109 protein-coding genes, 4 tRNA genes, 1 pseudogene and 1 riboswitch (2 of these 115 cut by a window edge) are annotated in these 114,117 nt (G+C 72.7%); of the genes and pseudogenes, 94 read left to right on the top strand and 20 right to left on the bottom strand.

Annotated features, from left to right (window positions below):
• Together IEX42_RS18320 and IEX42_RS18050 are read left to right on the top strand one after the other, a co-directional pair.
• Positions 1-64 (top strand): annotated as a pseudogene (locus tag IEX42_RS18320) (DUF4236 domain-containing protein) (its annotated part extends 74 nt beyond the left edge of the window); the annotation flags it as partial.
• Between the two features lie 342 nt (positions 65-406).
• Positions 407-1,021, top strand: a complete 615-nt coding sequence (locus IEX42_RS18050; protein WP_229660570.1) for a hypothetical protein — start codon at positions 407-409, stop codon at positions 1,019-1,021.
• Positions 1,022-1,450: 429 nt separating this feature from the next.
• Here the strand turns inward: IEX42_RS18050 and IEX42_RS03660 are convergent.
• From IEX42_RS03660 to IEX42_RS03640, 5 genes are all read right to left on the bottom strand, one after another.
• Positions 1,451-1,525, bottom strand: a tRNA-Val gene (locus IEX42_RS03660).
• A 38-nt stretch (positions 1,526-1,563) separates the two neighbouring features.
• Positions 1,564-1,634, bottom strand: a tRNA-Cys gene (locus IEX42_RS03655).
• A gap of 21 nt (positions 1,635-1,655) precedes the next feature.
• Positions 1,656-1,728, bottom strand: a tRNA-Gly gene (locus IEX42_RS03650).
• A 104-nt stretch (positions 1,729-1,832) separates the two neighbouring features.
• A complete protein-coding gene (locus IEX42_RS03645) occupies positions 1,833-2,273 on the bottom strand; it encodes an SsgA family sporulation/cell division regulator (protein ID WP_188778314.1) in 441 nt (146 codons plus the stop codon).
• Between the two features lie 330 nt (positions 2,274-2,603).
• Positions 2,604-2,675 (bottom strand) — tRNA-Val (locus tag IEX42_RS03640).
• Between the two features lie 130 nt (positions 2,676-2,805).
• Here IEX42_RS03640 and thrS point away from each other — a divergent pair.
• From thrS to IEX42_RS03600, 8 genes are all read left to right on the top strand, one after another.
• Entirely contained in the window at positions 2,806-4,797 is a 1,992-nt protein-coding gene (gene thrS, locus IEX42_RS03635; RefSeq protein WP_188778312.1) for a threonine--tRNA ligase, read from the top strand.
• A gap of 336 nt (positions 4,798-5,133) precedes the next feature.
• Entirely contained in the window at positions 5,134-6,183 is a 1,050-nt protein-coding gene (locus tag IEX42_RS03630; RefSeq protein WP_188778310.1) for an AurF N-oxygenase family protein, read from the top strand.
• A gap of 9 nt (positions 6,184-6,192) precedes the next feature.
• A complete protein-coding gene (locus IEX42_RS03625; RefSeq protein WP_188778308.1) occupies positions 6,193-7,881 on the top strand; it encodes an FAD-dependent oxidoreductase in 1,689 nt (562 codons plus the stop codon).
• 22 nt (positions 7,882-7,903) lie between these two features.
• Positions 7,904-8,626, top strand: coding sequence for a TetR/AcrR family transcriptional regulator (locus IEX42_RS03620; protein WP_188778306.1), 723 nt, complete (start codon positions 7,904-7,906; stop codon positions 8,624-8,626).
• Positions 8,623-9,159 carry an HIT family protein gene (locus tag IEX42_RS03615; protein ID WP_188778304.1) on the top strand — a complete coding sequence of 179 codons (537 nt, stop codon included), beginning with the start codon at positions 8,623-8,625 and terminating at the stop codon, positions 9,157-9,159. Before IEX42_RS03620 ends, IEX42_RS03615 begins: the two co-directional genes overlap by 4 nt.
• A 23-nt stretch (positions 9,160-9,182) precedes the next feature.
• The gene (pgsA, locus tag IEX42_RS03610) at positions 9,183-9,812 is read left to right on the top strand and encodes a phosphatidylinositol phosphate synthase (protein WP_188778303.1); all 630 of its coding nucleotides are present in this window, start codon (positions 9,183-9,185) and stop codon (positions 9,810-9,812) included.
• A gap of 59 nt (positions 9,813-9,871) precedes the next feature.
• The gene (gene pdxS, locus IEX42_RS03605) at positions 9,872-10,771 is read left to right on the top strand and encodes a pyridoxal 5'-phosphate synthase lyase subunit PdxS (RefSeq protein ID WP_188778301.1); all 900 of its coding nucleotides are present in this window, start codon (positions 9,872-9,874) and stop codon (positions 10,769-10,771) included.
• A complete protein-coding gene (locus IEX42_RS03600; protein ID WP_188778299.1) occupies positions 10,768-11,334 on the top strand; it encodes a DUF6891 domain-containing protein in 567 nt (188 codons plus the stop codon). Before pdxS ends, IEX42_RS03600 begins: the two co-directional genes overlap by 4 nt.
• A gap of 219 nt (positions 11,335-11,553) precedes the next feature.
• Here IEX42_RS03600 and IEX42_RS03595 read toward each other — a convergent pair whose 3' ends face one another.
• Positions 11,554-12,399 (bottom strand): class I SAM-dependent methyltransferase, encoded by an 846-nt coding sequence (locus tag IEX42_RS03595; RefSeq protein WP_188778298.1) that lies wholly within the window; start codon positions 12,397-12,399, stop codon positions 11,554-11,556.
• The gene (locus IEX42_RS03590) at positions 12,396-13,085 is read right to left on the bottom strand and encodes a mechanosensitive ion channel domain-containing protein (RefSeq protein WP_188778296.1); all 690 of its coding nucleotides are present in this window, start codon (positions 13,083-13,085) and stop codon (positions 12,396-12,398) included. Before IEX42_RS03590 ends, IEX42_RS03595 begins: the two co-directional genes overlap by 4 nt.
• A 195-nt stretch (positions 13,086-13,280) precedes the next feature.
• Here IEX42_RS03590 and pdxT point away from each other — a divergent pair, with 195 nt between their 5' ends.
• The 10 genes from pdxT (at position 13,281) to IEX42_RS03540 (ending at position 23,687) form a co-directional block, all read left to right on the top strand.
• Entirely contained in the window at positions 13,281-13,925 is a 645-nt protein-coding gene (gene pdxT / locus IEX42_RS03585; RefSeq protein WP_188778294.1) for a pyridoxal 5'-phosphate synthase glutaminase subunit PdxT, read from the top strand.
• Positions 13,925-14,689: a YebC/PmpR family DNA-binding transcriptional regulator gene (locus tag IEX42_RS03580; protein ID WP_188778292.1), complete on the top strand. Its 765-nt coding sequence runs from the start codon at positions 13,925-13,927 to the stop codon at positions 14,687-14,689. Before pdxT ends, IEX42_RS03580 begins: the two co-directional genes overlap by 1 nt.
• Before the next feature lie 100 nt (positions 14,690-14,789).
• Positions 14,790-15,302, top strand: a complete 513-nt coding sequence (ruvC, locus tag IEX42_RS03575; RefSeq protein WP_229660946.1) for a crossover junction endodeoxyribonuclease RuvC — start codon at positions 14,790-14,792, stop codon at positions 15,300-15,302.
• Positions 15,299-15,910, top strand: a complete 612-nt coding sequence (gene ruvA / locus IEX42_RS03570; protein WP_188778288.1) for a Holliday junction branch migration protein RuvA — start codon at positions 15,299-15,301, stop codon at positions 15,908-15,910. Before ruvC ends, ruvA begins: the two co-directional genes overlap by 4 nt.
• A 47-nt stretch (positions 15,911-15,957) precedes the next feature.
• On the top strand, positions 15,958-17,028 hold the full coding sequence (gene ruvB, locus IEX42_RS03565; protein WP_188780882.1) for a Holliday junction branch migration DNA helicase RuvB: 1,071 nt from the start codon (positions 15,958-15,960) through the stop codon (positions 17,026-17,028).
• 109 nt (positions 17,029-17,137) lie between these two features.
• Positions 17,138-17,554: a preprotein translocase subunit YajC gene (gene yajC / locus IEX42_RS03560; protein ID WP_188778286.1), complete on the top strand. Its 417-nt coding sequence runs from the start codon at positions 17,138-17,140 to the stop codon at positions 17,552-17,554.
• Between the two features lie 46 nt (positions 17,555-17,600).
• Positions 17,601-19,460, top strand: coding sequence for a protein translocase subunit SecD (secD, locus tag IEX42_RS03555; RefSeq protein WP_188778285.1), 1,860 nt, complete (start codon positions 17,601-17,603; stop codon positions 19,458-19,460).
• Positions 19,460-20,716 (top strand): protein translocase subunit SecF, encoded by a 1,257-nt coding sequence (secF, locus tag IEX42_RS03550; RefSeq protein WP_188778283.1) that lies wholly within the window; start codon positions 19,460-19,462, stop codon positions 20,714-20,716. The genes secD and secF overlap by 1 nt, the downstream gene beginning before the upstream one ends.
• A gap of 16 nt (positions 20,717-20,732) precedes the next feature.
• Positions 20,733-21,287: an adenine phosphoribosyltransferase gene (locus IEX42_RS03545; RefSeq protein WP_188778280.1), complete on the top strand. Its 555-nt coding sequence runs from the start codon at positions 20,733-20,735 to the stop codon at positions 21,285-21,287.
• 60 nt (positions 21,288-21,347) lie between these two features.
• Entirely contained in the window at positions 21,348-23,687 is a 2,340-nt protein-coding gene (locus IEX42_RS03540; protein WP_188778278.1) for a RelA/SpoT family protein, read from the top strand.
• A 34-nt stretch (positions 23,688-23,721) separates the two neighbouring features.
• Here the strand turns inward: IEX42_RS03540 and IEX42_RS03535 are convergent, their stop codons facing one another.
• Positions 23,722-25,164 (bottom strand): DUF349 domain-containing protein, encoded by a 1,443-nt coding sequence (locus tag IEX42_RS03535; protein WP_188778276.1) that lies wholly within the window; start codon positions 25,162-25,164, stop codon positions 23,722-23,724.
• 165 nt (positions 25,165-25,329) lie between these two features.
• Here IEX42_RS03535 and IEX42_RS03530 point away from each other — a divergent pair, with 165 nt between their 5' ends.
• From IEX42_RS03530 to IEX42_RS03410, 25 genes are all read left to right on the top strand, one after another.
• Positions 25,330-26,067 (top strand): MBL fold metallo-hydrolase, encoded by a 738-nt coding sequence (locus IEX42_RS03530; RefSeq protein ID WP_188778274.1) that lies wholly within the window; start codon positions 25,330-25,332, stop codon positions 26,065-26,067.
• A complete protein-coding gene (gene hisS, locus IEX42_RS03525) occupies positions 26,067-27,419 on the top strand; it encodes a histidine--tRNA ligase (protein WP_188778273.1) in 1,353 nt (450 codons plus the stop codon). Before IEX42_RS03530 ends, hisS begins: the two co-directional genes overlap by 1 nt.
• Positions 27,416-29,200 (top strand): aspartate--tRNA ligase, encoded by a 1,785-nt coding sequence (aspS, locus tag IEX42_RS03520; protein ID WP_188778271.1) that lies wholly within the window; start codon positions 27,416-27,418, stop codon positions 29,198-29,200. The genes hisS and aspS overlap by 4 nt, the downstream gene beginning before the upstream one ends.
• 235 nt (positions 29,201-29,435) lie before the next feature.
• The gene (locus IEX42_RS03515; protein ID WP_229660568.1) at positions 29,436-29,735 is read left to right on the top strand and encodes a GIY-YIG nuclease family protein; all 300 of its coding nucleotides are present in this window, start codon (positions 29,436-29,438) and stop codon (positions 29,733-29,735) included.
• Positions 29,736-30,002: 267 nt separating this feature from the next.
• Positions 30,003-31,016: an ABC transporter permease gene (locus IEX42_RS03510; RefSeq protein ID WP_188778269.1), complete on the top strand. Its 1,014-nt coding sequence runs from the start codon at positions 30,003-30,005 to the stop codon at positions 31,014-31,016.
• A gap of 94 nt (positions 31,017-31,110) precedes the next feature.
• Entirely contained in the window at positions 31,111-32,853 is a 1,743-nt protein-coding gene (locus IEX42_RS03505; protein WP_188778267.1) for an ABC transporter substrate-binding protein, read from the top strand.
• A gap of 126 nt (positions 32,854-32,979) precedes the next feature.
• Positions 32,980-33,996 (top strand): ABC transporter permease, encoded by a 1,017-nt coding sequence (locus tag IEX42_RS03500; RefSeq protein WP_188778264.1) that lies wholly within the window; start codon positions 32,980-32,982, stop codon positions 33,994-33,996.
• A gap of 114 nt (positions 33,997-34,110) precedes the next feature.
• A complete protein-coding gene (locus IEX42_RS03495) occupies positions 34,111-35,148 on the top strand; it encodes an ABC transporter ATP-binding protein (protein ID WP_229660945.1) in 1,038 nt (345 codons plus the stop codon).
• Complete coding sequence (locus IEX42_RS03490) at positions 35,145-36,314, top strand: ABC transporter ATP-binding protein (protein WP_188778260.1); 1,170 nt, start codon at positions 35,145-35,147, stop codon at positions 36,312-36,314. Before IEX42_RS03495 ends, IEX42_RS03490 begins: the two co-directional genes overlap by 4 nt.
• Before the next feature lie 207 nt (positions 36,315-36,521).
• The gene (locus IEX42_RS03485; protein WP_373286182.1) at positions 36,522-37,907 is read left to right on the top strand and encodes a replication-associated recombination protein A; all 1,386 of its coding nucleotides are present in this window, start codon (positions 36,522-36,524) and stop codon (positions 37,905-37,907) included.
• Between the two features lie 11 nt (positions 37,908-37,918).
• Positions 37,919-38,434: a hypothetical protein gene (locus tag IEX42_RS03480; protein ID WP_188778258.1), complete on the top strand. Its 516-nt coding sequence runs from the start codon at positions 37,919-37,921 to the stop codon at positions 38,432-38,434.
• Positions 38,434-38,730 carry a DUF6167 family protein gene (locus IEX42_RS03475; protein ID WP_188778256.1) on the top strand — a complete coding sequence of 99 codons (297 nt, stop codon included), beginning with the start codon at positions 38,434-38,436 and terminating at the stop codon, positions 38,728-38,730. Before IEX42_RS03480 ends, IEX42_RS03475 begins: the two co-directional genes overlap by 1 nt.
• Positions 38,717-41,428, top strand: a complete 2,712-nt coding sequence (gene alaS, locus IEX42_RS03470) for an alanine--tRNA ligase (protein ID WP_188778254.1) — start codon at positions 38,717-38,719, stop codon at positions 41,426-41,428. Before IEX42_RS03475 ends, alaS begins: the two co-directional genes overlap by 14 nt.
• A 3-nt stretch (positions 41,429-41,431) precedes the next feature.
• Positions 41,432-41,917 (top strand): Holliday junction resolvase RuvX, encoded by a 486-nt coding sequence (gene ruvX / locus IEX42_RS03465; RefSeq protein ID WP_188778251.1) that lies wholly within the window; start codon positions 41,432-41,434, stop codon positions 41,915-41,917.
• Positions 41,914-43,143: an endolytic transglycosylase MltG gene (gene mltG, locus IEX42_RS03460; protein WP_188778249.1), complete on the top strand. Its 1,230-nt coding sequence runs from the start codon at positions 41,914-41,916 to the stop codon at positions 43,141-43,143. Before ruvX ends, mltG begins: the two co-directional genes overlap by 4 nt.
• Before the next feature lie 4 nt (positions 43,144-43,147).
• A complete protein-coding gene (locus IEX42_RS03455) occupies positions 43,148-44,011 on the top strand; it encodes a shikimate dehydrogenase (RefSeq protein ID WP_229660567.1) in 864 nt (287 codons plus the stop codon).
• The gene (locus tag IEX42_RS03450) at positions 44,008-44,739 is read left to right on the top strand and encodes an A24 family peptidase (RefSeq protein ID WP_188778247.1); all 732 of its coding nucleotides are present in this window, start codon (positions 44,008-44,010) and stop codon (positions 44,737-44,739) included. The genes IEX42_RS03455 and IEX42_RS03450 overlap by 4 nt, the downstream gene beginning before the upstream one ends.
• A 59-nt stretch (positions 44,740-44,798) precedes the next feature.
• Positions 44,799-45,977, top strand: coding sequence for a chorismate synthase (aroC, locus tag IEX42_RS03445; RefSeq protein ID WP_188778245.1), 1,179 nt, complete (start codon positions 44,799-44,801; stop codon positions 45,975-45,977).
• Positions 45,974-46,492 (top strand): shikimate kinase, encoded by a 519-nt coding sequence (locus tag IEX42_RS03440; protein ID WP_308422193.1) that lies wholly within the window; start codon positions 45,974-45,976, stop codon positions 46,490-46,492. Before aroC ends, IEX42_RS03440 begins: the two co-directional genes overlap by 4 nt.
• Positions 46,485-47,570 (top strand): 3-dehydroquinate synthase, encoded by a 1,086-nt coding sequence (gene aroB, locus IEX42_RS03435; RefSeq protein ID WP_188778244.1) that lies wholly within the window; start codon positions 46,485-46,487, stop codon positions 47,568-47,570. Before IEX42_RS03440 ends, aroB begins: the two co-directional genes overlap by 8 nt.
• 97 nt (positions 47,571-47,667) lie before the next feature.
• Entirely contained in the window at positions 47,668-48,231 is a 564-nt protein-coding gene (efp, locus tag IEX42_RS03430) for an elongation factor P (protein ID WP_188778242.1), read from the top strand.
• Positions 48,231-48,668, top strand: coding sequence for a transcription antitermination factor NusB (gene nusB, locus IEX42_RS03425; RefSeq protein ID WP_188778240.1), 438 nt, complete (start codon positions 48,231-48,233; stop codon positions 48,666-48,668). The genes efp and nusB overlap by 1 nt, the downstream gene beginning before the upstream one ends.
• 124 nt (positions 48,669-48,792) lie before the next feature.
• Entirely contained in the window at positions 48,793-49,908 is a 1,116-nt protein-coding gene (locus IEX42_RS03420) for a GNAT family N-acetyltransferase (RefSeq protein ID WP_229660566.1), read from the top strand.
• A 56-nt stretch (positions 49,909-49,964) separates the two neighbouring features.
• Positions 49,965-50,504 carry a hypothetical protein gene (locus IEX42_RS03415; RefSeq protein WP_229660565.1) on the top strand — a complete coding sequence of 180 codons (540 nt, stop codon included), beginning with the start codon at positions 49,965-49,967 and terminating at the stop codon, positions 50,502-50,504.
• Between the two features lie 98 nt (positions 50,505-50,602).
• Entirely contained in the window at positions 50,603-51,886 is a 1,284-nt protein-coding gene (locus IEX42_RS03410) for a dihydrolipoyl dehydrogenase family protein (RefSeq protein ID WP_229660564.1), read from the top strand.
• Here the strand turns inward: IEX42_RS03410 and IEX42_RS03405 are convergent.
• The 3 genes from IEX42_RS03405 to IEX42_RS03395 all read right to left on the bottom strand — a co-directional run bounded on the left by IEX42_RS03405 (position 51,883) and on the right by IEX42_RS03395 (position 54,713).
• Entirely contained in the window at positions 51,883-52,590 is a 708-nt protein-coding gene (locus IEX42_RS03405; RefSeq protein ID WP_188778238.1) for a sulfotransferase-like domain-containing protein, read from the bottom strand. The two genes, IEX42_RS03410 and IEX42_RS03405, sit on opposite strands and share 4 nt — an antisense overlap.
• On the bottom strand, positions 52,587-53,513 hold the full coding sequence (locus IEX42_RS03400; protein WP_188778237.1) for an aminotransferase class IV: 927 nt from the start codon (positions 53,511-53,513) through the stop codon (positions 52,587-52,589). The genes IEX42_RS03405 and IEX42_RS03400 overlap by 4 nt, the downstream gene beginning before the upstream one ends.
• A gap of 69 nt (positions 53,514-53,582) precedes the next feature.
• On the bottom strand, positions 53,583-54,713 hold the full coding sequence (locus IEX42_RS03395) for a hypothetical protein (protein ID WP_188778235.1): 1,131 nt from the start codon (positions 54,711-54,713) through the stop codon (positions 53,583-53,585).
• A gap of 237 nt (positions 54,714-54,950) precedes the next feature.
• Between IEX42_RS03395 and pyrR the strand changes: the two genes are divergently transcribed.
• From pyrR to IEX42_RS03320, 15 genes are all read left to right on the top strand, one after another.
• Complete coding sequence (gene pyrR / locus IEX42_RS03390) at positions 54,951-55,535, top strand: bifunctional pyr operon transcriptional regulator/uracil phosphoribosyltransferase PyrR (protein WP_188778233.1); 585 nt, start codon at positions 54,951-54,953, stop codon at positions 55,533-55,535.
• A complete protein-coding gene (locus tag IEX42_RS03385) occupies positions 55,532-56,503 on the top strand; it encodes an aspartate carbamoyltransferase catalytic subunit (RefSeq protein ID WP_188778231.1) in 972 nt (323 codons plus the stop codon). The genes pyrR and IEX42_RS03385 overlap by 4 nt, the downstream gene beginning before the upstream one ends.
• Positions 56,500-57,798, top strand: coding sequence for a dihydroorotase (locus IEX42_RS03380; protein ID WP_188778229.1), 1,299 nt, complete (start codon positions 56,500-56,502; stop codon positions 57,796-57,798). Before IEX42_RS03385 ends, IEX42_RS03380 begins: the two co-directional genes overlap by 4 nt.
• Positions 57,795-58,265 (top strand): PH-like domain-containing protein, encoded by a 471-nt coding sequence (locus tag IEX42_RS03375; RefSeq protein ID WP_188778228.1) that lies wholly within the window; start codon positions 57,795-57,797, stop codon positions 58,263-58,265. Before IEX42_RS03380 ends, IEX42_RS03375 begins: the two co-directional genes overlap by 4 nt.
• Positions 58,265-59,407 carry a glutamine-hydrolyzing carbamoyl-phosphate synthase small subunit gene (gene carA / locus IEX42_RS03370; RefSeq protein ID WP_188778226.1) on the top strand — a complete coding sequence of 381 codons (1,143 nt, stop codon included), beginning with the start codon at positions 58,265-58,267 and terminating at the stop codon, positions 59,405-59,407. The genes IEX42_RS03375 and carA overlap by 1 nt, the downstream gene beginning before the upstream one ends.
• Positions 59,408-59,410: 3 nt before the next feature.
• Positions 59,411-62,794: a carbamoyl-phosphate synthase large subunit gene (gene carB, locus IEX42_RS03365; RefSeq protein ID WP_188778217.1), complete on the top strand. Its 3,384-nt coding sequence runs from the start codon at positions 59,411-59,413 to the stop codon at positions 62,792-62,794.
• Positions 62,791-63,825 (top strand): quinone-dependent dihydroorotate dehydrogenase, encoded by a 1,035-nt coding sequence (locus IEX42_RS03360; protein WP_188778210.1) that lies wholly within the window; start codon positions 62,791-62,793, stop codon positions 63,823-63,825. Before carB ends, IEX42_RS03360 begins: the two co-directional genes overlap by 4 nt.
• A complete protein-coding gene (gene pyrF / locus IEX42_RS03355) occupies positions 63,822-64,661 on the top strand; it encodes an orotidine-5'-phosphate decarboxylase (protein ID WP_268236424.1) in 840 nt (279 codons plus the stop codon). The genes IEX42_RS03360 and pyrF overlap by 4 nt, the downstream gene beginning before the upstream one ends.
• Before the next feature lie 25 nt (positions 64,662-64,686).
• Positions 64,687-65,133: a hypothetical protein gene (locus IEX42_RS03350; protein ID WP_188778208.1), complete on the top strand. Its 447-nt coding sequence runs from the start codon at positions 64,687-64,689 to the stop codon at positions 65,131-65,133.
• Between the two features lie 153 nt (positions 65,134-65,286).
• Positions 65,287-65,607 carry an integration host factor, actinobacterial type gene (mihF, locus tag IEX42_RS03345; RefSeq protein WP_188778206.1) on the top strand — a complete coding sequence of 107 codons (321 nt, stop codon included), beginning with the start codon at positions 65,287-65,289 and terminating at the stop codon, positions 65,605-65,607.
• A 70-nt stretch (positions 65,608-65,677) separates the two neighbouring features.
• Complete coding sequence (gmk, locus tag IEX42_RS03340) at positions 65,678-66,211, top strand: guanylate kinase (protein ID WP_229660941.1); 534 nt, start codon at positions 65,678-65,680, stop codon at positions 66,209-66,211.
• A 71-nt stretch (positions 66,212-66,282) separates the two neighbouring features.
• Entirely contained in the window at positions 66,283-66,633 is a 351-nt protein-coding gene (gene rpoZ, locus IEX42_RS03335; protein ID WP_229660563.1) for a DNA-directed RNA polymerase subunit omega, read from the top strand.
• Positions 66,634-66,652: 19 nt separating this feature from the next.
• Positions 66,653-67,975: a bifunctional phosphopantothenoylcysteine decarboxylase/phosphopantothenate--cysteine ligase CoaBC gene (gene coaBC / locus IEX42_RS03330; protein WP_229660562.1), complete on the top strand. Its 1,323-nt coding sequence runs from the start codon at positions 66,653-66,655 to the stop codon at positions 67,973-67,975.
• A gap of 140 nt (positions 67,976-68,115) precedes the next feature.
• The gene (metK, locus tag IEX42_RS03325) at positions 68,116-69,309 is read left to right on the top strand and encodes a methionine adenosyltransferase (protein WP_229660561.1); all 1,194 of its coding nucleotides are present in this window, start codon (positions 68,116-68,118) and stop codon (positions 69,307-69,309) included.
• 95 nt (positions 69,310-69,404) lie between these two features.
• Entirely contained in the window at positions 69,405-69,656 is a 252-nt protein-coding gene (locus IEX42_RS03320) for a TraR/DksA family transcriptional regulator (RefSeq protein ID WP_229660560.1), read from the top strand.
• Positions 69,657-69,678: 22 nt separating this feature from the next.
• Here IEX42_RS03320 and IEX42_RS03315 read toward each other — a convergent pair whose 3' ends face one another.
• Positions 69,679-71,382: a cation:proton antiporter gene (locus tag IEX42_RS03315; protein ID WP_188778200.1), complete on the bottom strand. Its 1,704-nt coding sequence runs from the start codon at positions 71,380-71,382 to the stop codon at positions 69,679-69,681.
• Positions 71,383-71,530: 148 nt separating this feature from the next.
• Between IEX42_RS03315 and IEX42_RS03310 the strand changes: the two genes are divergently transcribed.
• The 5 genes from IEX42_RS03310 (at position 71,531) to IEX42_RS03290 (ending at position 77,506) form a co-directional block, all read left to right on the top strand.
• Positions 71,531-72,427 carry a sulfite exporter TauE/SafE family protein gene (locus IEX42_RS03310; RefSeq protein ID WP_188778198.1) on the top strand — a complete coding sequence of 299 codons (897 nt, stop codon included), beginning with the start codon at positions 71,531-71,533 and terminating at the stop codon, positions 72,425-72,427.
• A 58-nt stretch (positions 72,428-72,485) separates the two neighbouring features.
• Positions 72,486-74,555, top strand: coding sequence for a primosomal protein N' (locus IEX42_RS03305; RefSeq protein WP_229660559.1), 2,070 nt, complete (start codon positions 72,486-72,488; stop codon positions 74,553-74,555).
• A 144-nt stretch (positions 74,556-74,699) separates the two neighbouring features.
• On the top strand, positions 74,700-75,242 hold the full coding sequence (def, locus tag IEX42_RS03300) for a peptide deformylase (RefSeq protein WP_188778195.1): 543 nt from the start codon (positions 74,700-74,702) through the stop codon (positions 75,240-75,242).
• Between the two features lie 3 nt (positions 75,243-75,245).
• Positions 75,246-76,172 carry a methionyl-tRNA formyltransferase gene (gene fmt / locus IEX42_RS03295; RefSeq protein ID WP_188778193.1) on the top strand — a complete coding sequence of 309 codons (927 nt, stop codon included), beginning with the start codon at positions 75,246-75,248 and terminating at the stop codon, positions 76,170-76,172.
• A gap of 2 nt (positions 76,173-76,174) precedes the next feature.
• Complete coding sequence (locus tag IEX42_RS03290; protein ID WP_229660558.1) at positions 76,175-77,506, top strand: RsmB/NOP family class I SAM-dependent RNA methyltransferase; 1,332 nt, start codon at positions 76,175-76,177, stop codon at positions 77,504-77,506.
• Positions 77,507-77,734: 228 nt separating this feature from the next.
• On the opposite strand, the gene IEX42_RS03285 is transcribed toward IEX42_RS03290, so the two are convergent.
• Positions 77,735-78,640, bottom strand: coding sequence for a LysR family transcriptional regulator (locus tag IEX42_RS03285; protein WP_188778191.1), 906 nt, complete (start codon positions 78,638-78,640; stop codon positions 77,735-77,737).
• A 119-nt stretch (positions 78,641-78,759) separates the two neighbouring features.
• Between IEX42_RS03285 and IEX42_RS03280 the strand changes: the two genes are divergently transcribed.
• The 5 genes from IEX42_RS03280 to rpe are packed head-to-tail and all read left to right on the top strand — an operon-like array spanning position 78,760 to position 85,359.
• The gene (locus IEX42_RS03280) at positions 78,760-80,817 is read left to right on the top strand and encodes an NADH:flavin oxidoreductase (protein WP_188778189.1); all 2,058 of its coding nucleotides are present in this window, start codon (positions 78,760-78,762) and stop codon (positions 80,815-80,817) included.
• 34 nt (positions 80,818-80,851) lie between these two features.
• Positions 80,852-82,159, top strand: a complete 1,308-nt coding sequence (locus tag IEX42_RS03275; protein WP_188778187.1) for an aromatic ring-hydroxylating oxygenase subunit alpha — start codon at positions 80,852-80,854, stop codon at positions 82,157-82,159.
• Positions 82,156-83,319 (top strand): FAD-binding oxidoreductase, encoded by a 1,164-nt coding sequence (locus IEX42_RS03270; protein ID WP_229660557.1) that lies wholly within the window; start codon positions 82,156-82,158, stop codon positions 83,317-83,319. Before IEX42_RS03275 ends, IEX42_RS03270 begins: the two co-directional genes overlap by 4 nt.
• A gap of 19 nt (positions 83,320-83,338) precedes the next feature.
• Positions 83,339-84,661: an NAD(P)/FAD-dependent oxidoreductase gene (locus tag IEX42_RS03265; protein ID WP_188778185.1), complete on the top strand. Its 1,323-nt coding sequence runs from the start codon at positions 83,339-83,341 to the stop codon at positions 84,659-84,661.
• A gap of 26 nt (positions 84,662-84,687) precedes the next feature.
• A complete protein-coding gene (gene rpe, locus IEX42_RS03260) occupies positions 84,688-85,359 on the top strand; it encodes a ribulose-phosphate 3-epimerase (protein WP_188778183.1) in 672 nt (223 codons plus the stop codon).
• Positions 85,360-85,507: 148 nt separating this feature from the next.
• Here the strand turns inward: rpe and IEX42_RS03255 are convergent, their stop codons facing one another.
• On the bottom strand, positions 85,508-85,978 hold the full coding sequence (locus IEX42_RS03255) for an SRPBCC family protein (protein WP_188778181.1): 471 nt from the start codon (positions 85,976-85,978) through the stop codon (positions 85,508-85,510).
• 96 nt (positions 85,979-86,074) lie between these two features.
• A riboswitch (FMN riboswitch) is annotated at positions 86,075-86,202 on the top strand.
• An 87-nt stretch (positions 86,203-86,289) separates the two neighbouring features.
• On the opposite strand from IEX42_RS03255, the gene ribD reads away from it, so the two are divergent.
• Genes ribD through IEX42_RS03215 form a run of 8 tightly spaced genes read left to right on the top strand, consistent with a single transcriptional unit; the run spans position 86,290 to position 91,982 of the window.
• A complete protein-coding gene (gene ribD / locus IEX42_RS03250; protein WP_229660556.1) occupies positions 86,290-87,327 on the top strand; it encodes a bifunctional diaminohydroxyphosphoribosylaminopyrimidine deaminase/5-amino-6-(5-phosphoribosylamino)uracil reductase RibD in 1,038 nt (345 codons plus the stop codon).
• On the top strand, positions 87,327-87,923 hold the full coding sequence (locus IEX42_RS03245; protein WP_188778179.1) for a riboflavin synthase: 597 nt from the start codon (positions 87,327-87,329) through the stop codon (positions 87,921-87,923). Before ribD ends, IEX42_RS03245 begins: the two co-directional genes overlap by 1 nt.
• Complete coding sequence (locus IEX42_RS03240) at positions 87,920-88,639, top strand: nicotinamide mononucleotide transporter family protein (protein WP_188778177.1); 720 nt, start codon at positions 87,920-87,922, stop codon at positions 88,637-88,639. The genes IEX42_RS03245 and IEX42_RS03240 overlap by 4 nt, the downstream gene beginning before the upstream one ends.
• Entirely contained in the window at positions 88,639-89,928 is a 1,290-nt protein-coding gene (locus IEX42_RS03235; protein ID WP_188778175.1) for a bifunctional 3,4-dihydroxy-2-butanone-4-phosphate synthase/GTP cyclohydrolase II, read from the top strand. The genes IEX42_RS03240 and IEX42_RS03235 overlap by 1 nt, the downstream gene beginning before the upstream one ends.
• Complete coding sequence (gene ribH, locus IEX42_RS03230) at positions 89,925-90,410, top strand: 6,7-dimethyl-8-ribityllumazine synthase (protein ID WP_188778173.1); 486 nt, start codon at positions 89,925-89,927, stop codon at positions 90,408-90,410. The genes IEX42_RS03235 and ribH overlap by 4 nt, the downstream gene beginning before the upstream one ends.
• A 4-nt stretch (positions 90,411-90,414) precedes the next feature.
• Positions 90,415-90,678: a phosphoribosyl-ATP diphosphatase gene (locus tag IEX42_RS03225; RefSeq protein WP_188778171.1), complete on the top strand. Its 264-nt coding sequence runs from the start codon at positions 90,415-90,417 to the stop codon at positions 90,676-90,678.
• Positions 90,679-90,691: 13 nt separating this feature from the next.
• Positions 90,692-91,558 (top strand): ATP phosphoribosyltransferase, encoded by an 867-nt coding sequence (hisG, locus tag IEX42_RS03220; protein WP_188778169.1) that lies wholly within the window; start codon positions 90,692-90,694, stop codon positions 91,556-91,558.
• Entirely contained in the window at positions 91,542-91,982 is a 441-nt protein-coding gene (locus IEX42_RS03215; RefSeq protein WP_188778168.1) for a PH domain-containing protein, read from the top strand. Before hisG ends, IEX42_RS03215 begins: the two co-directional genes overlap by 17 nt.
• A 73-nt stretch (positions 91,983-92,055) precedes the next feature.
• On the opposite strand, the gene IEX42_RS03210 is transcribed toward IEX42_RS03215, so the two are convergent.
• On the bottom strand, positions 92,056-92,967 hold the full coding sequence (locus tag IEX42_RS03210; RefSeq protein ID WP_188778166.1) for an aldose 1-epimerase family protein: 912 nt from the start codon (positions 92,965-92,967) through the stop codon (positions 92,056-92,058).
• A gap of 44 nt (positions 92,968-93,011) precedes the next feature.
• Here IEX42_RS03210 and IEX42_RS03205 point away from each other — a divergent pair, with 44 nt between their 5' ends.
• Positions 93,012-93,632, top strand: a complete 621-nt coding sequence (locus IEX42_RS03205) for a rhomboid family intramembrane serine protease (protein ID WP_188778164.1) — start codon at positions 93,012-93,014, stop codon at positions 93,630-93,632.
• 25 nt (positions 93,633-93,657) lie between these two features.
• On the opposite strand, the gene IEX42_RS03200 is transcribed toward IEX42_RS03205, so the two are convergent.
• Positions 93,658-94,107 (bottom strand): GNAT family N-acetyltransferase, encoded by a 450-nt coding sequence (locus IEX42_RS03200; protein ID WP_188778154.1) that lies wholly within the window; start codon positions 94,105-94,107, stop codon positions 93,658-93,660.
• Positions 94,104-94,568, bottom strand: coding sequence for a hypothetical protein (locus tag IEX42_RS03195; RefSeq protein WP_188778152.1), 465 nt, complete (start codon positions 94,566-94,568; stop codon positions 94,104-94,106). The genes IEX42_RS03200 and IEX42_RS03195 overlap by 4 nt, the downstream gene beginning before the upstream one ends.
• A gap of 58 nt (positions 94,569-94,626) precedes the next feature.
• On the opposite strand from IEX42_RS03195, the gene IEX42_RS03190 reads away from it, so the two are divergent.
• From IEX42_RS03190 to IEX42_RS03170, 5 genes are all read left to right on the top strand, one after another.
• Positions 94,627-95,109: an SseB family protein gene (locus IEX42_RS03190; protein WP_188778150.1), complete on the top strand. Its 483-nt coding sequence runs from the start codon at positions 94,627-94,629 to the stop codon at positions 95,107-95,109.
• 264 nt (positions 95,110-95,373) lie between these two features.
• Positions 95,374-96,075, top strand: a complete 702-nt coding sequence (gene infC, locus IEX42_RS03185; protein ID WP_229660940.1) for a translation initiation factor IF-3 — start codon at positions 95,374-95,376, stop codon at positions 96,073-96,075.
• A 59-nt stretch (positions 96,076-96,134) separates the two neighbouring features.
• A complete protein-coding gene (gene rpmI / locus IEX42_RS03180; RefSeq protein ID WP_188778148.1) occupies positions 96,135-96,329 on the top strand; it encodes a 50S ribosomal protein L35 in 195 nt (64 codons plus the stop codon).
• A gap of 51 nt (positions 96,330-96,380) precedes the next feature.
• Positions 96,381-96,770, top strand: coding sequence for a 50S ribosomal protein L20 (gene rplT / locus IEX42_RS03175; protein ID WP_188778146.1), 390 nt, complete (start codon positions 96,381-96,383; stop codon positions 96,768-96,770).
• A 16-nt stretch (positions 96,771-96,786) separates the two neighbouring features.
• Positions 96,787-97,587, top strand: coding sequence for a TrmH family RNA methyltransferase (locus IEX42_RS03170; RefSeq protein ID WP_188778144.1), 801 nt, complete (start codon positions 96,787-96,789; stop codon positions 97,585-97,587).
• Between the two features lie 10 nt (positions 97,588-97,597).
• Here IEX42_RS03170 and IEX42_RS03165 read toward each other — a convergent pair whose 3' ends face one another.
• Positions 97,598-99,097, bottom strand: coding sequence for a peptide MFS transporter (locus tag IEX42_RS03165; RefSeq protein ID WP_188778142.1), 1,500 nt, complete (start codon positions 99,095-99,097; stop codon positions 97,598-97,600).
• A 97-nt stretch (positions 99,098-99,194) separates the two neighbouring features.
• Here IEX42_RS03165 and IEX42_RS03160 point away from each other — a divergent pair, with 97 nt between their 5' ends.
• From IEX42_RS03160 to IEX42_RS03140, 5 genes are all read left to right on the top strand, one after another.
• On the top strand, positions 99,195-99,491 hold the full coding sequence (locus IEX42_RS03160) for a YiaA/YiaB family inner membrane protein (protein WP_188778138.1): 297 nt from the start codon (positions 99,195-99,197) through the stop codon (positions 99,489-99,491).
• Positions 99,492-99,707: 216 nt separating this feature from the next.
• On the top strand, positions 99,708-100,772 hold the full coding sequence (locus IEX42_RS03155) for a sensor histidine kinase (protein WP_229660555.1): 1,065 nt from the start codon (positions 99,708-99,710) through the stop codon (positions 100,770-100,772).
• Positions 100,773-100,868: 96 nt separating this feature from the next.
• Entirely contained in the window at positions 100,869-101,978 is a 1,110-nt protein-coding gene (gene pheS, locus IEX42_RS03150) for a phenylalanine--tRNA ligase subunit alpha (RefSeq protein ID WP_188778137.1), read from the top strand.
• A 3-nt stretch (positions 101,979-101,981) separates the two neighbouring features.
• On the top strand, positions 101,982-104,474 hold the full coding sequence (gene pheT / locus IEX42_RS03145; protein ID WP_188778135.1) for a phenylalanine--tRNA ligase subunit beta: 2,493 nt from the start codon (positions 101,982-101,984) through the stop codon (positions 104,472-104,474).
• Positions 104,474-107,599 (top strand): ATP-binding protein, encoded by a 3,126-nt coding sequence (locus tag IEX42_RS03140; protein WP_188778133.1) that lies wholly within the window; start codon positions 104,474-104,476, stop codon positions 107,597-107,599. The genes pheT and IEX42_RS03140 overlap by 1 nt, the downstream gene beginning before the upstream one ends.
• 21 nt (positions 107,600-107,620) lie before the next feature.
• On the opposite strand, the gene IEX42_RS03135 is transcribed toward IEX42_RS03140, so the two are convergent.
• Positions 107,621-108,448 (bottom strand): ABC transporter permease, encoded by an 828-nt coding sequence (locus IEX42_RS03135; protein WP_188778131.1) that lies wholly within the window; start codon positions 108,446-108,448, stop codon positions 107,621-107,623.
• Positions 108,445-109,437: an ATP-binding cassette domain-containing protein gene (locus IEX42_RS03130; RefSeq protein ID WP_188778129.1), complete on the bottom strand. Its 993-nt coding sequence runs from the start codon at positions 109,435-109,437 to the stop codon at positions 108,445-108,447. The genes IEX42_RS03135 and IEX42_RS03130 overlap by 4 nt, the downstream gene beginning before the upstream one ends.
• An 87-nt stretch (positions 109,438-109,524) precedes the next feature.
• Here IEX42_RS03130 and argC point away from each other — a divergent pair, with 87 nt between their 5' ends.
• The 5 genes in view from argC to IEX42_RS03105 are tightly spaced (at most 26 nt apart) and all read left to right on the top strand, a layout consistent with a single transcriptional unit that may run on beyond the window.
• Entirely contained in the window at positions 109,525-110,565 is a 1,041-nt protein-coding gene (gene argC, locus IEX42_RS03125; RefSeq protein ID WP_229660554.1) for an N-acetyl-gamma-glutamyl-phosphate reductase, read from the top strand.
• Entirely contained in the window at positions 110,562-110,975 is a 414-nt protein-coding gene (locus IEX42_RS03120; protein WP_188778125.1) for an ACT domain-containing protein, read from the top strand. The genes argC and IEX42_RS03120 overlap by 4 nt, the downstream gene beginning before the upstream one ends.
• A gap of 26 nt (positions 110,976-111,001) precedes the next feature.
• Positions 111,002-112,165 (top strand): bifunctional glutamate N-acetyltransferase/amino-acid acetyltransferase ArgJ, encoded by a 1,164-nt coding sequence (argJ, locus tag IEX42_RS03115; protein ID WP_188778123.1) that lies wholly within the window; start codon positions 111,002-111,004, stop codon positions 112,163-112,165.
• Between the two features lie 11 nt (positions 112,166-112,176).
• Positions 112,177-113,166, top strand: a complete 990-nt coding sequence (argB, locus tag IEX42_RS03110) for an acetylglutamate kinase (RefSeq protein ID WP_188778121.1) — start codon at positions 112,177-112,179, stop codon at positions 113,164-113,166.
• 1 nt (position 113,167) lies between these two features.
• A protein-coding gene (locus IEX42_RS03105; protein ID WP_188778120.1) for an acetylornithine transaminase crosses the window boundary here: on the top strand, positions 113,168-114,117 show its 5' portion. 232 nt of this gene lie beyond the right edge of the window; only the first 950 of its 1,182 coding nucleotides appear in the window; it begins with the start codon at positions 113,168-113,170; the stop codon falls past the right edge of the window.

The following is a 114,117-nucleotide window of genomic DNA, read 5'->3' as shown; positions in this document are numbered from 1 at the left end:
CCCCAGAGCGGCGCGCATCCATGTCGGTGCCGGTCGTACGGGAGTGTCGACTGGGGTCGGACCGGTGGGCTTCTACACCAGCCTCGGCGCCGGTCAGGGGCGTACACACAGCACAGGAGCCACGAACCGCCATCTTGCTGAGACAGCACGTAGCTCGTCCAGCGTCGACAAGGCCGTCGAGGCGCAACGGCTTCAGCAAGCATTCGACGCCATCGCAAATATTCACCGCGAGACGTTTCCCGACGCTCGGCCGCCCGTCGCAGACCGTCCGCCGAGTCCGCCACTCGCTCAACTCCGCAGATTTCATCGCACCGCAGCCCGGCGTGCGACCAGCGTCTTCGACCGATCTGCGCGGCGAGCAGCACTAGCGAAGGCAGACCAGCTAGTTCGCTCAGAGGCTGACGGCATGGGTGCTGATCTGGCTCGCCAACAGGAACGGCAGCAGGCTGCCCTCGATAAGCGGTGGGACCAACTTCTGCGATGTGTGCCCGAGGAGGTGCTGCAAGCCCTCATCGTCGCGTTTGCCGATAACGAGGCGGCTGCTGCACCCCTCGGTGTCGATGGCGCGGAGGTATCGCTCGTGGTGGTCGTTCCTTCGCTGAGCACTATCCCAGAACGGCGGCCCGGCCTCACCAAGAGCGGGAACCTGTCGCTGAAGAAGATGACGAAGACCGAGACTGCGAAGACGTACAAGCAGCTGGTGTTCGGTCATGTGCTCGTCACTCTGCGCGAGGCGTTCGCGGTCGCACCCGGCCTGAAGTCAGCGCGCATCGTCGCGTTGAGATCGTCGTCCGATGCTACGAAGGGCCGGCCCGAGGCACTGCTGGCCGCTACCTGCTCGAGGGAAGCGCTTGCGGCGATCCCGTGGTCGCACGTGGATGCGGCCGACGCCGCTGTGCAGAGCCTCAGCGACGCAGTCTTCATCGAGAAGGGCGTCACACGGGCCTTGCAGCCAATTCCCGCCGACAAGCACCCCGACATCAAGAAGGTCCTAAGCGTTGTCGACTTCAGCGAGGGCTAGAGCGCGGCAACGAGATACCGCGATGCTCTGACGGCCGCACCGGCTCGGGCACGCTCCGAGGCCCGAGGGCCATGCCTAGGCCCTGTCGCGTGCAGCAGAGTTCTTGGGCGTTTGAGCTTGGCGGTCGACCGTCGTAGCTGATGCCGGCGAGCTCTTTGCTTCCGCGTGACGGTTCGGCCACGGCTCTTGCCGCGGCCTGCGCGTGAAAGTCGATGGTTGAGCCGCATCAGGGAAATGCCGACAGGGCGACTTGAACTGTGCACGGCATTCCGCGCCGCGCACGACTGCAGTAGCGACGTTCTAGCCGCAGCCGGGTCGACAACTCCAACTGATGAGGACGCAACAAGCCAAAACTGGCCGTCTCTTGTTCCTCGTATGTTCCTCGCCGAGGCTCCGGCTTCAGAAAACCGCCTCTGACCTGCGGAAACGTGGTGGGCGATACTGGGTTTGAACCAGTGACCTCTTCCGTGTCAAGGAAGCGCGCTACCACTGCGCCAATCGCCCGGGTCGAGCACCGCGCCAACCTGGTGGTCGGCCGGTCGAGGTGGGTACGGGATTCGAACCCGTGTTGACGGATTTGCAGTCCGTTGCCTCGCCTCTCGGCCAACCCACCGTGGAGGCTTGGCATTCTCCGAGCGGACGACGAGGCTCGAACTCGCGACCTCAACCTTGGCAAGGTTGCGCTCTACCAACTGAGCTACGTCCGCTTGCGACTCCCGATCTCTCGGTGAGTGCGGTGTGAACCATATCGGACCTCGGCCCGAGCACAAACTCGGGGTGGTGAGGCCCGTCGGGGCGACCCTCGGCTGGTTCAGACCGAGAGGTCGGTGGAGCCTCCGCGCAGCTCCTCGAGGATGGCGTCCAGGTCGACGTGGTCGGCCTCGGTGCCCTCGGGGACGGCGTCCAGCATCCGTCGTACGAACTGGTGGCACGAGCGCAGCTCGACCTGGGTGACGACGCGGCCGTCGGGGGAGCTGAACTCCATGAGGACGACGGCGGTGCCGTCGCGGGTGACGCCGGGCCACACCTGGACGTCGCCCTCGCCGCAAGGCTCGTACAGGCCCTTGAGGAGGAGGTCGCGGCCGAACGTCCACGTCACCGTCGGCGTGGTCGAGAACACTACGCTCATCGCGTACGGGTCGCGGCCGTCGTAGCGGAGCTCGGCATCGAGCTGCCCCTCGTGACCGGCATCGCCGAGGAGGTCGAGGCAGACCGCCTCGATGATCGGTTGGGTGCTGGCGTCAAGGTTCACCGGGCCGGCCCTCCAAGGTCTTGTGGTGTCAGCGGTTCGTCTCCGCGTGCCGCGCTGGATGGGGCACGAGCGACACGCTGTCACGATCGCGAATCGCCCAACAATGACCGTTCGGTCATTCTTGGCCGACCGGACAGCCGAAAACAGACATTTCAAAACGGACAATTCAGAATCCAGTCCCACTGGCCTCATGTGTCACGTCGTGCGTGATCGTTTGATCGTCACACGAGCACCACGAGTCACCATGGGTGACAGAGATGAACCCTGGTCCAACCCGGCGCGGACATGCGTTCGGCCGGCTCCCCACGACGGGAACCGGCCGAACTCCGGTGGGCGATACTGGGTTCGAACCAGTGACCTCTTCGGTGTGAACGAAGCGCGCTACCACTGCGCCAATCGCCCGGAGCGCGGTCACACTAGCGCACGAAGCGGCTGCCTCTCACATCGAGGCAACTCGGTGGGCCCGGGTCGACGTACGTCGATAGCATCGCGGGCGTCCCGCCAGGCCCGAGCCCTACGAAAGAGGCGAATCGTGTCCGACCCGTCCTCGTCCCTGACCGTGCACGTCGATGGCGATGAGCGCACCGTCGAGACGGGGACAAAGGCCTGGGAGCTCTTCCGCGACGACCCCGACGTGATCGCCGCACGGGTCGGGGGAGTGCTGCGCGACCTCTCGTACGACTTGGTCGCCGCGGACGCGGTCGAGCCGGTCCGCATCGACAGCCCCGACGGGCACGACATCCTGCGACACTCCACCGCTCACGTGATGGCGCAGGCCGTGCAGGACCTGTTCCCCCAGGCGCGGCTGGGCATCGGCCCACCGATTACGGACGGCTTCTACTACGACTTCGACGTCGAGACGCCGTTCGTCCCCGAGGACCTCGACAAGATCGAGACCCGGATGCGCAAGATCATCAAGGAGGGCCAGCGGTTCTCCCGTCGCGTCACGACGGACGCCCAGGCGATCGACGAGCTGGCCGACGAGCCGTACAAGATCGAGCTCATTGGCCTCAAGGGCGGCGCGGGCGCCGAGGACACCGACGGCGCGGCGGTCGAGGTCGGCGGCGGCCAGCTGACCATCTACGACAACGTCCGCCGTGACGGCGAGGTCGCGTGGAGCGACCTGTGCCGCGGCCCGCACCTGCCGACGACCAAGCGGATCCCGGCCTTCAAGCTGATGCGCAGCGCCGCGGCGTACTGGCGAGGCGACGAGAAGAACAGGCAGCTGCAGCGGATCTACGGCACCGCCTGGGAGTCCAAGGAGGCGCTGGCCGACCACCTGCACCGCCTCGAGGAGGCCGAGCGGCGCGACCACCGCAAGCTCGGGCGCGACCTCGACCTGTTCAGCTTCCCCGACGAGATCGGCTCCGGCCTGCCGGTCTTCCACCCCAAGGGCGGCGTGCTCAAGCGGGTGATGGAGGACTACGTGCGCCAGCGTCACATCGAGGAGGGCTTCGAGTACGTCGGCACCCCGCACATCGCCAAGGAGGGCCTCTACTACACCTCCGGGCACCTGCCGTACTACGGCGAGGGGATGTTCCCTGCGCTCGACGTCGACGGCATGGACTACCGCCTCAAGGCCATGAACTGCCCGATGCACAACCTCATCTACCGCTCGCGCCAGCGCTCGTACCGCGAGCTGCCGCTGCGCCTGTTCGAGTTCGGGCACGTCTACCGCCACGAGAAGTCCGGCGTCATCCACGGGCTGACCCGCGTGCGCGGCTTCGCCCAGGACGACTCGCACTCCTACGTCACCAAGGAGCAGGCGCCCGGCGAGATCCAGCACCTGCTCGACTTCATCCTCGGGCTGCTGCGCGACTTCGGGCTCGACGACTACTACCTCGAGCTGTCCACGCGTGACGACGCGAAGCCGGACAAGTTCATCGGCTCCGACGAGGAGTGGGCCGAGGCGACCGCCGTGCTGGAGAGGGTCGCCACCGACTCCGGCCTCGAGCTCGTCCCGGACCCGGGCGGGGCGGCGTACTACGGCCCCAAGATCAGCGTCCAGGCCCGCGACGCGATCGGGCGCACCTGGCAGATGTCGACCATCCAGTACGACTTCAACCAGCCCTCGCCCGACCGGTTCGCGCTGGAGTACAGCGCCGCCGACGGCAGCCGGCAGCAGCCGGTGATGATCCACTCCGCGAAGTTCGGCTCGATCGAGCGGTTCATCGGCGTGCTGGTCGAGCACTACGCCGGCGCCTTCCCGCCCTGGCTCGCTCCCGTGCAGGTCGTCGGCATCCCGATCGCCGAGCGGCACGCCGACTACCTGTACGACGTCGCGCGCCGCCTGCGCGAGCGAGGCGTACGCGTCGAGGTCGACGAGTCCGACGACCGGATGCAGAAGAAGATCCGCAACGCCCAGCTGCAGAAGGTCCCGTTCATGGTCATCGCCGGCGACCAGGACGTCGAGGCCGGGGCGGTGTCGTTCCGCTACCGCGACGGGCACCAGGACAACGGCGTCTCGGTGGACGACGCCGTCGAGCGGGTCGTCGCCGCCGTGGAGTCCCGCGCGCAGGTGTGAGTCGGGGCCGAGGCCGGCGCCGCGGTGGGTGGTGGTCTCGACGTCCTCGCTCGCAGGGCTCGCGTCGGGCTCGACCACCCGTTGGGCTCGACCACCCGTTGGGCTCGACCACCCGTTGGGCTCGACCACCCGTTGGGCTCGACCACCGGTGGTCGAGCAGCGAGCGCCAGCGAGCGCGTCGAGACCCCTGGAGCGAGAGTCGATCGGTCCCGTCGGCGCGGCGGAGAAGTTTTCGTGACGTCATGTCGCGTGTACCCCTTGACACCGTGACGTGGTGTCGCAGTAACCTCCCGAGTGTCCGTTACACGACGTCACACTCAGGTGAGGTGGACCGCGATGACCGCGACCCAGGAGCCGACCAGCACGACCGTCAGCAACGAGGAGCTCGAGGCCGAGCTCGCCCGGATCGAGGAGTCCGTCGCCCGCTCGGTGGCGAACAAGTCGTACGAGGAGCGTCTGCAGACGCTCTCGGAGGCCTCGGTGCACCAGCACTTCGACGCCTTCGTCGACATCGCCTGGGACGACCCGGACTACGCGATCGACCACACCGACGAGCGCTGGGTGCTCCCGGCGGTCGACATCCTCGGCGCGACGGACTGGTACCAGTCGCTGCCGAAGGACGAGCAGATCCGCGTCGGGATCTACCGCCAGGCCCAGATCGTCAAGGTCGGCCTGCAGTTCGAGCAGATCCTCATCAGCGGCCTGATGAACCACGCCTTCTCGCTGCCCAACGGGTCGCCGGAGTTCCGCTACGGCACCCACGAGGCGACCGAGGAGTGCCACCACACCCAGATGTTCCAGGAGTTCGTGAACCGCTCCGGCCAGCACGTCACCGGCGGCCGCTGGCTGTTCCGCAACGCCGCGCCGTTCCTGCCGCTGGCCGCGCGCTGGGTGCCGTACGGCTTCTTCTTCGGCGTCCTCGCCGGCGAGGAGCCGATCGACCACGTCCAGAAGTCGGTGCTGCGCGCCGGTGAGGACATGCACCCGCTGCTGCGCCGGATCATGCAGATCCACGTGGCGGAGGAGGCCCGCCACATCGGCTTCGCCCACGAGTTCCTCCAGCACAACGCGTCGCGGCTGAGCCGCCGCGAGCGGGCCCTGATCTCGGTCGCCGTGCCGGTCATCATGCGGGTGCTGTGCGACGAGATCCTCGTCCCCAGCAAGCAGGCGCAGGCCGCCATGGGCATCCCGGACGCCACCATGAAGGAGGCGTTCTGGGACTCCCCGAGGTCGCAGAAGTTCCTGCGCGACCTGTTCGGTGACGTCCGGATGCTCGCCGAGGAGTGCGGCCTGATGAACCGCACGTCGCGGAAGGTCTGGCGCGCCATGAAGATCGACGGCCGCTCCTCGCGCTTCCGCAGCGAGCCGGCGTCCGCCGCGGCCTGAGCGCTCCTCGTGCCGTACGTCGTCACGCAGTCCTGCTGCGCCGACGCCTCCTGCGTCGTCGCCTGCCCGGTCAACTGCATCCACCCGGCTCCCGGTGAGCCCGGCTTCGCCACCGCCGAGATGGTGTACGTCGACGCCGCCTCGTGCGTCGACTGCGGGGCGTGCGCGACGGCGTGCCCGGTGGACGCGGTGGTGCCGCACACCAAGCTGACGCCGGAGCAGGAGCCGTTCCGGGCGCTGGCCGCGGAGTACTACGACGCCTTCCCGCACCGCCCGCGCACGCCCCTGGCGGTCGTACCCGCGCAGCGCACGCTGCGCCGCCCGCGCCCGGCCCGCTTCGCGGTGGTCGGCGCGGGCCCGGCCGGGATGTACGTCGCCGACGAGCTGCTCAAGCAGCCCGGCTTCAGCGTCGACGTCCTCGACCGGCTGCCCACGCCGTACGGCCTGCTCCGCGCCGGCGTCGCCCCCGACCACCCGCACACGAAGGCGGCGCAGAAGCTGTTCGCCGCCGTCGAGCGGGAGCAGGGCTTCGGCTACCTCCTCGGCGTCGAGGTCGGCCGCGACGTGACGCTCGCCGAGCTGGCGCGGCACTACGACGGGGTCGTGTACGCCGTCGGTGCGGCGTCCGACCGGCGGCTCGGGATCGAGGGGGAGGACCTGCCCGGCTCGCTGCCCGCGACCGAGCTCGTCGCCTGGTACAACGGCCACCCCGACCACCAGGACCTCGACGTGGACCTGGGCCACGAGCGCGCGGTGGTCATCGGCAACGGCAACGTCGCCCTCGACGTCGCCCGGGTGCTCTGCCAGCCGCCGCAGCGGCTGGAGGCCACCGACGTCTCCCGCACGGCGTACGACGTCCTCTCCCGCTCGACGCTGCGGGAGGTCGTCGTGCTGGGCCGGCGCGGCCCGGCCGAGGCAGCTTTCACCGTGCCCGAGCTCGTCGGGCTGGTCGGGCTCGCCCGCGAGGGCGGCATCCGGCTGCGGCTCGACCTCGGCGGTGCCGAGCTCGGGGACGACCCGCGCTCGCGGCTGCTGGCCGAGCTGGAGACGATCACGTCGGCCGCGCCCGACGCCCGTACGCTCACGCTGCGCTTCCTGGCCTCACCGTCCCGGCTGCTCGGCGACGACCGCGTCGCCGGGGTCGAGGTCGCCCGGACTCGGCTGGTCGAGACCGACGGTGTCGTGCGCGCCGAGCCGACCGGGGAGACCGAGACCATCGAGGCCGGCCTGGTGCTGCGCGCGGTCGGCTACCACGGACGACCCGTCACCGACCTGCCGTACGACGAGGCGACCGGCACCGTGCCCAGCGACCGCGGCCGGGTCCGCCCGGGGACGTACGTCGCCGGCTGGGTCAAGCGCGGGCCGACCGGCTTCATCGGGTCCAACAAGGCTGACGCGCAGGAGACCGTCGCGCGGATCCTCGACGACCTCGACGTCGACGCGGTGGCCCCGGCGCCCGAACCCCGCGAGAGCCTGCGAGAGCTGCTCGACGAGCGCGGTGTCCGCGTCGTCGACCGCGCCGGCTGGCGGGCGATCGAGGCCGAGGAGCGCCGACGTGGCTCGGACGCGGGGCGGGAGCGCACGAAGCTCCTCGACGTCGAGGAGATGCTGGCGACGGCAGCGGCGTCGGCGTCGGCGGGCCCCGCCGCGCGACGGCGCGGGTACGCTGCCCGCAGGGCCCGAGCGGGCTCGCGATGACCGAGGGGCACAGGAGCTGAGCATGGCCACCAGCGCGGACCGTCGTGTCGACGGACGCCAGTCGCGCTGGGACCGTCACAACGCCGAGCGCCGTCAGCACCTCATCGACGCCGCCGTGGCCGAGATCGAGGCGTCGCCTCCGGGCAGCGAGATCCACGTGCACCAGATCGCGGCGCGCGCCGGCGTCGGCCGTACGGTCGTCTACCGGCACTTCGACGACCGCGCCGACCTGGACCGTGCGGTCACCGCCGAGATCGTCGACGGCCTGGCCGAGCGGCTGGTCGCCGAGGTCACCCTGGACGGCACCATCCCCGACATCGTGCGCCGCGTCGTCGGCAGCTACGTGGAGTGGGCCAGCGGGCACCCGCCGCTGCACATGCTCGTCATCCAGGGCAGCGGCGCAGGCGGCAGCCCCCTCGAGGAGGGGATGGGCCGGATCGCCGGCCAGGTCCACGAGCTGCTCGGGTACGCCATCGAGGTCCTCGGCCTTGACGCCTCCGACGACGAGCTCGCCGCGCTGGACTCGCTGGCGTACGGGCTGGTCGGCGCGGTCTTCGGCGCCGTACGCCGCTGGTCGGGCTCGGACCCCGAGAGCCGTCCCGCCCCCGACGTGCTGGTCGGCCTGGTCGCCGACTCGGTGTGGTTCCTCATCAGCGGCCACGCCGCCCACCTCGGTCTGGTTCTCGACCGCGACCAACCGGTCGAGGAGGTGCTGCTCGGCGCACTGTCCGAGCCCACCCCATGAGCGCCGCTGCCGACGAGCGCGACCGGGCGCTCGGCGGGCTGGAGCGCCTGTGGACCCCGCACCGGATGCAGTACGTCGCCTCGGCGGGGGAGGGCGCCGAAGAGACGCCGGGCTGCCCCTTCTGCGCGATGCGCGAGCCCCGCGACGGCGACCTCGTCGTGCACCGGGGCGAGCACGTGCTCGCGGTGCTCAACCTGCACCCGTACAACCCGGGGCACCTGATGACGATGCCGTTCCGCCACGTCGCCGACTACGAGGACCTGACTCCGGCGGAGACCACGGAGCTGGCGGAGGCGACCCAGCAGGCCCTCCGGGTGATCCGCGCGGTCAGCCACCCGCACGCCTTCAACGTCGGGATGAACCTCGGCGGGGTCGCCGGCGGTTCGCTGTCCGAGCACCTGCACCAGCACGTCGTCCCTCGCTGGTCCGGGGACGCCAACTTCATCACCGTCGTCGCCGGCACGAAGGTCCTGCCGCAGCTGCTCGCCGACACCCGCGACCTGCTCGCGGAGGCGTGGTCGGCCGCCGGGTGAGCGACCGGTAGCCTGCTGCCGCCATGCTGGAGAGATTTCGCGCCTTCTGGACAGGAGTCTGGAAGCCCCTCGGTGACCTGCTCCTGCGTCTCGGCGTGAGCCCGGACGCCGTCACGCTCGTCGGCACGATCGGCGTGTCCGCGGGCGCGCTGGTGTTCTTCCCGCAGGGCCAGCTGCTGATCGGCGTGCTCGTCGTCACCGCATTCGTCTTCTCGGACATGATCGACGGCTACATGGCCCGTACGTCGGGCCAGGTGACGACGTTCGGCAGCTTCTGGGACTCCACCCTCGACCGGGTCGGTGACGCGGCCGTCTTCGGCGGGCTGGTCCTCTACTACGCCGGCACGCACTACGACGGGGTCGCGCCGCAGCTGTTCCTCGTGCTGAGCCTCTACTGCCTGGTCATGGGGTCGGTCACGTCGTACGCCCGCGCCAAGGCCGAGTCGCTCGGGCTCGACGCCAAGGGCGGCATCGCCGAGCGCTCGGACCGGCTGGTGGCGATCCTCGTGATGACCGGCTTCAACGGGCTGCTGGGCTGGGAGTGGCTGACCCAGCTGACCCTCGTCGTGCTCGCGCTGGCGACGACGTACACCGTCGTCTTCCGGGTGCTGAAGGTGCGCCGCCAGGCGGTCGCGCGCGACGCCGCCGCCTGACCCGGGCGACCCTGTGGACGCCCGGACCGGGCGTACCGCACGGACCCTAGGGTTGAGCCATGACTGACGTGACTTCTGGATCGATCGGCACCGTGCCCGTCAAGCGCGGCATGGCCGACATGCTCAAGGGCGGCGTCATCATGGACGTCGTCACCGCCGAGCAGGCGAGGATCGCCGAGGACGCCGGCGCCGTCGCGGTGATGGCGCTCGAGCGGGTGCCCGCCGACATCCGCGCGCAGGGCGGCGTCAGCCGGATGAGCGACCCGGACATGATCGACTCGATCGTCTCGGCGGTCTCGGTCCCGGTGATGGCCAAGGCCCGCATCGGCCACTTCGCCGAGGCGCAGGTGCTGCAGAGCCTGGGCGTCGACTACGTCGACGAGTCCGAGGTGCTGACGCCGGCGGACTACGCCCACCACATCGACAAGTGGCGCTTCACCGTGCCGTTCGTGTGCGGCGCGACGAACCTCGGCGAGGCGCTGCGCCGGATCACCGAGGGGGCGGCGATGATCCGCTCCAAGGGCGAGGCGGGCACCGGCGACGTCTCCAACGCCGTGACCCACATGCGCACCATCGGTGCCGAGATCCGCCGGCTGCAGTCGCTGGCGCCCGACGAGCTCTACGTCGCCGCGAAGGAGCTGGGCGCGCCGTACGACCTGGTCCGCGAGGTCGCCGAGCGCGGCGCGCTGCCGGTCGTGCTGTTCACCGCGGGCGGGATCGCGACGCCGGCCGACGCGGCGATGATGCGTCAGCTCGGCGCCGAGGGCGTGTTCGTCGGCTCGGGCATCTTCAAGTCCGGCAACCCCGCCCAGCGGGCGGCGGCGATCGTCGAGGCGACCACCTTCTTCGACGACCCCGACGTGGTCGCCAAGGTCTCGCGCGGGCTCGGGGAGGCCATGGTCGGGCTCAACGTCGAGGCGATCCCCGAGCCGCACCGGCTGGCCGAGCGCGGCTGGTGACCGGCTTCGGCCCGGTCGGCGGCGCCGGCGCGGCCCCCGAGGAGGACCTGCAGCGCTGGACCCGGCTGCACGTCTGGGCCGGGGTGCTCGACGACGAGGCGCTGCTCGCCGAGGTCGTCTCCGCGATCGAGGCCGAGCTGCCGGGCATCGAGGCGTCGGTCCTCGCGCGCGCCTGGATCGGCGGTGCGCAGGCGGAGCTGCGCCGCTCGGCCGAGGGGTGGCCGAGCCCCACGGAGCACGAGCGGCTGCTCGCCGCGCTCGCGGAGTGCGACGAGCACGGGGTGCCCGTGCTGCTCGGTGCCACGCCCGCGGACGCGCGGGCCGAGGCGGAGCGTCGTACGTCGGCGCGCGGGGTCGCCTGGTGCGCGGTCGACGACGTGCTGGCCGCCGTGAGCAGCAGGGTGCTGCGGCTCGAGCTGCGCCACCTCGACGGCTCGGTCGCCGAGGCCGGCGACCCGCTGGCCGGGCCGGTGCTCGCCTGCGTCGAGCGCCACGGGCTGCGCACCCGGATGCACGAGGGGCGCTGGGAGGTCGCGGTCCGCTGGCAGCGCCGGGTGGACTAGCAGGCCCGGTCTCGACGAGCTCGACCTACGGTGGTCGAGACCACGTACGCGTCGGGGCAGTGGGTGTGCGGCTTGCGGTGGCTGGTCTCGACGGGCACTCCCTCGCTGGCGCTCGGTCGTTGCTCGACCTCCCGAGGTGGTCGAGCCCGAACCGAGCGCAGCGAGGGAGGACGGCGAGACCACCGGGCGCTGCGCGCCTGCCTGGGGGACGGGTGCGTCTCAGCGGCGGGCGGTGACCAGCCGGACCGAGGCCGGCAGGTGCGCCCTGCCCTCGGCGTCCACCGCACCGGCGAACACCTCGCGCACGGCACCCTGGACCAGGTCGCGCTCGCGCTGCGAGCGGCCGTCCAGCAGCACCCGGGTCGGGCCGAAGTCGAGGGCCGCACGAGACGCTGCCTCCGGGTCGCCGCCTGCCACGGGCAGCACCAGCTCGCGCGGTGCCACGGCGACGTCGCGCCACCCGGCGCCGGCCAGCAGGGGGACGACGTACTCCTCGTCGCTCCAGGAGTACGACCCCGCGTCTGCCGGCGACTCGGAGGGGACGTCGTACCCCTCGGCCGCGAGCGCCGAGCGGGCCGCCTGGTACGGCGCCTCGAACAGCGCCGAGGAGCTGCGCGGGCCCCACACCGCGAACGCCAGCCGGCCGCCGGGACGGGTGACGTCGGCCAGCGTCCGCATCGCCGCCGCGGGGTCGGCGAAGAACATCACCCCGAACCGCGACAGCACGACGTCGTACGCCGCCGACGGACCCTGCCAGGTCACGACGTCGGCGCAGGTCCACTCGACCGGGGCCGCGCCCTCGGTCGGCGGCGCCTGGGCGGCAGCCTCCAGCATCTCGGCCGCGACGTCGATCCCGGTGACCGCTCCGGTCGTGCCGACCGCCGCCGCGGCCTGGCGTGTCGTCGGGCCGGTGCCGCAGCCCACGTCGAGCACCTGCTCCCCGGGCTGCAGCGCCGTCGCCTCCAGCAGCACCTGCGAGACCGGTGCGAGCTGCCGCTCCAGCTCGGAGGCCTGCGCGAGCCACCGGCTCACTCGGTCGCCGGCCCACTCCTCGGGTGCGCTCATCCCTCGTCCTCTCCTCCGGTGGTGTCGTCGAGCCGGACCGAGCGGCCCGGGGTGATCGCGGAGGCCAGCAGGCCGCTGTTCGGCACTCGCAGCAGCTCGCCGTCGCAGTCCAGCGTGGTGTAGAGCAGCCCCGCGTCGAGCACCACACCGCAGTGCGGGCCGCCGAGGGCGCCCGACCAGACGGTGATCGTCTCGCCCGCGGTGTACGGGCGGGCGATGAGCAGCACCAGGCCGGCGAAGAAGTTGCCCAGCGACTGCTGGGCCGCGATGCCGATGACCACACCGGTGACGGCGCCGCCCACGAGGAACTGGCTCAGGTCGACGCCGACCACGTCGAGGACGGCGATCGCGATCAGCAGGTAGCCGACCACCTGGATCAGGAACCGCAGCGGCCCGGCCGCCGCGCCGGAGCGCGTCGACACGACCCGGGTGACCTCGCTGGCGGCCGAGCGCGTGGCGAGGACGCCGAGGACGAGCACCAGGGCGGCGCAGGCGTACGACGCCACGCGGGCGCGGTCGAGGTCGGGGTGCGCCCGGTTCAGGGCGTGGCCGACCGCCAGCGCGACGACGGCCAGCGCGCCGAACCCGACGGCACGGCGGAGGTCCAGCCGGATGTGCTCGTCGAGCCTGCCCTCCAGGCGGCGCAGCGCCTCGCGCGTCTGCGGGCGACGCTCACCTCGTGCCATGCGCCCAGTGTGGCGGGTCCCGGACGTGTCTCTCGATTCGTGGCCTGCTGCCCGCCGCCCATCACGCACGCTGGCTGCGTTTGCGGAACCTCGCCGGGCCCCGGCCCGGCTTCGCTCCCGCGCCTTGCCACCGCACGCGCTGGACGACGTGCAGCGGACGGCCAGAATCGCGAGACACGCCCTAGAGTCCGGCGGGTGTCCGGACCACTGGTGGGAGTGCTCGCGCTGCAGGGCGACGTCCGCGAGCACCTGCGGGCGCTGGAGCGGGTGGGGGCGCGTGCGCGTCTCGTACGACGTCCCGCCGAGCTCGCCGCGTGCGACGGGCTGGTGCTGCCCGGGGGCGAGTCGACGACGATGGTGCACCTGGCCCGGCGGTTCGCGATGCTCGAGCCGCTGCGCGAGGCCGTACGGGACGGGCTGCCGACCTTCGGGACCTGTGCCGGGATGGTCCTGCTCGCCGACCGGCTCCTCGACGGGACCGCCGGGCAGGAGACCGTCGGCGGGCTGGACGTGACGGTGCGCCGCAACGCGTTCGGCCGCCAGGTCGACTCGTTCGAGGGCGAGGTGGACGTCCCGGTCCTCGGCGGGTCGGGGTTCGCGGCGGTGTTCATCCGCGCCCCCTGGGTCGAGGACGCCGGAGCGGATGTCGAGGTGCTGGGCCGGGTGGAGGCCGGCGGCGCGAGTAGGATCGTCGCCGTCCGCCAGGGCGCCGTGCTCGCGACGTCGTTCCACCCCGAGGTGGCCCCCCGGGGCCGCACCGGCGGGGAAGGTCCCGACGACCGGCTGCACCGCCTGTTCGTGGACGAGCTCGTGACAACAGACGTGAAGGGGAACCGCTGATGTCGGGTCACTCCAAGTGGGCGACGACCAAGCACAAGAAGGCCGTCGTCGACGCCAAGCGCAGCAAGCTCAACACCAAGCTGATCAAGAACATCGAGGTCGCCGCCCGGATGGGCGGGGGAGACCCGGCAGGCAACCCGACGCTCTTCGACGCCATCCAGAAGGCGAAGAAGAACTCCGTCACCAAGGACAACATCGACCGCGCCGTCCAGCGCGGGTCGGGCGCCGAGGCGGGTGGCGCGGAGTACTCCACGATCATGTACGAGGGCTACGGCCCCAACGGCGTCGCGTTCCTCGTCGAGTGCCTCACCGACAACAAGAACCGTGCCGCGATGGAGGTCCGTACGGCGATGACCCGCAACGGCGGGTCGCTCGCGGACCCGGGCTCGGTGTCGTACCTGTTCAACCGCAAGGGCGTGATCGTCGTCCCGGCCGGGCAGGAGAGCAGCAACGTCTCCGAGGACGACGTCCTCGAGGCGACTCTCGAGGCGGGTGCCGAGGACGTCAACGACCTCGGCGAGAGCTTCGAGGTGGTCACCGAGGCGACCGACCTCGTCGCCGTGCGGCAGGCGCTGCAGGCCGCCGGTCTGGACTACGACTCCGCCGACGCCTCGTTCGTGCCCTCGATGCAGGTCGAGGTGGACGCCGACGGCGCCGGCAAGGTGATGCGTCTCTTCGACGCGCTCGAGGACCTCGACGACGTGCAGAACGTGTACGCCAATGTCGACATCCCCGACGCGGTGCTGGAGTCGCTGGACGCCTGAGGCGTTCCGCTCGGCGCGTCGGGTCGCCGGACGGCGCAACGGCTCGCTAGGTTCGTGCGAACACGTGTTCGTCGACGACGGTGGGGTTCTGATGAGGGTGCTGGGGATCGATCCCGGCCTGACCCGGTGCGGGATCGGGGTCGTCCAGGGCGAGCCCGGACGACCGCTGTCGATGGTCGACGTCGGTGTCGTGCGCACTGCCGCCGACCTGCCTGTCGCGCAGCGGCTGGTGCAGATCGAGACAGGGCTCGAGGCGTGGATCGAGGAGCACCGTCCCGACGCCGTGGCGGTGGAGCGGGTCTTCGCCCAGCACAACGTGCGGACCGTGATGGGCACTGCCCAGGCCTCCGGGATCGCGATGGTCGTCGCCGCCCGGCGCGGTCTGCCGGTCGCGATGCACACCCCGAGCGAGGTCAAGGCCGCGGTGTCCGGCAGCGGTCGCGCCGACAAGGCGCAGGTGGCTGCGATGGTGACCCGGCTGCTGCGGCTCGACGCGGCGCCCAAGCCGGCCGACGCATCCGACGCGCTCGCGCTCGCGATCACGCACGTGTGGCGCGGTGCGGCGCGTACCCGGCTGGAGGAAGCGGTCGCGCGGGCCGGGGCGGCGCGATGATCGCGTCGCTGACCGGGACGGTGGCCGTCGTGCGCCTGACCAGCGCGGTGCTCGTCGTCGGTGGTGTCGGGCTGGAGGTCCAGTGCACCCCGCGCGCACTGGCCGACCTGCGGACCGGGCAGACCGCGACGCTGGCGACCTCGCTGGTGGTGCGCGAGGACTCCCTGACGCTGTTCGGCTTCGGCGAGGACGACGAGAAGCAGACCTTCGAGCTGCTGCTCACCGCCAGCGGCGTCGGCCCGCGGATCGCCCAGGCGATGCTGGCTGTGCACACCCCCGACGCGCTGCGTGCGGCGGTCGGCAACGCCGACCTCAAGACGCTCACCGCCGTGCCGGGGATCGGGCAGAAGGGCGCCCAGCGGATCGTGCTGGAGCTCAAGGACAAGATCGGCGCGCCGACCGGCGCCGGGCCCGCCCAGGTGCCGACCGCGTCGGCCGCGGACTGGGAGCAGCAGGTCCACACCGGTCTGGTCGGGCTGGGCTGGTCGGCCAAGGAGGCGGACAAGGCGGTGTCCGCCGTGGCGCCGATGGCCGAGGAGACCGCACCCGAGCGGCCCGACGTCGCCGCCCTGCTGCGCGCCGCCCTGCAGTCGCTGAGCCGCTCGTGAGCGGGGAGGACGCGCTCGACGCCGCCGAGCAGGCCCACCTCGACGACCTGGCGCACCGGGTCGTGGAGGCCGAGGCATCCGGGGACGAGCGCGCGGTCGAGGCCGCGCTGCGGCCCCGGCGGCTCGACGAGGTCGTCGGCCAGGAGCGCGTACGCGAGCAGCTGGCCCTCGTGCTCGCTGCGGCGCGTGGCCGCGAGCGCACCCCCGACCACGTCCTGCTCTCCGGACCGCCGGGGCTGGGCAAGACGACCCTCGCGATGATCATCGCCGCCGAGATGGGCTCGCCGCTGCGACTGACGTCGGGACCGGCGATCACCCATGCCGGCGACCTCGCCGCGATCCTGTCCGGGATGAACGAGTCCGACGTCCTCTTCGTCGACGAGATCCACCGGATGTCCCGCCCGGCCGAGGAGATGCTCTACATGGCGATGGAGGACTTCCGGGTCGACGTCGTCATCGGCAAGGGGCCCGGCGCGACGGCGATCCCGCTGGAGATCCCGCCGTTCACCCTCGTCGGGGCGACCACCCGCGCCGGGCTGCTGCCCGGCCCGCTGCGCGACCGGTTCGGGTTCACCGCGCACCTCGAGTTCTACGAGCCCGCCGAGCTGGACCGGATCGTGGCCCGCTCGGCGGCGTTGATGGAGGTCCCGGTCGACGCCGACGGCCGGGCCGAGATCGCCTCCCGCTCCCGGGGGACGCCCCGGATCGCCAACCGGCTGCTGCGCCGGGTGCGCGACTACGCCCAGGTCCGCTCCGACGGGACCGTCACCCGGGACATCGCCCACCGCGCGCTCGACCTGTACGAGGTCGACGCCTCGGGCCTGGACCGGCTCGACCGGGCGGTGCTCGACGTGCTCTGCCGCCGCTTCGGCGGCGGGCCCGTCGGGGTGAGCACGCTCGCGGTCGCCGTGGGTGAGGAGCGGGAGACGGTCGAGGAGGTGGCCGAGCCGTTCCTCGTACGGATCGGCTTCCTGGCCCGTACCCCTCGCGGGCGGGTGGCGACGCCTGCCGCGTGGTCGCACCTGGGCCTGACCGTGCCCGCCGGCGCCCCGTTCTCGGACTCGGCCCTGCCGGCCGAGGCGACGCTCTTCGACGAGGACGCCGACCCGACCGGATGACGCCGAGCCGCCCGGACGGGCGGGTGGAGACGGCCGTTACACTTCCCGCTGGCCCTGCGCACCCTTGCGGAGCCTCGTCCTGCACTCGAACCCCGGAAAGCGATACTCCGTGTCGTCAGAGCTGACGCCCCTGCTCCTCCTCGTCGTCCTCCTGGTGGTCTTCTGGCTGGTCGTCCTGCGCCCCGCGCGGAACCAGCAGCGCAACCAGGCCACGCTGCAGCGCAGTCTCGAGGTGGGCGACGCCGTCGTCCTCTCCGCCGGGATCTTCGGCACGGTGACGGCGCTGGAGGAGAGCCGGGTCCGGCTCGAGATCGCTCCCGGCACGGTGATCGAGGTGGCCCGCCAGGTGGTCGTCCGTCGGGTGGAGGACGAGGCCGCGACTCCCGGTGGCGAGCAGGTGACGCGGACGGCCGCGGACGCCGTCCCCGCGCCGGACGCCACGGACTCCACCCTCGCCGCTGACGAGACGAAGACCGAGAGCCCGGTCGAGAAGACCGCCGACGACGCGCAGGACGACCGCGGCTGACGCCGGCTCGAGCCAGCGACCAGCACGCGCACACCGAGGAGAGTTCGTGGCCACAAAGACGCCCAGGGCCGGGCGCACCCTGCTGATCTTCGCGATCGTCGTCGCGGCGATGTACGTCCTCATCGCGGCCACCGGCTCGGCCGTCGCCGGTGAGTCGAAGTGGAAGCCGCGACTCGGGCTCGACCTCGAGGGCGGCACCCGGATCACGCTGACCGCCGCGGGCGGGACCCCGACCCAGACCCAGCTCAACGAGGCCCGGTCGATCATCGACCAGCGCGTGAACGGCAGCGGGGTCGCCGAGTCCGAGGTGAACACCCAGGGCGGTCGCAACATCGTCGTCGAGATCCCCGGGCAGAACGCCCGCAGCATCGTCGACTCGATCTCCCGCACCGCCCAGCTGCGCTTCCGGCTGGTCGCCGCCGCGTCCGGCGCGCAGGGTTCGCAGGGGCAGGCGACGACACCCGGTGCCTCGCCGTCGGCCGGTGCCACCCCGTCGACCTCTCCGTCGAGCGCCGCGCCTTCAGCGGCGCCGTCGGCCGTGCCCTCCTCCGCCGCGCCCTCCTCCGGGGCGGCGACCCCCGACCCGCGCCCCGCCCCGCGGCTGGACGCCCCGGCCGCAGAGCCCTCGCCCAGCGCGACGCCCTCCGCCTCGACCGGTGCCTCCGGGTCGCCGGCGGCCAGCCCGTCCGCGTCCCCCTCGTCGGCAGGGCGGTCCTCCGACGCCGACGCGCCGCGCGCGCAGAGCGTGACCCCGACGCTGAGCGGTGCGCAGAAGACGGCGTACGAGAAGGCGATCGACGACCCGCTGGCCTGGCAGCAGAGCCCCGACCAGTACTCCCAGGCCGCCTTCGCGAAGTTCCAGTGCCCGCCGAACGGCAGCGCCGGGTCGCCGATCGACGACAAGCCGGACGCTCCGCTGGTCTCCTGCGACGAGGACGGCAACAAGTTCCTCCTGTCCAAGACCGTCATCGAGGGCACGAAGATCAGCAGTGCGAGCTACGGCACGCCGCAGGGCGGCGTCGGCTGGGAGGTGCGGCTGTCCTTCAAGGGCGACGCGGTCAAGACCTTCGCCACCATCACCCAGGCGCTGGCCGGCAACGGCCGTCAGTTCGCCGCCGTGCTCGACAACACCGTCATCTCGAGTCCCGGGGTCAACCAGCCGATCCTCAACGGGGACGCCAGCATCTCGGGCAGCTTCAGCGAGTCCGAGGCCCGGTCGCTGTCCAACTCCTTGAAGTTCGGCGCGCTGCCGATCCGGTTCGACGACCCGTCGGTCGAGCAGATCGGCGCCTCGCTGGCGGGTGACCAGCTGACCGCCGGTGTCGTCGCCGGCGTGGTCGGACTGCTGCTGGTGATGCTCTACTGCCTGCTCTACTACCGCGGCCTGGGCACGGTGGTGATCGCCTCGCTGATCGTGGCGGCGGCGGTGACGTACGCCGCCGTGCTGCTGCTGGCCAAGACTGCCGGCTTCACGCTCACCCTGCCCGGCATCGCCGGGCTGATCGTCGCCGTCGGCATCACCGCGGACTCGTTCATCGTCTACTTCGAACGGATCCGCGACGAGATGCGCGAGGGCCGCTCGATGCGCGTCGCCGTCGAGCTCGGCTGGGCCCGCGCACGGAACACCTGCCTGGCCGCGGACGCGGTCTCGCTGCTCGCCGCGGTCGTGCTCTACATCTTCACCATCGGTGTGGTGAAGGGCTTCGCGTTCGCCCTCGGCGTCAGCACGCTGATCGACCTCGCGGTGTTCTTCTGGTTCACCAAGCCGGCGATGACAGCGCTGGCCAAGCGCACGTTCTTCAACTCCGGGCACCGGTTCTCCGGGCTGTCCTACGAGACGCTGGGCGTCGACGGCCCACCCGCGGCGCGCGGGACGTCGGCGCGGGCGACGGGAGGCAAGGCCTGATGGGTACCTTCTCGCGACTGGGCAACGACCTCTACGAGGGCCGTCGGTCGATCGACTTCGTCGGTCGTCGGCGCACCTGGTACGTCATCTCCGGGGTGCTCGCCGTCCTGGCGATCCTCGGGCTGACCGTCAAGGGGCTCAACCTCGGCATCGAGTTCGAGGGCGGCACCGAGTACACCGTCTCCGTGCCGTCCAGCGCCGTCACGCAGGGCAACGCGGACAAGATCTCCGACGCCATCAAGGCGCTGGACATCGAGAAGGCCAACAACGTCACGACCAACACCTCGGGCGACTCCTCGATCAAGGCGCAGACGGAGAACCTCACCGAGGCGCAGTCCGACCAGGTGCGCGAGGCGATGGCCGGCGCCGTCGGGGCCCAGACCTCAGCGGTCTCCGAGAACACCGTCGGACCGAGCTACGGATCGCAGGTCACGCGGCAGGCCGCGACCGGCCTCGTGGTCTTCCTGATCCTGGTGCTGCTCTTCATCTGGGCGTACTTCCGCGAGTGGAAGATGTCGGTCGCCGCGATCGTCGCCCTGGCGCACGACGTGTTCATCACCGCGGGCATCTACGCGCTGTCCGGCTTCGAGGTGACGCCGGCGACGGTCACCGGCCTGCTGACCATCCTCGGGTTCTCGCTCTACGACACCGTGGTCGTCTTCGACAAGGTGCGCGAGAACACCAGACGGCTGCGGCAGGGACGGGCGACGTACGCCCAGGCGGCGAACCTGGCGGTCAACCAGACCCTGGTCCGCTCGATCAACACCACTGTCGTGGCGCTGCTGCCGGTCGGGGCGATCCTCGTCGTCGGCATCTTCACGCTCGGCTCGGGCTCGCTGAAGGACCTCGCGCTCTCGCTGTTCATCGGGATGGCGGTCGGGGCGTACTCCTCGATCTTCATCGCCACGCCGCTGCTCGCGCACATGAAGTCCGGCGAGAAGGCCGTCACCGAGGCCGACCGCCGGGCGAGGGCGCGGGCCAAGCGCGACGCCGACCGGTACGCCGACGTGCCGTCGTTCAGCGAGGGGATGGCCCTGTCGGACCCAGAGGACCGCGACCCCACCGACGACGTTGAGCACGACGCCGAGCCGGGCGACCGCCCGGTGGCCACGCTGCGGCGCCCGACCGACCGCTCCGCGGAGGCGACCGGGTCCGGCCGCGTCGTCCCCGAGTCGAAGGGCCCGGTCTCGGAGTCCCGCGCCTCGGGGCGCAACCAGCCCTCGCGCCAGCCCCGCTCCAAGCGGCCCAAGCCCTGACCAGGAGATCCTTCGCGTGAGCGACTTCGCCACCCCACCCGACCTGAGCGACGCCTTGGACCTGGTCCGCGACGTCGCCGACTTCCCGAAGCCCGGCGTGACGTTCAAGGACATCAGTCCGCTGCTGGCCGAGCCGACCGCGCTGGGCCGGGTCGTCGAGGCGCTCGCGGCTGCCGGTCGCGGTCCCGACGGGGCGGCCGCCGTCGACACCGTGGTCGGCATGGAGTCGCGCGGCTTCATCTTCGGTGCCCCGGTGGCGCTGGCCCTCGGCGTCGGATTCGTACCCGTCCGCAAGCCCGGCAAGCTGCCGGGGGAGACCCGGTCGGTCTCCTACGACCTGGAGTACGGCTCGGAGACCCTCGAGATCCTCGTCGACGCCCTCGCACCGGGTGAGCGGGTGCTGCTGGTCGACGACGTCCTCGCCACGGGCGGCACCGCCCGCGCGACCGCCGACCTGGTCGAGCAGGCCGGCGCCTCGGTGCACGCGCTGGCCGTGCTCCTCGAGCTCTCGTTCCTGCCCGGGCGGGCGACGCTGGGCGACGTACCCCTCACCGCGCTGCGGACAGTTTGAGAGCACGCCTGTCGGCCTAGACTGGCCTGACAGCGAGCGCGGAAGGTGGGTGCAGGCCGTATGGCGCAGGAGCCGGTCGATCGGCCAGAGGCCCGCGCGCGTCCGGCTCGTGGCACCCGGGTGCGTCCTGTCCCCGAGGAGGCCCGCACACCGTCGACGACCGGCGGCATGTCGGTACGCGCCCGGCTGGCCCGGCTGGGCACCCGCAGCCAGAACGGCAACCCCGTCCTCGAGCCGCTGTTCCGCGCCGTGCGCGCCAACCACGCCAAGGTCGACACCGCCCTGCTGGAGCGCGCGTACGCCACGGCCGAGCGGCTGCACGAGGGTCAGATGCGCCGCAGCGGGGACGCGTACATCACGCACCCGCTGGCCGTGACCACGATCCTCGCCGACATCGGGATGACCGAGCCCACGCTGGTGGCGGCGCTGCTCCACGACACGGTCGAGGACTGCGACTACACCCTCGACCAGCTGCGCGCGGACTTCGGCGACGAGGTCGCGCTGCTGGTCGACGGGGTCACCAAGCTGGACAAGGTCCGCTACGGCGACTCGGCGCAGTCCGAGACGATCCGCAAGATGATCGTGGCGATGAGTCGCGACATCCGCGTCCTCGTCATCAAGCTGGCCGACCGGCTGCACAACATGCGGACCCTGCGCTACCTCAAGGCCGAGACGCAGGAGCGCAAGGCCATCGAGACCCTCGAGATCTTCGCGCCGCTGGCCCACCGGCTCGGCATGAACACCCTGAAGTGGGAGCTCGAGGACCTCGCCTTCGCGACGCTGCACCCCAAGATCTACGACGAGATCGTCCGCCTGGTCGCCGAGCGCGCACCCTCGCGGGACCAGTTCCTCGCCGAGGTGATCGACAAGGTCGAGAAGGACCTCGCCGCCGCCCGGATCAAGGCCAAGGTGACCGGTCGACCCAAGCACTACTACTCGATCTACCAGAAGATGATCCATGGCTCCCGGGAGTTCTCCGACATCTACGACCTCGTCGGGATCCGGATCCTCGTCGACGACGCGGCCGCCTGCTACGCCGTGCTCGGGGTCCTGCACAACCGCTGGACGCCTATCCAGAACCGGTTCAAGGACTACGTCGCGCTGCCCAAGTTCAACCTCTACCAGTCGCTGCACACCACGGTGATGGGTCCGGCCGGCAAGCCGGTCGAGATGCAGATCCGGTCCTTCGCGATGCACCGGACCGCCGAGTACGGCGTCGCCGCGCACTGGAAGTACAAGGAGGACTCGCGCGCCGGCGTCGACACCGACAAGACGGTCGCCGAGTCCGACATGCCGTGGGTCAAGCAGCTGGTCGAGTTCCAGAACGAGTTCGGCGACGCCGGCGAGTTCCTGGACTCGCTGCGATTCGAGATCAACGCGGCGCAGGTCTACGTCTTCACCCCGCGCGGCGAGGTCATCCAGCTACCGGCGGGCGCCACCCCGGTCGACTTCGCGTACGCCATCCACACCGAGGTCGGGCACCACACCATCGGCGCGCGGGTCAACGGGCGGCTGGTGCCGCTGGAGTCGACGCTGGAGAACTCCGACGTCGTCGAGGTCTTCACCTCCAAGTCGCCGCAGGCCGGCCCGAGCCAGGACTGGCTGGGCTTCGTGAAGTCACCGCGCGCCCGCTCCAAGATCCGGCACTGGTTCACCAAGGAGCGGCGCGAGGAGGCGATCGAGCAGGGCAAGGACCAGATCGCACGGCTGCTGCGCAAGGAGGGCGTCCCGCTCAAGCGGGTGATGACCCACGACTCGCTGACCCAGGTCGCGGTCGACCTGCGCCTGGCCGACGTGAGCGCGCTCTACGCCGCGGTGGGCGAGGGCAACCTCGGCGCACAGACCGTCGTACGCAAGGTGATCGAGCTGTACGGCGGCGACGCCGGCGCCGACGAGGACCTCTCCGAGGCGACCCGGATTCCGCGCGGGCGGTCCCGCAGCCGCTCCTCCGACGACTCGGGCGTCATCGTGCGCGGCGTGTCCGACGTGATGGTGAAGCTCGCGCGCTGCTGCACCCCGGTGCCCGGCGACGAGATCATCGGCTTCGTGACCAAGGCCGCCGGGGTCTCCGTGCACCGTCGCGACTGCACCAACGCCGGCTCGCTGCTGTCCCAGCCGGAACGGCTGCTCGACGTGGAGTGGGAGCCGACCTCGAGCTCCACGTTCATGGTCAACATCATGGTCGAGGCCCTGGACCGCGCCCGGCTGCTCTCGGACATCACGATGGTGCTCTCCGACCAGCACGTGAACATCCTCAGCGCGACGCTGTCGACCACCCGCGACCGCGTGGCCAAGAGCCGGTTCAGCTTCGAGATGGGCGACCCCAAGCACCTCGGCGCGGTGCTCAAGTCCGTACGCCAGGTGGACGGCGTGTTCGACGCCTACCGGATCACCCAGTAGGGCCCGGCGCCGGCGACGTCGCGCCGCCGCCGGCTCAGCCGAACTCGGAGGCGGTGCGCTGCGCGGCCTCGAGGAACGTACGACGCCCCGCGAGGTCGCTCTCGAGCTGGGCCACGCGCTTGTCGTCGCCGGCCGCACGCGCCTTCTCCAGGTCGGCCTCGAGCGCGTCGACGGCGGCCTGCAGCTTGCCGACCATGTCGTCGGCGCGCGCCGACTTCTCCGGGTCGCTGCGCGTCCACTGCGCGTCCTCGGCGGAGCGGAGGGCCTGCTCGACCTTGCGGATCCGGCCCTCGAGCTCCTTCATCCGGTCCCGCGGCACCTTGCCGGCGTCCTCCCAGCGGTCGGCGATGTCGCGGAACGTGCGCTTGGCGGTGGGGAGGTCCTTGATCGGCAGCAGCGCCTCGGCCTCGACCAGCAGGGCGTCCTTGACCTCGGCGTTGCGGGCGAACTCCTCGTTCTCGGCGCGGTTGGCCTCGTCGCGTGCGTGGAAGAACACGTCCTGCGCGCCCCGGAAGCGCTGCCACAGCGCCTCGTCCTCCGCCTTCGGTGCCGGCCCGGCGGCCTTCCACTGGGTCATCAGGTCGCGGTAGCGGCCCGAGGTGGGGCCCCACTCCGTCGAGGTGGAGAGCGCCTCGGCCTCCTTGATCAGCCGCTCCTTGACGACCTGGGAGCCGGCGCGCTTCTCGTCCATCTCGGCGAAGTGCGCCTTGCGCGCCCGGGTGTACGTCGTGCGTGCGGCGGAGAAGCGCTTCCACAGCTCGTCGTCGGCCGCCTTGTCCAGGCGGGGGAGCGCCTTCCACTCCTCGAGCAGCTGACGCAGCAGGTTCGCGCCGTTGCGCCAGTCGGTGCCGGCCGCGACCCTCTCGGCGCGGGCGACGACCTTGTCCTTCGCGACCCGGGTCTCCTCCTTCTGCTTCGCCCGCTCGGCGCGACGGGTCTCGCGCTGCTCGGCGAGGACGGGGGAGAGGGCATCGAGGCGGGCGACGAGCCCGTCGAGGTCACCGACCGCGGGGGCGTCGACGACCTGCTCGCGCACCGCCTTGACCTGCTCCGCACCCTGCTCGGGCGACGTGGCGGCCGCAGCGACGCGCTCCTCGAGCAGGGTGACCTCGGTCGCGAGCGCGACGAAGCGTCGTACGAAGAAGTCCAGCGCCTCCTCCGGCGAGCCGGCGGCGTACTGGCCGACCGTGCGCTCGCCGTCGGCGGTCCGCACGTGCACCGTGCCGTCGTCCTCGACGCGGCCCCAGGTCGCCGCCTCGCGGGCCACGGCGGAGTCGTCCGGGCCGGACGTGGGCTGCACGACCTCCGGTGCGGTCGGCGCGGACCGCGGAGGTGCGGGACGGGCGCCGGCCGGCGGACGCGGGACGGGCGGAGGGCCCGGTCGCGGCGCGGCGGGCGCAGTCGGCGCTGCCGGTACGGCGGAGTCGGCCGTCGTCTCCTCGTCGGTCGGAGGCTGCTGGTCGTCGGGAGCGGTCATCTGATCCACCCTTGGTAGGCGCGTGGCGCCCGGTCGGCGCCGTTCGGCGGTGCGGAAACCCGGCCATCGTAGCCAGCGCCCTCCCGTTAGGCTTCCGGCCGTGGGCGGGAGCGACCGCCCGGCCATCCACACGCAGCGCCACCGAGAACGCAGGAGCGACCACCCGTGCTCATCGCAGGCTTCCCCGCCGGGCCCTGGGGCACCAACTGCTACGTCGTCGCCACCGGGCCCGGCACCGAGTGCGTCGTCGTCGACCCGGGCAAGGACGCCGCGGCCGGTGTCGCCGAGGTGGTCCGCGAGCACAAGCTGAAGCCGGTGTCGGTCCTGGTCACGCACGGCCACGTCGACCACATGTGGTGCGTCGCGCCGGTGGCGGGCACGTACGACGCCACCGCGTGGATCCACCCCGCCGACCGGCACCTGCTCTCCGACCCGCTGGCCGGGATGTCGAAGGAGAGCTCGGCGATGCTGATGGGAGGGCTGCTCGGCGACAAGCACCAGTTCGCCGAGCCCGACGACGTACGCGAGCTGGCCGACGGCCAGGGCCTGCAGCTGGCCGGTCTCGACTTCGTGGTGGACCACACGCCCGGTCACACCCAGGGGTCGGTGACCTTCCGGACGCCGTACGACGACCAGCCGGACGTCTCCGAGGTGCTCTTCGCCGGCGACCTGCTCTTCGCCGGGTCGATCGGGCGGACCGACCTGCCCGGCGGCGACCACCCGACGATGCTGCGCACGCTCGCGGCCAAGGTGCTGCCGATGCGCGACGACGTCGTCGTCCTCCCCGGGCACGGCGAGCAGACCTCGATCGGCCGCGAGCGGGCGACCAACCCGTTCCTGGCGGACCTGGACCCGGCGGATCCCACCGCGCCCGGCCCGACGCCCATCACGCGGGGCCTGTGATGGCGCGGCGTACCGCCGCGCTGAGCGGCTTCCCCGAGCTCCTGCCCGCCGACCGCGTCGTCGAGCAGCGTCTGGTCGAGACGCTGTCGCGCACCTTCGAGCTGCACGGCTTCGGCAACGTCGAGACCCGCGCGGTCGAGCCGCTGGAGCAGCTGCTCAGCAAGGGGGAGACCTCGAAGGAGGTCTACGTGCTGCGCCGGCTGCAGGAGACGGACGCCGACGCCACCTCGGGTCTCGGCCTGCACTTCGACCTCACGGTGCCGTTCGCGCGGTACGTCGTCGAGCACGCCGGCAAGCTGGAGTTCCCCTTCCGTCGCTACCAGATCCAGAAGGTCTGGCGCGGCGAGCGCCCGCAGGAGGGCCGCTACCGCGAGTTCACCCAGGCCGACATCGACATCGTCGGGCGCGATGAGCTGGCCTCCCACCACGACGTCGAGGTCGCGCGGGTGATGCTCGACGCGCTGCGCCGCCTCGACTTCCTGCCCGGCTTCACGCTGCAGGTCAACAACCGCAAGCTGCTCGAGGGCTACTTCCGCGGCCTGGGCCTCGAGGACCCGGGTCCGGCGATGACGGCGGTCGACAAGCTCGACAAGCAGTCGCCCGAGGCTGTCGCCGCACTCCTGGTCGAGGGCGGGATGGACGCCGACCTCGCCGAGCGCTGCCTGCGCATCGCCACCATCGCCACCCCGGACACCGGCTTCGTCGAGCAGGTCCGCGCCCTCGGCGTCGAGCACCCGCTGCTCGACGAGGGGCTCGCCGAGCTGGAGGCCGTCGTCGCCGGCTGCGCACCGCTGGTCACCGACCGTGTCTCGGTGGTGGCCGACCTCAAGATCGCGCGCGGCCTGGACTACTACACCGGGACGGTGTTCGAGACACGGTTGACCGGCCACGAGGGTCTCGGCTCGATCTGCTCGGGCGGACGCTACGACTCGCTGGCCACCGACGGGCGTACGACGTACCCCGGCGTCGGCATCTCGCTCGGCGTCAGCCGGGTGCTCGTGCCGCTGGTCAACGCGGGGGCGCTCGGGGGCGACCGACCCGTGCCCAGCGCCGTGCTCGTGGCCGTCGTCGACGAGGACTCGCGTCCCGTCAGCGACGCCGCGGCCGACGCCCTGCGCGCCCACGGTGTGCCCTGCGAGGTCGCGCCCGCCGCGCAGCGGTTCGGCAAGCAGATCCGCTACGCCGAGCGGCGCGGCATCCCGTACGTCCTGTTCCCCGGCGACGGCGAGGACAGCGCCGAGGTCAAGGACATCCGCTCGGGCGAGCAGGTCGCGGTCGATCCCGCGACCTGGACGCCACCACCGCAGGACCTGCACCCCAGCGTCCGCACCACCACCGAGGAGCACCCGTGATCCGCACCCACGACGCCGGCACCCTGCGCGCCGACAACGTCGGCCAGACCGTCACCCTCGCCGGCTGGGTGGCCCGGCGCCGCGACCACGGCGGCGTCGCCTTCCTCGACGTCCGCGACGCCTCCGGCGTCGTCCAGGTGGTCGCGCGCGACGAGGTGCTGACCGGCCGCGCCCACGACCTGCGCAACGAGTACGTCGTGAAGGTCACCGGCTCGGTCGTCGCCCGCGACGAGCACAACCGCAACCCCGAGCTCCCGACCGGCGACGTCGAGGTCGTGGCCGAGGGCATCGAGGTGCTCAACACGGCCGCGCCCCTGCCGTTCCCCATCGACGAGCACGTGGAGGTGGGGGAGGAGGCCCGGCTGCGGCACCGCTACCTCGACCTGCGGCGCTCGGGCCCGGCGCACGCGATCCGGATGCGCAGCCGGATCAACAAGGCGGCGCGCGACGCGCTCGCCGCGCACGACTTCGTCGAGGTCGAGACGCCGACGCTGACGCGCAGCACGCCCGAGGGTGCCCGGGACTTCCTGGTGCCGGCGCGTCTCGCGCCGGGCAGCTGGTACGCCCTCCCGCAGTCCCCGCAGCTGTTCAAGCAGCTGCTGATGGTGGCCGGCATGGAGCGGTACTTCCAGATCGCCCGCTGCTACCGCGACGAGGACTTCCGCGCCGACCGGCAGCCGGAGTTCACCCAGCTGGACATCGAGATGAGCTTCGTCGACCAGGACGACGTCATCGCGCTGATGGAGGACGTCCTCGCGGCGATGTGGTCGACCATCGGTCACGAGATCCCGCGCCCCATCCCGCGGATGACGTACGCCGAGGCGATGCGCCGCTTCGGCTCCGACAAGCCCGACCTGCGGATGGGCCAGGAGCTGGTCGAGTGCACCGACTACTTCGCCGACACGCCGTTCCGGGTGTTCCAGGCGGAGTACGTCGGCGCGGTCGTCATGCCCGGCGGCGCCTCCCAGCCGCGCAAGCAGCTCGACGCGTGGCAGGAGTGGGCCAAGCAGCGCGGCGCGAAGGGGCTGGCGTACGTCCTCGTGCAGGACGACGGCGAGCTCGGTGGCCCGGTGGCCAAGAACCTCTCCGAGTCCGAGCGCGCCGGACTCGCCGCGCACGTCGGCGCCGAGCCGGGCGACTGCGTGTTCTTCGGGGCCGGCGCGACGAAGTCGACCCGTGCGCTGCTCGGCGCGGCACGCCTGGAGATCGGGCGTCGCGGCGGTCTGATCGACGAGGACGCGTTCGCGTTCACGTGGGTCGTCGACGCGCCGATGTTCGAGCCCGCCTCCGACGCGGTGGCCAGCGGCGACGTCGCGGTGGGGTCCGGCGCCTGGACCGCGGTGCACCACGCGTTCACCGGTCCGAAGCCGGAGTTCGCCGACACCTTCGACACCGACCCCGGCAGTGCGCTGGCCTACGCCTACGACATCGTCTGCAACGGCAGCGAGCTCGGTGGCGGGTCGATCCGTATCCACCAGCGCGAGGTCCAGGAGCGCGTCTTCGCCGTCATGGGGCTCACCGAGGCCGAGGCGCAGGAGAAGTTCGGCTTCCTGCTCGACGCCTTCGCGTACGGCGCCCCGCCGCACGGTGGCATCGCCGTCGGCATGGACCGGATCTGCGCCATCCTCACGGGCAGCGACTCGATCCGCGACGTGATCGCCTTCCCGAAGTCCGGCGGCGGGTACGACCCGCTGACCGCCGCCCCCGCGCCGATCACGCCCGAGCAGCGCAAGGAGGCCGGCGTCGACGCGAAGCCGGAGAAGGAGCAGTCGGCGCAGTAGCCCGGCTCGCGCTCGCGGGGTCTCGACGGGCTGCCGAGAGATGGGCCGGTGACCGCCGAAGGTCGAGCAGGGAGCGAGCGCCAGCGAGTGAGCGGTTGTCGAGACCGCCTCCCGCACGGGGATGACCACCGGCACCCCCGCCGTTACCGATCCACAGGCCGCGCTTGGGTGCACGCCGTCCACAGGCGTACTGCCGCCGACGATGCCTGGGACGTCGACGGGTCAGCATGACGTGGTGGCCTGGACCTACATCCTTCGGTGCGCGGACGACAGCTACTACGTCGGGAGCACCATCGACCTCGAGCGTCGAGTAGGGCAGCACCAAGCGGGCGAAGGCGCGTCGTACACGCGCAAGCGGCGGCCTGTGGTCCTGGTGTGGAGCGCGCAGCAACGCAGCATCAAGGATGCCTTCCTCCTCGAGAAGCAGATCCAGAACTGGTCGCGCGCCAAGCGCGAGGCGCTGATCGAGGGCCGGTACGCCGACTTGCCCTCCCTCTCGCGCGGCTACTCCATGCGCGAGGACCGTGGCGGCTGAGGTCGCCGGGTGTCTCACGGCGGGCGGTCTCGACGACCGATCGCTCGCTGGGGCTCGCTCTCTGCTCGACCTCCGGTGGGTGCTGACACAGGTCGGTGTCCGGGAGGTGCGGAGACGACCGTCACGGAGCGATCCGACCCGTGTCCAGATCGTTACCGCGGGGGTCCTGGAAACATGGCCCGGCTCACATAGAGTCTCCACGCGCCGTCCGGGCGATCCCCGGTGTGCACCCAGGTCCCAGCCGTCTTAGGAAGATCCGAGGTCCAGATGTCTCTGTCGGAGTCGCAGCTCGAGGTCTCGCCCACGCCGGACGAGCCGAAGGCCGACGACCAGCCGCAGAGCCTCGAAGGTCTCTCACCGACGAAGCTCGCGGTGCGACGGTTCCGCAAGGACCGCCTGTCGATGATCGCGTTCTACGTCGTTGCCTTCGTCCTGGTCGCCGCGATCCTCGCGCCGATCTTCACCAAGATCGGCATCATCGACCCGATCAGCCTCAACCAGGACGACAAGCTGATCGACCCCACGCTCGGCGGTCTGCCGAGGGGCGCGGCCGGCGGCATCACCTGGGCCCACCCGCTCGGCATCGAGCCCGGCACGGGCCGCGACGTCCTCTCCCGGCTCTGGTACGGCGTCACCTTCTCGCTCTCGATCAGCCTCGCCGCGGCCATCGTGGCGATCGTGGTCGGCACCGTCCTCGGCATCATCGCCGGCTTCAGCGGCGGCCTGATCGACGCCACCGTCGGCCGGCTGATCGACCTGACTCTGTCCTTCCCGCAGACCCTGATGCTGCTGGCGCTGTCGTCGATCTTCGTGGCGGCGATCCAGCAGCGCACCGGGTTGTCGACGAACCCGGCGAACGCGGTCTACGAGATCGGGGTCCTCGGCCTCTTCGGCTGGCCGGCGGTCGCTCGACTGATCCGCGGGCAGGTGCTCTCGATCCGCGAACGCGAGTTCATCGAGGCGGCAAAGCTGCTCGGCGCCTCGCCTCGGCGGCTCTACTTCAAGGAGATCCTGCCCAACGTGTGGGCGCCGCTGCTGGTCTCCTTCACCCTGATCACACCGCAGTACGTCTCCGCCGAGGCCGCGCTGAGCTACCTCGGCGTGGGCATCAAGCCGCCCACGCCGACGCTGGGCAACATCCTCACCGACGGCGTCAACTACGCGTTGACCGACTTCACGTACTTCCTGTTCCCGGCCATCGTGATCGCCGTGATCGTGGTGTCGCTGAACCTCTTCGGCGACGGCGTCCGCGACGCGCTCGACCCGAAGGCCGACCGATGACGAGCACTTGTTCGTCGACCCCTCAGACCCCGACCGCAGCCCGCGGTCGGACGTGCCGCCGGTTCTCGGCGCGACACACACACAAGGAGAAGTGATGGCCAGCATTGCAAAGCGGGCGCTCGCAGCTGCCGCTGTGGCGTCCATGGCCGCGACGCTCGCCGCCTGTGGCGGCGGTGGCAGCGGCGACAACAGCAGCGCCGGGGACGCCGCCAAGTCCGGCTCCAAGGGCGGGACGCTGTACTACTACATCAACAAGCCGGTCGAGCACGTCGACCCGCAGCGGGTCTACGTCGGTCGCGACATCTCGAACCTGAACCGCACCGTCTACCGCGGGCTGGTCTCGTTCCCCGCCGACACCGACCCCGACGTCGCCAACAAGCCGGTCGCCGACCTCGCGACCGACACCGGCACCAAGAACGCCGACGCCACCCAGTGGAAGTTCACCATCAAGGACGGCGTCAAGTGGCAGGACGGCAAGCAGATCACCTGCGCCGACTTCAAGTACGGCGCCTCGCGCGCCTTCGCCACCGACGTGATCACCGGCGGCCCGAACTACATCCTCTCCTACCTCGACGTGCCCGAGGGCAGTGACGGCCTCCCGAGCTACACCGGGCCGTACAAGTCGAGCGCCGCAGGCAAGGCCGCCTTCGACAAGGCGATCACCTGCAGCGGCAACACCATCACGTACAACTTCAAGAAGCCGTGGCCGGACTTCCCGCTGGCCGTGGCCGCGCTGCACATGATGGACCCGTACCGCCAGGACAAGGACCAGGGCGACCGGTCCAACTACCAGATCTTCTCCAACGGCCCGTACAAGCTGCAGGGCGCCTGGTCGAAGAACAAGGGCGCGACGATGGTGCGCAACGACCAGTACGACCCCAGCACCGACTCCACCGAGATCCGCAAGGCCCTCCCGGACGAGATCGTCTTCGACATCGGCAAGTCCCAGGAGACCATCGCCGACCAGCTGATCGCCGACGGCGGCAACGACAAGTTCGCCGTCACCGGTGAGCGCGTCCCCTCGGCCTACTTCGCGCGCCTGACCGGTGCCGTCGCCGACCGCGCGGTCAACGTGCAGTCGCCGTTCGTGGACTACGTCCTGCCGAACTTCAAGAAGATGACGAACCCGAAGGTCCGCGAGGCGCTGGCGATGGCTGCCAACACCAAGGGCTGGATCGACGCCGGTGGTGGCTCGCGTGCGTACGCCGAGGCCAAGTCGATCGTGAACCCGTCGGTGACCGGCTACCAGGCCAACCCGGCCTTCACGGCGCCGGCCAGCGGTGACCCGGCGGCAGCGAAGAAGCTGCTGCAGGAGGCCGGTGTCACCACGCCGTACCCGATCACGTTCACCTACCCGAAGACCGACACCGCCGACAAGCAGGCCGCTGCGCTGCAGGCGACCTGGGACAAGGCCGGCTTCAAGGTGAGCCTCGACCCGCAGGGTGACACCTACTACGACGTCATCCAGAAGCCGAGCAACGGTGCCGACGTGATCTGGGGCGGCTGGGGTGCCGACTGGCCTTCCGCCATCACCGTCACGCCGCCGCTGTTCGACAGCCGCCCGAACCTGACCAAGAACTCCACCGGTCAGGACTACGGCAACTACAAGTCCGACACCTTCAACAAGATCGTCGACCAGGCCCAGAGCGCGGCCGACCTCGGCGACCAGACGAAGGCTCTGCAGGCTGCCGACGAGCAGCTGGGCAAGGACTTCGCGTACATCCCGCTGGAGAGCCAGAAGTTCAACTTCCTCCGCGGCTCGAAGGTGAGCGGGTACAACAACACTCCCGCCTCCGCGATGTACCCGGACCTCGGTCCGATCTCGCTCGAGAAGTGACAACCCTGTAGCACCCACCGGTGCCGGTGGCCGGGCGACTCGTCCGGCCACCGGCACCACCGGTGCGTGTGAGCCACGAGCTGACACACGCACGACAGCCCTCCTCCACCCTCCAAGGGGAATCCCGTGTTCGCCTACGTCATCCGCCGTCTCTTCGTCGGCGTGATCATGCTGCTGGTGATGAGCCTGGTGACGTTCCTGCTGTTCTTCGCAGGCCCGCTCGACCCGGCCCGCTTCGCCTGCGGGAAGAACTGCTCAGAGGCCCAGCAGGCGCAGACCTCCAAGGCCCTCGGCTTCGACAAGTCACCGGTCGTCCAGTGGTCCGACTTCGTCAAGGGCGTCGTCACGGGACGCCAGTTCCCCGACGACCCGGCGCTGCGCAAGGCGGCGCCCAAGCTGGTCACCGACTGCCCGACCGGGTGCCTGGGCTACTCCGTCGTGTCCACGAGCACGGTGAACAAGGAGTTCAAGGAGGCGATACCGGTCTCGGTGTCGATCGCCATCTTCGCGTTCATCATGTGGATCATCGGCGGGGTGCTGTTCGGCGTCATCGCGGCGCTGTTCAAAGGTCGGTTGCTCGACCGCGGGATCGTCGGGATCGCACTGGTCTTCTTCGCCTTCCCGACGTTCTTCATCGGCCAGCTCTTCTTGCAGTTCGTCGCCATCAAGTGGCGCGTCTTCGAGGTGCCCGACTACATGTCGATAGCCGAGGGAGGCATAGGCGCCTGGGCGTACAACCTGCTGCTCCCGGCGTTCACGCTCGCGCTGTTCTACATGGCCGGCTACGTCCGGATGACGCGCGCCTTCGTCCTGGAGTCGATGGGTGAGGACTACCTGCGCACGGCACGAGCCAAGGGTGTGCGCCAGTCCCGGGTGCTGTTCAAGCACGCGCTGCGCGCCGCGCTGACCCCGCTGGTGACGATGGCAGGCCTCGACTTCGCCAGCCTGCTGGGCGGCGCGATCATCACCGAGACCGTCTTCAACTTCAACGGCCTGGGGAAGCTGGCCGTGGTCGCGGTGAACACCTACGACCTCCCCACACTGGTGGGTCTGGTGATCCTGCTGGCCACCTTCGTGATCCTCGCCAACATCGTCGTCGACATCCTGTACGCCGTCATCGACCCGCGCGTCCGCGTTGGCTGAGCGCGGCAGACTAGGACAGGTGATCTCCTCGTGAGCAGCAGCACCCCCACCCTCGCCCAGGGCGTCGGCACCGGCGCCGGCGCGTCGGGCACGCCGTTCCTCTCCGTCCGCGACCTGAAAGTCCACTTCCCGACGCCGGACGGGGTCGTCAAGGCGACCGACGGCCTCAGCTTCGGTCTCGAGCGGGGCCGCACGCTCGGGATCGTCGGCGAGTCCGGCTCGGGCAAGTCCGTGTCCAGCTCGACCATCCTCGGACTGCACCGGGGCTCGCGGGCGATGGTGTCCGGCGAGATCCTGCTCGACGGCACCGACCTGCTCAGCCTCAGCGACGAGGAGATGCGGCTGCGTCGCGGGCGTGAGGTCTCGATGATCTTCCAGGACCCGCTCTCGGCGATGCACCCGTACTACACGGTCGGCAACCAGATCGCCGAGGCGTACCGGGTCCACAACGACGTCAACCGCAAGCAGGCGCGAGCCCGGGCGATCGAGATGCTCGACCGGGTCGGGATCCCGCAGCCGGACCGGCGCGTCGACGACTACCCGCACCAGTACTCCGGCGGCATGCGCCAGCGCGCGATGATCGCCATGGGCCTGATCAACGACCCGGGCCTGCTGATCGCCGACGAGCCGACGACGGCGCTGGACGTCACCGTCCAGGCGCAGATCCTCGACCTGCTCCAGGACCTGCAGAAGGAGTTCAACTCCGCCATCGTCATCATCACCCACGACCTGGGTGTCGTGGCCGAGATGGCCGACGAGGTGCTGGTGATGTACGCCGGCCGGTGCGTGGAGTACGGCCCCACCAAGCAGATCCTCACCAACCCGGAGATGCCCTACACCTGGGGCCTGCTCTCCAGCGTGCCGGACGTCACCGGCGACACCGACGCTCGGCTGGTGCCGATCCCGGGCAACCCGCCGAGCCTGCTCAACCCGCCCACGGGTTGCGCCTTCCACCCGCGGTGCACCTACCGCGACAAGGTGCCGGGAAGCCTGTGCACCACCGACCTGCCCGAGCTGACCCCGGCCAAGTCCGGGGGCTTCCACGTGCGCCGCTGTCACCTGCCGGACCCGGCGGCGGTGTACGCCGAGGAGGTCGTGCCGGAGATGCAGGCCGACATGACGGGTGAGCCGATCGAGGAGACCGAGAAGTGAGCACGACCAGCGCCGCGCCGAAGCACGCCCGCCCGTCGGGGTCGGGTGTCGAGCCGATCCTCTCGGTCGAGGACCTGCAGATGTACTTCCCGGTCAAGAGCCGGGGGGTCATCCGCCGCACGATCGGTCACGTGCAGGCTGTCGACGGGGTCTCCTTCGAGGTGCCGAAGGGCGGCTCGCTGGGACTGGTGGGGGAGTCGGGGTGCGGCAAGTCGACCACCGGCCGGCTGATCACCCGCCTCTACAAGCCGACCGGCGGATCGATCGGCTTCGAGGGCGAGGACATCGCCGGCTTCTCGCCGCGGCAGCTGATGCCGTTGCGCCGCGAGATCCAGATGATCTTCCAGGACCCGGCGACCTCGCTGAACCCGCGCCACACGGTCGGCCAGATCATCGGTGCCCCGCTGGTGATCCACAAGATCACCGGCAAGGACGGTGTGATGCCGCGGGTCAAGGAGCTGCTGGAGATCGTCGGGCTCAACCCCGAGCACGTGAACCGCTACCCGCACGAGTTCTCCGGCGGGCAGCGCCAGCGCATCGGGATCGCTCGCGCGCTGACCCTGCAGCCGAAGCTGCTGGTCGCCGACGAGCCGGTCTCCGCGCTGGACGTGTCGATCCAGGCGCAGGTGATCAACCTGCTTCAGGACCTGCAGCGCGAGTTCGACATCGCCTTCCTCTTCATCGCCCACGACCTGGCCATCGTGCGGCACTTCTGCCCGGAGATCGCGGTGATGTACCTCGGCAAGATCGTCGAGGTCGCCGACCGCGAGTCGCTCTACACCCGGCCGCTGCACCCGTACACCCAGGCGCTGCTCTCCGCGGTGCCCGACGTCCGTCAGGCGGCCGTCGGTGGTCGGCGGGAGCGGATTCGCCTGCAGGGTGACGTCCCCAGCCCGATCAACCCCCCGTCGGGCTGCCGTTTCCGCACGCGCTGCCCGATCGCGAAGGACGTCTGCGCGAAGGTCGAGCCGCCGCTGATGCAGGTCGGCCCGCGGCACAAGGTCGCCTGCCACTTCGCCGGCGAGCTCGGACACCACCCGGCGGTGCCGGTGACCGGGATCGACGTCGAGGGTGCTGCGACCGGCGGGACGGTGGTCGAGTCCGCCGGTCCGGGCTTCGAGGACACCTGGCTGGACCTGAGCACCGGACAGCGGACGGGCGCCTGAGCAGGTCTCGACAGGCTCGACCTCCGGTGGTCGTGTGGGGTCGCGGGGTCTCGTCGCGCTCGCTGGTGCTCGCTGCTCGACCACCTGGCCCGAGGTGGTCGAGCCCGACCGAGCGCCAGCGAGGGACGACGTCGAGACCACGACGGTCGCCGGCCTCGGGGTGCGGTACGCGGTCGGGGTGTCGTACGCCGGCCGTAGGGTGATCCGGTGACCGGGACCGACGCGGACGAGCCGCTGCTGGACCTGCCGACGCCCGCTCCCGCGGCGCGTGCGGCGGGGCCCGGGGCGGGGACGCTCGCCGGCAACGCGCACTCCTCGGCGCCGCTGGCGGTGCGGATGCGTCCGCGCACGCTCGACGAGCTGGCCGGTCAGCAGCACCTGCTCGCGCCCGGCGCGCCGCTGCGCCGGCTGGTCGAGGGAGACCAGCCGATGTCGCTGCTGCTGTGGGGGCCGCCGGGGACCGGCAAGACCACGATCGCCTCGATCGTCAGCCAGCAGACCAACCGCCACTTCGTCGAGGTCTCGGCGGTCGCGGCCGGGGTCAAGGAGGTGCGGGCGGCGATCGACACCGCGCGCAACCGGCTGGCCCGCTCCGGCGAGGAGACGGTCCTCTTCGTCGACGAGGTGCACCGGTTCACCAAGGCCCAGCAGGACGCGCTGCTGCCCGGCGTGGAGAACCGCTGGGTGACGCTGGTCGCCGCGACGACCGAGAACCCGTTCTTCTCCGTCATCTCGCCCCTGCTCTCACGCTCGCTGCTGCTCACCCTCGAGCCGTTGACCGACGACGACGTGGCCGCCCTGATCGACGCCGCCCTGGTCGCCGAACGGGGGCTCGCGGGCCAGGTCACCCTCGACGAGGACGCGCGCAAGCACCTGGTCCGGCTCGCCGGCGGCGACGCACGACGTGGGCTGACCTACCTCGAGGCCGCCGCGGGAGCGGCGATCTCCGCGCAGGCGGAGACCATCGACCTCGCCACGACCGAGCGCGCGGTGGACCGGGCCGCGGTGAGGTACGACCGGCAGGGCGACCAGCACTACGACGTCACCAGCGCGTTCATCAAGTCGGTGCGCGGCTCGGACGCCGATGCGGCGCTGCACTACCTCGCCCGGATGATCGAGGCCGGGGAGGACCCGCGGTTCATCGCGCGTCGCCTGGTGATCCTGGCCAGCGAGGACGTCGGGCTGGCCGATCCGACCGCCCTGACCACCGCGGTCGCCGCCGCGCAGACCGTGCAGCTGATCGGGATGCCGGAGGGGCGGCTGACGCTCGCCCAGGCGACGATCGCGCTGGCCGTCGCCCCGAAGTCCAACGCCGTGACCCGTGCGATCGACGCTGCGCAGGCCGACGTACGACGCGGTCTGGTCGGCGCGGTGCCGCCGCACCTGCGCGACGCGCACTACCCCGGAGCCAAGGACCTGGGGCACGGCACGCGCTACACCTACGCCCACGACGCGCCGTACGCCGTCGCCGAGCAGCAGTACGCGCCCGACGAGCTGGCGGACGCGCACTACTACGAGCCGACCAGCCACGGTGCCGAGGCGAGCGTCAAGGAGCGCTGGGAGCGTGTGCGTCGGATGGTGCGCGGTCGGTAGGGTCCTCATCTGTGACGTGGCAGACCTGGGTGATCGGCGGGCTGGCGGTGGCGGTGCTGCTGCTGGCCGGGTACGTCGTCGCCCTGCACCGCCGCCTCGCAGTCGCGACGGCCGACACGGCTGTTCCCGAGTCGGCGCCCGTCCAGGACCAAGCGCCCCCTCGGCTCCCTGCGGAGGGGACATCCGCGGAGGTGGAGTACCTCATCACTCGCGTCGGCGAGCCGGACCTGCGCGACGAGGAGGACCAGCGCCCCACGGTGCGTGACTCGGTGGTGCTCTCGGCGACACTGGGCGAGCCGCTGGTGAAGGTGGTCGCCCTGGTCCACGGGCTGCGTCGCGCGCTGTCCCCGGCCAACCGCAACCGGATCGGCTTCGAGGTGCGCCAGGAGGTGCGCCGCTCCCGGAAGGTGCGCCGCCAGGAGATGCGGGTCGCGTGGCGCGAGATGAAGGCCCGCGAGCGGGCCGGGGAGACCGCTCACGAGACGGCACAGGAGACGGTGCGAGAGCCCGCCGCGGAGCGCGTCTGATGCGGCCGCTGTGGTTCGTGGCCGGCGCGGGCGCCGGCCTCTACGTCGCGTTCAAGGCGCGCCGGGCGGCCGAGGCACTGACTCCCGAGGGGTTCAGCGACCGGGTGGCAGGTCTCCAGCTCGGCTGGGAGATGTTCACCGACGAGGTCCGGGCCGGGATGGACGAGAAGGAGTCCGAGCTGCGGACGCGGATGGCCCGGCTCGAGGCGCACGAGGAGCGCCGGCAGCTGCCGGGTGAGAGCGACGGACGAGAGCAGGACGGCCCGGAGGAGGGGCCTGACGATGGACAGCAGTGAGATCAGGGCGGCCTTCGCTGCCCACTTCGAGCGCGCGGGTCACGAGCGGGTCCCGTCGGCCTCGCTGCTCGTCGACGACCCCACGCTGCTGTTCGTGAACGCCGGGATGGTGCCGTTCAAGCCGTACTTCCTCGGCCAGGAGTCACCGCCGTGGCCGCGGGCGACGAGCGTGCAGAAGTGCATCCGCACCCCCGACATCGAGGACGTCGGCAAGACCACCCGGCACGGCACGTTCTTCGAGATGTGCGGCAACTTCTCCTTCGGCGACTACTTCAAGGAGCGGGCCATCGAGCTCGCCTGGGCGCTGGTGACCACGCCGGTCGCCGACGGGGGCTGGGGGCTGGAGGAGTCCCGGCTCTACCCGAGCGTGTACGCCGAGGACGCCGACGCGCTCGAGCTCTGGGTGAAGGTCACCGGCCTGCCCCGGGAGCGGATCCTCCGCCTGGGGCGCAAGGAGAACTACTGGTCGATGGGCGTGCCCGGCCCGGGCGGACCGTGCTCGGAGATCCTCTACGACCGGGGCCCGGAGTACGGCCCGGACTTCGACCCCTCCGCGCTGGGGCCGGACATGCCGGTCGAGCTGGAGGACCGGCTGCTGGAGGTCTGGAACCTGGTCTTCATGCAGGAGGACCTCTCCGCGGTGCGCTCGAAGTCCGACTTCGACATCGCCGGCCCGCTGCCGCACAAGAACATCGACACCGGCATGGGCCTCGAGCGGATCGCGATGCTGCTGCAGGGCGTCGAGAACATGTACGAGATCGACACCATGCGCCCGGTGATCGTCCGGGCGGAGGAGCTCGCCGGCCGCCGGTACGGCGCCGACCCGCTCGACGACGTGCGGTTCCGGGTCGTCTCCGACCACGTCCGCAGCTCGATGATGCTGATCGGCGACGGCGTGACGCCCGGCAACGAGGGCCGCGGCTACGTCCTGCGCCGTCTGCTGCGCCGGGCGGTGCGCTCGATGCGGCTGCTCGGCACCGAGGACGTCGTGCTGCCCGAGCTGATGCCGGTCAGCCGCGACCTGATGGGGCAGACGTACTCCGAGCTGCTCACCGACTGGGACCGGATCGCGCGGGTCGCGTACGCCGAGGAGGAGGCGTTCCGCAAGACGCTGCAGGCCGGGACGGCGATCTTCGACCAGGCGGCCGCGGAGGTGAAGGGCGGCGGCGGGACCGAGCTGGCCGGCGCGCAGGCGTTCGCGCTTCACGACACGTACGGCTTCCCGATCGACCTGACCCTGGAGATGGCCTCCGAGACCGGCCTGTCCGTCGACGAGGCCGGCTTCCGGTCGCTGATGAGCGAGCAGCGCGAGCGGGCCAAGGCCGACGCCCGGGCCAAGAAGGGGCAGCACGCCGACACCGCGATCTACCGCTCCGTCCTCGACGAGCACGGCCCGACGGACTGGTTGGCGTACGAGACGCTGAGCACCGAGTCCCGGCCGCTGGCGCTGTTCAGCGGCGGGACGCCGGTCCAGCGGCTCGGCGAGGGCGACATCGGCGAGCTGGTGCTGGACCGCACGCCGTTCTACGCCGAGTCCGGTGGCCAGGAGGCCGACGCGGGGATCATCGAGCTGCCGCACGGCCGGCTGGAGGTCCTCGACGTGCAGCGTCCGGTGCGCGGCCTGGTCACCCACCAGGTCCGGGTCGTCGACGGCGAGCTCGACCTCGGGTCGGGGGAGACCCTCCACGCCCAGGTCGACGAGGAGTGGCGCACGGGCGCGCGCCAGGCGCACTCCGGCACGCACGTCGTGCACGCCGCGCTGCGCGAGGTGCTCGGACCCTCGGCGCTGCAGAGCGGGTCCTACAACCGGCCGGGCTACCTGCGCCTGGACTTCGGCTGGAACGCCGCGCTCGACCCCGAGCAGCTGGCCCGGATCGAGGAGGTCTCGAACCGCGCGCTGCGCGCGGACCTGCCGGTCGGGTGGCAGTACATGACCCTGCCCGAGGCCAAGGAGTGGGGCGCGATCGCGCTGTTCGGGGAGACCTACGACGCCGGGCAGGTGCGCGTCGTCGAGATCGGCGGCCCGTGGTCGCGCGAGCTGTGCGGCGGCACCCACGTCGAGCACTCCAGCCAGATCGGCACGCTCGTGGTCACCGGCGAGTCGTCGGTGGGCTCGGGCAGCCGGCGCATCGAGGCGTACACCGGTGTGGAGGGCTTCGCCTACCTCGCCCGCGAGCGCGACCTGGTCGCGCAGCTCACGACGCTGCTCAAGACCCGTCCCGACGACCTGGTGGGCCGGGTCGGCGACCTCGTCGAGCGGGTGCGGGTCGCGGAGAGGGAGATCGAGCACGCGCGCACCGCGCAGCTGCTGGCCTCGGCCGGCACGTTCGCGGACGACGCCGAGGACGTCGACGGGATCGCCTGGGCCGGTCGTACGGTCGAGGGTGCGGGCGGCGGCGACGTCCGCACGCTGGCGCTGGACGTGCGGGGTCGCATGGCGTCGGAGCGTCCGGCCGTCGTCGCCCTGGTCGGGGTGAAGGACGACAAGCCTGCTGTCGTGGTCGCGCTGAACGACGCGGCCCAGGCGCGCGGTCTCGCGGCGGGTGACCTCGTCCGCACCGCGTGCGGTGTGCTCGGCGGCAAGGGCGGTGGCAAGGCGGACCTCGCGCAGGGCGGTGGGAACGACGCGTCCCAGGCGGCCGCGGCGCTGGACGCGGTACGCGCGCTGGTCGCCCAGGCGTCGGCGCAGGTGCACTGAGTCGTGCGTGCCGGCAGGCGGCTCGGTGTCGACCCGGGGGACGCCCGGATCGGCGTGGCCTCCTGCGACCCGTCCGGCCTGATCGCGACGCCGCTGGAGACCGTGGCGCGGGGGCCCGGCGACCTGCGACGGCTGGCCGCGCTGGCTGTCGAGCACGACGTGATCGAGGTCGTGGTGGGGCTGCCCGTGTCGTTGTCCGGGGGTGAGGGGCCCGCGGCGGGTAAGGTCCGAGAGATGGCTACCCCCCTGGCCGACCTGCTGGCGCCGACGCCCGTACGGCTGTGCGACGAGCGGCTCTCGACCGTGACGGCCGAGGCCGCCCTGCGCGCGCGCGGCACCAAGGGCAAGAAGCAGCGGGCCGTCGTCGACCAGACCGCGGCCGCGATCATCCTCCAGCACGCCCTGGACACCGAGCGCGGCTCGGGACGACCTCCCGGCGAGGTGGTCGTCGTCCCGGCCGCACCCGACAGCCGGGGGGAGCGCCCATGACCTTCAGCCTGATGGGGCCGGAGGAGGACCACGACGCGCAGTCGACGAGCGGCTGGCGACGGGGCGACGACGGTCGGATGTACGACGACGAGGGGACCGACTACTACCAGCGCTTCACCCGGGGTGAGGGAGCGGGGCGAGGCGGCGGCGGTCGCCGCGGTCCCGGCCGGTCGCGTCGGCCCCGCTGGGTCCCGGCGCTCGTGCTGGCCGTGATCGCCGTCCTGGTCATCGGCGTCGGCTACGTCGGCGTCGGCAAGCTCAGGGACCGCTTCGGACCCGGGGAGGACTACGCCGGTCCCGGGAGCGGGTCCGTGGTGTTCCAGGTCGCCGAGGGCGACACCGCCTCCGACATGGCCCCCGAGCTGGTGGACCGCGGCGTCGTGGCCTCGTCCAAGGCGTTCCTGAGTGCCGCGCGCAAGGACGAGCGCAGCAGCAGCATCCAGGTCGGGTTCTACCCGTTGAAGGAGAAGATGAGCTCCCAGCAGGCGCTGGACGTGCTCGTCGACCCGAAGAACCAGGTGCAGCAGAAGGTGACGATCCCCGAGGGGGCGCGGCTGCGCGACATCGTCCAGCGGATCACCAAGGCCACCGACTTCAGCACCCAGGAGGTCGCCGGGCTCCTCGCCGAACCCTCGCAGATCGGGCTCCCCGCTGCGGCGGGCGGGAACCCGGAGGGCTACCTCTACCCGGCGACGTACGTCGTCACCCCCGACACCACCGCGAAGAGCCTGCTGCGGCAGATGGTCGCCAAGTCGGTGCAGGTGGAGGACGACCTCGACCTCGCCGCGAAGGCACGCGCGAAGAACCTGACCGTCGAGCAGGTGATCACGGTGGCCTCGATCCTGGAGTACGAGGCGAATCGCTCCGAGGACTACCCGAAGGTCGCCCGGGTGATCTACAACCGGCTCGCGAACGACATGCCGCTGCAGCTGGACTCGACGGTCTCCTACGTCAGCGGGCGCTCGGGCGACGTGTGGACGACCGCGTCGGAGCGGGACAGCGACTCGCAGTACAACACCTACAAGAACCAGGGCCTGCCGCCCGGGCCGATCGGCTCCCCGGGCCAGGAGACCGTCGAGGCCGCGCTGAACCCGGCGAAGGGGTCCTGGCTGTACTTCGTGCCCGACTTCGCCACCAACACGACGCTGTTCTCCGACACCCTCGCCGAGCACGAGAAGAACGTGGCCAAGCCCAAGGAGTACTGCCGCACCCACGACTCCTGCTGATCGCGTGAGCAGCGCGGGGGAGGCGGTGGCGGTGCGCTGCGCGGTCTGGGGCAGCCCGGTCGCGCACTCGCTGTCGCCGGTGCTGCACGCGGCGGCGTACGACGCACTCGGTCTCGCCGGCTGGGAGTACGGTCGCGCCGACGTCGACGAGGCCGGGCTTCCGGCAGCGCTCGCCGCGCTCGACGGGTCGTGGCGTGGCCTGTCCCTGACGATGCCGCTCAAGCGGGCCGTCATCGGCCTGCTGGACTCGGTCAGCCCGGTCGCCGAGGCGGCGGGCGCGGTCAACACGGTCCTGCTGTGCGACGGCCGCCGGACCGGCGACAACACCGACGTCCCCGGGATCACCGCTGCGGTCCGCGAGCGCGTGGGGGACGTCCGCAGCGCGGTCGTCGTGGGAGGCGGCGCGACGGCCGCGTCCTCGCTGCTGGGTCTCGCCGACGTCGGGTGCGAGCGCGTCACCCTGGTCGTACGCGACCCCGCACGGGCCGAGCGGACCGTGGCCGTCGCCGCGGAGCACGGCGGCGTGGAGGTGGCCGTCGCGTCCCTGGCGGACGTGAGCGGCCTGCGCGAGACGTCCGCGGACCTGCTGGTCGGGACCGTTCCCGGTGCGGCCTGGACGCCGGACCTGCTGGCGGCGACCGCCCACGTGCCCGCGGTCTTCGAGATGGTCTACGACGGCTGGCCGACCCCGCTCGCCGCAGCCGCCGGCACGGACCGGGTCCTCGTCTCGCCGCTGGACCTGCTGGTCCACCAGGCGGTACGGCAGGTGCAGCTGATGACCGGCCTGCCGCTGGAGGTGGTCGAGCCCGCACTGGCGCCGATGCGCGACGCGGGCGAGGTCGCCCTGCGGGAGCGGCCCGCCGGGTGACGCAGGACGTCGCCCTGGACTGGCCCTCCGCCGCGTGGCCGGTCGGGCTGGCCGCCGGCGCGCTGCTCGGCCTGCTCGTGCCGTGGCTGGTGGCGCGGATACTGGAGCCTGCGCACGCGGAGCCCGACAAGCGGCGCTACGTCGACCTCGCCGCCGCCCGGGGCCTGCGGCTCGGCTCCGTCGTGACCGGTGCGGTGGCCCTGGGGGCGATGGCCGGTGGCACGGGGTGGCGCTGGGTGCTGGTGCCGGTGGCGCTGTGGGTGCCGCTGGGCGTCGCGCTGGCGGTGGTCGACTGGGCGACGCTGCGACTGCCGACGTACTACCTGGCGCCGGCGTACCCGGTCACCGCCGTCCTCCTCGCTGCCGTGGCGGGGCTGGAGCGTGACCTCGACACCGTCGTGCGCGCGCTGGCGGGGTGGGTGCTCGTCGGCGGCTTCTACCTCGTGCTCAACCTGCTCGGCCCGCGCCTGGTCGGGTACGGCGACGTCCGTCTGGCCGGGCTGCTCGGCCCGCTGCTCGGTGCCGTCGGCTGGTCGGAGCTGGTCGTCGGCCTGGTGCTGCCGTTCCTCGGCTTCGGGCTGGTCGGCGTCGGGCTCGTCGTCGTGCACCGCGACCTCGGGCAGCTCCGGCGGCGGCTGCCGTTCGGCCCGGCGATGCTCGGCGGGGCGGTGGTCGCCGTGGCGGCCGGGCCGCTGATCGCCTCCTGGTACCTCGTCGGGACGCCCTAGCGTCTCGCGCCGGGCAGCGGGTGCCGCGGTGGTCGTACGGCGGTGCGAGACTGGCGCCCATGCTCCGTTGGCTCACCGCGGGGGAGTCTCACGGCCCCTCGCTCACCGCGATCATCGAGGGACTTCCCGCCCACGTCGAGATCACCAGCACCGCGATCGCCGAAGCGCTGGCCCGCCGCCGTCTCGGCTACGGCCGCGGCGCCCGGATGAAGTTCGAGCAGGACCAGGTGACGATCTCCGGCGGCGTCCGGCACGGCGAGACCCTCGGTGGTCCGGTGGCGATCGAGGTCGGCAACACCGAGTGGCCGAAGTGGGAGAAGGTGATGTCCGCCGACCCGGTCGACCGCGCCGAGCTGGACGCCCTGGCCCGCAATGCCGCGCTCACCCGGCCGCGCCCGGGTCACGCCGACCTGGTCGGCATGCAGAAGTACGACTTCGACGAGGCCCGGCCGATCCTCGAGCGCGCCTCCGCCCGGGAGACCGCGGCCCGGGTCGCGCTCGGTGCCGTGGCCTCGGCGTTCCTCGAGCAGGCGGTGGGCGCGCGTGTGGTGTCCCACGTCGTCGCGCTCGGTCGCGTCCACGCGCCCGCCGGGTCGGTGCCCGGCCCGGACGACGTCGAGCGTCTCGACGCCGACCCCGTGCGCTGCCTGGCCCCGGACGCCTCGGCGGCGATGGTCGCCGCGATCGACCAGGCGCACAAGGACGGCGACACCCTGGGGGGCGTCGTCGAGGTCGTCGTGCACGACCTTCCGCCCGGGCTGGGCTCCCACGTGCACTGGGACCGCCGCCTGGACGCCCGCCTGGCCGGGGCACTGATGGGGATCCAGGCGATGAAGGGCGTCGAGGTCGGCGACGGCTTCGGCCTGGCCGCCGACCCGGGCTCGCTGGCGCACGACGAGATCGTGCCCACCGACGCCGGGATCCGCCGTACGTCCGGCCGCTCCGGCGGCACCGAGGGCGGGATGACCACCGGCGAGCTGCTGCGGGTGCGCGCCGCGATGAAGCCGATCGCGACCGTGCCGCGGGCGCTGCGGACCGTCGACGTGGCCACCGGCGACGAGGCCGTCGCCCACCACCAGCGCTCGGACGTCTGCGCGGTCCCCGCCTCGGGGATCGTGGCCGAGGCGATGGTCGCGCTGGTGCTGGCCGAGGCGGTGCTGGAGAAGTTCGGCGGCGACTCGGTCGGCGAGACGCGGCGCAACGTGACCTCGTACCTCGACGCGCTGAGGTTCAGGTGACCGCTCGCCCCCGCGTCGTCCTCATCGGCAGCATGGGCGCGGGCAAGACCACGGTCGGGCGGCGGCTCGCCGCCCGCCTGGGTACGGACTTCCGCGACACCGACGCCGACGTGGAGGCGGCGCAGGGCCGGACGGTGCAGGAGATCTTCGTCGACGACGGCGAGGAGCGGTTCCGGGCCCTGGAGCGGGACGCGGTGGCGACCGCCCTGCGTGAGCACGACGGCGTGCTCGCGCTCGGTGGCGGTGCCCCGGTCGATCCCTCCACCCAGCGGCTGCTGGCCGGGCACACCGTCGTCTTCCTCCAGGTCGACCTCGCCCACGCGGCGGACCGCGTCGGTCTCGGGGTGTCCCGGCCGATGCTGCTGGGCAACGTCCGCGGCCGGATGAAGCAGCTGATCGACGAGCGCACCCCGGTGTACGCCGCCGTGGCGACGCACTCCGTGGACACCGCGAATCTCGACGCCGACGCGGTCGTCGCGCTCGTCGCCGACCTGGTGGGAGACCGACGTGGCTGAGACGACGATCAGGGTCGCCGCGGCCGCCCCGTACGACGTCGTCGTGGGCCGCGACGTGCTCGGCACGCTCCCCGACCTGGTGGGTGCCGAGGTGCGACGTGTCGCCGTCGTCCACGCGCCGGGCATGGAGACCTGGGTGGACCGGCTGCCCGGGCTGGGGGACCGGGAGGTGCTCGCGCTCGCGCTGCCCGACGGGGAGGCGGCCAAGACGGCCGACGTGGCCGTACGCGTCTGGGAGGCGCTGGGTGAGGCCGGCTTCACCCGGTCCGACGTCGTGGTCACCCTCGGCGGCGGTGCCACGACCGACATGGGCGGCTTCATCGCGGCGACCTGGCTGCGCGGGGTGCGTGTCGTCCACGTGCCCACCACCGTGCTCGGCATGGTCGACGCGGCGGTCGGCGGCAAGACCGGCATGAACACCGGGGCGGGCAAGAACCTCGTCGGCGCCTTCCACGAGCCGGCCGGCGTGCTGTGCGACCTGGCGCTGCTCGACACCCTGCCGCGGGCGGAGCTGGTCTCCGGGATGGCCGAGGTGGTCAAGTGCGGCTTCATCGCCGACCCGACGATCCTGGACCTCGTGGAGGCCGACCCGGAGGCGGCGCTCGACCCCGCCTCGCCCGTGCTGCGCGAGCTCGTCGAGCGGGCCGTCCGGGTCAAGGCGGTGGTGGTCTCGGCGGACCTGCGCGAGACCGGCGGCTCGGACGGGCACCCGGGACGCGAGGCGCTGAACTACGGCCACACCCTCGCCCACGCGATCGAGCGGGCCACCGGCTACACGGTCCGGCACGGCGAGGCGGTCGCCCTGGGGATGGTCTTCGTCGCCGAGGTGGCCCGACGGGCCGGCCGGCTCGACGAGGCCACCGCCGCCCGGCACGCGAGCACGCTCGCGCTGGTCGGCCTGCCGACGCGCTGGCGGGGAGCACCGTTCGAGGAGCTGCTGGCGACGATGCGCGTGGACAAGAAGTCGCGCGGCGACCTGCTGCGGCTCGTCGTCCTCGATGCCCTGGCCGCTCCGGCGATCCTGGCCGGGCCCGACGAACAGCTCCTCCGGGAGGCGTACGACGCACTGGCCCCCTGAGTGCGGGATTCGGGGCTCTCGCCGCACCGCCGATACAGTGGACCGGCCGTCACCACCGTGAGCGGCACCCACGATCGCGAGGCAGGGACCCACACGCATGGCAACCACGAACGACCTGAAGAACGGCATGGTGCTCAACCTGGACGGCCAGCTCTGGCAGGTCATCTGGTTCCAGCACCACAAGCCGGGCAAGGGCGGTGCCGTGGTCCGCTCGAAGCTGAAGAGCGTCGAGTCCGGCAAGACGGTCGACCGTACGTTCAACGCCGACGTCAAGGTCGACGTGGCCAACGTCGACAAGCGGACGATGCAGTACCTCTACAACGACGGCACGTCGTACGTCTTCATGGACACCGGCACGTACGAGCAGCTGGAGGTCCCGCCGGACGTCGTGGGCGAGGCGAGCAACTTCCTGCTGGAGAACCAGGAGGCGATCATCGCCACCAACGACGGGCGGGTGCTCTACATCGAGATGCCGGCCTCGGTCGAGCTCGTCGTGCAGCACACCGACCCGGGCCTGCAGGGCGACCGCTCCACCGGCGGCACCAAGCCGGCGACGCTCGAGACCGGGCACGAGATCTCGGTCCCGCTGTTCATCACCACCGGCGAGAAGATCAAGGTCGACACCCGCGACTCCTCCTACCTGGGCCGCGTCAAGGCCTGATGGGCGCCCGCACCAAGGCGCGCAAGCGCGCGCTCGACCTGCTCTTCGCCTCCGAGGTGCGCGGCCGCTCGGCGGTCGAGGCGCTCGAGGAGGAGGTCACGCAGGCGGTGGCCCCGAAGGCGGGCGTCGACGCCCGCCCGGTGGCCGACTACACCGGCGTGCTCGTGCGCGGCGTGACCGAGCACCGCGAGCGGATCGACGAGCTGCTGTCGACGTACTCCCGGGAGTGGTCGCTGGCACGGATGCCCTCGGTCGACCGCAACGTGCTGCGGCTCGGGGTGTTCGAGGTGCTCTGGGTCGACGACGTCCCCGACGCTGTCGCCGTCTCCGAGGCACTCGGGCTGGTCCGTGACCTGTCGACCGACGAGTCGCCGGCCTTCGTCAACGGGGTGCTCGGCACGATCGTGCGGGACAAGGCCGAGCTCGCCGCTCTCTGAACCGGTGACGGCGTAGTGACGGCCCGGTGATCCCGGCGGTCCTTCGGAGCCCGGTCCGTCCGCCCGCCCGCGGCTCCACGACCGGCGGAGCCCTGTCGCGGTCGGGTTTGGGATGATGTCCGCGATGCCCGACGACACGTACGACCCCGAGGCCATGCCCGAGCACGGGCCCGTTCCCGATGCGCCCGAGGAGCGGCTGGCTCCCGACGACCCCGGGATCCCGGCGCTGCCGGGCCCGTGGAGCGCACGGGTGCCGACGTACGCCGACGTGGACGCGCTGGTCGCTCTGCGCCACCTCGACGAGGTCCAGGGCACCGGTGAGGCCCACGTCGACCCCGAGGGGATCGAGTCCGAGGTGGCGGGGCAGGCCTCGTGGACCCGGCGCCAGCTCGTCGCCGTCGGTGCGGACGACGTCCCGCGCGCCTGGATCACCGTGCACGACCGTGCCGCCGGCCGCGCGCTGATCTGGGGCTACTTCGACCGCGAGATCGCCGAGGTCGACGAGATCGCCGGCGTGTTCTACGCCTGGGCCGAGGCGGCGGCGGTCCAGATGGCGAGGCTGCGCGGCATCGACAGCACCCGGCTGGACGAGAGCCCGTTCGGTGGCGACGACCGCCAGGTGGCGTGGCTGCGGGCCGCGGGCTACGAGAAGCGGCGGACCTGGCTGCACATGGACCGGCCGGTCCGGCCCGAGGAGGCGGAGCTCGAGCCGCGCGCAGGGGTGGTCATCCGACCGGTGGACCGCCACGAGAACGGCATGCCGCTGGCCGCGGACCTGCAGGTCGTCCACCAGATGCTCGAGACGTCCTTCGAGGACCACTTCAACAACTACCGCGAGAGCTTCCCGGAGTTCGTGCAGCGGCTGCGCGAGGACCCGGGGCACCGGTGGGACCACTGGTGGCTGGCCTACGTGACCGAGGACAGCGTCGACCCCGAGGGCAACGCGGTCGGCGGACTCGTCCCCGCCGGGACGGTGGTCTGCTCGGTGATGGTCCCCGACGCGTCCGGGGCGGAGGGCTCGTACATCGAGTACATCGGGGTGAACCGCAACGCGCGGGGCCGCGGTGTGGCCAAGTCGCTGCTGGGCGAGGTGATCGCCGACGCCGCGCGCCGTGGCCGCAACCGGGTCAGCCTCGAGGTCGACGACGACTCGCCGACCAGCGCCGACCAGCTCTACAAGGCGATGGGCTGGGAGACCGACTACGTCACCGACTCCTGGTTCAAGGACCTGTCCTGGTAGCCGACCGCTTCCGCGGCCGGATCGCCGGCGTCGGCACCACCAGCGGCGTCCGGCTGGTGGTGGGGCGCTGGGACGACTCCCCGTGGGGACCGTTCACGGACGTCATGGTGGCCGCCGCGGACGGCACCCGCGTGCTGCTCGCGCCCTCGGAGCAGGTGGCGTCGTACGTCGGTGCGACCTACACCTTCGACCGGGTCGAGCTCGGACCGGTCCAGGCGACCGGTGAGGGGCGCTGGGCCGTGCGCGGCCCCGGTCTGGTCCTCGACCTCGAGGTCGGCGGGCGGCTCCCGCTCGGCCGCCTGCTGCGACTGGTGCCGCGCCGGGTCGCCACCGCCCCCGCCTGGTCCGCGCTGACCGACCCGATCGCCCGGACAATGCTGCGCGGCGTGCGGACGCGGGGGAGCGCCGGTCAGGGCCGACAGGAGTTCTACGGCGCGACCGACCTCCACCGCGTCGTCGCGGCGGGCGGCTCCTGGCGAGAGACGGACCTGGGCGCGCTGGCGCCGGTGTGGCCGGAGCCGGGGTTCGGGTTCGGGTCGACGCCGTCGCGACCGTCGGTGACGCGTCTCGTGACGACCATCCACCGTCCTGGTTGACTGATCGTCATGGCGGACATCTCCTGCGACGTGGTGGTCATCGGGCTCGGGCCGGGGGGGAGGCGACCGCGAGCGCGCTCGCCGGCGCCGGTCTCGACGTGGTCGGCATCGACGAGCGGCTGGTCGGGGGCGAGTGCCCGTACTTCGGCTGCATCCCCAGCAAGATGATCCTGCGCGCGGCGGACGCGCTGGCCGAGGCGCGCAAGGTCTCCGGGCTCGCCGGCAGCGCCGAGGTCAGCCCCGACTGGGCACCCGTGGCGGCCCGGATCCGGGACGAGGCGACCAGCGACTGGGACGACGCGGCCGCCGTCGAGCGGATCGAGCAGGCCGGCGTGCGGTTCGTGCGCGGGCACGCCCGCCTGTCCGGCGAGCGCACCGTGGAGGTGGACGGGCAGCGCTTCGTCGCCTCCCGCGGCGTCGTCCTCGACCCGGGCACGCGCCCGGCCGCGCCACCGGTCGACGGACTGGAGGGCACGCCGTACTGGACGAACCGGGAGGTGCTCCAGGTCGAGACGCTGCCCGCGTCGCTGATCGTCGTCGGTGGTGGCCCGATCGGGGCCGAGCTGGCCCAGGGCCTGGCCCGGTTCGGTGTCGAGGTCGCCGTCGTCGAGGGCGCGGACCACCTGCTCGGCAACGACGAGCCCGAGGCCGGCGAGCTCCTCGGCACGGTCCTCGCGGAGGAGGGGATCCAGGTGCTCACCGGCGAGCACGTCACCTCGGTGTCGTACGCCGACGGCACCTTCACCGTCGACGTCGCCGGCACGGTGCTCACCGCCGACAAGCTCCTGGTCGCCGCAGGGCGTACGCCCAACCTCGACGACCTGGGTCTGGAGACCGTCGGCCTCGACCCGACGGTGCGGACCCTGGACGTCGACGAGCACATGCGCGTGCAGGGCCCGGACGGGCCGGTCGCCGGCCTGTGGGCGATCGGCGACGTCGTCGGCCACGGGGCCTTCACGCACGTGTCGATGTACCAGTCCCCGATCGCCGCGGCCGACGTCCGCGGCGTGGCCGACGCGCCGGTCGCGGACTACCGCGCCCTCCCGCACGTCACCTTCACCGACCCCGAGGTCGGTGCCGTCGGGATGACCGAGCAGCAGGCCCGCGACGCCGGGCTGCGGGTGCGGGTCGGGCAGCAGGACGTCGCGGCGAACACCCGCGGCTGGATCGCGCAGGCCCGGGGGCTGGTCAAGGTCGTCGAGGACGCCGACCGCGGCGTCCTCGTCGGAGCCACCGTCGTCGCGCCCGCCGGGGGAGAGGTGCTCGGCCTGCTCACCACCGCCGTCCACGCCGAGGTGCCGACCCGGACGCTGCTCGGCCAGATCTACGCCTTCCCGACCCTCCACCGGGCGGTGCTGGAGGCGCTGCAGGACCTGAGCTAGATCCGGAGCCGGCGCTCGCGCAGCTCGTCGTAGGCCGGACGACAGGCCTCGGCGACGGCGGCGTCGTGGGCGGAGAGGTCCACGGCGCGAGGTGCGTACGCCGCGAAGCCGGTGGAGGCGAGCACGGCGTCGTACCAGTACGGAGCCCACACCCCGTCGCTCGCCCGGGGCCCGGCCGGCCAGTCGAGCATCGCGGCGGTGAAGTCGAGCCCCAGCCAGTCGCACAACCAGCGCAGGTGCGCCTCGGGGTCGCGCAGGAAGTCGGCGGCGTCGACCACGGGGGTGTCGTCGGGCAGGTGGACCAGCATCCGCTGCTGCTGGAGGAGGCCGATGTCCTCGGGCTCACAGGCCTCCCGCGAGCGGACGTACGACGCCACGACCTCGCGCGGGTCGCGCACCAGCAGGACGTGGCGGACCTCCGGCAGCCACCCGACGTCGTCGGGGAGGACGTGGTGGCTCATCTGCTTGGCGTAGTGCACGGGCGTCGGGCACGGGCCGAGCAGCGCCGCCACGACGTCGGCCGGGTCGGTGGGCTGCGAGGCGAGCACCTCGTCCCGGCCGGGATGCTCCAGGCCGGTCCGCGCGAGGTACGCGGCGTAGAACGGCTCGTCGACCACCGTGCAGTCCGGGCGGTTCTCCCAGGACCGCATCATCGCCGTGGAGATGTTCCGCGGTCCCGACCAGACCGAGACGCGCACGGTCACGGCCGGGACCTCGCTGCGACGTCGGCGACGACGTGGTCGGCGTACAGGCCCTGCAAGCGCTCCACGACCGGCCCGCGGGCGCCCGAGCCGATGGTGCGCCCGTCGACCGAGCGCACGGGCACGAGACCGGCGAACGTGCCGGTCACGAAGGCCTCGGCCGCGGAGTACACGTCGGTGAGGCTGAAGGTCCGCTCCCGGACGGGAACGTCGTGGGCCCGGCACACCTCGATGACGTTCGCCCGCGTGATACCCGCCAGGCAGTAGCGCCCGTCGGAGGTCCACACCTCGCCGTCGCGGGTCACGAGGAAGAAGTGCGTGCTGTTGCAGGTCGCCACGAACCCCTGCGGGTCGAGCATCAGCGCCTCGTCCGCCCCGGCCTGGTAGGCCTGGATGCACGCGGTGATGTCGTTGAGCTTGCTGTGGGCGTTGAGCCGCGGGTCGAGCGTGTCGGGGTTGGCACGACGCACGTGGGTCGTGAACAGCGTGATGCCCTCGCGCACCGTGGCCGGGAGCGGGTCCTTGTGCTCGGCGACCACGACGACGGTGGGCGGCCCCACGGTCATCCGGGGGTCCTGGTACGGCGTGGACTTCACGCCGCGGCTCACCATCAGGCGTACGTGGACGCCGTCGCTCATGTCGTTGGCCTCCAGCGTGGCGTACACGGCGTCGGTGAGCTCGGCGCGCGAGGGCAGGTCGATCATCAGGGCGCGGGCCCCCTCCTCGAGCCGGTCGAGGTGCCGCTCGAGGAAGGCGGGGTGCCCGGCGTGCACGCGCAGGCCCTCCCACACCCCGTCACCGAGCACGAAGCCGGCGTCGAGGACGGAGACCGTCGCCTCGGCGCGGGGGACGAGACGCCCCCCGACGTGGATCAGGACCTCAGCGTTGCGCGGGTCGTCGACGTGGTCGTGGGTGCCGGTGGCCATGGCCGCACCCTAGGGCGGGTGCCCGTCGTGCGGCGCCCGTGCCGGCTGCCGGCGCCCCGGGAGCGGTGCTCAGCCGTCGGCGCGGCCGGCGCGGCGGATGTCCTGCGCGCTCTCCTCCTCGAGGTGCCGGATCCGGTTGAGGACCTCGTCGCTGCGGTGCCCGACCGCCGTCAGGGTGTCGCGCAGGTCGTCGAAGTGCGCCTCCCAGTCCCGTCGGAAGCCGTCGTTGCTGCCGATCCGCTCCCCGTGGGGCAGCATCCGGCCGCCGCGGATGTCGAGCCGGATCGCGTCGAGCCGGTTGGCGGCGTGGGACAGCCCGGACCGGGCCTCCTGCAGCTCCTGCGCGAGCTGCTGGATCTCGGTGGGCGAGGAGACACCGTTCTGCTGCTGCCCGCCGGCCTCGTGGAACTGCACGAGGTGGGCCGTGGCCTGCGCCTTCGGCTGGTGCGGCAGCTTGGTGGCGACCTGCTGGTCGGTGTGCTCCACCCGTCGGACCGCGTCGGCCCAGGACTCCAGGATCCCGCGGACCGTGTGGCGGTACCGTCGGATGCCCTCCTCCAGGGCCCCTCCCACGAGCATGGCCTGGGCGGAGTGGGCGCCGCCCGGCTCCCGGAAGGTGTCGCCGAGCCAGTGGCGGAACATGTGCTCGTACTCGTCGAGGACCTGGTTGTCGATGTCGCGGGCCAGCTGCAGCGCGTCGTGGGGCTTCTGCTCGTGCGCGGTGCCTAGGGGCTCGGCGACGACTCGAGCCCCGTGCGCGCCGTGCCCGGACCCGTGACCGCCGGTGGCGTGGCCGGTGACCTCGTCGGAGGACTGGCGGGCGTCGGTGGCCACGGCCTCGGCCAGGTCGACCCGCGCGGCGTGCCAGCGCGAGCGCAGCTCGGGCAGCGTGCCGGACTGGGCGTCGCGCAGCACCTCGCTCTCGTGGTCGAGGGCGTCGGCGAGCTCACGGAGCGTGTGGGTGTCGTCGTCCAGCACCGCACCGGCGCGCTGCGCGACGTGGGACAGCGCGCGGAGGACCTTCCCGGGCGCCTCGCCCTGGGGGTTCGCCTGCCGCAGGCGCTGCCCGACGCGGTCCACGACGCCGACCAGGTCCTGCAGGCCCTGGGACGCCGACCGCAGCCGAGCGGGGGCGCCGGGCAGCCGGAGGGTGTCGGGTCCGATCGGCCCGCTGGCCAGCTCCGCCTCGAGATCAACCACGCCGACCACCCCAGGGTTTGTGGAAGCAGGCCCCTGTGGCCCGCGTCGGGAGAGTCCTACCCCGCGGTAGCGGACGTCAAACATCGCGTCCCGGATCTGACCGGGCAGCGGTGTCGAGCCCCGGTCCGCGACGCGGGTGGGACGGGTCCGGATGGTGGTCGCCCGGGTGCTAGTGTCCACGGCGATCGACATCCTTTAACCACCGTCCCGAGAGGCGGGGAAGGAGGTCCGGCGCCGGTGCCTGCACCCACGCCCGAACCCGAGCAGGGGACCGACCCCGAGGCGAGCAGCTCCCTCGGACGCGTCGTCCTCGACGTCGCCGCCGTCAACCGGGCACTGACCCGGATCGCCCACGAGGTCCTCGAGCGCAACCGGGGCGCCCAGGACGTCGTTCTCCTGGGCATCCCGACCCGCGGCGTCCCGCTCGCCCACCGCGTCGCGGCCCGGATCGCCGAGGTCGAGGACGTCGTCGTACCGGTCGGCGCGCTGGACGTGACGATGTACCGCGACGACCTGCGGATGCGTCCCGCCCGCGCGCTGCTGCCCACCGACATCCCGCCCGGCGGCATCGACGGCAGGACCGTGGTCCTGGTCGACGACGTGCTCTACTCCGGGCGCACCATCCGCGCCGCGCTGGACGCGATGAACGACGTCGGGCGCCCCGCAGCGGTCCAGCTGGCGGTGCTGGTCGACCGCGGCCACCGCGAGCTGCCGATCCGGGCCGACTTCGTCGGCAAGAACCTCCCGACCTCGACCCACGAGAAGGTCGCCGTACGCCTCAGCGAGCTCGACGACGAGGCCGAGGGGGTGACCATCCGGTGAGGCGGCACCTGCTGTCGGCGGCGGACCTCAGCCGCGACGACGCCGAGCTGGTCCTGGCCACCGCGCAGGAGCTCCGCTCGCTCGCCGACCGGCCGATCAAGAAGCTGCCGGCCCTGCGCGGGCGTACGGTCGTCAACCTCTTCTTCGAGGACTCGACCCGCACCCGGATCTCCTTCGAGGCGGCCGCGAAGCGGCTCTCGGCGGACGTCATCAACTTCGCCGCCAAGGGCTCCTCGGTCAGCAAGGGGGAGTCGCTCAAGGACACCGCGCTCACCCTGGAGGCGATGGGGGCCGACGCCGTCGTGTGCCGGCACTGGGCCTCGGGGGCGCCGCACCGGCTGGCCACCGCCGGCTGGTCCCGCTCGTGCGTGGTCAACGCCGGCGACGGGACCCACGAGCACCCCACGCAGGCGCTCCTCGACGCGTTCACGCTGCAGCGCCACCTGGGCACGTCCAGCGGCGGGCTCGACGGGCGTCGGGTGGCGATCGTGGGCGACGTGCTGCACAGCCGGGTGGCCCGCTCCAACGCGCTGCTGCTGCGCACGCTGGGCGCCGAGGTGACGCTGGTCGCCCCGCCGACGCTGCTGCCGTACGGCGTGGAGAGCTGGGGCGTCGAGACGTCGTACGACCTGGACGCGGTGCTGCCGAAGACCGACGCCGTGATGATGCTGCGCGTGCAGCGCGAGCGGATGAACGCGTCGTACTTCCCGACGGTGCGGGAGTACTCCCGCCGCTACGGCCTCGACGGGCGCCGGATGGCGAAGCTGGCCGAGCACGCGATCGTGATGCACCCCGGGCCGATGGTCCGGGGGATGGAGATCACCGCCGACGTGGCCGACTCCGACAGGTCGGTGATCGTCGAGCAGGTGACCAACGGGGTGGCCGTACGCATGGCCGTGCTCTACCTGCTGCTCGGCGGCAGCGAGCCCGCGATCGCCGGAGTCCCCGAGGCAGGAGGAGCCCGATGACCGACCACCTGATCGTGAACGCCACGCTGCCGGGTGGGGAGGTCGCCGACCTGGTGCTGCGCGACGGCGTGATCGCCTCTCTCGGGGCCGAAACCGCCGCGCCGCGCGACGGCGTCGCGCTGGAGACGCACGACGCGCGCGGCCTGATCGCGCTGCCCGGCCTGGTCGACCTGCACACCCACCTGCGCGAGCCGGGCCGTGAGGACGCCGAGACGGTCGAGACCGGGACCGCCGCCGCGGCGCGCGGCGGCTTCACGGCGGTCCACGCGATGGCCAACACCGACCCGGTCGCGGACACCGCCGGTGTGGTCGAGCAGGTGTGGCGGCTGGGCACCGAGGCCGGGCACTGCGACGTGCAGCCGGTCGGGGCGGTGACCGTCGGTCTCGGTGGCGAGCGGCTGGCCGAGCTCGGCGCGATGGCCGACTCCGCGGCGCGGGTGCGGGTCTTCTCCGACGACGGCAAGTGCGTCGCGGACCCCGCCCTGATGCGTCGGGCGCTGGAGTACGTCCGCGCCTTCGACGGCGTCGTCGCCCAGCACGCCCAGGAGCCGCGGCTGACCGAGGGCGCCCAGATGAACGAGGGCGAGCTCTCCGGGCGGCTGGGCCTGCAGGGCTGGCCGGCGGTGGCCGAGGAGGCGATCATCGCCCGCGACTGCCTGCTCGCCGCGCACGTCGGCTCCCGGCTCCACGTCTGTCACGTGTCGACCGCCGGCTCGGTGGAGATCGTGCGGTGGGCCAAGCAGAAGGGGTGGGACGTCACCGCCGAGGCCTGTCCGCACCACCTGCTGCTCACCGACGAGCTGGCCGCGACGTACGACCCGACGTACAAGGTCAACCCGCCGCTGCGCTCGGCCGAGGACGTCGCCGCGCTGCGCGCCGGCCTGGCCGACGGCACCATCGACGTCGTCGCCACGGACCACGCGCCCCACCCGCACGAGGACAAGGACTGCGAGTGGCCGGCCGCCGCGTTCGGGATGACCGGTCTGGAGACCGCCCTGTCGGTGGTGCAGGCGACGATGGTCGACACCGGCATGCTCGACTGGGCCGGCGTCGCCGAGCGGATGTCGGCGGCGCCGGCACGGATCGGACGGCTCGGCGGGCACGGACGGCCGCTGGCCGTCGGCGAGCCGGCCAACATCACGCTCTACGACCCCTCGGCCGTCCGTACGGTCGACGAGACCCGCACCGCCTCGCTGTCGCGGAACACGCCGTACCGGGGGATGGAGCTGCCCGGCCGCGTCGTCGCGACCTTCCTCCGGGGCCGACCCACCGTGCTCGACGGGGAGCTGGTGTGAGGGGCCTGCGCGGCCGGCGTGCGCCGGCGCTCGCCCCGCTGGAGCCGGCACCGAAGGTGGCCGACCTGCCCCACCCTCTGCTCCAGGGGGCGGGCCGCTACCTCGGCACGGTGGCGGGGGACCGGCGGCTGCGCGACCACGGGCTGGGCCGGGCGGGGAGCGCCCGGATCCAGCTCTCGGAGGACGGCGTCGACGTGGTCCGGCTGGGCGCGGCCTTCCGGATCCCGGCCGCGGGCCTGACCTCGGCGCGGGACGCCGAGTCGTTCCCGGCCGGAGGGGTCGGCCCGCAGGGCGCGCTCGTCCTCCGCTGGAGGCACGACGGGCAGGTGCTCGACACCGGGTTCTGCCTGCAGCGCCCGGCGGCGAGGCGGGGGTCCCCGGCCACGGCCGACGAGGGGCGAGCAGACATGCAGAGGACGCACCGCGAGTGGTCGCGCGCGGTCGCGAAGATCCGGAAGGAGCACTGATGACGGAGCAGGCGCTGCTCGTCCTCGAGGACGGTCGGACGTTCCGCGGGGAGGCCTACGGCGCGTCCGGCGAGACGTTCGGGGAGGCGGTGTTCTCCACCGGGATGACCGGCTACCAGGAGACGCTGACCGACCCGTCGTACCACCGACAGGTCGTGGTGATGACCGCCCCGCACGTCGGGAACACGGGGATGAACGACGAGGACCCGGAGTCGTCGCGGATCTGGGTGAGCGGGTACGTCGTCCGCGACCCCGCACGGATCCCGTCCAGCTGGCGCTCGCGGCGCTCGCTCGACGACGCGCTGCGCGAGCAGGGCGTGGTCGGGATCAGCGGTGTCGACACGCGCGCGCTCACCCGGCACCTGCGCGACCGGGGGGCGATGCGGGTGGGGATCTCGACGACGGAGACCGACCCCGAGGCGCTGCTGAACCGGGTGCGGGAGTCCGGGGAGATGGCCGGCTCCGAGCTCGCCTCGGAGGTCTCGACGAGCGAGGCGTACGTCGTCCCCGCGGTCTCGACAGGCTCGACCTCCGGTCCGCGCTTCCGCGTCGCGGCGCTGGACCTCGGGATCAAGGCGAACACGCCGCGGATGCTGGCCGAGCGCGGCATCGAGACGCACGTGCTGCCGGCGACCTCCACGCTGGAGGAGGTGCTCGCGGTCGCACCCGACGGGCTGTTCTTCTCCAACGGTCCCGGCGACCCGGCCGCGACCACCGACCAGGTCGCGCTGCTGCAGGGCGCCCTCGAGGCGGGCGTGCCGTACTTCGGGATCTGCTTCGGCAACCAGCTCTTCGGCCGGGCGCTCGGGTTCGGCACCTACAAGCTCGGCTACGGCCACCGGGGCATCAACCAGCCGGTGATGGACCGTACGACGGGCAAGGTCGAGGTCACCGCGCACAACCACGGGTTCGCCGTGCAGTGGCCCGCCGCGCCGTCCGATCACGTCGACACCCCGTACGGCACCGCGAGGGTCAGCCACGTGTGCCTCAACGACGACGTCGTCGAGGGGCTCGAGCTGCGCGACGCCGACGGGCACCTGCGTGGCTTCTCCGTCCAGTACCACCCCGAGGCCGCCGCCGGCCCCCACGACGCGGCGTACCTCTTCGACCGCTTCACCGACCTGCTCGACCGGGAGGCCTGAGACATGCCCAAGCGCACCGACATCGAGTCGATCCTCGTGATCGGGTCCGGCCCGATCGTGATCGGCCAGGCCTGCGAGTTCGACTACTCCGGCACCCAGGCCTGCCGGGTGCTGCGCGAGGAGGGGATCCGGGTCGTCCTGGTGAACTCCAACCCGGCGACGATCATGACCGACCCGGAGTTCGCCGACGCGACGTACGTCGAGCCGATCACGCCGACCTTCCTCGAGAAGGTGATTGCCAAGGAGCGCCCCGACGCGCTGCTGGCGACCCTGGGCGGGCAGACGGCGCTCAACGCGGCGATGCAGCTCGACGAGCTCGGCATCCTGGAGAAGTACGACGTCGAGCTGATCGGCGCCAGCATCGAGGCGATCAACCGCGGCGAGAACCGCGAGTCGTTCAAGAAGATCGTCGAGAAGCTCGGCGGCGAGGTGGCGCGCTCGCGGATCTGCCACAGCATCGACGACTGCCTCGGCGCCGCCGACGAGCTCGGCTACCCGATGGTCGTGCGGCCCAGCTTCACCATGGGCGGCGCCGGCTCGGGGATGGCGTACGACGAGGCCGACCTGCACCGGATCGCCGGTGCGGGGCTCTCGCTCAGCCCGACCACCGAGGTGCTCCTGGAGGAGTCGATCATCGGCTGGAAGGAGTACGAGCTCGAGGTGATGCGCGACCACGCCGACAACGTGGTCATCGTCTGCTCCATCGAGAACCTCGACCCGATGGGCGTGCACACCGGCGACTCGATCACCGTCGCGCCGGCGATGACGCTCACCGACCGCGAGTACCAGCACCTGCGCGACCTGTCGCTGGGCATCATCCGGGAGGTCGGCGTCGACACCGGTGGCTGCAACATCCAGTTCGCGGTGAACCCGGCCGACGGGCGGGTGGTGACCATCGAGATGAACCCGCGGGTCTCCCGCTCCAGCGCGCTGGCCTCGAAGGCGACCGGCTTCCCGATCGCGAAGATCGCCGCGAAGGTGGCGATCGGCTACACGCTCGACGAGATCCCGAACGACATCACCACCCGGCCCGGAGGACTCACGACGCCGGCGGCCTTCGAGCCGACGCTGGACTACGTGGTGGTGAAGGTGCCGCGGTTCGCGTTCGAGAAGTTCCCCGGCGCCGACCCCGTGCTCACCACGCACATGAAGTCGGTGGGCGAGGCGATGGCGATCGGCCGGAGCTTCACCGAGGCGCTGCAGAAGGCGCTGCGCTCGCTGGAGCGACCCGGGTCGGTCTTCGACTGGTCCCACGACTGGGTCGACCTCGACGCCGAGGACCTGCTGGCGCGCGCCGCCGTGCCCCACGAGGGTCGGCTCAAGCTCGTGATGGACGCCCTGCGTGCCGGCGCCACCGAGCAGCAGGTCCTCGACGCCACCGGCATCGACCCGTGGTTCGTCGACCAGCTCGCGCTGATCAACGAGGTGGCCCGCGAGGTCGCCGCCAGCGTCGAGCTGACGCCCGAGGTGCTGCGCCGCGCCAAGCGGCACGGCTTCTCCGACGAGCAGGTCGGCAAGATCCGCGACCTGCGGCCGGACGTGGTCCGCGGGGTGCGTCACGCGCTGGGGATCCGGCCGGTCTACAAGACCGTGGACACCTGTGCCGCCGAGTTCGCGGCGGCCACGCCGTACCACTACTCCTCCTACGACGAGGAGAGCGAGGTGCTCCCGCGCGAGCGCGAGGCGGTGATCATCCTGGGCTCGGGACCGAACCGGATCGGGCAGGGGATCGAGTTCGACTACTCCTGCGTGCACGCCTCCCTGGCGCTGTCGGCCGCGAAGGGGGCGGCGGAGTCCGGCGTCAACGGCGGCCGCGGCTACGACACCGTGATGGTCAACTGCAACCCCGAGACGGTCTCGACCGACTACGACACCTCCGACCGGCTGTACTTCGAGCCGCTCACGCTCGAGGACGTCCTCGAGGTGGTGCACGCCGAGCGGGCGGCCGGACCGGTCGCCGGCGTGATCTGCCAGCTCGGCGGTCAGACGCCCCTCGGTCTGGCGGAGGGCCTGAAGGCCGCCGGCGTGCCGATCGTCGGCACCCAGCCCGAGTCGATCGACCTGGCCGAGGAGCGCGGCGCGTTTGGCCGCGTCCTGGCCGAGGCGGGGCTGACCGCACCGAAGCACGGCACCGCGACCACCTTCGAGCAGGCGCGGGACATCGCCGCCGAGATCGGCTACCCGGTGCTGGTGCGGCCGTCGTACGTCCTCGGTGGGCGCGGCATGCAGATCGTGTACGACGACGACGCGCTGTCGGGCTACATCGCGACGGCGACCGAGGTCTCGCCGGACCGCCCGGTCCTGGTCGACCGGTTCATCGACGACGCGGTCGAGATCGACGTCGACGCGCTGTTCGACGGCGAGGACCTGTTCCTCGGTGGCGTGATGGAGCACATCGAGGAGGCCGGGATCCACTCCGGCGACTCCTCCTGCGCGCTCCCGCCGATCACGCTCGGCGCCACCGAGGTCGAGCGGATCCGGGCGGCCACCGAGGCGATCGCTCGCGGGGTCGGGGTGCGCGGCCTGATCAACATCCAGTACGCGCTGGGGGCCGACGTCCTCTACGTCCTCGAGGCCAACCCGCGCGCGAGCCGGACGGTGCCGTTCGTGTCGAAGGCGACCGCGACGCCTCTGGCCAAGGCGGCCGCGCGGGTGATGCTGGGGGAGTCGATCGCCTCGCTGCGGGCCTCCGGTGCGCTGCCGGCCGAGGGCGACGGCGGGCTGCTGCCGGGCGACGCGCCGATCGCGGTCAAGGAAGCGGTGATGCCGTTCAACCGGTTCCGCCTGCCCGACGGCACCTCGGTCGACACGCTGCTCGGCCCGGAGATGAAGTCGACCGGCGAGGTGATGGGCTTCGACGCCACCTTCGGGACGGCGTTCGCGAAGTCGCAGACCGCGGCCTTCGGCCCGCTGCCCACGCAGGGGCGGATCTTCGTCTCGATGGCCAACCGGGACAAGCGGACGATGGTCTTCCCGGTGAAGGTGCTGGCCGACCACGGCTTCGAGATCCTCGCCACGCAGGGCACCGCGGAGGTGCTGCGCCGCAACGGCGTCGATGCCACGGTGGTGCGCAAGCACTTCCAGGGCGAGGGCCCCGACGGCGAGCCGACCACCGTCCAGCGGATCGCGGCGGGAGAGATCGCGCTCATCGTCAACACGCCGTACGGCGCGACGGCCGGCGGGTCGGCGCGGACGGACGGGTACGAGATCCGTACCGCGGCCGTGCAGGCCAACGTGCCCTGCCTGACGACCGTGCAGGGCCTCTGGGCCGCGGTCCAGGGCATCGAGGCGATGCTCGGCGGCGAGGTCGGCGTGCGGTCGTTGCAGGACTGGGCCGCGGCGGTACGCCCGGCCCCGGACGGCGCGGACCTTCCGGCGGCCCCGTGACCTATCGCCTTCTCTTCGAGCACGCGGCCACCCGGGTCGACGCCGAGCGGGCGCACCGGGTCGGGTCCGCGGCCGTCCGGGCCGGACGGCCGCTGGCCCGGAAGGTGGTACGCGGCTGGCGGTCGCCGGTGCGTGCGATGGGGCTGGAGTTCCCCGCCGTCCTGGGCCTCGCCGCTGGCTTCGACAAGGACGCCACCGGGGTCGACGCGCTCGCCGCGCTCGGCTTCGGCTCGGTCGAGATCGGCACCGTCACCGGGCACCCGCAGCCCGGCAACCCGACGCCGCGGCTGTTCCGGCTCCCCGCCGACCGGGCGCTGGTCAACCGGATGGGCTTCAACAACGACGGCGCCGAGGCCGTGGCGGCCCGACTCCGGCGACGCGCCGTCTCCGGCCGTCGCAGCGACACGGTGCTCGGCGTCAACATCGGCAAGACCAAGGTGGTGGACGAGGCCGACGCCGAGGGCGACTACCGGCTCTCGGCACGGCTGCTGGCGCCGTACGCCGACTACCTCGTCGTGAACGTCAGCTCGCCGAACACCCCCGGGCTGCGGGCGCTGCAGGCCGTCGAGCGGCTGCAGCCGATCCTCGCCGGCGTACGTCAGGAGGCGGACGCGGTCTCCGGGGACCGACGGGTGCCGCTGCTGGTCAAGATCGCTCCGGACCTCGACGACGACGACGTCCTGGCGGTGGCCGACCTGGCGCTGGCCGAGGGGCTGGACGGCGTCGTCGCGACGAACACGACGATCGCACGGGACGGGCTGCGCACGCCCGGAGTCGAGGTCGCGGCCACCGGGGCGGGCGGTCTGTCCGGGGCCCCGTTGGCCGCCCGGTCCACCGAGGTGCTGCGCCTGCTGCGCGGCCACGTCGGTGACGCGCTCACGCTGGTCGGGGTGGGTGGCGTCGGCTCGGTCGACGAGGCGCGGGAGCGGCTGGACGCCGGCGCCGACCTGCTGCAGGCGTACTCCGCCTTCATCTATGAGGGGCCGCTGTGGCCCTCGCGGGTCAACCGAGCGCTCAGGAGGCGACAGTGACGTCGACGACCGCACCCTTCGGCGAGCGGCTGCACGCAGCGGTCTCCTCCCGTGGGCCGATGTGCGTCGGCCTCGACCCGCACGCCCCGCTGCTCGAGGCCTGGGGCCTGCCCGACAGCCCGCAGGGGCTGGACCGCTTCGCCGGCACCTTCGTCGAGGCGCTCGCCGGGCAGGTCGCCGTGGTGAAGCCGCAGTCGGCCTTCTTCGAGCGGCACGGGTCGGCCGGCATCGCGGTCCTCGAGCGTGCGGTCGCCGACCTCCGCGCAGCCGGCACGCTGGTCCTGCTCGACGTCAAGCGGGGTGACATCGGGTCGACCTCGCAGGCGTACGCCGACGCGTACCTCGACCAGACCTCGCCGCTGGCCGTCGACGCGGTCACGGCCAGCCCGTTCCTCGGCACCGGGAGCCTCGACCCGATGGTCGGCACCGCCCGCCGGCACGGTGCGGGGCTCTTCGTGCTCGCGCTCACCTCCAACCCGGAGGCGCCCCAGGTGCAGGCGGCGCGTACGACCGAGGGGTCGAGCGTCGCCGGCGCGGTGCTGTCCTGGCTGCGGGGGCTCAACGAGGGCTCCGAGCACGGCTCGTTCGGCGCCGTCGTCGGGGCGACGATCGGCGACACCGAGGAGGACCTCGCGATCGGCGGGCCGCTCCTGGTCCCCGGGGTCGGCGCCCAGGGTGGGACGCCGGAGTCGGTCCGTCGCACCTTCGCCGGCGTGCTGCCCCGGGTGCTCCCGAGCTCGTCGCGCGAGGTGCTCGGCGCCGGTCCCGGTGTGGCGGCGCTCCGCGACGCCGCGCAGCGTGCCAACGACGCCTTCGTCGACCTGCTGGGCTCCTGAGCGCGGCCGAGGCATGGTGGGCGGCGTGAGCGGACGCGGAGCAGGTGCCGCGCTGGCGGTGTGCCTGCTGCTGGGCGGTGCGGTCGCCGGCTGCGGGGACCCCGGGGAGGCGTACTGCGACCAGCTGCGCTCGGACCAGGCCGCTCTCGGCGAGATCGTCAACGCCACCACTCCCGGGGCGCTGCTGACCGGCCTGCCCACCCTGCGGCAGGTCGGTGCGAAGGCACCGGAGGACCTGACCGACGAGTGGCAGACCTTCCTCAACGCCGTCGAGGGGCTCGACGACGCCGTCCACGCTGCCGGCCTGAGACCCGGCGAGGTGCGCGGCAGCCTGCCGACGACCCTGAGCGCCGACGACCGGGCCGCGATCACCGGTGCCGCCGACGTGCTCGCCTCCTCGGCGGTGACCGAGGCGGCGGACGGCATCGAGACCCAGGCGCGCGACGTGTGCAAGGTCAACATCGGACTCTGAGCGGAGTGCGGAGGAGGCGGCGTTGCAGTCCCTCCCGAGGGGTGACTAGATTCTGCCGAGCGCCGGTGCCGACGTACCGTTCCGGCACCACCGTTCGACGCAGGGCCGCCAGCAGGCCCCGCGTGCCACTCGCGAAGTGAGGTCTCGAGGATCGTGCCCCTGCCGGATCTGACTCCCGAGCAGCGCCAGGCGGCGCTGGAGAAGGCGGCCGCGTCGCGCCGCGAGCGTGCCGAGGTGAAGGCGCGGCTCAAGCGCTCCGGGGCATCCATCGCGGAGGTGCTCGACGAGGGGTCGAGCAACGAGGTGATCGGCAAGATGCGGGTCTTCGACCTGCTGCAGTCGATGCCGGGGGTGGGCAAGGTTCGTGCCGAGCAGCTGATGGACCGGCACCACATCTCGCGCACCCGGCGGGTGCGCGGGCTCGGGATCAACCAGACGAGGGCTCTCGTCGCCGAGTTCACCGACGGTGACTGACGGCGCGACCGAGGGCCGGGGCCGCCAAGGCGTCGAGGCCGGCGGTCCTGGCGGCACGGCCCGGCTCACCGTGCTCGCCGGCCCGACGGCCGTCGGCAAGGGAACCGTCGCCGCGTACGTCCGCGCGCACTACCCCGACGTCTGGATCTCGGTCTCGGCGACCACGCGCACGCGCCGACCCGGAGAGGTCGACGGCGTGCACTACCACTTCGTCGACGACGCCGAGTTCGACCGGCTCGTCGCCGAGGACGAGCTCCTGGAGTGGGCGGTCGTGCACAAGCGGGCCCGGTACGGCACGCCGCGGCGCCCCGTCGACCGGGCGCTCGCCCAGGGACGTCCGGCCCTGCTGGAGATCGATCTCCAGGGCGCCCGCCAGGTGCGCGAGCGGATGCCCGAGGCGCGCTTCGTGTTCCTCGCCCCGCCGTCCTGGGACGAGCTGGTCCACCGGCTGGTCGGCCGTGGCACCGAGGACGAGCGCGAGCGCGAGCGTCGGCTCGAGACCGCGCGCGAGGAGCTCGCCGCCCAGCCCGAGTTCGACGAGGTCGTCGTCAACCACGAGATTCCCGCTGCCGCTGCCGAGTTGGTAGGCTTCATGGGTCTGTGACCCCCTGACCGCTCGTCGGTCCTCGGGTCCGCGCCGTCTCTGTCTCCCACCACCGTGAGGCTCATCCACACATGCCTGGTCCCCAGCCGCTCGCCGAGGGCATCACCAACCCGCCGATCGACGACCTGCTCACCAAGACGGACTCGAAGTACCGACTGGTGCTCTACAGCGCCAAGCGGGCCCGTCAGATCAACGCCTACTACTCCCAGCTCGGCGAGGGCCTGCTGGAGTACGTCGGCCCGCTGGTCGAGACGCACGTGCAGGAGAAGCCGCTCTCCATCGCGCTGCGCGAGATCAACGACGACCTGCTGACCTGCGAGGACGGCGACCCCGAGGACGGCATCAACGTCCCCGTCGTGGCCGAGGTCGACGAGGGTCCCGAGGTGCTCGGCGAGCCCTCGCCCGAGGACACCGAGGCCTGAGCGCGACCGGCCCCGAGCGGTGACTGCCCCGGTGCCCGGCGCGGCGTCGACACGTCCCCACGTCGTCCTCGGCGTCGGCGGGGGGATCGCGGCGTACAAGGCCTGCGAGCTGCTGCGCCTGTTCACCGAGTCCCGGTGCGAGGTGACCGTCATACCCACGGCCGCTGCGCTGCAGTTCGTCGGCGAGCCCACGTGGGCCGCCCTGTCCGGGCGCCCGGTGGCGAGTGAGGTCTGGCACGACGTGCACGAGGTGCCGCACGTCCGGCTCGGCCGAGAGGCCGACCTCGTGGTCGTCGCCCCCGCGACGGCCGACCTGATGGCGCGCGCAGCGCAGGGGCGCGCGGACGATCTGCTCACCAGCACGCTGCTGACGTCGCGGGCCCCGGTGCTGCTCGCGCCGGCGATGCACACCGAGATGTGGGAGCACCCGGCCACCCGGGAGAACGTCGCCACGCTGCGTCGGCACGGGTACGTCGTCCTCGACCCGGCCGTGGGCAGGCTGACCGGGCCCGACACCGGGCGCGGCCGGTTGCCCGACCCCGAGGAGATCCACGCGACCGCCCTCGACCTCCACGAGCGACGAGGCGGCGGCTCCGACGTGGGCCGGGACCTGGAGGGCCGCCGGGTCGTCGTGTCTGCGGGCGGCACCCGCGAGCCGCTGGACCCCGTCCGCTTCCTCGGCAACCGCTCCTCGGGCCTGCAGGGCTTCGCGCTGGCCCGTACGGCCGCGCTGCGGGGCGCGGAGGTGACGCTGGTCGCCGCCAACACCGACCTGCCGGTGCCGGCCGGGGTCGAGGTCCGCGAGGTGGAGACGACCGAGGAGCTCCAGACGCAGGTCGTCGCGGCCAGCGCCGATGCCGACGTGGTCGTCATGGCCGCCGCGCCGGCGGACTTCGCGCCGGTCTCGCTGGCCGGGGCCAAGATCAAGAAGTCCTCCGACGGCAGCACGCCGTCGATCGAGCTGCGCGAGACCCCGGACGTGCTCGCCGGTCTGGTGGCCGACCGCGGCGACGAGACCTCGCCGGTGATCGTGGGGTTCGCGGCGGAGACCGGCGACGCGAACGGCTCCGTCATCGACCACGCGCGCGCCAAGCTGGCCCGCAAGGGATGCGACCTGCTCGTGGTCAACGACGTCGGCGGGGGAGCGGTCTTCGGCCGCCCGGACAACTCCGCGGTGCTCCTGGCGGTCGGTGCGTCGCCGTACGACGTGCCCCAGGGGAGCAAGTCCGCTCTGGCCCACGTGGTCTGGGACCGCGTCGTCGCTCTGCTCGACCCGTCGCGAGGAGCCGCCGCCGAGCCCGATGCGGGCGGTCGCCACGCGTCCGAGTCTCGGGACCTCTGAGGCTCGCTCCACGCGGGGCGATACCGTGCTCGGCGGACGCGCGCGGACTTCTCGCTCCGAGCCGCCCTACCGAACCTGCCCACCCCAGCAAGATGCCAAACGAAGCGGAGCCCCGTGGGGGGCCCGATGGGAGAGACGACGTGCCTGGACGCCTGTTCACCTCTGAGTCGGTGACCGAGGGTCACCCCGACAAGATGGCCGACGCGATCAGCGACTCGGTGCTCGACGCACTGCTCGAGCAGGACCCGCACAGCCGGGTCGCGGTCGAGACGCTGCTGACCACCGGCCTCGTGGTCGTCGCCGGCGAGGTCTCGACGACCGCGTACGCCGAGATCAGCGACCTGGTCCGCGCCAAGGTCAACGAGATCGGCTACGACGCCGGGGCCAAGGGCTTCGACGGGAGCGCCTGCGGCGTCTCGGTCGCGATCGGCAAGCAGTCGCCCGACATCGCCCAGGGTGTCGACACCGGTCACGAGTCGCGTACCGGCTCCGTCGACGCGCTGGACAAGCAGGGTGCCGGCGACCAGGGCCTGATGTTCGGCTACGCGTGCGACGACACCCCCGAGCTGATGCCGCTGCCGATCACGCTGGCCCACCGGCTCTCCGAGCGGCTCACCGCCGTGCGCAAGGACGGGACGCTGGACTACCTGCGTCCCGACGGCAAGACCCAGGTCACCATCGAGTACGACGCCGACGACAACCCGGTGCGTGTCGACACGGTGGTGCTCTCCACCCAGCACGCCGACGGCATCGACCTGGACTCCCAGCTGCAGCCGGACATCAAGAAGCACGTGATCGACCCCGTGCTGGCCGACTTCGACATCCCCAGCGAGAACTACCGGCTGCTGGTCAACCCCACCGGCAAGTTCGTGATCGGCGGCCCGCACGGTGACGCGGGACTGACCGGGCGCAAGATCATCGTCGACACCTACGGCGGCATGGCCCGCCACGGTGGTGGCGCCTTCTCCGGCAAGGACCCGTCCAAGGTCGACCGCTCCGCGGCGTACGCGATGCGCTGGGTGGCCAAGAACGTCGTCGCCGCCGGCCTGGCCAAGCGCTGCGAGGCGCAGGTCGCGTACGCGATCGGCAAGGCCGCCCCGGTCGGCGTCTTCATCCAGACCTTCGGCACCGGCGTCGTCGACGACGAGACGATCCAGCAGGCGGTCCTCGAGGTCTTCGACCTCCGCCCGGGTGCGATCGTCGCGGACCTCGACCTGCTCCGCCCGATCTACGCCAAGACCGCCGCGTACGGCCACTTCGGTCGCGAGCTGCCCGAGTTCACCTGGGAGCGCACCGACCGGGTCGACGCGCTCAAGAAGGCCGCCGGCGTCTGAGCGCCTCCCAGGGGGACCCCCTGCGCGACCAGCTGACCCGCGCCCTGGCCGATGCCGGGGCGCGGGTCGCTGCGCTCCGCGCCGACCTGGCCGACGTGCAGGCCGCGTCGAGGGACACCAACGCCGACGACGAGCACGACCCCGAGGGCGCGACCATCGCCTTCGAGCGCCAGCAGCTCGCTGCGGTGCTGGAGAGCGCCGAGGCGACGCAGCGGCGGCTGGAGGAGGCGCTGGCGCGGCACGCACGTGGTGACTACGGCCGCTGCCGGAGCTGTGGTGGACCCATCGCACCCGGTCGCCTGGAGGCGCGCCCCGGCGCCACGCTGTGCATCGACTGCGCGCGCTGACCGAGCCCTGAACCGGCCCGGGTCACTCCACGGTGGAGAGCGCGAGCTCGGCCCGGTCGAGACGGGTGAGCAGCTCGGTGAGCGCCTCGCTGTCGTAGCGACCGCTCGCGCGGATCTCGACCAGCGTGCTGCGCTGGTCGCTCAGCACGGCACGGCGCACCCGTGCGTACGCCGCGATCCGGTCCTCCTGCTCGGGACCCTCCGGCCCCGCCCAGCTCGTGGACCGGTCGAGACGGGACTCCTGCCTGGCTCGTCGCACCGCGGCGTCGTCGACGGGCACCCCGTCGAGGCCGTCCCTGGCGACGTCGTCGCAGCGCTGATCGGCGAGATCGGTCATGGCCGCGGTCAGCGCGTCCACCTGCTCGGACACTGTCCGGCTGCGGTCGGCCTCGACCCCGAGCCGCCGGACGAGCCAGGCGAGGCTCCCGCCCTGGACGAGAAGACTGAGCACCGCGACCGCGAAGGCGGACAGCACCAGCAGCGGGCGCTGCGCGGTGTCGGAGGGGAGGGTCTGCGCGGCGGCCAGGGTCACCGCGCCGCGCATCCCCGCCCAGACGAGGACCGTGCCGTCCCGCCGGCCTAGGGGCTGCTCGGCGTAGAAGCGCAGGTCGGACTCGTGGCGGACCAGCGAGGCGTGTGCCCGGGTCCGCCGGCGTTCGGAGAGACGTTGCGCGTCGGGGGAGGAGAGGTACTCCCGGAACCGGTCGATCCGCGGTCGGAGCGCCGGGATGCTGCGCAGCATCCGCCGCTGCGAGAGCAGGACGGCTCCCGCGTACGCGGCTCGGACCAGCATCAGGCTCGCCAGACCGATCACCACCAGCAGGGCCAGACGGCCCACCGACCCGTTCTCGGCGCGGAAGTCGTCGACCAGCGGACCGACCTGCAGGCCCATCAGCAGGAACACCGCACTCTCGAGGAGGAAGGCGATCGTCGACCAGTTGACCTGCTCGGCGAGCCGGTCCTGCGCGCGGAGCTCGACGACGCCGCGGTAGCCGGTGATCAGACCGGCCACGACCACCGCGACCAGACCGGACCCGCCCAGCCGCTCGGAGGGGACGTAGGCGATGAACGGCACCACGAACGAGATCGCGGAGGCCAGGGTCGCGTCGGCGACGAGTGCGCGGACGCCCAGGCTGAGCCCGCCGACCACGACGCCGATCACGACCGCCACGACGACGGCCTGCACGAAGTCGATCCCGACGTCGAGCAGGGAGACGCTGCCGGCGACCGCCGCCACCGCCGAGCGCAGCAGCACCAGTGCGGTCGCGTCGTTGAGCAGCGCCTCGCCCTCCAGGAGCGTGATCAGCCGAGGGGCCACGCCGGTACGGCGCACGATCGACGTCGCGACGGCGTCGGTCGGGCTGAGGATGGCACCCAGAGCCGTCCCCTCGGCGAAGCCCAGACCGGACACCAGCCAGGAGACGAGCCCGCCGATCGAGACCGCGGAGACGACGACCACCACCACCGACAGGCCGCTGATGGTCCTCAGGTCTCGGCGGAAGTCGAGCGCCGGCATGTTCACCGCGGAGGCGTACAGCAGCGGTGGCAGCACGCCGGCGAGGACGATCTCCGGGTCGACCTCCGCCGTCGGCACGCCCGGCACCAGCGAGATCAGCACGCCCGCCGCCACGAGGAGCAGCGGTGCCGCGACGCCGACACGTGGGGCGAGGACGGTGATGGCGACGAGAACGAGCACGGCAAGGACGGCCAGGATCGTGAAGTCCATGCCGACATCGTGGGCCATCGCGCTTGCACGCCGCTGTCACGCCGGGTCCAGCAGTCGAGTACATCGGGACGATGAACACGCTAATATTTAGTTGTTCAGTCGAGAAGGCAGACGCGCGACGCGGCTGCTCGTCCGGAAGGTCCCCTTCGTGCGCAAGCTCATCGTCCTCGGCCTGGTCGGCCTCCTCGCCCAGCTCATCGACGGCTCGCTCGGGATGGCGTACGGCGTCACGTCCTCGACGCTCCTGCTGGCCGTCGGCATCGCACCGGCCGCGGCCTCGGCCGCCGTGCACTTCTCCGAGATCGGCACCTCGCTCGCCTCGGGCCTGTCCCACCACAAGCTGGGCAACGTCGACTGGCGGACGGTCTCGATCCTGGCGGTGCCGGGCTTCATCGGCGCCTTCGTCGGGGCGACGTTCCTCGCCAGCCTCGACGGGGACGCCGCGAAGCCGTGGATCGCGGGGCTGCTGCTCGCGCTCGGGGCGTACGTCGTGTTCCGCTTCCTGGCCCTCGGCGGCCGTCGACCGACCTTCCACTCGCGCCCGGCCGCGGCACTGCTCGCGCCGATGGGCCTGGTCGGCGGGGCGCTCGACGCCATCGGCGGCGGTGGCTGGGGTCCGGTCGGCACCACGACGCTGCTCTCGTCCGGTCGTCTCGAGCCCCGCAAGGTCGTCGGCTCGATCGACACCTCGGAGTTCGTCGTCGCCGTCGGCGGCTCGCTCGGGTTCCTGTTCGCCCTCGGGTCCCAGGGCATCGAGTGGGGCTACGCCGGCGCGCTGCTCGTGGGTGGCGTGATCGCCGCTCCCTTCGCTGCCTGGCTGGTCAAGAGGCTCCCGGCGCGGGTGCTCGGCGTCGCGGCCGGCGGCCTGATCATCCTCACCAACACCACGACCATCGCCCAGGCGCTGGGTGCCGGTGGCGGCCTGGTCGGTCTGCTGGCCGGCGTCGTCGCGCTCGCCTGGGTCGTCGGCATCGTCTGGGCCGTGCGGCAGGAGCGTCGCGCGACGATCCTCACCGACGAGGTGCCCGAGCCGGTCGCGGTCTGAGCCGTCGCGCGCCGCACCACCTCGCCGGACGTCGGCGGCGGCTGGTTGGATCGCCGGCGTGGGGAGCGGGGAGGAGGCGGCCGAGGAGCAGCCGGGCCTGCCCGGGCTGCCCGACGCCGCACGTCGTACGGCCCGCGAGGTGCGCCGCTCAGGAGCGCCGAAGGCCAAGCCCCCGGCCGTGCCGGCCGACATCGACCCTGTCGCCCGGGTGCTCGTCGACCTGCCGCTGGCGCACCTGGACCGGCCCTTCGACTACCTCGTCCCCGAGTCGATGGCCGCCGCGGCGCAGCCCGGCGTCCGGGTCAAGGTGCGTTTCGCCGGTCAGGAGGTGCCCGGGTTCGTCCTCGAGCGGGTGGCGGAGTCCGCGCACACGGGCCGGTTGCAGCCGCTGCGCCGCGTGGTCGGTGCCGAGTCGGTGCTCACCCCCGAGGTGGCTGCGCTGACGGCGCGGGTCGCCGCCCGCTGGGCCGGCACCCGGTCCGACGTCCTGCGCCTGGCGGTGCCGCCGCGGCACGCGAGGGCAGAGAAGCAGGAGAGCCCGGTGGCGCCGCCGGTCGCCGCCCCGGCACCCGCGCTCTGGACGTCGTACGACACAGGGGCGGAGATCGTCGACGGGCTCGCCGCAGGCGACTCGCCCCGCGTGGTCTGGTCGGTGCTGCCCGGCGACGACTGGGCCGACGGGCTGGCCCGAGCGGCCGCGGGGACGGCCGCCTCGGGTCGCGGGGCGCTGGTCTGCGTCCCCGACCGCCGTGACGTCGACCGGCTTGACGCGGCGCTGACTGCGCTGGTCGGGCCGGACCGGCACGTGGTGCTCAGTGCGGACGAGGGGCCCTCGCGGCGCTACGCCTCGTTCCTGAAGGTGTCCCGGGGTGCCGTGCGGATCGTGATCGGCACCAGGGCGGCAGCGTTCGCGCCGGTCCGGGACCTCGGGCTCGTGGCGATCTGGGACGACGGCGACGACCTCTTCGCCGAGCCGCGCGCGCCGTACCCCCACACCCGGGAGGTCCTGCTGCTGCGCGCCCGTGAGACCGGGTGCGCGGCGGTCGTGGCGGGCTGGGCGCGAAGCGTCGAGGCGGCGTACCTCCTGCGTACCGGGTGGGCGAGAGAGGTCTCCGCCCCTCGCGACCGGGTGCGCGAGCGGGTCTCCGTCGCGGTCGCCGGCGCCTCGGACCGCGCGCTCGAGCGGGACCCTGCCGCGCGGTCCGCCCGCTTTCCGGCCGAGGCGCACCGGCTGGTCGGCGACGCGCTCGAGCGCGGCCCCGTGCTGGTGCAGACGCCGAGGGCGGGCTACGCCGTACGCCTCGCCTGCGACCGCTGCCGCACGCCGGCGACCTGCGCGGTGTGCCACGGGCCGCTCACCGTCCCGCGCCGTGATGCCGCCCCGGTGTGCGGCTGGTGCGCGACCCCGGCACCGGGCTGGACCTGCGCGGTCTGTGGCGGCCACGGGCTACGGGCCCCGGTGGTGGGTGAGCACCGCACCGCCGAGGAGCTGGGTCGCAGCTTCCCGGGCGTACCCGTGCGTACCTCGGCCGGCGACTCGGTTCTCGCCACGGTCCCGGACCGGCCGGCGATCGTCGTGGCGACGACGGGGGCCGAGCCGGTCGCAGAGGGCGGCTATGCCGCCGTCGTGCTGCTCGACACCTGGCTGCTGCTGGGCCGCGCCGACCTGCGTGCGGAGGAGGAGGCGTACCGCCGGTGGTGCGATGCGGCCGGTCTGGTGCGTCCGGGCGGTCGTGTGCTCGTCGTCGGCGACTCCGGCGAGGCCGCGGTGCAGGCCCTGGTCCGCTGGGACCCCGGCGGGTTCGCCGACCGCCTGATCGAGGAGCGGCGTTCCGCCCACCTGCCGCCGGCCTCCCGGATCGCGACCCTGACGGGCAGCGAGGCCGAGCTCGAGGAGGCCCGCGAGTCGCTGGCGCTGCCTCGCGCCGCCGACGTCCTCGGCCCGGTCCCGCTGCCGGAGGAGGAGCGCGACCACACCGACGACGAGCGCCGGCTCCGCCTGGTCGTCCGGGTCCCACGCGCCGACGGCGAGGCGCTGGCCACCGCCCTCGGCGACCTCCAGCGCACCCGCTCGGCCCGCAAGCTGTCGCACGTACGCGTCCAGCTCGACCCCCTCCGCCTCGGCTGACTGTGCGCGTCCCCTACCCGTCGAGTGGTGCCTCCTGCCGGCTCGAGTGGTGCGTTCTGCCGGAGACGGTCCGGCAGAACGCACCACTGGGACCGGTACGGGGCACCACTCGACGGGTAGGTGCCGCCGCCTAGGCTGAGCCGGGTGTCCGTCCAGCCCATCCGCCTGCTCGGTGACCCGGTCCTGCGTACGCCCGCCAAGCCGGTCGTCGACTTCGACGCCGAGCTGCGCCGGCTGGTCTCCGACCTGACCGACACGATGCTCGACGCGCCCGGTGCCGGGCTCGCGGCGCCGCAGCTGGGGGTGGGCCTGCGGGTGTTCACCTGGCACGTCGAGGGGGAGACCGGGCACCTGGTCAACCCGACCCTGACGCTGTCGGAGGAGACGCAGCTCGGGCCGGAGGGGTGCCTGTCCATCCCCGACCTGTCCATCGACTGCCTACGTGCCCAGGACGTCGTCGCGCACGGCTTCGACATGCACGGCGAGCCGTTGGTCGTCCAGGGGTCGGCGCTGCTCGCCCGGGCGATCCAGCACGAGACCGACCACCTCGACGGAGTGCTGTTCATCGACCGGCTGGACCGCGAGTCACGGCGCGAGGCGATGCGAGTGATCCGGGAGTCGGAGTGGTTCGGCGGCCCGCCGCAGGTCAAGGTCTCGCCGCACCCGATGCTCGGCAAGGGGTTGTAGAGGATGCGCGTCGTGTTCGCCGGTACGCCCGACGTCGCGCTGCCGCCGCTCGAGGCGCTCGCCACCTCCGACCACGAGGTGGTCGGCATCGTGACCCGCCCCGACGCGCCGGTCGGCCGCAAGCGGGTGCTCACCGCCTCGCCCGTCGCCGTCCGGGGCGAGGAGCTCGGGCTGCCGGTGCTCAAGCCCGCACACCCCCGCGATCCCGACTTCCAGGCGCGGCTGCGTGCGCTGGAGCCCGACGTCGTGGCCGTGGTGGCGTACGGCGCCCTCGTCCCCGACGACGCGCTCGCCATCCCGGAGCACGGCTGGGTCAACCTGCACTTCTCGGTACTGCCCGCGTGGCGTGGCGCGGCGCCGGTGCAGCACGCCCTCCTGCACGGCGACGAGGTCACCGGCGCGACCACGTTCCGGATCGTGAAGGAGCTGGACGCCGGCCCGACCTTCGGTGTCATGACCCAGCTCGTCCGCCCCGACGACACGGCCGGGACCCTGCTGGACACGCTCGCCGAGGGCGGTGCGGGACTGCTCGTCGCCACCCTCGACGGGCTGGCCGACGGCTCGGTGTGGCCCCAGGAGCAGCCCACCGACGGGGTGAGCCTCGCGCCGAAGATCACGGCGGCGGACGCCCGGGTCGACTGGACCGAGCCGGCCCCCTGGGTGAGCCGTCGGATCCGTGCCACCACCCCGGCGCCCGGCGCCTGGACCACCCTCGGCGGGGAGCGGATGAAGCTCGGCCCGGTCACGCTGGTCCCCGGGGCGCCTGCACTCGCCCCCGGCGAGGTCATCGCGACGAGGGCGGGTGTGCACGTCGGCACCGGCACCGATCCCGTGACCCTCGGCGAGGTGACCCCACCCGGCAGGCGCGCGATGGCCGCTGTGGACTGGGCCCGCGGAGCGGACCTGCCCGACGGCACGCGGCTGGACTGAGCGTGGCAGGCAAGGTCGATCCCGCCCGGCTCGTGGCGTACGACGTCCTGCGGGCGGTCCACGCCCAGGACGCGTACGCGAACCTCGCCCTGCCCGCGCTGCTGCGCGAGCGGTCGGTCACCGGCCGCGACGCCGCCCTCGCCACCGAGCTGGTCGGCGGGACGCTCCGCGGCCTCGGGACGTACGACGCGGTCCTCGCCGCCGTCGTGGACCGACCGCCGGACGACGAGGTCCGCGACGCCCTGCGCCTCGGCGTCCACCAGCTGCTGGCCACCCGGGTCCCCAGCCATGCCGCCGTCGCGACCACCGTCGACCTCGTCCGGCGCCGGGTCGGGCACCGGCCGTCCGGCTTCGTCAACGCCGTGCTGCGCAAGGTCGGCGCGCACGACCTCGACGGCTGGCTGCGTCGGGTGGCGCCGGACCCCGACGCCGATCCCGTCGGTCACGCCGCCGTCGTGCACTCCCACCCGCGCTGGGTGGTCGAGCGGCTCGCCGAGGCGCTGGGGGAGCGCGGTGACGAGCTGGACGCGCTGCTCGCCGCCGACAACGACCGGCCGGCGGTGACGCTGGTCGCGCGTCCTGGGCTGAGCGACGTGGCCGAGCTCCCGGGGACACCGAGCATCAGCCCCCTCGGGGTCGTCCTCGAGGGTGGCGACCCCGGCGAGGTCGCTGCGGTCCGTGAGGGGCGGGCCGGGGTGCAGGACGCCGGCTCGCAGCTCGTCGCGCTCGCGCTCGCGCGCACCGAGGTCGAGGGCCCCGACCGGGCGTGGCTGGACCTGTGCGCGGGACCCGGCGGCAAGGCGGCACTCCTCGGGGCGCTCGCCTCCCAGTGCGGCGCTCGGCTCGTCGCGGCGGAGCGTCAGCCGCATCGCGCTCGCCTCGTGGCACGCGCAGTGGGGACGACGGCCGGCGTGGTCACCGCGGACGGCGCCCGTCCGCCGTGGGCGGCGGGCCGGTTCGACCGGGTGCTCGTCGACGCCCCGTGCACCGGCCTGGGGGCGCTCCGCAGACGCCCGGAGGCCCGATGGCGTCGTACTCCCGACGACCTGTCCGCCCTCGTCCCGCTCCAGCGTGCGCTGCTCGAGTCGGCGCTGGACTCGACGCGACCCGGCGGCGTCGTCGCGTACGCGACCTGCTCCCCGGTCGTCGAGGAGACCGCGGGCGTGGTGCGCGAGGTCCTGGCCGGACGTGACGACGTCGACCTCGCCGACGCGGTGCCGCTCGTGCCCGAGGCGGTCGACGCCGCGGGTGTGCACCTGCCCGGCACGGTGCAGCTGTGGCCCCACCGGCACGGCACCGACGCGATGTTCCTCGCCGTGCTGCGGCGCCTCTAGACCGCGGCTCTAGGGCATGCCTCCCCATTCGTGGCCTGCTGCCCGCCGCCCATCACGCGCGCTGGCTGCGTTGCGACAGCTCGCCGGGCCCCGGCCCGCCTTCGCTCCCGCGCCAAGCCACCACCCCACGAGAGCGCTCGCTGCGCTCGCGCTCCCGCGGGGACCCCGGAGGTGCCATCGCACGCGTTGGACGACGTTCAGCGGACGGCCAGAATGGAGAGACACGCCCTAGGCGAGCGAGGCTGCCACACGCTGGAGCTCGGAGAGCGCGAGCGCGATCTCGGGCTGGTCGGAGGTGCCACGGCGGATGATCGTGCGGATGTGCCGCACCGGTGCGCCGTCGCCGCGCAGCGGCAGGCGTACGACGTCGTCGCTGACGGGCAGCCGAGCCAGACGGGGAACCAGTGCGACCCCCAGCCCGGCGGCGACCAGCGCCGCGCAGGTGTCCCACTCGACGATCTCGTGGGCGGCTGCCGGGGTGAAGCCGGCGCTGGTGCACGCCGCGGAGGTCAGCTGGTGGTAGGGGCGCCCGGGCCGGTCGAGGATCCACTCCTCGTGTGCGGCGTCGGCCAGGCGTACCCAGGGGCGGTTCTCGAGGTGGTGCCCCTTGGGTACGAGCAGCTCCAGCGAGTCGACCATCAGCGGGTGCTGCTCGAAGCGGCGGTCGCCGGACGGCGGCAGCGGGTTGGTGGCCACGACGACGGCGACGTCGACCCGGTCGGCCAGCAGCATCTCGAAGCACACCTCCGGGTCCGCCTCGACGATGTGGCAGGAGGTCCGGGGCAGCGTGCGGTGCGCGGCGGCCACCACGGGGGGCAGGAGCACCGACGCGGCCGTGGAGAATCCGGCGAGCCTCAGTCGCCCGGTGGTCTCGCCGAGTGTGCGCTGCACCTCGGCGTGGATCTCCTCCCAGCGCACGAACAGCTCGTCGGTGCGCTCGAGCAGCAGCCGGGCAGCGCGGGTGAGCCGGACGCCGCGGCCCTCTGGCTCGAGGAGGACGGCACCCACGTCGCGCGCCAGGGTGCGCATCTGGTGCGAGACCGCGGAGGGGGTGTACGCCAGCGCCTCCGCCGCAGCGGCGATGGTGCCCCGGTCCGCCACCACGCGAAGAACACGCAGCCGTGCATCGATCATGCCCGATCCCCCCTCGTGCACACCGCCGGACACTGGTAGGGAACAGTGAACGAGATCGCACGCTTTCCGGCAATGCTGCGCGCTTTTCACGGTTCGCGCCTCGGTCCCAGGATGAGGACGTGGCCCTCCTCGATCCTCTGCTCCAGCCCTACCGGCTGCGCGACCTCGACCTCCGCAACCGGGTGGTGAGCACGTCGCACGAGCCGGCGTACACCGAGGACGGGATGCCGAAGGACCGCTACCGGCTCTACCACCTCGAGAAGGCGCGCGGTGGCGTCGGGCTGACGATGATCGGCGGCTCGGCCGTGGTCTCGCCGGACAGCCCTCCGTCGTTCGGGAACATGCTGCTCTACCGCGACGAGGTCGTGCCGTGGCTGCGGCGGCTGGCCGACGACGTCCACGAGGCGGGCGCCGCGGTGATGTGCCAGGTGACGCACCTGGGCCGTCGGACCAGCAGCTTCTCCGGCGACTGGCTGCCGCTGGTCTACCCCTCGGCCCAGCGCGAGGCGCAGCACCGCTCGTTCCCCAAGGTGGCCGAGGCGTGGGACGTGGACCGGATCGTGCGGCACTTCGCCGAGGCGGCGCAGCGCTGCCAGGACGCCGGCCTGGACGGCATCGAGATCGAGTCGTACAGCCACCTCTTCGACGCCTGGGTCTCCCCGGTCACCAACGACCGCGACGACCTGTTCGGCGGCGACCCCGAGGCCCGGCTGACCTTCCCGCTGCGCGTGCTCGACGCCGTACGGGAGGCCGTCGGCCCGGACTTCGTCGTCGGGGTACGCATGGCGATGGACGAGTGCCTGCCCGGCGGTCTGGGCGTCGAGGACACCGTCCCGGTGATGCGCCGCTACCTCGACCACGGCGTCGACTTCCTCTCCGTCATCAAGGGCGGGCTGGACTCCGACGCCCGACTCGCCGCGACCATCCCCTCGATGGGGACGCCGACCGCGCCGTTCCTCACCTTCGCCGGGGAGGTACGACGTGCGCTCGGCGTCCCCGTCATGCACGCCGCCCGGATCGGGGACGTCTCGACCGCACGGCACGCGATCCGCGACGGTCTGCTCGACCTCGTCGGGATGACCCGCCCGCAGATGGCCGACCCGCACCTGGTCGAGAAGGTCGCCCGGGGCGAGGAGGACCGGGTGCGCCCGTGCGTGGGCGCGAGCTACTGCCTGGACGCGATCTACGAGTCCGGTGACGCCAAGTGCCTGCACAACCCCGCCACCGGGCGCGAGCAGACGCTGCCGCACCGCGTGCCGGTCACGCTCGGCCGCCGCCGGCGGGCCGTGGTGGTCGGTGCCGGGCCGGCCGGGCTGGAGGCGGCCCGGGTCCTGGGCGAGCGCGGCCACGCCGTGACGGTGCTCGAGGCGGCCGACCGGCCCGGCGGCCAGGTGCTGCTCGCGGCGGCCTCGGCCCGCCGCCGCGACCTGGTCGGCATCGTCGACTGGCGGGTGGCCGAGGCGAAGCACGCGGACGTCGACTTCCGCTTCGGCGCCTACGCCGAGGTCGACGACGTGCTCGCCCTCGAGCCGGACCTCGTCGTGGTCGCCACCGGCGGTGTGCCCGACCCGACGGTCGGGGGCACCGTCACAGGCTCCGAGCTCGTCCTCGACACCTGGGACGTGATGGGTGGCACCAGCCGTCGGCTCCGCCCGGGCCAGCGCGTCCTGGTGTACGACGACCACGGCGGCGAGCCGGCGCTGGACGCCACCGAGCAGCTGGGTCGGCTGGGTGCTCGCGTCGAGCTGGTCACGCCCGAGCGGGCGGTGGCCGTCTCGGTGGGGTCGATGAACTCCCCGGCGTACCTGCGCGCGTTCGCGGAGGCCGACGTGCTGCTCACCCCGGCGCGGCGGCTGGTCGGCGTACGCCGCGGCACCGACAGCCCGCTGGTCGCCACGCTGGCCAGCGACTACGCGGACCGGCTCGTCGAGCGCGAGGTCGACCACGTGGTCGTCGAGCACGGCACGCTGCCCAACGACGAGCTGTACCACGCGCTCGTCCCCGGCTCGACCAACCTCGGCGAGGTCGACCACGACGCCCTGCTCACCGGGCGTCCCCAGGAGGTGGTCCGCAACGAGGCCGGCCGCTACCAGCTGTTCCGCATCGGCGACGCCGTCGCCAGCCGCAACATCCACGCCGCGGTGTACGACGCGCTGCGGCTGTGCGTGACGGCATGACCCGCACCCGACCGACCCCGGAGGCCCGCCCGCGATGACCTCGTTCGCTCCCGCCCCACCGCTCGACACGCTCGCCCCGACCCTCGACCCGACCCGGGTCCGGCTGCTCGACCTGCTCGACCAGCGGCAGCCCGGTCGGTCACTGCCCGGCGCGCTCTACACCGACCCCGAGCTGCACGACCTGGACCTGCGGCTGCTGTGGCACCGGCAGTGGTTCTTCGCCGGCACGGTCGCCGAGGTGCCCGAGCCCGGCGACTACCTGACTGTCGACCTGGGGACGGTCTCGGTGCTGGTGCTGCGCGACGACGACGAGCAGGTGCGCGCGTTCCGCAACGTGTGCCGGCACCGCGGTGCTCGCCTGGTGAGTGAGCCGCGCGGCAGCGTCGGCAACATCGTCTGCGGCTACCACCGCTGGACGTACGCCACCGACGGCACGCTGCGGCACGCACCGCAGCTGGTCCCGACCGCCGAGGGCGGCCCGGACCCGGCCTGCCTCTCGCTGCGTACCGTCGCGGTCCGGGTGGTCTCCGGCCTGGTGTTCTGCTGCCTGGCCGCCGAGCCGTCGGCCGACGTCGACGCCGTCGGCGAGGCGGTGGCGCCGTACCTGGACGCGCACGCGCTGGACCGTACGAAGGTCGCCGCGCAGGTCGACCTGGTCGAGCAGGGCAACTGGAAGCTGACCATGGAGAACAACCGGGAGTGCTACCACTGCGACGGGCACCCCGAGCTGTTGCGGACGTTCTTCCCGACGTGGGGGCTGCGCGAGGACCAGGTGCCGCCGCGGCTGCGCGCGTCCCACGAGCGCTACCTGGCTGCCGAGGAGGACCTGCGGGTCGCCTGCGAGGCGCGTGGGCTGGCCCGGGACGCGGTCGAGGACCTCGTGGACCGCCCGCTCGGCTTCCGGGTGCAGCGCGAGGCACTGGACGGGGCAGGGGAGTCCTTCAGCCCCGACGGCACCCGGCTGGTCGGCCGGCTCCTCGGCGACCTCGACGAGCCCAGGCTCGGGCGGGCCACGCTGCACGCCCAGCCGAACCTGTGGCTGCACGCGCTCGCCGACCACGTCGTCACCTTCGCGGTGCTGCCGCTCGGACCGGACCGCACCCTGGTGCGCACCACGTGGCTGGTCGACGCCGACGCGCGCGAAGGCGCCGACTACGACGTCGAGGCGCTGACCGGCGTCTGGCGTGCCACCAACAGTCAGGACGCCGCCTTCGTGGAGCTCACGCAGGCCGGCGTCGCGGACCCGGCGTACGAGCCGGGCCCGTACAGCGAGGGCGAGCGGCAGGTCGACGCCTTCGTGTCCTGGTACGTCGCCCGTATGCGCGAGGAGGCCTCCCGATGAGCCAGTACGCCCACGACCAGCTCGCCCCGACTCCCAGCCCGTTGTGGCTGGTCCCCGGCACCGGCGTCCCCCTCGGCGAGGGCGTGCTCCCGCCCGAGGCACCGATGGACCAGGAGATGGTGTGCCGGCGGGTGCTGCCGGTGACCCACGACGTGGTGACGGTGGTCCTGCAGCCGACGTACGCCGGCGGCGTGGCCTTCCTCCCCGGGCAGTACGTCACCCTCGGGGTCGACGTCGAGGGGCGCCGGGTCGAGCGCTGCTACACCGTCTCGTCCCCGCCGACACGTCCGCACCTGCTCACGCTGACGATCAAGCGGGTGCCCGGCGGCGAGGTGTCGAGCTGGGTCCACGACCACCTGCGGGTCGGCGACCGTGTGCAGGTCAGCGGCCCGGTGGGCGGCTTCAGCGTCGTGGAGCACCCCGCCGCCAAGCACCTGCTGCTCTCGGCGGGCAGCGGGATCACCCCGACGCTGTCCACGCTGCGCACCGCGGTGGATCTGGGTGACCTCGGGCACGCCGTCGACGTCGCCGTCGTCCACTGCGCGCGGACACCGGCCGACCTCGTGTGCCGTACCGAGCTGGAGGCCGTCGCGGCCGACCACCCGGGCATCACCCTGGACTGGGTCTGCGAGGACGACGCGCCCGAGCAGCCGTGGAGCGGTCCCCGGGGTCGGCTCACCCCCGAGGTGCTGGCCGCGCTCGTCCCCGACGCCGCCGACCGCGAGGTGCTGACCTGCGGACCCCCCGGGTTCATGGCCGCCGCACGCGAGGTGCTCTCCGCCCTCGGGGTGCCGCCCGAGCGGTGCCACGAGGAGAGCTTCGTGCTCGGTACGCAGGGCGCCCCGCCGACGCCGTCCGCGCCCCAGGTCCCTGCCGAGGGCGACGCCGTCCTACCCGTCGGCCCGACCGTGCGCTTCGGCCGCAGCGACTGCGAGGTGTCCTGCCCGCCGGGTACGACGGTCCTCGCAGCCGCCGAGCTGGCCGGGGTCTCCCTGCCGTCCTCGTGCGCCGAGGGACTGTGCGGCTCCTGCAAGCAGACACTGCTCTCGGGGAGCGTCGAGATGAACCACCAGGGCGGCATCCGCCCCCGCGAGATCGCGGACAACAAGTTCCTGCCGTGCTGCTCCACCCCCGACGGCGACATCGTCGTCGACGCCTGAGACCGACCGGAGAGCGACCATGACCGAGACCACCTCCTCGCCCCTCACCGCCGACGCCGTCGTCGTCGGCTCCGGCGTGATCGGCGCTGCGATCGCGCTGGAGCTGACCCGTGCCGGCCGGTCCGTACTCATCCTCGACAAGGCCGCCGGACCCGGGCACGGCTCGACCAGCGCCTCCAGCGCGGTGATCCGGTTCCTCTACTCCACCTTCGACAGCACGGCGACGGCGTGGGAGGCGGGCCTGATGTACGCCGCCTGGGCCGAGCACCTCGGGCTGCCGGACGACTCCTCGCTGGCGCGCTTCCACCGCACGGGGATGCTGCACCTCGACGTGCCCGCGCTCCCGCGCGAGCAGGGCGCCGAGCTGCTGAGGGCGGCCGGAGTCCCCTTCGAGGACCTCCCCGCCGACGAGCTCGCCGCGCGCTTCCCGCACCTGGACACCGGCGCCTACTGGCCGAACAAGCCGGTGAGCGACGACGCGTTCTGGGAGGACAGCGACGCCCGGCTCGGGGCGCTCCACACCCCCGACGCCGGCTACATGGACGACCCGCGCCTGGCCGCGGACAACCTCGCCCGGGCGGCGCGGGCCTGCGGCGCGCAGGCGGCGTACCGCGCGCAGGTCGTCTCCGCCGAGCACCGCTCCGGCGTCTGGCACCTCGCGCTGGCGGACGGGCGGACGGTGACGGCTCCCGTGGTGGTGAATGCGGCTGGCCCGTGGTCGGGGGCGTTCAACCGGCTCGCGGGCGTGGGGGAGGAGTTCACGGTCTCGGTACGACCGCTGCGCCAGGAGGTGCACCAGGTCAAGCGTCCCGCGGCCTGGGACGGCACCGACGGCCCGGCTCCGGGCGTCTTCGACATCGACCTGGGGACGTACATGCGCCCCGGCCCCGCCGGCGCCTGGGTGGTCGGCGGGACCGAGCCCGAGTGCGACGGCTTCGACTGGGTCGAGGACCCGGACGCAGCGGACATGCACGTCACCAACGCGCGCTACGAGGCCCAGGTGACCCGCGCCGCGCGACGGCTGCCCGAGCTGGCCGTGCCGAACCGGCCCTCCGGCGTCGTCGGGGTGTACGACGTCGCCGACGACTGGACGCCGATCTACGACCGCACCGACGCCCCGGGCTTCTTCGTCGCGATGGGCACCAGCGGCAACCAGTTCAAGAACGCGCCGCTGGTCGGGTGCTTCCTGGCCACCCTCGTCGCCGCCGTCGAGGAGGGGGTCGACCACGACACGACCCCGGTGGCCTACGTCGGCGAGCACTCCGGTCTGAAGATCGACCTCGGTGCCTTCTCCCGCAAGCGCGACGTCAACGCGGCGAGCACGCGCACCGTGCTGGGCTGAGCCGCGCGACTGGTTGACTGCGCGGCATGGCCCGTCACGACATCGCGATCACGCCGAGCATCCTCAACGCCGACTTCGGTTCGCTTGCCGCCGAGGTCGCGCGCATCCCGAGCGCGGACCTGGTGCACGTCGACGTCATGGACAACCACTTCGTCCCCAACCTGACCTTCGGGCCGGCGATGGTCGAGTCGCTGGCGCGCGCCGCAGCGCAGCCGCTGGACTGCCACCTGATGATCGCCGACCCCGACCGCTGGGCACCGGCGTACGTCGAGGCGGGCGGGGCGTCGGTCACCTTCCACGTCGAGGCCGCTGCAGCCCCGGTGCGCCTGGCCCGCGAGATCCGTGCCGCCGGTGGCCGCGCGGGGATGGCCCTGCGCCCGGCGACGCCGGTCGAGCCGTACGCCGACCTGCTCGCCGAGCTCGACCTGCTCCTCGTGATGACCGTCGAGCCCGGCTTCGGCGGGCAGAAGTTCCTCGACCTGTGCCTGCCGAAGGTCCGTCGCGCCCGGCAGCTGGCCGACGAGCGCGGCGTCGAGCTGCGCCTGCAGGTCGACGGCGGTGTCTCCGTCGAGACCATCGAGCGCTGCGCCGAGGCCGGGGCCGACACGTTCGTCGCCGGCTCGGCGGTGTACGGCGCCGACGACCCCGACACGATGGTCGGCGAGCTCCGCGCCCTCGCGGAGTCGGCCGCACGCTGACACCGATCAGGCCCGTACGCGCTCGCGGCCCTGGTTGCCGTCCTCCCCACGACGAGCCGACGCCTCCCACGGTGCACAGACCATGGGAGGCGTCGGTTCGTCTGCATACCGTGATGAACCCGCAGGTCTCACGGCCAGGAGTCAGGTCTCAGCCCTTGCCGGCCTGCTCGTCGAGGTGGGTCAGCGAGTCCTCGAGCTGCTCCTCGGTGACCAGCGGGAAGGACAGCTTGTCCAGCAGGTCCTGGTCGGTGACCTTCGACCAGTCGTAGGTCAGCGTCACGTCGGTGGAGTCCGCGCCGGTGGACTCCAGCTCCCACAGCCACTCCCAGCCGGGGGGCTCCTGACCGGCCGGAGCGGTCTTCCAGCCGATCATCTTGTTCTCGTCGAAGGCCGAGACGACGTTGTCGGTCTGGTACTCCCCGCCCATGTGCGGGCCCTCCATGTTCATCCGGAACTGCACGCCGGACTTCTCGATCCGCTCGCCCTTGTCCAGGCTCCTGACGAAGCCGGACCCGTCGAGCGCAGGGTGCTTGTGCGGGTCGGAGAGCACGGCGAACACCGCGTCCACGGGTGCGTTGACGGTACGGGTCACGGTCACGGAGGTGTCTGTCTGCGTCATGGCTCCACCCAACCCGGGTGTGACCGGTCGGACAACCACCCGCAGGTCCCCGCACGGTGCGCACGTGGCAGAATCCGCCACGACGAGCGAGAGCTCGCGTGCAACTGGGGTCGGTGAAATTCCGAGCCGGCGGTGACAGTCCGCGACCCGATGGCAGCCAGTCATCGGTGGACCAGGTGAAACTCCTGGACCGACGGTGAGAGTCCGGAAGGGAAGTCGCACGCAACGACTCGCCGACCCGCACGTGCGGGTCGCCGAGCCCGCGTCGAGCCCCGGTGGTGCGTGTGAGCCACGACCCCGGAGGACCCGCGATGAGCACCACGCCGGCAGAGGCGGAGGCGATGCGTCGTGCCCTCGTGCTGGCGGCGACCCCCGGCGTACCCCTCGGGCCCAACCCGCGCGTCGGCTGCGTGATCCTCGCGCCCGACGGCACCCGGGTCGGCGAGGGGCACCACCGGGGGGCGGGCACGCCGCACGCGGAGGTGGCGGCGCTGGCCGACGCGGGTGAGCGGGCGCGGGGGGCGACCGCGGTGGTGACGCTCGAGCCCTGCCGCCACACCGGGCGCACGGGCCCCTGCACGGAGGCCCTCCTCGCCGCCGGGGTACGACGGGTGGTCCACGCTGAGCCCGACCCCACCGCCGAGGCGGCCGGCGGCGCGGCCGCGCTCGCCGCGGCGGGGGTCGAGGTCGAGGGCGGGCTGCTCGCCGGCGAGGCGTACGCGCTCAACGACGCCTGGCACTTCGGGCTCCAGCACGGCCGCCCGTTCGTGCGGTGGAAGTTCGCGACCACGCTCGACGGCCGCAGCGCTGCCGCGGACGGCACCAGCCGGTGGGTCTCCTCGCGCCCCGCCCGGCTCGACACGCACCGGCTGCGCGGCCAGGCGGACGTCATGATGGTCGGCAGCAGCACCGTCGCGGTCGACGACCCCGCGCTGACCGTGCGCGACGCCGACGAGCGCCCGCTGGCGCACCAGCCGCTGCGGGTCGTGGTCGGCCGACGCGACCTGCCCGCGGAGCGAGACGTCTTCGACAGCACGGCGGAGACGGTGCAGCTGCGCACCCACGACCTCGACGCCGTCCTCGCCGATCTCTTCGCACGGGGCCGGCGCTCGGTCTTCCTCGAGGGCGGCCCGACGCTGGCCGCCGCGTTCGTCCGCGCCGGCCTCGTCGACGAGGTCGTCACCTACGTCGCGCCGATGCTGCTCGGCGGCGGTCGGAGCGCGGTGGGCGACCTGGGCATCACCACCATCGCCGAGGCGTTGCACCTGCGGATCACCGACATCACCACGCTCGGTGAGGACGAGGAGACCAACGTGCGGATCACGATGACAGCGACAGGAGCCGCCTGATGTTCACCGGGATCGTGGAGGAGCTGGGCCGGGTGGCCGGGCTCGAGGACCAGGGCGACGCCGTACGCCTGCGGGTCGCGGCGGACGTCGTGCTCGGCGACGCCGAGCTCGGCGACTCGATCGCGGTCAACGGCTGCTGCCTCACGGTGGCCACCCGCACCGAGACCGAGTTCACGGCCGACGTCATGCACGAGACGCTCCGCGCCACCGGGATCGGCGCGCTCACCGTCGGCGACGAGGTCAACCTCGAGCGCGCGGTCACCCCGCAGACCAGGCTGGGCGGGCACCTCGTCCAGGGCCACGTCGACGCCACCGGCGAGGTTCGTCGTCGTACCCCCTCCGAGCACTGGGAGCTCGTCGAGCTGGCCGCGCCCGAGCAGCTGATGCCGTACGTCGTCGCCAAGGGGTCGATCACCGTCGACGGCGTCTCGCTGACGGTCGTCGACGTGCTCGACGACGGGTTCACGGTCAGCCTGATCCCCGAGACGCTCGCCCGCACCACCCTGGGGCGCCGGCAGCCGGGGGAGCGGGTCAACCTCGAGGCCGACGTCATCGCCAAGCACGTCGAGCGGCTCCTGGAGTGGAGGGACCGGTGAACGTCCTCACCTGGCTCTACGACGCCCAGGTCAGCGTCGCGGGTCACCCGATCACCTGGCGCGAGATCCTGGGCAACGCCTTCGGATTCGCCTCGGCGGTCGGCGGCCTGCGCCGGCGGGTGTGGGCGTGGCCGGTCGGCATCGTCGGCAACGTGCTGCTGTTCAGCGTGTTCCTCGCCGCGACCGTCGACGCGTCCGGGGCGCAGGTGCCGCTGTTCGGCCAGGCCGGCCGGCAGGTCTTCTTCCTGCTCACCAGCGTGTACGGCTGGCAGCGCTGGCGCGCGGTGCGCCGCGCACGCACCCTCGACACGGACGGGCCGGCCTCCGACATGCCGGCGATCACCCCGCGCTGGGCCAGCCACGCGGAGCGCATCGGCTACCTGATCGCCGCCGCGGCGGCGATCGTCGTCGTGCAGTGGGTGTTCAGCGTGATCGGTGCCGGCTTCCCCGCCCCGCGCTGGTACTTCTGGTGCGACGCGTGGATCTTCGTCGGCTCGATGGTGGCGACGTACGCCATGGCGCGCGGCTGGACCGACTTCTGGCTGGCCTGGATCGCGGTCGACGTCGTCGGGGTGCCGCTGCTGTGGCACTCCGGCTACTACCCGACGGCGGTGCTGTACCTCGTCTACACCGGCCTCGTGGTCGGCGGCTTCCTCACCTGGCGCCGCGCCGGCCGACGTGAGACGCAGACCGAGAACGAGAAGGTGATGGCCTGATGAGCATCCAGGACCTCCGCGAGGAGCAGCACGGCGGCGTCCGGCTGGACCCCGTCGAGCGCGCGGTCGCCGACATCGCGGCCGGCAAGGCGGTCGTCGTCGTCGACGACGAGACCCGCGAGAACGAGGGCGACATCATCTTCGCCGCCGCGAAGGCGACCCCGGAGCTGATGGCGTTCACCATCCGGCACTCCAGCGGGGTGATCTGCGTGCCGATGGAGGCCGCCGAGCTCGAGCGGCTCGAGATCCCGTTGATGACGCCGCACAACCGCGACAAGCTGCGCACGGCGTACACCGTCTCCGTCGACGCCCGCGACGGTGTGACCACCGGCATCTCCGCCGCCGATCGTGCGCACACCGCACGGGTGCTGGCCGACTCGGCGACCGAGCCGTGGGAGCTGACCCGGCCCGGCCACGTGTTCCCCCTGCGCTACCGCGAGGGTGGCGTGCTCGTACGTCGCGGGCACACCGAGGCGGCCGTCGACCTGGCCCGGCTGGCCGGGCTCACCCCGGCCGGAGTGCTGGTCGAGGTGGTCAACGACGACGGCACCATGAAGCGTGCGCCGGAGCTGCGCGAGTTCGCCGACGAGCACGGTCTGGCGATGATCTCGATCGACGACCTCGTGCACCACCGGCGCAAGGTGGAGAACCACGTCGAGCGCGTCGCGGTGACCCACCTGCCCACCGAGCACGGCGACTTCGAGGCGTACGGCTACCGGATCACCGTCGACGGGTCCGAGCACGTGGCGCTCGTCCTCGGCGGCCTCGACGCGATCGCCGACGGCAGCCCGGTGCTGACCAGGGTGCACTCCGAGTGCCTGACCGGCGACGTGTTCGGCTCCCAGCGCTGCGACTGCGGTCCGCAGCTGCACGAGTCGATGGACCTGATCCGGGCCGAGGGACGAGGGGTGGTCGTCTACCTCCGTGGCCACGAAGGCCGTGGGATCGGGCTGGTGGCGAAGCTGCAGGCGTACCAGCTCCAGGACGGCGGCCGCGACACCGTCGACGCCAACCTGGACCTGGGGCTCCCCGCCGACGCGCGGCACTACGGGGCGGCGACGCAGATCCTCAAGGACCTCGGCGTGCACGACGTCCGTCTGCTGACCAACAACCCCGACAAGGTCGCCTCGCTGGAGACGTACGGCGTCACCGTCGCCGAGCGGGTGCCGCTCACGCCGCGTCCCAACGGCCACAACATCGACTACCTGCGCACCAAGCGGGACCGGATGGGCCACGACCTGTCCGGGCTGGACCGGACCCCCGACGAGACCCCCGAGGAGGAGCTGTGAGCGGTCACGGCGCCCCGGACACCGCCCCTGTCGACTGCAGCGGCCTGCGCGTCGCCGTCGTCGCCGCGACCTGGCACCAGGAGGTGATGGACGGCCTCGTCGCCGGCGCCCTGCGTGCCCTCGACGCGCACGGCGTCGAGCGTCACGAGACCGTGCGCGTGCCCGGCTCGTTCGAGCTCCCGGTGGTCGCCTCCCGCCTGGCCCGCAGCGGCTACGACGCGGTCGTGGCCCTCGGCGTCGTGATCCGCGGCGGCACCCCGCACTTCGAGTACGTCTGCGCCGCCGCGACCGACGGGCTCTCCCGCGTCGCGCTGGACACCGGCGTCCCGGTCGGGTTCGGCCTGCTCACCTGCGACACCGAGCAGCAGGCGCTGGACCGGGCGGGGCTCGAGGACTCCGTCGAGGACAAGGGGTACGAGGCCACCCAGGCCGCGCTGCTCACCGCCCTCGCGCTCGACGGGCTGCCCGAACCCCTAACCTGAACCCGTGAAGTCGTTCGAGGCCCTGTGGGCAGAGCTGGCCGAGAAGGCCGAGACCCGTCCCGAGGGCTCGGGCACCGTCGCCGAGCTCGACGCCGGTGTCCACCAGATCGGGAAGAAGCTGGTCGAGGAGGCCGCCGAGTCGTGGATGGCGGCCGAGCACGAGGGTCCCGAGCGCACGGCCGAGGAGATCAGCCAGCTGCTGTACCACGTCCAGGTGATGATGCTGGCCGCCGGTCTGAGCCTCGACGACGTCTACGCCCACCTCTGAGCAAGGACCCCAGATGACTCTCGACCCGGGGGCCGCGGCCCTGAGGATCGCACTGCCCAACAAGGGCTCGCTGTCGCAGGCGGCCTCGGACATGCTGCGCGAGGCCGGCTACCGCCAGCGACGGGACACCAAGGAGCTCACGCTCACCGACCCCGAGAACTCCGTCGAGTTCTTCTACCTGCGCCCGCGCGACATCGCGGTGTACGTCGGCGAGGGCACCCTCGACGTCGGCATCACCGGCCGCGACCTGCTGCTCGACTCCGGTGCCAAGGCGGAGGAGGCGATGGAGCTGGGCTTCGGCGGCTCGCGGTTCCGCTTCGCCGCGCGGCCCGGTACGGCCGCTTCGGTCGCCGACCTCGCGGGGTTGCGCATCGCCACGTCGTACGCCGGGGTCGTCGGCGCCCACCTGGAGCGCCACGGCGTGCCCGCCTCGGTGATCCGGCTCGACGGCGCCGTGGAGTCCTCGATCCAGCTCGGCGTCGCCGACGTCATCGCGGACGTCGTGGAGACCGGGAGCACGCTGCGCGCAGCGGGGCTGGAGATCTTCGGTGAGGAGATCCTGCGCTCGGAGGCCGTGCTGATCACCCGCTCGGGCCACCTCCCGGAGGGCTTCGAGGTGTTCCGTCGCCGGCTCGAGGGCGTCATCGTCGCCCGCACCTACGTGATGATGGACTACGACATCCCGCAGGAGCGGGTCGAGACGGCGGTACGCCTGACGCCCGGCATCGAGACACCGACGATCTCCCCGCTGCAGCGCGAGGGCTGGGTCGCGGTGCGTGCGATGGTCCCGCGCGCCGGGTCGCAGCGGATGATGGACGACCTGTGGGACGCCGGGGCCAAGGCGATCCTGGTCACGGAGATCAATGCCTGCCGACTCTGAGGCCGCCGGCGCGCGGTACTCCTACCGCCCGCTCGGCGTACGGATGGTGGGACTCGTCGCGGGCCTCGGTCTGCTCGCCGTCTGCGTCGGTGCGTGGATCGCGATCGGCCCGGACGTGCGGGAGCGGTTCAGCTTCCTCCAGCGCGCCACGCTGGTGGCCATCGGTGTCGGCATCGCCGTCCTGGTCCATGCGCTGATCCGCTCACGCGTGCGGATCCGCGGCGACCGGGTGACGGTGGTCAACGGCTACCGTCGGCGCGACCTGGACCGCGCCCAGGTCGTGGCGCTGCGGATGCGGCGCGGCGCCCCGTGGGCCGAGATGGACCTCGCCGACGGGACCACGATCCCCGTCATGGCCATCCAGGGCTCCGACGGCTCTCGTGCGGTCGATGCCGTGCGCGCCGTACGACGCCTGCTCGACTGAGCGAACGTTCCGGCGCGTGGGGCGCGCGCGGGTGGTCGAGCCCGGGCGCGGCCCTGCGAACGAGACCGTCCGCTCAGCGCGCCGCCACGCCCCACCGGGCCGTGAAGCTCCCGCCAGGCTCGACGACGGCGAGGTCCTGGCCGGACCGCAGCGCGTCCGGCGGTGCGGTGCACGGCTCGACGGCCAGCGCCGTGCGCGCCCGATCACCCTGGTCGTCGGCGGTGTAGACCTGCACCCACCGCACCTCCTCACCGAGCCAGAGGTCGACGCCCGTGCCGGCGGGGGAGCGCAGGGCGACCACGGCGCGACCGTCGGGCCCCCTCGCGAGATCGGTGTACGCGTGGTCGAGGACCGTGTCGGCGAGCCGTGCGCCGCCGCGGAAGTCGTACGACGTCTCGCCGACCGGCTCCGTGCCGAGCGGCAGCTTGCGCTCGTCGTCGGTCAGCATCCTCCTCGCCCCGGGCAGCGTGAGCACGTCGTCGTCGACCCGCTCCGAGCCGGTGGTGAGGTAGGGGTGCGACCCGTAGGCGAAGGGTGCGGGCGAGTCGGACAGGTTGCGCGCCGAGGCGGTCACCGTCAGTCCGTCCGAGGCGTCGAGGGCGTACGTCATCGACAGGTCCATGGTCCACGACCAGCCCGGCTGCGCCATCAGCCGGACGCCGAGCGTGACGGCGTCGTCGGCCACGTCCAGCGGCCGCCAGGAGGCCCACCGCACCAGACCGTGGCTGGCGTTGTGGCGCGCCGGTTCGCTCAGCGGCAGCTGCCGCTCGACCCCCTGCCAGGTCCAGCGGCCGTCGCGCACCCGGTTCGGCCACGGCACCAGCACCTGACCGCGCCCGCCGGAGGCCTGCTCGTCCTCCGCGAAGCCCTGCAGCAGGTCGCGCCCGTCGTGGCGCAGCGCGCGGAGCGCCGCACCGGACTCCGTGACCACGGCGTCGTACGCCCCGGAGCGGATGCGGTGCTGGTCGCCTGAGGGAGGAGTCACGGAGTCGACGCTAGGCCATGGAGATACTGGCTACCGTTGCGCTCATGAGCCAGTCGTGGCGCCCGACCGTGACCCGTCAGCGTCGGGAGCCTGCTCGCCGCCAGTGGGGGCCGGCGGCGGCGTGGACGCTCGGCTTCGTCGCACTGCTCTGGGTCCTCGAGGTGATCGACCAGACCACGCGCGGCTCGCTGGACTCCCTCGGCATCGTCCCGCGCAGCGAGAGCGGGCTCGTGGGGATCGTCTTCGCGCCGCTGCTGCACGCCGGGTTCGGCCACCTCGAGGGCAACACGATCCCCGTCGTGGTCCTCGGCTTCGCCGTCCTCCTGTCCGGTCTCGTCCGCGGGCTGGTCGTCACCGCCGTCATCTGGCTGGTCGGGGGCTTCGGCGTCTGGCTGTTCTCGCCGACGTACTCCGTGACGATCGGTGCCTCGATCCTCATCTTCGGCTGGCTGGTCTACCTGATCCTGCGCGGCTTCTTCACCCGCCGGGTCGGGGAGATCGTCTTCGGCGTCGTCGTGCTGCTGGTGTACGGCGGGCTGCTGGTCGGGGTGCTGCCCGGGCAGCCCGGCGTCTCCTGGCAGGGTCACCTGTTCGGTGGTCTCGGCGGCGCGCTCGCCGCCGTGTGGATCGGTCGGCGCAGCGACCGCGACCTCGCCCTGCGGTAGCCGTCGGGGAGCCGTCAGGGAGCCGTCAGGGCCGCGACATCGGGACGTGCGGGATGCCGTCGTCGAGGAACTCCGGTCCGGTGACCCGGTAGCCGAACCCGGCGTACCACCGCTCCAGCGGCGCCTGCGCATCGAGCACCGACGGTCGGTCGCCGAGAAGGTCCAGCGCCGCGCGCATCACGACGTCTGCGAGCCCCTGCCCCCGAGCCTGGCGCCGGAGCACGACCCGGCCGATCCGTGCCCGTTCCCCCTCGTCGAGGACCCGGAGGTAGCCCAGGAGGGTCGAGCCGTCACGCAGCAGCACGTGGCGCGTCCCGGGCTCCGGGTCCCGGCCGTCGAGGTCGGGGTACGCGCACTCCTGCTCGACCACGAAGACGTCCTGCCGCAGCCGCCACACGTCGTACGCCGTCGCCGCGTCGAGGTCCTCGAAGGTGCAGACCTCGACGCTCGGCCCGGGCGAGGAGGCAGCGCTCACGAGATCCCGTGCTTCTTGAGGATGTCGGCGACGTCGTCGTCCAGGCCGCCGTCGTCCCGGGATGCCGGCACCGCCTTCTGCTCGCGCGCCGCCGGCGCGGACGCGGCCCGGTCCGGTCGCGCGGGCACCCCGGGCGCGCGCCCGCGCACCCCGATCCCTCGGTTGCGCAGCGTGGTGCCGAGACCGATGAGGACGACCGCCACCACGAGCACGACCACGCCCGTCCACACCACCGGGGAGAAGACCAGCCGGGCGACGTAGCGAGACACGTCGCCGGCGACCTCGCTGATCAGGCCGAGGGTGCCGGTCAACCACGCCGCGACCGGCAGCAGCGCCACGCCGAACCACCGCAGGGCCGAGGCAGGACCGCTGCGGCGCCAGGCCAGCCAGGTCGCCCCGAGGAGCACCAGCGTCACCACCAGGGCGATCGCGGCTCGGCTCGAGGTCTCCACGGTGTCCACACGGCCGAGCCTACGGTGCCCCGCCGCTCCTCTTGTCGTCTCTGGCAGGGTCGTCCGCGTGCGCGAGATCCCCGACCCCGGCTTCGCCGGTGACGACGGCGAGGCCCCCGCGACCCTGCGCGAGGCGCTCGTGGTGCAGCGCGAGGACCCGGAGGGTGGCTACCTTCCGGCGCTGGCCGCGCTGAGCGGGGCCCGGCTGCTGGTCCCGGTCGTCGCGCTGCTCGGCGAGCGCGCCGAGGACGGCTCGGAGAAGTCCTCCGACATGGCGGCCGTCCTCATGCAGCACCCCGACGGCCGCACGGCCCTGCTCGCCTTCACCGGCACCGACGCGATGGCCGCCTGGGACCCCGGGGCGCGACCGGTCCCGGTGCCGGCGGCGACCGCCGCCGCGTCGGCCGTCCAGGAGGAGGCCGACGCGCTGCTGGTCGACGTGGCCGGACCCGCACAGCTGCTCGTCGAGGGCGAGGACCTCAGCGCGCTGGCGTCCGGCTGGCGCCTGGTCCGTCTCGACGGTGGGGGCTGGGGCTGGCTGACCGCGTGAGGACGATGTGCGCAGGCGGCGGCGGGCCGCTACCATGGATGACGACCGACCGCCGCTGCCCGCAGGGGCGGTCCGACAAGCGGGAGCTCCTCGACAGCACGTGAGGTGGTCCCCACCCGCACCGGCCGAGGCAGCACCAGGCCGTCGGGTCAGGTCCAGACGACCAGCCGGGCGAGGTGTCGTACGACATCGGCGCAGGGCGGGTCCGACGGCTTCCGCTTGTGTCGCGGAGGCCGTCGTTTCGGTTTTCCGGGTCCACCCAGGCTGTACGACCCAGGAGGACACATCAGCACCGAGCTGCGCATCAACGACCGGATCCGGGTACCCGAGGTCCGGCTCGTCGGCCCCAACGGCGAGACGGTCGGCATCGTGCCGACCGACCAGGCGCTCAAGCTTGCCCAGGAGGCGGACCTCGACCTCGTCGAGATCGCCCCGCAGGGGAAGCCACCCGTCTGCAAGCTCATGGACTACGGGAAGTTCAAGTACGAGAACGCCCAGAAGGCCCGTGAGTCCCGCCGCAACCAGACCAACGTCGTCATCAAGGAGATGAAGCTCCGCCCGAAGATCGACCAGCACGACTACGAGACCAAGAAGGGTCACGTCGTGCGGTTCCTGACGGCAGGCGACAAGGTCAAGATCACCATCATGTTCCGCGGCCGCGAGCAGCACCGCCCCGAGCTCGGGTTCCGGCTGCTGCAGCGCCTGGCCGAGGACGTGACCGAGCTCGGCTTCGTCGAGTCCTCGCCCAAGCAGGACGGCCGGAACATGACGATGGTCCTCGGCCCGCACGCCAAGAAGGCCGAGGCGAAGGCCGAGGGCAAGGCCGCTCGCCAGGAGAAGGCCGCGGCCCGCCAGGCCGAGCGCGACGAGGAGCGCGCCGACCAGAAGGCGGCGCACACCGGTCCGGTCGCACAGAAGAAGGCCCGCGGCCGCTCGGAGAACCTCGACCCCGAGATCGACGCCTGAGACGATCGCGGGCCCGCGCGTCGGGCCCACCCAGACCCACCCGCACGAAGGAGAAGCAGATGCCCAAGAACAAGACCCACTCCGGTGCCGCCAAGCGGTTCCGGGTGACCGGCTCGGGCAAGATCCGCCGCCAGAAGACCGGCCTGCGCCACAACCTGGAGCACAAGGCCTCCAAGGTCACGCGTCGCATGTCCGGCACCACCGAGGTCGCCAAGGCCGACGTCAAGAAGGCCAAGAAGCTGCTCGGTCGCTGAGGCGACGCAGCACCCGATCTCGAACGAACCCAAGCACCAAGGAGCAACCCAGTGGCACGCGTGAAGCGGGCGGTCAACGCCCAGAAGAAGCGTCGTACGACCCTCGAGCGGGCATCCGGTTACCGGGGCCAGCGCTCGCGTCTGTACCGCAAGGCGAAGGAGCAGGTCACCCACTCGCTGGTCTACAGCTACAACGACCGGCGCAAGAAGAAGGGCGACTTCCGCAAGCTGTGGATCCAGCGGATCAACGCCGGCGCGCGCGCCAACGGCATGACCTACAACCGCTTCATCCAGGGCCTCAAGGCCGCAGGTGTGGAGGTGGACCGCAAGATCCTCGCCGACCTCGCCGTCAACGACGCCCCGGCCTTCGCCGCCCTCGTGGCGAGCGCGAAGCAGGCGCTGCCGGCCGACGTGAACGCGCCGGTCGAGGCTGCGTCCTGACCCACCGGACACCGGCATGACCGCGTTGTCGCCAGGCAATGCCCGGGTCAAGCAGGCCCGGAAGCTGAGCCGCCGCTCGGAGCGATCCGAGCGGCGGCTCTTCCTCGCCGAGGGTGAGAAGGCGCTGGCCGAGGCCCTGAGCGTGCCCGGCTGCGTCGTCGAGGTCTTCGCCACCGCCGATGCCACGGCACGGCTCCGGGCGAGGTACGACGACCCGTCACTCACCTGGTCGGTGGTCACGGACCCGGCGCTCGACTCTCTTGCGGACACCGTCACGCCTCAGGGCGTCGTCGCGGTCTGTCGCAGCGTCGACCGGCCGCTGGACGACGTCCTCGGCAGTCTCGGCGATGCGCGCCTGGTGGCGCTGTGCGCCGACGTGCGCGACCCCGGCAACGCCGGCACCGTCGTCCGCTGCGCCGACGCGGCCGGCGCCGACGCCGTCGTGCTCTGCGGGCACAGCGTCGATGCCGGCAACCCGAAGACGGTCCGCGCCACCGTCGGCAGCCTCTTCCACCTGCCGGTGGCGACCGAGCCCGACGCGGCCGCTGCCGTGGCCGCCCTGCAGCGTGCCGGCCTGCAGGTGCTCGCCGCCGACGGCGCGGGGGAGACCGACCTCGACGAGGCAGCCGACGACGAGCTGCTCGCCGCACCGACCGCGTGGCTGTTCGGGAACGAGGCCTGGGGCCTGCCGGTCGAGCTGGCCGCGCTGGCCGACCGGCGCGTACGCATCCCGATCCACGGGCGCGCCGAGAGCCTCAACCTCTCCACGGCGGCGGCCGTGTGCCTCTACGCCTCCGCCCGCGCCCACCGGCCCTGACCCGGCCGGCTCAGCGCACGCCCTCCATCAGCCGCAGGATCGGGCGGTACGCCGCCAGCACCAGCGCGCCGACCACCACGGCGACCAGGCCGAGGACCAGGAAGTAGCCGCCCTCGTCGGTCGGGTCGTAGTACGACCCCAGCTTCCCCGCCAGCGCGGTGCCCAGGGCGATCGAGAGGAAGTACAGCGCGATCGTCTGGGTGTGGTACTTCGCGGCCGCCAGCTTCGTCGCCATCGACAGCCCCACGGGCGAGATCAGCAGCTCGGCCCAGCAGAAGACCAGCAGCACCCCGGTCAGGCCGAGGACGGGGGCGGTGTTCTCGCCGGGCGGCAGCAGCAGGAACAGCAAGAAGGCCACACCCATCAGCGCCGTGCCGGCCGCGAACTTCACCGGTGTGCTGGGCTGCCGGTCACCCAGGCGCGTCCACAGGGCCGCGAAGGCCCCGGCGAAGACCACCACGAAGAACGGCTCGATCGACTGCACCCACGAGATCGGCATGGTCCAGCCGAACAGGTCGCGGTCCAGACGGAGGTCGGAGTAGATCGTCACGACCGTGAACTGCTGCTGGAACAGCGCCCAGAACACGGCGTTGCTGACCAGCAGCGGCACCAGGGCCCACGTACGCCGACGTTCGACGCGGGTGATCGCCCGGTCGGCCAGGATGAGGACGAAGTACCCGACCGCGGCGATGCCGACCACGGTGATCACGATGTCGTCGAGGTTCTGCGCCGTGATCACGCCCAGGACCGCGAGGAGCGCGACCACGACGACCGCGACGAGCCCTCCCAGCCCCCACCGCCAGCGCTGGGCGGACGGCAGCGGGTCGGGCACCACCTGGGTCGAGGCGGGCAGCGACCGGCGCCCGACGGCGTACTGGACGAGGCCGACCGCCATGCCGATCGCGGCCAGCCCGAAGCCCGCGTGGAAGCCCCAGTCCTTCTGCAGCACGCCCGTGAGGAGCGGCCCGACGAGCGCACCGATGTTGATGCCCATGTAGAACAGCGAGAACCCGGCGTCGCGGCGGGAGTCGCGCTCGTCGTAGAGCGAGCCGACCAGCGACGTGGCGTTCGCCTTCACGCCGCCGCTGCCCAGCGCGATCAGCACCAGCCCGACGCCGACCCCGCCGAGCCCCGGGACCAGGGAGAGGGCGAGGTGACCGATCATCACGGTCACGGCGCTGTAGAACAACGTCCGCTCCGGACCGATCAGCCGGTCCGCCGCCCACGCGCCGAGGATGGTGGCCAGGTAGACCGAGCCGCCGTACGCGCCGCCGATCCCGGCCGCCACGCCGCGGTCGATGCCCAGGCCGCCGTCCGCGACCGAGAAGTACAGGTAGATCAGCAGGATGCCCTGCATGCCGTAGAAGCTGAACCGCTCCCACAGCTCGACCCCGAACAGGTTGGCCAGCACCAGCGGCTGGCCGAAGAAGCGGTGGTCGCGGTCGGCGACGGAGGTGGACGTCGTGCCCGGCTCGGCGGGGTCGGGCGTGGGGTCAGGCGTGGTGGTCATCGGCACCGACCCTGCCACGCGGTCCCGCGGTGCTCACCGTCGATCTGAGTACGTCGGCGGATCCCGCGGGTGGTGCGGCGCGGGCAGTGTCCTCCGCATGAGCACCGTTCCCGCCACCAAGTCCACCGCCGCCTACTTCGCCCAGTCCGGCATCGCCTTCGCCACCGCCCTCGGCTCGTTGATCATCGGGGTCGCCGTCCTCCCGGTCGACGGCTGGATCCGAGCCTTCCTCGCCGTCTCGGGCCTCTTCCTCGTCACCTCGACCTTCACCCTCGCCAAGTGCGTCCGCGACGCCCAGGAGAACGCCGGGCTCAGCTCGCGTCTCGACCAGGCGCGGGTCGACCGGATCCTCGCCGAGCACGACCCGTTCAAGGACCTCAACAACGTCGCCTGACCCGTCCCGCCACCGAGCCAGCACGGACACCCGCTCACCCACCTCGGCCGTATCCGACAGATCGGTGGCCTGCTGCGCGCCGCCCTGCACGCACGCTGGCTTCGTTGCGGCAGCTCGACGGGCCCCGGCCCGCCTTCGCCCCCGCGCCTCGCCATCGCACGCACAGGACGACGCTCGCGACGGCCAGATCTGCCCGACACGACCTAGGGTGAGCGGGTGTCGTACGTCGAAGCGAGCGCCAGCGACGACCCTCTCTGGGACGTCCTGCCCGACGGGGTCGTCGTCGCCGACGGCGCCAGCATCGTGCTGCGGACCAACGACGTCGCTCGCGCGATGCTCGCGCTGAGCGACGACGGGGTCGGGCGGCACCTGCGCGACGTCATGCGCCTGCAGAACACCGACGGCCAGAACTGGTGGGACATCGGCGACCCGTACGAGGGCGTCGAGACGAGCACCGGAGTCCCCGAGATCTCCTGGCTGCTGCCCGGTGGCGAGGAGGTGCTTGCCACCGCACGGATCATCCGGGAGCGCCGCGGCGGGCCGATCACCCGCGTGGGGATCGTGCTGCGCTCCGCGCGCGGCCGCGAGCGGATGGACCGCGAGCGGTCGGACCTCGTCGCCACCGTCGCCCACGAGCTGCGCTCCCCGCTGACCGGTGTCCGGGGCTTCGTCGGCACGCTGATCTCGAAGTGGGGCGTGCTCAACGACGAGCAGCGCCTGCTGATGCTCGAGACGGTGCACCACGACGCCGAGCGGCTGGGCCGGCTGATCACCGAGCTGCTCGACGTCGCCCGGATCGACACCGGCCGGCTGTCGCTCTACCCGCGACCGGTCGACCTGCGCGAGACCGTGGACCGGGTGGCCGAGAGCTGCCGGGTCGGCACCAGCCGCCCGATCGAGGTGCACGTGCCGGAGGACCCGGTGCCGGTGCACGCCGACCCCGACAAGCTGACCCAGGTGGTCACCAACCTGGTGGAGAACGCCGTACGCCACGGCGACGGTCCGACCACGGTCACGGTCGACTCGCCCGGAGACGGGTACTCCCGGCTGGTCGTCGACGACGAGGGCGAGGGCATCCCCGAGGACGTCCGCCGCCGCGTGTTCACCAAGTTCTGGAAGCACGGTGCCCGCGGGGGCACGGGCCTGGGGATGTACATCGTCCACGGGCTGGTCGGGGCGCACGGCGGCACCCTCGAGATCGACAGCTCACCCGCCGGCGGGGCACGGCTGGTCCTGCGCTGGCCGGACCACGACCCACGGGAGACGCCGCCGAGCGGCTGAGCGGGGCCGCCGATACCCCGTCGCCCCGTGCAGCGGGGTCTTCCTAGACTTGGCGCGCCCACACCGACGTACCCCCACAGCACCCGAGAGGCAGCGATGTCCGGCCCCAACACCGACTTCGACCCGGTCGAGGTGACCCCGCTGTCCGCCGCCGAGGTGGAGCGGATGCGCGACGAGGCGCTCGCCGCGGTCGAGGCGGCCGTCGACCTGCCCGCACTGAAGGCCGTACGCACCGCGCACGCCGGTGACCGGTCGCCGCTGGCACTGGCCAACCGCGAGATCGGTGCCCTGCCGCCCCAGGCCCGCAAGGAGGCCGGCCAGCGGGTCGGGCAGGCGCGCGGAGCGCTCACCCAGGCGCTCGCTGCCCGCCAGGAGGTGCTCGAGGTCGAGCACGAGGAGCGGATGCTGGTCGAGGAGGTCGTCGACGTCACGCTGCCCTGGGACCGCAGCCCGCGCGGTGCCCGGCACCCGATCACCACGATGTCGGAGAAGATCGCCGACGTCTTCGTCGCGATGGGCTGGGAGGTGGCCGAAGGCCCGGTCGTCGAGGCCGAGTGGCTGAACTTCGACGCCCTCAACCTCGGCGCGGACCACCCCGCCCGCACCATGCAGGACACCTTCTGGACCGAGCCGGCCGACCACGGGCTCGTGCTGCGGACCCAGACCTCGCCGGTGCAGGCGCGCACCATGCTGACCCGGCGCCCGCCGATCTACGTCGTGTGCCCGGGCCGGGTCTTCCGCACCGACGAGTACGACGCCACGCACAGCCCGATGTTCCACCAGGTCGAGGGCCTGGTCGTGGACCGCGGCATCACCATGGCGCACCTGCGCGGGTCGCTGGACCACATGCTGCAGTCGCTGTTCGGCGAGGGGATCACCACGCGGTTCCGGCCGTCGTACTTCCCCTTCACCGAGCCGTCGGCGGAGATGGACATGGTCTGCTTCGTCTGCCGCGGCACCGGGGCGGCCGAGCAGGGCGGGACGTGTCGTACCTGCCGTGGCGAGGGGTGGATCGAGCTCGGTGGCTGCGGGATCGTCAACCCCCGGGTGCTGACCGCGTGCGGCGTCGACCCGGACCTCTACTCCGGCTTCGCGTTCGGGTTCGGCATCGACCGGATGGTGATGTTCCGCCACGGCGCCGAGGACCTGCGCGACCTGTTCGAGGCCGACGTCCGCTTCACCCTGCCCTTCGGAAGCGAGGTCTGAGCCGTGCGAGTCCCGATGTCCTGGCTGCGCGAGCACGTCGCGCTGCCCGAGAGTCTCTCCACCGACGAGCTCACCGACCGGCTGACGGCGCTCGGGCTCAAGCTCGAGGCGCTGGAGCGCCCGGGGCACGACATGTCCGGTCCGCTGGTCGTCGGCCGCGTGCTCACGATGGAGCCGGAGGCGCAGAAGAACGGCAAGACGATCAACTGGTGCTCGGTCGACGTCGGCGCAGCGAACGGCACCGGTGATCCGCAGGGCATCGTCTGCGGCGCGCACAACTTCTCCGTCGGGGACCTCGTGGTCTGCGTCCTGCCCGGTGGGGTGCTGCCCGGAGGCTTCGAGATCAGCGCGCGCAAGACGTACGGGCACGTCTCGGCCGGGATGATCTGCTCCACCCAGGAGCTCGGTCTGGGGGAGGACCACAGCGGGATCCTGGTGCTGCCGGAGGACGCGGGCGAGCCCGGCGACGACGTCTTCGGCCTGCTCGACCTGCGCGAGGAGGTCGTCGAGCTGGAGATCAACCCCGACCGTGCCTACGCCCTGTCGATCCGCGGGGTCGCCCGCGAGGCCGCGCTCGGCTTCGACCTGGACTACGCCGACCCGGCCGCCCGTGCGGTGCCGCCCGCGAACGGCGACGGGTGGCCGGTCGAGATCGAGGACGCGGAGGGCTGCCCGGTGTTCGTCGCCCGCACCGTCTCCGGCGTCGACGCGACCGCCCCCACGCCCGACTGGATGGCACGTCGGCTCCTGCTCGCCGGGATGCGGCCGATCAGCCTCGCCGTCGACGTCACCAACTACGTGATGCTCGAGCTCGGCCGGCCGCTGCACGGCTATGACGCCGACGAGCTCACCGGCACCGTCGGCGTGCGCCGTGCCCGCGACGGGGAGAAGCTCACCACCCTCGACGGCACGGTCCGCGCGCTCGACCCCGAGGACCTGGTCGTCACCGACGACTCCGGGGCGATCGGCCTCGGCGGCGTGATGGGCGGTGAGGCGACCGAGATGTCGCAGACGACCACGCGCGTGCTGATCGAGTCCGCGCACTGGGACCCGGTGTCGATGTTCCGCACCGGTCGTCGGCACAAGCTGACCTCCGAGGCCGGCCGCCGCAACGAGCGCGGCGTCGACCCGACGATCTGCGAGGTCGCCGCCCAGCGGGCGGCCGAGCTGCTGGTCGAGCACGGCGGCGGCACGATCGAGGACGGCGTCACCGTCGTCGGCACGGCGCCGCCGCGCGAGCCGATCTCGTTGCCGGTCGACCTTCCGGCGGCGATCAGCGGGATGTCGATCCCGGCGGACACCACGCTCGCGCACCTCGCCGCGGTCGGCTGCGACGTCGAGGTGGACCCGCGCGGGGACTCGCTCTGGGCGACCCCACCGCCGTGGCGCCCCGACCTCACCGACCCGTACGACCTGGTCGAGGAGGTCGCCCGGATCGTCGGGTACGACGAGGTGCCCTCCGTGCTGCCCGACGCGCCCTCCGGCCGGGGCCTGACCCGCGGTCAGGCGCTGCGCCGCCGCGTGGGTCGCGCGCTCGCGGGGGCGGGCTACGTCGAGACGGTCAGCTTCCCGTTCGTCGGCGCGGCCGACCTGGAGCGGCTGGGGCTCGACGGCGACGACGAGCGACGCAGGACGCTGCGGCTCGCGAACCCGCTCAGCGCCGAGGCGCCGGACGTGACCACGACGCTGCTGCCCGGCCTGCTGAGCGCGACCGCGCGCAACCTCGGCCGCGGCACGTCCGACGTCGCGCTGTTCGAGCTCGCGACGGTGACCCTGCCCGAGAACGGTGCGCCACCGGCGCCCCTGCTCCCCGTCGACACGGCTCCCAGCGCCGCGCAGTGGGAGGAGCTGCAGCGGGCCGTCCCGGCCCAGCCGCAGCACCTCGCGGTGACGCTGGCCGGCGCGCGTGAGCCCGCCGGCTGGTGGGGGCCGGCGAGGCCGGCGACCTGGGCCGACGCGATCGAGGCGGTCCGCGTGGTCGCGGACGCGGTCGGGGCCGAGGTGGAGGTACGAGCCGCTGCGCGTGCCCCCTGGCACCCGGGCCGCTGCGCGGAGATCGTGGTCGGCGAGCACGTCGTCGGGCACGCCGGCGAGCTGCACCCGCGGGTGTGCGCGTCGTACGACCTGCCGCCGCGCAGCGCCGCCGCCGAGATCGACCTGGACGTCCTGGCGGCACACGCCCGCGAGGTGGTGCCGGCGCCGCGGATCTCGTCCTACCCGGTGGCCAAGGACGACGTGGCGCTGGTGGTCGACGCGGACCTTCCGGCCGCCGAGCTCGCAGCGACGCTGCGTGAGGGGGCGGGTGAGCTGTGCGAGTCGGTGCGGCTCTTCGACCTCTACACCGGTGAGCAGATCGGGGAGGGGCGCAAGTCGCTGGCCTTCGCGCTGCGCTTCCGTGCCCTCGACCGGACGCTCACCGACGCCGAGACCGCCGAGGCCCGCGCTGCGGCCGTGGCACTCGCGGTCCAGCGACACGGAGCCGAGCAGCGGGCCTGATGCTCACGCTCCTCGACGGGGTCGCCTGGGACGACCTCCCGGTCCCCGGCGAGGGCAGCCACCGGCTCCTGGGCGAGCTGGTGGTGGCGTACCCCAGGGTCCTGGCCGTCGGCGACCTGGTCGAGCGGGTCTGGGGCGACCAGACGCCGGAGCACCCCGAGAAGGCGCTGCAGGTGCTCGTCTCGCGCACCCGGCGTCGTACCCACCCCGACGTGGTCGTGCACGCGGCGTCCGGCTACCGCCTCGGGCTGCGCGCCGACCAGGTCGACGTGCTTCGCCTCCTCGAGCTGGTGCGCACCGCACGCGAGGCGCGCTCGGTCGGCGACCTCGACGTCGTCCGGCACACCGCGCGCGACGCCCTCGCCGTCCGGGTCACCGGCTCGTCGCTCGACGAGACGCCGCAGGGCGATCTCGTGCGGGCCGCCGTCCGCGCGCAGGACGAGGCCCGCCGGCTGCTGGGCGCCGCCCTCGCGGGTCGGGGCGAGTCGGAGGAGGCGCTCCCGCTGCTCGAGCGCGCGCTGGAGACGGCACCCGGCGACGAGGACCTGCTGGCCGACCTCCTCGGCGTCGAGGCCGCGGTGCGCGGTGTGCCGGCCGCGCTGCAGCGCTACGCGACGTACGCCGAGCACGCGCTGGAGGTCTCCGGCGCCGAGCCCGGCGAGCGGTTGCGCCGGATGCACGCGGACCTGCTGGCGCGCGACGCGCCGGTCCGCGAGGGCCTGCGCTACGACGCGACACCGATGGTGGGGCGCGACGAGGACGTCACCCGCCTGCGAGGGCTCCTCTCCACCCACCGCGTCGTCACCGTCGTCGGCCCGGGCGGGCTGGGCAAGACCCGGGTGGCGCACCTGCTCGGTCGCCTGGCTCCGCAGCCGATGGTGTGGTTCGTGGAGCTGGCCGGGGTGACCACCGGCGACGGGGTGGTCCGCAAGGTCGCCGCCGACCTCGGGGTCCGCGACCGTCTCGACGCCCGTGCGGCGCAGTCCCAGCCCGCCGACCTGCGTGCCCGGCTCGCGCAGCGGCTCGGTGGCGCTCCGGCGCTGCTGGTGCTCGACAACTGCGAGCACGTGCTGGACGCCGCTGCCGACCTGGTCGCCTTCCTCGTCGCCGCCACCGACCAGTGCCGGGTGCTGGCCACCAGCCGCGCGCCGCTCGCGATCAGCGCCGAGCAGGTCTACCCGCTGACCCAGCTCGACGTCGAGGAGTCGGTCGAGCTGTTCGGCCGTCGCGCGCGGGCCGCGCGGCCCGGCGTACGACTGGACGACGCGGAGGTGCGCGCCCTGGTGGCGCGTCTCGACGGGCTGCCGCTGGCCCTGGAGCTGGCCGCGGCGAAGGTCCGGGCGATGCCGGTCTCCGAGATCGCGCGGCGGCTGGCGGACCGCTTCGCCCTGCTCGCGGGCGGCGACCGCAGCGCACCGGACCGCCACCGCACGCTCGAGGCGGTGATCGACTGGAGCTGGCGGCTGCTGCGTCCCGAGGCGCAGCGGGCGCTCGAGCGGCTCGCGGTCTTCCCCGACGGCTTCGGGCTCGACGGCGCCGCGGGGGTGCTCGGGACCGACCCGGTGGGGATCCTCGCCGAGCTGGCCGACCAGTCGCTCGTGGTGCTCGAGGAGAGCGACGCGGCGCTGCGCTACCGGTTCCTGGAGACCGTGCGCGACTACGCCCTGCGCCGCCTCGACGACCAGGGCCTGCGCGCGAGCGCGGAGCGCGACCTCGCCACCTGGGCGGTGGCCCGCGCGCGCGACCTCGCCGCCCGGCTCTTCACCACCGACCAGCCGGCCGTGATGGACGAGGTGCGTGCCGAGGTCGGCACCCTCGTGGGTGTGCTCCGCGCCGCGCTCGACCGTCGCGACCTCGCCGTCGTCGTCCCGCTGGTCTCGCTGCTGGTCGACTTCTGGTCCGTCGCCGGGGAGCACCTCGTGGTGATGGGGTGGGTGATCCCGGTCCTCGACCGGCTCGACGACGTCACCGAGCAGCAGCTCGACGACGAGGGCGTCCGCCTCGAGGAGACCCGCGGGGTGCTGTCGATGCTGGCGTTCAACGAGGCGCTGTTCACCGGACGCCTGCGCCCCGGCGTGCTGGACCGGCTCCGGTCGCTGGGCACCGGTCCGGGCGGACGCACCTCGGCCACGGCGGTGCTGCTGCTGGCGATGTACGCCGACGGCGTCGACGAGAACCTCGCCGCGGTCGAGCGGCTCGCCGAGGATCCCGATCCTGCGGTCGCCCGGCACGCGCTGCAGTGGCTGGCGCACGCCCAGGAGAACCTCGGCGACGTCGATGCCGCGCTGGTGAGCTGCCGGCGTGCGATCGCGCTGTGCGACGACTCCGAGGGCCCGTGGCTGCGTGCCCAGATGCACTCGGAGCTCTCCGGGCTGGAGATGCAGTGCGGTCGCTGGGAGGAGTGCGCCGTGCACGCGCGCCTGGCGATGGACGGTATGCAGCGGATCGGCGCCGTCCAGGACGTCCTCCAGCTCGACGCGACGCTCGGCCTGGCCGACATCGCGCTCGGGCGCCTCGAGGACGCGGGGGAGCGGCTGCGACGGCTGGCCTCGCAGCCGGGTGCCGAGACGACGCCCGGCTGGAGCGCGGGCCAGGTCGGTCTGGCCGAGCTGGCCCTGGCCGAGGGGGACGTGGCGACCGGGCTGGCTCTCTACCGCCTCGCCCGGAACGTGGCACTCGGACGCGACCTGGTGACCGATCTCGACTTCGACCCCGAGCTCACGCCGTGGGTGCTCTTCGCGGAGGCGTCGGCGCTCTACGCGCACGCGGCCTACGACGCCGTGGGGCAGGTCAGCGACCTCGCCGAGGCGTTGCGCGCCAAGGCGGTGCGCGTCCTCGGCGACGCGGAGCGTCACGTCGACTACCCGGTCACCGGCTGCCTGCTGCTCGCGCTCGGCGCGTACGACCTGGTCGCCGGGTCTCCGGTCGCGCCCGCGGTGCGCGCGCTCGCGCTGGCCCGCCGGTTCGGCTACCAGCGGAACCTGCCCTCGATGGCGTGGGACGGTGTGGTGCGGCTCGGCGAGCAGCACGCCTCGGGCGCGCTCGACGAGGCGCTCTCGGCGTACGCCGACCGCCTCCCGACGCAGCTGCGCCAGGAGGCGGTCGAGGCGGTCGCCCGCGCGTAGCGAGGTCTCGCCCGGTGGGCCTCAGACGGCCTTGCGGTAGGCGCGCACGGAGAGCGTCGCGAAGATCGCGACGACCGCTGCGCACGCCACGAGCGCCCAGCCGACCTGGGCGGTGACGGCACCCGTGTTGGCGAGGTCCCGCGTGGCGGTGACGACGTGGGAGACCGGGTTGACCTGGACGAACGCCCGGAGCCACCCCGGCATCGAGCCGGGCAGTACGAAGGCGTTGGACACGAATGTCAGTGGGAACATGATCATCATCGACATCCCCTGCACGGCCTGGGCGCTGCGGCCGATGATGCCCACGAACGTGAAGATCCACGCCAGCGACCAGCCCGTGACGATCACCAGCAGGATCGCGGCCACCACGCCGGCGACGCCGCCGCCGGGGCGGTAGCCGATGGCCATCCCGGTGGCGAAGGTCAGCACGGTCGCCACGGTGTAGCGGGTCAGGTCGGCCACCATCGGCCCCGCCAGGGGAGCGATGCGGGCGATCGGCAGCACCCGGAACCGGTCGAACACCCCCTTGTCCATGTCCTCGCGCAGCTGGACACCGGTGGCGATGCAGGCGGTCATCGTGGTCTGCGCGAGGATCCCCGGGATCAGAACGGGCAGGTACTTGTCGACGTCGCCTGAGATGGCGCCGCCGAAGACGAACGCGAACATCGCGGTGAAGAGCAGCGGTTGGACCAGCACGTCGAAGAACTGCTCGGGGTTGCGGCGCATCTTGATCACCGATCGCCAGGCCATGGTCATCGTCTGCGAGAGGACCTCTGCGGCGCCGAGCCGAGGGTGCACCTCGACGGTCGAGTCGCGGGTCTCGGCGGGGATGGTCGTGATCGCGGTCATCGTGCGACCTCCAGGGTGTCGTGGGGGGTGGGTTCGGGGTCGCCGGTCTCGTGGCCGGTCAGGACCAGGAAGACCTCGTCCAGGGTGGGCTGCGCGACGGACACCGAGGCGATGCTGATGCCCTGCGCGCGGAGGGCGAGGAGCGCCTCGGCGGCCTGGTCGGCGTCGGTCAGGGCGACGCTGACGCCGCCTTGCTCGGGCGTCATCACCGGCTCGTGCGGCAGCACACGACCCACGACCGCCGCGGCGGCGGCCACGTCGGCGGTGTCGGCGACCCGCAGCTGGAGCGTCGAGCTACCGACCGAGGCCTTCAGCTGGCCGGGGGTGCCCTCGGCGACCTTGGCGCCGCGGTCGATGACCGCGATCCGGTCCGCGAGCTGGTCGGCCTCGTCGAGGTACTGCGTGGTGAGCAGGATCGTCGACCCGCTGGCCACGAGCTCGCGGATGGTGGTCCACATCTGACCACGGGTACGCGGGTCGAGCCCGGTGGTCGGCTCGTCGAGGAAGATCAGCGGCGGTCGGCGTACGAGACTGACCGCGAGGTCGAGGCGGCGGCGCATGCCTCCGGAGAACTTCGCGATCTGCCGGTCGGCGGCGTCCTCCAGCCCGAACTGCCCGAGCAGGGTGTCGGCCCGGCTGCGCGCCTCGCGCGAGGACAGGCCCAGCAGCCGGCCGAAGAGGCGCAGGTTCTCCCGTGCGGTGAGGTTCTCGTCGACCGAGGCGTACTGCCCGGTCACGCCGAGCAGCTGGCGGACCTCGTGCGGGCGGCGGCGTACGTCGACGCCGAAGATCGAGGCCTCGCCGTCGTCGATGCGCAGCAGCGTCGCGAGCATCGCCAGCGTCGTGGTCTTGCCCGCGCCGTTGGGGCCGAGGACGCCGAAGATCTCGCCGGGCGCGACCTGGAGGTCGATGCCGTCGACCGCGCGGTTCGTGCCGAACTCCTTGACCAGCCCGGTGGCCCGGACCGCGTCGTACGTCGTTGATGTCATGTCGAGGATCCTGGGGCCGTCCGGTTTCAGCGCGGTTGCACGGGCGTCGACCCCGGTTTCACGAGTCATGCAGACTCTTGTATGGTCATGCACATGTCACGGACACGAGTCGCCGTCGCCGGCGCCAGCGGGTACGCGGGGGGAGAGGTCCTCCGGCTGCTGCTCGACCACCCCGAGGTGGAGGTCGGCGCGCTCACAGGCGCGTCGAACGCCGGTCAGAGCCTCGGTGCGCTGCAGCCGCACCTGCTCCCGCTCGCCGACCGGGTCCTGGAGGAGACGACCACCGAGGTGCTCTCCGGACACGACGTGGTGTTCCTCGCCCTGCCGCACGGACAGTCGGGCGCGGTCGCGGCCGAGCTCGGCGACGACGTCGTCGTCATCGACTGCGGGGCCGACTTCCGGCTCACCGACCCCGCCCTGTGGGAGAAGTTCTACGGTTCCGCGCACGCCGGCTCCTGGCCGTACGGGCTCCCCGAGCTGCCCGGCCAGCGCGCGCTGCTGACCGGTGCGACGCGGGTCGCGGTGCCGGGCTGCTACCCGACCGTCTCCTCGCTGGCCCTCGCCCCGGCCGTGGCTGCCGGGATCGTGGACGTCGAGGACCTCGTGATCACCGCCGCCTCGGGCACCAGCGGCGCCGGCAAGGCGGCCAAGCCGCACCTGCTCGGCTCGGAGGTGATGGGATCCGCCAGCGCGTACGGCGTCGGCGGCACGCACCGGCACACCCCCGAGATCATCCAGAACCTCTCCGGCCTGCTCCCCGACGGGCAGGGCGTGAAGGTCTCCTTCACCCCGGTGCTCGTGCCGATGCCGCGGGGGATCCTGGCCAGCGCCTCGGCCCCGACGACATCGAGCGCCGATGACGTCCGCGCCGTCTACGACCAGGCGTACGCCGCAGAGCGGTTCGTCCACCTGCTCCCCGAGGGCCAGTGGCCGCAGACCAAGTCCGTGATCGGGTCCAACGCCGTCCACGTGCAGGTGACCGTCGACGAGGACGCCGGGCGGATGGTCGCCGTCGCCGTCGTCGACAACCTCGCGAAGGGCACCGGAGGAGCGGCGGTGCAGTGCATGAACCTCGCGCTCGGCCTGGACGAGGGCACCGGCCTGACCACCGTGGGGCTGGCGCCGTGAGCGCGGAGGAGTCCGCACCGACCTGGTCGCTCGCGCAGTACCCCGAGCAGGTCTCGGTGGTGCGGCTCGGCCCCGGCACCGACGTCCCTTCCTGGGCCGAGTCGTCCTCGGTCTTCTCTGTCACCGCCACAGCGACCGAGACCAGCGTCGTCTGCGCCTCGCGCAGCGTGCCCACCAAGGCCCGTCAGCAGGGCCCGTTCACCGCGTTCTGCGTCGAGGGGCCGCTCGACTTCGCCCTGACCGGAGTGCTGAGCAGCCTGCTCGAGCCGCTGGCCGAGGCCGGGATCAGCGTCTTCACCCTGTCGACGTTCGACACCGACTGGCTGCTGGTGCCGAAGGACCGCGACGAGGACGCCGCCGAGGCCTGGCGCCGACGCGGCCACACCGTCGCGCCCGCCGTACCCGCCTGAGACCCCGCTACCGAAGGACCACTCCTGTGAGCGTCACCCACCCCGCCGGCTTCACCGCCGCCGGCATCCCCATCGGCCTGAAGTCGACCGGCGCCAAGGATCTGGCTCTGGTCGTCAACAACGGCCCGTCCAAGGCCTCGGCCAGCGTCTTCACCGCCAACCGCTGCATCGCCAACCCGGTGATCTGGAGCAAGGAGGTCGTCAAGGACGGCAAGGTCGAGGCGGTGGTCCTGAACTCCGGCGGCGCGAACTGCTACACCGGCCCGGAGGGCTTCGCGACGACGCACGCCGTCGCCGAGGCGGTGGCCGACGGGCTCGGCGTCGCCGCCGGTGACGTCGTGGTCTGCTCCACCGGCCTGATCGGGCTGACCAACTCCCGTGAGCAGGTGCTCGACGGCGTACGAGCGATCGTCCCGCAGATCTCCGCCGACGGCGGGGACGACGCCGCGCACGCGATCATGACCACCGACTCGGTGAGCAAGCAGGTCGTCGTCCAGCGGGGGGAGGGCGCCGACGGCTGGAGCATCGGTGGGATGGCCAAGGGGGCCGGCATGCTGGCTCCGCAGCTGGCCACGATGCTCGTCGTCCTCACCACCGACGCCGACGTCGACGCCGCCACCCTCGACACCGCGCTGCGGGCGGCGACGCGGGTCTCCTTCGACCGCCTGGACTCCGACGGCTGCATGTCCACCAACGACACCGTGACGCTGATGGCCAGCGGCGCCTCCGGCGTGGCACCGAGCGCCGCCGACTTCACCGCTGCGCTGACCGAGGTCTGCACCGACCTCGCGCTGCAGCTGCTGGCCGACGCCGAGGGCGCGGACCACGAGATCGCGATCACCACCCGCGGCGCGGCGAGCGAGGACGACGCCGTCGAGGTGGGGCGCTCGGTGGCACGCAGTGCGCTGTTCAAGACCGCCGTCTTCGGCAAGGACCCGAACTGGGGCCGGGTGCTGGCATCGATCGGCACGACGAGCGCCGCCTTCGACCCGCTCGACCTCGACGTGGCCGTCAACGACGTGTGGGTGTGCCGCTCCTCCACCCCGGACGCCGACCCGGCCGAGGTCGACCTCGAGCCGCGGAAGGTGACGGTGACCATCGACCTGAAGTCCGGTGAGCACGAGGCGACGGTGTGGACCAACGACCTCACCCACGCCTACGTCCACGAGAACTCCGCCTACTCCTCCTGAAGGGCCCGACGATGAGCAGCGACGAGACGGACCGGCCGACCGCCCCCGAGGAGGAGCAGCACGCCTCCGCGCGGGCGTGGCAGGCGGCCCAGGACAAGGCCGCCACGCTGGCCGAGGCCCTGCCCTGGCTGGAGCGCTACCACGAGAAGGTCATCGTGGTGAAGTACGGCGGCAACGCGATGACCGACGACACCCTCAAGCAGGCCTTCGCCGAGGACATCGTGTTCCTGCGGTACGCAGGCTTCCACCCGGTCGTGGTGCACGGCGGCGGGCCGCAGATCTCCGCGATGCTGGACCGGCTCGGCATCGAGAGCGAGTTCCGCGGCGGGCTCCGGGTGACCACCGACGAGGCGATGGACGTCGTACGCATGGTGCTGGTCGGTCAGGTGCAGCGCGAGCTGGTCGGGCTGCTCAACCAGCACGGCCCGCTCGCGGTCGGTCTGTCCGGCGAGGACGCCGGGCTGCTGACGGCCCGGCGCACGGGCACCGTGGTCGACGGCGAGGAGGTCGACCTCGGCAACGTCGGCGAGGTCGACTCGGTCCGCCCGGAGGCGGTGCTGGACCTGATCGAGGCCGGACGGATCCCGGTGATCTCGGGGATCGCGCCCGACGAGAGCGGCCAGGTGCACAACGTCAACGCCGACACGGCCGCCGCGGCGATCGCGGTCGCGCTGCAGGCGGAGAAGCTGCTGGTCCTGACCGACGTGGAGGGCCTCTACCGCGACTGGCCGCACAGCCCCGACGTGATCGGCGAGATCAGTCCCGAGGAGCTGGAGAAGCTCATCCCGTCGCTGGCGTCCGGGATGGTCCCGAAGATGCGGGCCTGCCTGAGTGCGGTCCAGGGCGGCGTACCGCGATCGACGGTGGTCGACGGCCGCGAGCCGCACGCCGTCCTGCTCGAGATCTTCACCGCAGAGGGCGTCGGCACCCAGGTGCTGCCCGGCGTGACCACCAAGCTGCGCACCGCGATCAAGCCCCCGAGCGTCAAGAAGGAGTCCTGAGATGAGCGAGCTGAAGGAGCGCTACGCCGAGGCCGTGATGAACACCTTCGGCCCGCCGAAGCTGGTGCTGGTCCGCGGGGAGGGCGCGCACGTCTGGGACGAGGACGGCAACGAGTACGTCGACCTGCTCGGCGGGATCGCGGTCAACGCCCTCGGCCACGCGCACCCCGCGCTGGTCGCGGCGGTGAGCGAGCAGATGCAGACCCTCGGTCACGTGTCGAACTTCTTCGCCACCGGTCCCCAGGTCCGCCTTGCCGAGCGGCTCCTCGCGCTGGCCTCGCCCGACGCGGGCCCCCGCGAGGGACGGGTCTTCTTCGCCAACTCCGGCAGCGAGGCCAACGAGGCGGCGCTGAAGGCGACCCGGCGCACCGGCCGGACGAAGCTCGTCTCCGCGGCGGAGTCCTTCCACGGGCGCACGATGGGCTCGCTGGCGCTGACGTCGAAGACGGCGTACCGCGAGCCCTTCGAGCCGCTTCCCGGCGACGTGACCTTCGTGCCGTACGGCGACGCCGCCGCGCTGGCCGCGGTGGTCGACGACGACACGGCCGCGGTGGTGCTGGAGCCGCTGCAGGGCGAGGCCGGGGTCAACGTCCCGCCGCCCGGCTACCTCGCCGAGGCCCGCCGGATCACCCGCGAGCACGGCGCGCTGCTGTGGGTCGACGAGGTGCAGACCGGCATCGGCCGGACCGGCCGCTGGACGGCGCACGACCCGGCGCTCGAGCCCGACCTGGTGACCTTCGCCAAGGGGCTGGCGGGCGGCTACCCGATCGGCGCCTGCGTCGCGTTCGGCGAGGCCGGGCAGCTGCTCGGCCCGGGCAACCACGGCACCACCTTCGGCGGCAACCCGGTCGCGGCGGCGGCCGCGCTGGCGGTGCTGGACACGGTCGAGGCGGAGGGCCTGCTCGAGCACGTACGCACCCTCGGCGCCCACCTGCGCGACGGGCTGGACCA

Source organism: Marmoricola endophyticus (assembly GCF_014644415.1).
In the GTDB taxonomy this organism is placed as follows: Bacteria; Actinomycetota; Actinomycetes; order Propionibacteriales; family Nocardioidaceae; genus Marmoricola; species Marmoricola endophyticus.
Note: the sequence above shows the minus strand (reverse complement) of the source record. Positions and strands in the feature narration are given on the sequence as shown.

Excerpts from the sequence above, each read along its gene's own strand:
- IEX42_RS18050 (WP_229660570.1), top strand. The coding sequence starts at position 407 with ATGGGTGCTGATCTGGCTCGCCAACAGGAACGGCAGCAGGCTGCCCTC.
- IEX42_RS03630 (WP_188778310.1), top strand. The coding sequence starts at position 5,134 with ATGACCGCGACCCAGGAGCCGACCAGCACGACCGTCAGCAACGAGGAG.
- IEX42_RS03620 (WP_188778306.1), top strand. The coding sequence starts at position 7,904 with ATGGCCACCAGCGCGGACCGTCGTGTCGACGGACGCCAGTCGCGCTGG.
- IEX42_RS03615 (WP_188778304.1), top strand. The coding sequence starts at position 8,623 with ATGAGCGCCGCTGCCGACGAGCGCGACCGGGCGCTCGGCGGGCTGGAG.
- pgsA (WP_188778303.1), top strand. The coding sequence starts at position 9,183 with ATGCTGGAGAGATTTCGCGCCTTCTGGACAGGAGTCTGGAAGCCCCTC.
- pdxS (WP_188778301.1), top strand. The coding sequence starts at position 9,872 with ATGACTGACGTGACTTCTGGATCGATCGGCACCGTGCCCGTCAAGCGC.
- IEX42_RS03595 (WP_188778298.1), bottom strand. The coding sequence starts at position 12,399 with ATGAGCGCACCCGAGGAGTGGGCCGGCGACCGAGTGAGCCGGTGGCTC.
- IEX42_RS03590 (WP_188778296.1), bottom strand. The coding sequence starts at position 13,085 with ATGGCACGAGGTGAGCGTCGCCCGCAGACGCGCGAGGCGCTGCGCCGC.
- IEX42_RS03580 (WP_188778292.1), top strand. The coding sequence starts at position 13,925 with ATGTCGGGTCACTCCAAGTGGGCGACGACCAAGCACAAGAAGGCCGTC.
- ruvA (WP_188778288.1), top strand. The coding sequence starts at position 15,299 with ATGATCGCGTCGCTGACCGGGACGGTGGCCGTCGTGCGCCTGACCAGC.
- secF (WP_188778283.1), top strand. The coding sequence starts at position 19,460 with ATGGGTACCTTCTCGCGACTGGGCAACGACCTCTACGAGGGCCGTCGG.
- IEX42_RS03540 (WP_188778278.1), top strand. The coding sequence starts at position 21,348 with ATGGCGCAGGAGCCGGTCGATCGGCCAGAGGCCCGCGCGCGTCCGGCT.
- IEX42_RS03535 (WP_188778276.1), bottom strand. The coding sequence starts at position 25,164 with ATGACCGCTCCCGACGACCAGCAGCCTCCGACCGACGAGGAGACGACG.
- hisS (WP_188778273.1), top strand. The coding sequence starts at position 26,067 with ATGGCGCGGCGTACCGCCGCGCTGAGCGGCTTCCCCGAGCTCCTGCCC.
- IEX42_RS03510 (WP_188778269.1), top strand. The coding sequence starts at position 30,003 with ATGTCTCTGTCGGAGTCGCAGCTCGAGGTCTCGCCCACGCCGGACGAG.
- IEX42_RS03505 (WP_188778267.1), top strand. The coding sequence starts at position 31,111 with ATGGCCAGCATTGCAAAGCGGGCGCTCGCAGCTGCCGCTGTGGCGTCC.
- IEX42_RS03475 (WP_188778256.1), top strand. The coding sequence starts at position 38,434 with ATGCGGCCGCTGTGGTTCGTGGCCGGCGCGGGCGCCGGCCTCTACGTC.
- alaS (WP_188778254.1), top strand. The coding sequence starts at position 38,717 with ATGGACAGCAGTGAGATCAGGGCGGCCTTCGCTGCCCACTTCGAGCGC.
- mltG (WP_188778249.1), top strand. The coding sequence starts at position 41,914 with ATGACCTTCAGCCTGATGGGGCCGGAGGAGGACCACGACGCGCAGTCG.
- aroC (WP_188778245.1), top strand. The coding sequence starts at position 44,799 with ATGCTCCGTTGGCTCACCGCGGGGGAGTCTCACGGCCCCTCGCTCACC.
- efp (WP_188778242.1), top strand. The coding sequence starts at position 47,668 with ATGGCAACCACGAACGACCTGAAGAACGGCATGGTGCTCAACCTGGAC.
- nusB (WP_188778240.1), top strand. The coding sequence starts at position 48,231 with ATGGGCGCCCGCACCAAGGCGCGCAAGCGCGCGCTCGACCTGCTCTTC.
- IEX42_RS03420 (WP_229660566.1), top strand. The coding sequence starts at position 48,793 with ATGCCCGACGACACGTACGACCCCGAGGCCATGCCCGAGCACGGGCCC.
- IEX42_RS03400 (WP_188778237.1), bottom strand. The coding sequence starts at position 53,513 with ATGGCCACCGGCACCCACGACCACGTCGACGACCCGCGCAACGCTGAG.
- IEX42_RS03380 (WP_188778229.1), top strand. The coding sequence starts at position 56,500 with ATGACCGACCACCTGATCGTGAACGCCACGCTGCCGGGTGGGGAGGTC.
- carA (WP_188778226.1), top strand. The coding sequence starts at position 58,265 with ATGACGGAGCAGGCGCTGCTCGTCCTCGAGGACGGTCGGACGTTCCGC.
- carB (WP_188778217.1), top strand. The coding sequence starts at position 59,411 with ATGCCCAAGCGCACCGACATCGAGTCGATCCTCGTGATCGGGTCCGGC.
- rpoZ (WP_229660563.1), top strand. The coding sequence starts at position 66,283 with ATGCCTGGTCCCCAGCCGCTCGCCGAGGGCATCACCAACCCGCCGATC.
- IEX42_RS03315 (WP_188778200.1), bottom strand. The coding sequence starts at position 71,382 with ATGGACTTCACGATCCTGGCCGTCCTTGCCGTGCTCGTTCTCGTCGCC.
- fmt (WP_188778193.1), top strand. The coding sequence starts at position 75,246 with ATGCGCGTCGTGTTCGCCGGTACGCCCGACGTCGCGCTGCCGCCGCTC.
- IEX42_RS03285 (WP_188778191.1), bottom strand. The coding sequence starts at position 78,640 with ATGATCGATGCACGGCTGCGTGTTCTTCGCGTGGTGGCGGACCGGGGC.
- IEX42_RS03275 (WP_188778187.1), top strand. The coding sequence starts at position 80,852 with ATGACCTCGTTCGCTCCCGCCCCACCGCTCGACACGCTCGCCCCGACC.
- IEX42_RS03270 (WP_229660557.1), top strand. The coding sequence starts at position 82,156 with ATGAGCCAGTACGCCCACGACCAGCTCGCCCCGACTCCCAGCCCGTTG.
- IEX42_RS03265 (WP_188778185.1), top strand. The coding sequence starts at position 83,339 with ATGACCGAGACCACCTCCTCGCCCCTCACCGCCGACGCCGTCGTCGTC.
- rpe (WP_188778183.1), top strand. The coding sequence starts at position 84,688 with ATGGCCCGTCACGACATCGCGATCACGCCGAGCATCCTCAACGCCGAC.
- IEX42_RS03255 (WP_188778181.1), bottom strand. The coding sequence starts at position 85,978 with ATGACGCAGACAGACACCTCCGTGACCGTGACCCGTACCGTCAACGCA.
- ribD (WP_229660556.1), top strand. The coding sequence starts at position 86,290 with ATGAGCACCACGCCGGCAGAGGCGGAGGCGATGCGTCGTGCCCTCGTG.
- IEX42_RS03245 (WP_188778179.1), top strand. The coding sequence starts at position 87,327 with ATGTTCACCGGGATCGTGGAGGAGCTGGGCCGGGTGGCCGGGCTCGAG.
- IEX42_RS03235 (WP_188778175.1), top strand. The coding sequence starts at position 88,639 with ATGAGCATCCAGGACCTCCGCGAGGAGCAGCACGGCGGCGTCCGGCTG.
- hisG (WP_188778169.1), top strand. The coding sequence starts at position 90,692 with ATGACTCTCGACCCGGGGGCCGCGGCCCTGAGGATCGCACTGCCCAAC.
- IEX42_RS03215 (WP_188778168.1), top strand. The coding sequence starts at position 91,542 with ATGCCTGCCGACTCTGAGGCCGCCGGCGCGCGGTACTCCTACCGCCCG.
- IEX42_RS03205 (WP_188778164.1), top strand. The coding sequence starts at position 93,012 with ATGAGCCAGTCGTGGCGCCCGACCGTGACCCGTCAGCGTCGGGAGCCT.
- rpmI (WP_188778148.1), top strand. The coding sequence starts at position 96,135 with ATGCCCAAGAACAAGACCCACTCCGGTGCCGCCAAGCGGTTCCGGGTG.
- IEX42_RS03170 (WP_188778144.1), top strand. The coding sequence starts at position 96,787 with ATGACCGCGTTGTCGCCAGGCAATGCCCGGGTCAAGCAGGCCCGGAAG.
- IEX42_RS03165 (WP_188778142.1), bottom strand. The coding sequence starts at position 99,097 with ATGACCACCACGCCTGACCCCACGCCCGACCCCGCCGAGCCGGGCACG.
- IEX42_RS03160 (WP_188778138.1), top strand. The coding sequence starts at position 99,195 with ATGAGCACCGTTCCCGCCACCAAGTCCACCGCCGCCTACTTCGCCCAG.
- pheS (WP_188778137.1), top strand. The coding sequence starts at position 100,869 with ATGTCCGGCCCCAACACCGACTTCGACCCGGTCGAGGTGACCCCGCTG.
- IEX42_RS03140 (WP_188778133.1), top strand. The coding sequence starts at position 104,474 with ATGCTCACGCTCCTCGACGGGGTCGCCTGGGACGACCTCCCGGTCCCC.
- IEX42_RS03135 (WP_188778131.1), bottom strand. The coding sequence starts at position 108,448 with ATGACCGCGATCACGACCATCCCCGCCGAGACCCGCGACTCGACCGTC.
- IEX42_RS03130 (WP_188778129.1), bottom strand. The coding sequence starts at position 109,437 with ATGACATCAACGACGTACGACGCGGTCCGGGCCACCGGGCTGGTCAAG.
- argC (WP_229660554.1), top strand. The coding sequence starts at position 109,525 with ATGCACATGTCACGGACACGAGTCGCCGTCGCCGGCGCCAGCGGGTAC.
- argB (WP_188778121.1), top strand. The coding sequence starts at position 112,177 with ATGAGCAGCGACGAGACGGACCGGCCGACCGCCCCCGAGGAGGAGCAG.